At 71.8% G+C, this 114,402-nt stretch carries 96 protein-coding genes, 2 pseudogenes and 1 riboswitch (2 of these 99 only partly in view); of the genes and pseudogenes, 55 read left to right on the top strand and 43 right to left on the bottom strand.

All coding sequences use genetic code 11. The annotated features are described in order from the left end of the window. The 3 genes from ACFS27_RS16000 to ACFS27_RS16010 all read right to left on the bottom strand — a co-directional run. Window positions 1-547: the start of an ABC transporter substrate-binding protein gene (locus tag ACFS27_RS16000; RefSeq protein ID WP_377184772.1), read on the bottom strand. The gene continues 839 nt to the left of window position 1, outside the view; the window shows 547 of its 1,386 coding nt (coding positions 1-547); its start codon is at window positions 545-547; its stop codon lies beyond the left edge, outside the window. Window positions 548-669: 122 nt separating this feature from the next. Beyond that, window positions 670-1,701: a LacI family DNA-binding transcriptional regulator gene (locus tag ACFS27_RS16005; RefSeq protein ID WP_377184775.1), complete on the bottom strand. Its 1,032-nt coding sequence runs from the start codon at window positions 1,699-1,701 to the stop codon at window positions 670-672. 240 nt (window positions 1,702-1,941) lie between these two features. Then, a complete protein-coding gene (locus tag ACFS27_RS16010) occupies window positions 1,942-3,660 on the bottom strand; it encodes a hypothetical protein (protein WP_377184777.1) in 1,719 nt (572 codons plus the stop codon). 266 nt (window positions 3,661-3,926) lie between these two features. Here ACFS27_RS16010 and ACFS27_RS16015 point away from each other — a divergent pair, with 266 nt between their 5' ends. From ACFS27_RS16015 to ACFS27_RS16045, 7 genes are all read left to right on the top strand, one after another. Beyond that, window positions 3,927-4,949 (top strand): LacI family DNA-binding transcriptional regulator, encoded by a 1,023-nt coding sequence (locus ACFS27_RS16015; RefSeq protein WP_377184780.1) that lies wholly within the window; start codon window positions 3,927-3,929, stop codon window positions 4,947-4,949. Window positions 4,950-5,073: 124 nt separating this feature from the next. Next, on the top strand, window positions 5,074-6,345 hold the full coding sequence (locus ACFS27_RS16020; RefSeq protein ID WP_377184783.1) for a sugar ABC transporter substrate-binding protein: 1,272 nt from the start codon (window positions 5,074-5,076) through the stop codon (window positions 6,343-6,345). Between the two features lie 103 nt (window positions 6,346-6,448). Continuing rightward, on the top strand, window positions 6,449-7,423 hold the full coding sequence (locus ACFS27_RS16025) for a carbohydrate ABC transporter permease (protein WP_377184785.1): 975 nt from the start codon (window positions 6,449-6,451) through the stop codon (window positions 7,421-7,423). Next, complete coding sequence (locus tag ACFS27_RS16030; RefSeq protein WP_377184788.1) at window positions 7,420-8,262, top strand: carbohydrate ABC transporter permease; 843 nt, start codon at window positions 7,420-7,422, stop codon at window positions 8,260-8,262. The genes ACFS27_RS16025 and ACFS27_RS16030 overlap by 4 nt, the downstream gene beginning before the upstream one ends. Window positions 8,263-8,293: 31 nt before the next feature. Then, window positions 8,294-10,387, top strand: coding sequence for a glycoside hydrolase family 127 protein (locus tag ACFS27_RS16035; RefSeq protein ID WP_377184791.1), 2,094 nt, complete (start codon window positions 8,294-8,296; stop codon window positions 10,385-10,387). Further along, window positions 10,384-12,591, top strand: a complete 2,208-nt coding sequence (locus tag ACFS27_RS16040; protein WP_377184794.1) for a glycoside hydrolase family 31 protein — start codon at window positions 10,384-10,386, stop codon at window positions 12,589-12,591. The genes ACFS27_RS16035 and ACFS27_RS16040 overlap by 4 nt, the downstream gene beginning before the upstream one ends. A 451-nt stretch (window positions 12,592-13,042) precedes the next feature. After that, entirely contained in the window at window positions 13,043-17,008 is a 3,966-nt protein-coding gene (locus tag ACFS27_RS16045; protein WP_377184797.1) for a LamG-like jellyroll fold domain-containing protein, read from the top strand. A gap of 69 nt (window positions 17,009-17,077) precedes the next feature. Here the strand turns inward: ACFS27_RS16045 and ACFS27_RS16050 are convergent, their stop codons facing one another. Further along, on the bottom strand, window positions 17,078-18,682 hold the full coding sequence (locus ACFS27_RS16050; RefSeq protein WP_377184799.1) for a glycosyltransferase family 2 protein: 1,605 nt from the start codon (window positions 18,680-18,682) through the stop codon (window positions 17,078-17,080). 131 nt (window positions 18,683-18,813) lie between these two features. Between ACFS27_RS16050 and ACFS27_RS16055 the strand changes: the two genes are divergently transcribed. The 3 genes from ACFS27_RS16055 to ACFS27_RS16065 all read left to right on the top strand — a co-directional run bounded on the left by ACFS27_RS16055 (window position 18,814) and on the right by ACFS27_RS16065 (window position 21,827). After that, window positions 18,814-20,136, top strand: coding sequence for a sensor histidine kinase (locus tag ACFS27_RS16055; protein ID WP_377184801.1), 1,323 nt, complete (start codon window positions 18,814-18,816; stop codon window positions 20,134-20,136). Window position 20,137: 1 nt separating this feature from the next. Next, the gene (locus ACFS27_RS16060; protein WP_377184803.1) at window positions 20,138-20,791 is read left to right on the top strand and encodes a response regulator; all 654 of its coding nucleotides are present in this window, start codon (window positions 20,138-20,140) and stop codon (window positions 20,789-20,791) included. 109 nt (window positions 20,792-20,900) lie between these two features. Then, entirely contained in the window at window positions 20,901-21,827 is a 927-nt protein-coding gene (locus tag ACFS27_RS16065; RefSeq protein ID WP_377184805.1) for an aminoglycoside phosphotransferase family protein, read from the top strand. A 307-nt stretch (window positions 21,828-22,134) separates the two neighbouring features. Here ACFS27_RS16065 and ACFS27_RS16070 read toward each other — a convergent pair whose 3' ends face one another. Further along, on the bottom strand, window positions 22,135-23,574 hold the full coding sequence (locus ACFS27_RS16070) for a GntT/GntP/DsdX family permease (RefSeq protein ID WP_377184807.1): 1,440 nt from the start codon (window positions 23,572-23,574) through the stop codon (window positions 22,135-22,137). Then, window positions 23,574-24,200 (bottom strand): gluconokinase, encoded by a 627-nt coding sequence (locus ACFS27_RS16075; protein WP_377184808.1) that lies wholly within the window; start codon window positions 24,198-24,200, stop codon window positions 23,574-23,576. The genes ACFS27_RS16070 and ACFS27_RS16075 overlap by 1 nt, the downstream gene beginning before the upstream one ends. Before the next feature lie 99 nt (window positions 24,201-24,299). Here ACFS27_RS16075 and ACFS27_RS16080 point away from each other — a divergent pair, with 99 nt between their 5' ends. From ACFS27_RS16080 to ACFS27_RS16090, 3 genes are all read left to right on the top strand, one after another. Beyond that, a complete protein-coding gene (locus ACFS27_RS16080) occupies window positions 24,300-25,013 on the top strand; it encodes a FadR/GntR family transcriptional regulator (RefSeq protein WP_377184809.1) in 714 nt (237 codons plus the stop codon). A gap of 49 nt (window positions 25,014-25,062) precedes the next feature. After that, window positions 25,063-25,716 carry a hypothetical protein gene (locus tag ACFS27_RS16085; RefSeq protein WP_377184811.1) on the top strand — a complete coding sequence of 218 codons (654 nt, stop codon included), beginning with the start codon at window positions 25,063-25,065 and terminating at the stop codon, window positions 25,714-25,716. Between the two features lie 104 nt (window positions 25,717-25,820). Further along, complete coding sequence (locus ACFS27_RS16090; protein WP_377184813.1) at window positions 25,821-27,359, top strand: PepSY-associated TM helix domain-containing protein; 1,539 nt, start codon at window positions 25,821-25,823, stop codon at window positions 27,357-27,359. Window positions 27,360-27,403: 44 nt separating this feature from the next. Here ACFS27_RS16090 and ACFS27_RS16095 read toward each other — a convergent pair whose 3' ends face one another. The 3 genes from ACFS27_RS16095 to ACFS27_RS16105 are packed head-to-tail and all read right to left on the bottom strand — an operon-like array spanning window position 27,404 to window position 29,466. Further along, complete coding sequence (locus ACFS27_RS16095; RefSeq protein WP_377184815.1) at window positions 27,404-27,871, bottom strand: GbsR/MarR family transcriptional regulator; 468 nt, start codon at window positions 27,869-27,871, stop codon at window positions 27,404-27,406. Further along, the gene (locus ACFS27_RS16100; RefSeq protein WP_377184817.1) at window positions 27,868-28,743 is read right to left on the bottom strand and encodes an alpha/beta fold hydrolase; all 876 of its coding nucleotides are present in this window, start codon (window positions 28,741-28,743) and stop codon (window positions 27,868-27,870) included. The genes ACFS27_RS16095 and ACFS27_RS16100 overlap by 4 nt, the downstream gene beginning before the upstream one ends. A gap of 51 nt (window positions 28,744-28,794) precedes the next feature. Further along, window positions 28,795-29,466: a TetR/AcrR family transcriptional regulator gene (locus ACFS27_RS16105; RefSeq protein WP_377184819.1), complete on the bottom strand. Its 672-nt coding sequence runs from the start codon at window positions 29,464-29,466 to the stop codon at window positions 28,795-28,797. Window positions 29,467-29,588: 122 nt separating this feature from the next. On the opposite strand from ACFS27_RS16105, the pseudogene ACFS27_RS16110 reads away from it, so the two are divergent. After that, window positions 29,589-29,798: pseudogene (locus tag ACFS27_RS16110) on the top strand (NADP-dependent oxidoreductase); the annotation flags it as partial. 129 nt (window positions 29,799-29,927) lie between these two features. On the opposite strand, the gene ACFS27_RS16115 reads toward ACFS27_RS16110, so the two are convergent. Beyond that, window positions 29,928-30,941, bottom strand: a complete 1,014-nt coding sequence (locus tag ACFS27_RS16115; RefSeq protein ID WP_377184821.1) for a zinc-dependent alcohol dehydrogenase family protein — start codon at window positions 30,939-30,941, stop codon at window positions 29,928-29,930. Between the two features lie 152 nt (window positions 30,942-31,093). Beyond that, a complete protein-coding gene (locus ACFS27_RS16120) occupies window positions 31,094-31,951 on the bottom strand; it encodes an SDR family oxidoreductase (RefSeq protein WP_377184823.1) in 858 nt (285 codons plus the stop codon). Between the two features lie 92 nt (window positions 31,952-32,043). On the opposite strand from ACFS27_RS16120, the gene ACFS27_RS16125 reads away from it, so the two are divergent. Beyond that, window positions 32,044-32,541, top strand: coding sequence for a winged helix-turn-helix transcriptional regulator (locus ACFS27_RS16125; RefSeq protein WP_377184825.1), 498 nt, complete (start codon window positions 32,044-32,046; stop codon window positions 32,539-32,541). 11 nt (window positions 32,542-32,552) lie between these two features. Here the strand turns inward: ACFS27_RS16125 and ACFS27_RS16130 are convergent, their stop codons facing one another. Next, the gene (locus ACFS27_RS16130) at window positions 32,553-33,251 is read right to left on the bottom strand and encodes an ArsR/SmtB family transcription factor (protein ID WP_377184827.1); all 699 of its coding nucleotides are present in this window, start codon (window positions 33,249-33,251) and stop codon (window positions 32,553-32,555) included. A 65-nt stretch (window positions 33,252-33,316) separates the two neighbouring features. Between ACFS27_RS16130 and ACFS27_RS16135 the strand changes: the two genes are divergently transcribed. Continuing rightward, window positions 33,317-33,742, top strand: a complete 426-nt coding sequence (locus tag ACFS27_RS16135) for an ACT domain-containing protein (protein ID WP_377184829.1) — start codon at window positions 33,317-33,319, stop codon at window positions 33,740-33,742. A gap of 34 nt (window positions 33,743-33,776) precedes the next feature. On the opposite strand, the gene ACFS27_RS16140 is transcribed toward ACFS27_RS16135, so the two are convergent. Further along, window positions 33,777-34,622: an SDR family NAD(P)-dependent oxidoreductase gene (locus tag ACFS27_RS16140; protein ID WP_377184831.1), complete on the bottom strand. Its 846-nt coding sequence runs from the start codon at window positions 34,620-34,622 to the stop codon at window positions 33,777-33,779. A 64-nt stretch (window positions 34,623-34,686) separates the two neighbouring features. On the opposite strand from ACFS27_RS16140, the gene ACFS27_RS16145 reads away from it, so the two are divergent. From ACFS27_RS16145 to ACFS27_RS16155, 3 genes are all read left to right on the top strand, one after another. After that, the gene (locus ACFS27_RS16145; RefSeq protein ID WP_377184833.1) at window positions 34,687-35,346 is read left to right on the top strand and encodes a TetR family transcriptional regulator; all 660 of its coding nucleotides are present in this window, start codon (window positions 34,687-34,689) and stop codon (window positions 35,344-35,346) included. Window positions 35,347-35,571: 225 nt separating this feature from the next. Next, window positions 35,572-41,334 (top strand): RHS repeat-associated core domain-containing protein, encoded by a 5,763-nt coding sequence (locus ACFS27_RS16150; protein WP_377184835.1) that lies wholly within the window; start codon window positions 35,572-35,574, stop codon window positions 41,332-41,334. Next, window positions 41,334-41,876 (top strand): hypothetical protein, encoded by a 543-nt coding sequence (locus ACFS27_RS16155; protein WP_377184837.1) that lies wholly within the window; start codon window positions 41,334-41,336, stop codon window positions 41,874-41,876. The genes ACFS27_RS16150 and ACFS27_RS16155 overlap by 1 nt, the downstream gene beginning before the upstream one ends. Before the next feature lie 9 nt (window positions 41,877-41,885). Here ACFS27_RS16155 and ACFS27_RS16160 read toward each other — a convergent pair whose 3' ends face one another. Beyond that, entirely contained in the window at window positions 41,886-42,359 is a 474-nt protein-coding gene (locus tag ACFS27_RS16160) for a hypothetical protein (protein ID WP_377184839.1), read from the bottom strand. A gap of 243 nt (window positions 42,360-42,602) precedes the next feature. On the opposite strand from ACFS27_RS16160, the gene ACFS27_RS16165 reads away from it, so the two are divergent. Beyond that, window positions 42,603-43,715, top strand: coding sequence for an alcohol dehydrogenase family protein (locus tag ACFS27_RS16165; protein ID WP_377184841.1), 1,113 nt, complete (start codon window positions 42,603-42,605; stop codon window positions 43,713-43,715). Next, complete coding sequence (locus ACFS27_RS16170) at window positions 43,702-44,748, top strand: proline racemase family protein (RefSeq protein ID WP_377184843.1); 1,047 nt, start codon at window positions 43,702-43,704, stop codon at window positions 44,746-44,748. The genes ACFS27_RS16165 and ACFS27_RS16170 overlap by 14 nt, the downstream gene beginning before the upstream one ends. A gap of 5 nt (window positions 44,749-44,753) precedes the next feature. Here ACFS27_RS16170 and ACFS27_RS16175 read toward each other — a convergent pair whose 3' ends face one another. The 3 genes from ACFS27_RS16175 to ACFS27_RS16185 form a co-directional block, all read right to left on the bottom strand. Then, window positions 44,754-45,983 (bottom strand): amidohydrolase, encoded by a 1,230-nt coding sequence (locus ACFS27_RS16175; RefSeq protein WP_377191063.1) that lies wholly within the window; start codon window positions 45,981-45,983, stop codon window positions 44,754-44,756. A 166-nt stretch (window positions 45,984-46,149) separates the two neighbouring features. Continuing rightward, window positions 46,150-47,151 carry a helix-turn-helix transcriptional regulator gene (locus ACFS27_RS16180; RefSeq protein ID WP_377184845.1) on the bottom strand — a complete coding sequence of 334 codons (1,002 nt, stop codon included), beginning with the start codon at window positions 47,149-47,151 and terminating at the stop codon, window positions 46,150-46,152. Between the two features lie 73 nt (window positions 47,152-47,224). Beyond that, window positions 47,225-48,130, bottom strand: a complete 906-nt coding sequence (locus ACFS27_RS16185) for an alpha/beta fold hydrolase (RefSeq protein WP_377184847.1) — start codon at window positions 48,128-48,130, stop codon at window positions 47,225-47,227. An 85-nt stretch (window positions 48,131-48,215) separates the two neighbouring features. Between ACFS27_RS16185 and ACFS27_RS16190 the strand changes: the two genes are divergently transcribed. Continuing rightward, window positions 48,216-48,686 (top strand): MarR family winged helix-turn-helix transcriptional regulator, encoded by a 471-nt coding sequence (locus ACFS27_RS16190; protein WP_377184849.1) that lies wholly within the window; start codon window positions 48,216-48,218, stop codon window positions 48,684-48,686. A 126-nt stretch (window positions 48,687-48,812) separates the two neighbouring features. On the opposite strand, the gene ACFS27_RS16195 is transcribed toward ACFS27_RS16190, so the two are convergent. The 3 genes from ACFS27_RS16195 to ACFS27_RS16205 form a co-directional block, all read right to left on the bottom strand. Next, window positions 48,813-49,703, bottom strand: coding sequence for a carbohydrate ABC transporter permease (locus ACFS27_RS16195; RefSeq protein ID WP_377184851.1), 891 nt, complete (start codon window positions 49,701-49,703; stop codon window positions 48,813-48,815). Continuing rightward, the gene (locus ACFS27_RS16200) at window positions 49,700-50,602 is read right to left on the bottom strand and encodes a carbohydrate ABC transporter permease (protein ID WP_377184853.1); all 903 of its coding nucleotides are present in this window, start codon (window positions 50,600-50,602) and stop codon (window positions 49,700-49,702) included. The genes ACFS27_RS16195 and ACFS27_RS16200 overlap by 4 nt, the downstream gene beginning before the upstream one ends. 102 nt (window positions 50,603-50,704) lie before the next feature. Beyond that, a complete protein-coding gene (locus ACFS27_RS16205) occupies window positions 50,705-51,973 on the bottom strand; it encodes an ABC transporter substrate-binding protein (RefSeq protein WP_377184855.1) in 1,269 nt (422 codons plus the stop codon). Between the two features lie 354 nt (window positions 51,974-52,327). Here ACFS27_RS16205 and ACFS27_RS16210 point away from each other — a divergent pair, with 354 nt between their 5' ends. The 7 genes from ACFS27_RS16210 (at window position 52,328) to ACFS27_RS16240 (ending at window position 63,823) form a co-directional block, all read left to right on the top strand. Then, window positions 52,328-53,446: an ROK family transcriptional regulator gene (locus tag ACFS27_RS16210; RefSeq protein ID WP_377184857.1), complete on the top strand. Its 1,119-nt coding sequence runs from the start codon at window positions 52,328-52,330 to the stop codon at window positions 53,444-53,446. Between the two features lie 11 nt (window positions 53,447-53,457). Then, a complete protein-coding gene (locus tag ACFS27_RS16215; RefSeq protein WP_377184859.1) occupies window positions 53,458-54,639 on the top strand; it encodes a substrate-binding domain-containing protein in 1,182 nt (393 codons plus the stop codon). After that, window positions 54,636-55,394 (top strand): ATP-binding cassette domain-containing protein, encoded by a 759-nt coding sequence (locus ACFS27_RS16220; protein WP_377184861.1) that lies wholly within the window; start codon window positions 54,636-54,638, stop codon window positions 55,392-55,394. Before ACFS27_RS16215 ends, ACFS27_RS16220 begins: the two co-directional genes overlap by 4 nt. Continuing rightward, window positions 55,391-56,599 (top strand): sugar ABC transporter permease, encoded by a 1,209-nt coding sequence (locus ACFS27_RS16225; protein ID WP_377184863.1) that lies wholly within the window; start codon window positions 55,391-55,393, stop codon window positions 56,597-56,599. Before ACFS27_RS16220 ends, ACFS27_RS16225 begins: the two co-directional genes overlap by 4 nt. Window position 56,600: 1 nt before the next feature. Next, on the top strand, window positions 56,601-57,605 hold the full coding sequence (locus ACFS27_RS16230; RefSeq protein WP_377184865.1) for a LacI family DNA-binding transcriptional regulator: 1,005 nt from the start codon (window positions 56,601-56,603) through the stop codon (window positions 57,603-57,605). 66 nt (window positions 57,606-57,671) lie between these two features. Continuing rightward, window positions 57,672-62,027 carry a GH92 family glycosyl hydrolase gene (locus ACFS27_RS16235; RefSeq protein ID WP_377184867.1) on the top strand — a complete coding sequence of 1,452 codons (4,356 nt, stop codon included), beginning with the start codon at window positions 57,672-57,674 and terminating at the stop codon, window positions 62,025-62,027. Window positions 62,028-62,263: 236 nt separating this feature from the next. Next, window positions 62,264-63,823, top strand: coding sequence for a ricin-type beta-trefoil lectin domain protein (locus ACFS27_RS16240; RefSeq protein ID WP_377184869.1), 1,560 nt, complete (start codon window positions 62,264-62,266; stop codon window positions 63,821-63,823). Window positions 63,824-63,920: 97 nt separating this feature from the next. Here ACFS27_RS16240 and metE read toward each other — a convergent pair whose 3' ends face one another. The 3 genes from metE to ACFS27_RS16255 form a co-directional block, all read right to left on the bottom strand. Continuing rightward, window positions 63,921-66,302, bottom strand: a complete 2,382-nt coding sequence (gene metE / locus ACFS27_RS16245) for a 5-methyltetrahydropteroyltriglutamate--homocysteine S-methyltransferase (protein ID WP_377184871.1) — start codon at window positions 66,300-66,302, stop codon at window positions 63,921-63,923. Window positions 66,303-66,311: 9 nt separating this feature from the next. Further along, window positions 66,312-66,414, bottom strand: a riboswitch (SAM riboswitch). A gap of 147 nt (window positions 66,415-66,561) precedes the next feature. After that, window positions 66,562-67,725: a Cmx/CmrA family chloramphenicol efflux MFS transporter gene (locus ACFS27_RS16250; RefSeq protein ID WP_377184873.1), complete on the bottom strand. Its 1,164-nt coding sequence runs from the start codon at window positions 67,723-67,725 to the stop codon at window positions 66,562-66,564. A 200-nt stretch (window positions 67,726-67,925) separates the two neighbouring features. Continuing rightward, window positions 67,926-68,180, bottom strand: a complete 255-nt coding sequence (locus tag ACFS27_RS16255; RefSeq protein ID WP_377184875.1) for a hypothetical protein — start codon at window positions 68,178-68,180, stop codon at window positions 67,926-67,928. A gap of 44 nt (window positions 68,181-68,224) precedes the next feature. Between ACFS27_RS16255 and ACFS27_RS16260 the strand changes: the two genes are divergently transcribed. Genes ACFS27_RS16260 through ACFS27_RS16270 form a run of 3 tightly spaced genes read left to right on the top strand, consistent with a single transcriptional unit; the run spans window position 68,225 to window position 70,696 of the window. Continuing rightward, complete coding sequence (locus ACFS27_RS16260) at window positions 68,225-69,073, top strand: ABC transporter ATP-binding protein (protein ID WP_377184877.1); 849 nt, start codon at window positions 68,225-68,227, stop codon at window positions 69,071-69,073. Beyond that, window positions 69,070-69,861: an ABC transporter permease gene (locus ACFS27_RS16265; RefSeq protein ID WP_377184879.1), complete on the top strand. Its 792-nt coding sequence runs from the start codon at window positions 69,070-69,072 to the stop codon at window positions 69,859-69,861. Before ACFS27_RS16260 ends, ACFS27_RS16265 begins: the two co-directional genes overlap by 4 nt. A gap of 46 nt (window positions 69,862-69,907) precedes the next feature. Further along, window positions 69,908-70,696 carry a MerR family transcriptional regulator gene (locus tag ACFS27_RS16270; protein WP_377184881.1) on the top strand — a complete coding sequence of 263 codons (789 nt, stop codon included), beginning with the start codon at window positions 69,908-69,910 and terminating at the stop codon, window positions 70,694-70,696. 14 nt (window positions 70,697-70,710) lie between these two features. Here the strand turns inward: ACFS27_RS16270 and ACFS27_RS16275 are convergent, their stop codons facing one another. Further along, a complete protein-coding gene (locus ACFS27_RS16275; RefSeq protein WP_377184883.1) occupies window positions 70,711-71,622 on the bottom strand; it encodes an AraC family transcriptional regulator in 912 nt (303 codons plus the stop codon). A 203-nt stretch (window positions 71,623-71,825) separates the two neighbouring features. Here ACFS27_RS16275 and ACFS27_RS16280 point away from each other — a divergent pair, with 203 nt between their 5' ends. From ACFS27_RS16280 to ACFS27_RS16290, 3 genes are all read left to right on the top strand, one after another. Further along, a complete protein-coding gene (locus ACFS27_RS16280) occupies window positions 71,826-72,617 on the top strand; it encodes an SDR family NAD(P)-dependent oxidoreductase (protein ID WP_377184885.1) in 792 nt (263 codons plus the stop codon). 99 nt (window positions 72,618-72,716) lie between these two features. Beyond that, window positions 72,717-73,550, top strand: a complete 834-nt coding sequence (locus ACFS27_RS16285) for an HAD family hydrolase (protein ID WP_377184887.1) — start codon at window positions 72,717-72,719, stop codon at window positions 73,548-73,550. A 53-nt stretch (window positions 73,551-73,603) separates the two neighbouring features. After that, window positions 73,604-74,836: a YibE/F family protein gene (locus ACFS27_RS16290; protein ID WP_377184889.1), complete on the top strand. Its 1,233-nt coding sequence runs from the start codon at window positions 73,604-73,606 to the stop codon at window positions 74,834-74,836. 157 nt (window positions 74,837-74,993) lie between these two features. Here ACFS27_RS16290 and ACFS27_RS16295 read toward each other — a convergent pair. Then, a pseudogene (locus ACFS27_RS16295) lies at window positions 74,994-75,311 on the bottom strand (MarR family winged helix-turn-helix transcriptional regulator); the annotation flags it as partial. Between the two features lie 99 nt (window positions 75,312-75,410). Between ACFS27_RS16295 and ACFS27_RS16300 the strand changes: the two are divergent. After that, on the top strand, window positions 75,411-76,307 hold the full coding sequence (locus ACFS27_RS16300; RefSeq protein ID WP_377184891.1) for an NADP-dependent oxidoreductase: 897 nt from the start codon (window positions 75,411-75,413) through the stop codon (window positions 76,305-76,307). On the opposite strand, the gene ACFS27_RS16305 is transcribed toward ACFS27_RS16300, so the two are convergent. After that, window positions 76,274-77,020 (bottom strand): TetR/AcrR family transcriptional regulator, encoded by a 747-nt coding sequence (locus ACFS27_RS16305; RefSeq protein WP_377184893.1) that lies wholly within the window; start codon window positions 77,018-77,020, stop codon window positions 76,274-76,276. The two genes, ACFS27_RS16300 and ACFS27_RS16305, sit on opposite strands and share 34 nt — an antisense overlap. Before the next feature lie 82 nt (window positions 77,021-77,102). Here ACFS27_RS16305 and ACFS27_RS16310 point away from each other — a divergent pair, with 82 nt between their 5' ends. Next, window positions 77,103-77,906, top strand: a complete 804-nt coding sequence (locus ACFS27_RS16310; protein WP_377184895.1) for an SDR family NAD(P)-dependent oxidoreductase — start codon at window positions 77,103-77,105, stop codon at window positions 77,904-77,906. Between the two features lie 4 nt (window positions 77,907-77,910). On the opposite strand, the gene chrA is transcribed toward ACFS27_RS16310, so the two are convergent. Continuing rightward, a complete protein-coding gene (gene chrA, locus ACFS27_RS16315; protein ID WP_377191065.1) occupies window positions 77,911-79,158 on the bottom strand; it encodes a chromate efflux transporter in 1,248 nt (415 codons plus the stop codon). Window positions 79,159-79,269: 111 nt separating this feature from the next. On the opposite strand from chrA, the gene ACFS27_RS16320 reads away from it, so the two are divergent. After that, window positions 79,270-80,217 (top strand): hypothetical protein, encoded by a 948-nt coding sequence (locus ACFS27_RS16320; RefSeq protein ID WP_377184897.1) that lies wholly within the window; start codon window positions 79,270-79,272, stop codon window positions 80,215-80,217. A 62-nt stretch (window positions 80,218-80,279) separates the two neighbouring features. Here ACFS27_RS16320 and ACFS27_RS16325 read toward each other — a convergent pair whose 3' ends face one another. After that, window positions 80,280-80,702 carry a hypothetical protein gene (locus ACFS27_RS16325; RefSeq protein WP_377184899.1) on the bottom strand — a complete coding sequence of 141 codons (423 nt, stop codon included), beginning with the start codon at window positions 80,700-80,702 and terminating at the stop codon, window positions 80,280-80,282. Between the two features lie 87 nt (window positions 80,703-80,789). Next, window positions 80,790-81,602: an SDR family oxidoreductase gene (locus tag ACFS27_RS16330; protein ID WP_377184901.1), complete on the bottom strand. Its 813-nt coding sequence runs from the start codon at window positions 81,600-81,602 to the stop codon at window positions 80,790-80,792. Window positions 81,603-81,751: 149 nt separating this feature from the next. Between ACFS27_RS16330 and ACFS27_RS16335 the strand changes: the two genes are divergently transcribed. Next, window positions 81,752-82,675 carry a sigma-70 family RNA polymerase sigma factor gene (locus ACFS27_RS16335; protein ID WP_377191067.1) on the top strand — a complete coding sequence of 308 codons (924 nt, stop codon included), beginning with the start codon at window positions 81,752-81,754 and terminating at the stop codon, window positions 82,673-82,675. A gap of 175 nt (window positions 82,676-82,850) precedes the next feature. Here ACFS27_RS16335 and ACFS27_RS16340 read toward each other — a convergent pair whose 3' ends face one another. Both ACFS27_RS16340 and ACFS27_RS16345 read right to left on the bottom strand, forming a co-directional pair. After that, window positions 82,851-83,648, bottom strand: coding sequence for a DUF899 family protein (locus ACFS27_RS16340; protein WP_377184903.1), 798 nt, complete (start codon window positions 83,646-83,648; stop codon window positions 82,851-82,853). Window positions 83,649-83,813: 165 nt separating this feature from the next. Beyond that, the gene (locus ACFS27_RS16345; protein ID WP_377184905.1) at window positions 83,814-84,164 is read right to left on the bottom strand and encodes a GntR family transcriptional regulator; all 351 of its coding nucleotides are present in this window, start codon (window positions 84,162-84,164) and stop codon (window positions 83,814-83,816) included. Between the two features lie 142 nt (window positions 84,165-84,306). Between ACFS27_RS16345 and ACFS27_RS16350 the strand changes: the two genes are divergently transcribed. Beyond that, a complete protein-coding gene (locus ACFS27_RS16350) occupies window positions 84,307-85,386 on the top strand; it encodes a peptidoglycan recognition protein family protein (RefSeq protein ID WP_377184907.1) in 1,080 nt (359 codons plus the stop codon). A gap of 27 nt (window positions 85,387-85,413) precedes the next feature. Continuing rightward, window positions 85,414-86,322: a hypothetical protein gene (locus ACFS27_RS16355; protein WP_377184909.1), complete on the top strand. Its 909-nt coding sequence runs from the start codon at window positions 85,414-85,416 to the stop codon at window positions 86,320-86,322. A 182-nt stretch (window positions 86,323-86,504) separates the two neighbouring features. Here the strand turns inward: ACFS27_RS16355 and ACFS27_RS16360 are convergent, their stop codons facing one another. After that, entirely contained in the window at window positions 86,505-87,518 is a 1,014-nt protein-coding gene (locus ACFS27_RS16360) for a hypothetical protein (RefSeq protein ID WP_377184911.1), read from the bottom strand. Window positions 87,519-87,728: 210 nt separating this feature from the next. Between ACFS27_RS16360 and ACFS27_RS16365 the strand changes: the two genes are divergently transcribed. Next, on the top strand, window positions 87,729-88,976 hold the full coding sequence (locus tag ACFS27_RS16365; protein WP_377184913.1) for a hypothetical protein: 1,248 nt from the start codon (window positions 87,729-87,731) through the stop codon (window positions 88,974-88,976). Here the strand turns inward: ACFS27_RS16365 and ACFS27_RS16370 are convergent. Both ACFS27_RS16370 and ACFS27_RS16375 read right to left on the bottom strand, forming a co-directional pair. After that, window positions 88,945-89,850, bottom strand: coding sequence for an alpha/beta fold hydrolase (locus tag ACFS27_RS16370; protein WP_377184915.1), 906 nt, complete (start codon window positions 89,848-89,850; stop codon window positions 88,945-88,947). The genes ACFS27_RS16365 and ACFS27_RS16370 overlap by 32 nt on opposite strands. A gap of 125 nt (window positions 89,851-89,975) precedes the next feature. Continuing rightward, entirely contained in the window at window positions 89,976-90,599 is a 624-nt protein-coding gene (locus ACFS27_RS16375; RefSeq protein ID WP_377184917.1) for a hypothetical protein, read from the bottom strand. 52 nt (window positions 90,600-90,651) lie between these two features. On the opposite strand from ACFS27_RS16375, the gene ACFS27_RS16380 reads away from it, so the two are divergent. Next, entirely contained in the window at window positions 90,652-91,176 is a 525-nt protein-coding gene (locus ACFS27_RS16380; RefSeq protein ID WP_377184919.1) for a DUF1990 family protein, read from the top strand. 38 nt (window positions 91,177-91,214) lie between these two features. Here ACFS27_RS16380 and ACFS27_RS16385 read toward each other — a convergent pair whose 3' ends face one another. After that, a complete protein-coding gene (locus tag ACFS27_RS16385; protein WP_377184921.1) occupies window positions 91,215-91,970 on the bottom strand; it encodes an alpha/beta fold hydrolase in 756 nt (251 codons plus the stop codon). Window positions 91,971-92,053: 83 nt separating this feature from the next. On the opposite strand from ACFS27_RS16385, the gene ACFS27_RS16390 reads away from it, so the two are divergent. Further along, a complete protein-coding gene (locus ACFS27_RS16390; RefSeq protein ID WP_377184923.1) occupies window positions 92,054-92,284 on the top strand; it encodes a hypothetical protein in 231 nt (76 codons plus the stop codon). 32 nt (window positions 92,285-92,316) lie between these two features. Here the strand turns inward: ACFS27_RS16390 and ACFS27_RS16395 are convergent, their stop codons facing one another. From ACFS27_RS16395 to ACFS27_RS16405, 3 genes are all read right to left on the bottom strand, one after another. Then, the gene (locus tag ACFS27_RS16395; protein WP_377184925.1) at window positions 92,317-93,153 is read right to left on the bottom strand and encodes a hypothetical protein; all 837 of its coding nucleotides are present in this window, start codon (window positions 93,151-93,153) and stop codon (window positions 92,317-92,319) included. An 87-nt stretch (window positions 93,154-93,240) separates the two neighbouring features. Beyond that, the gene (locus ACFS27_RS16400; protein ID WP_377184927.1) at window positions 93,241-93,519 is read right to left on the bottom strand and encodes a transposase; all 279 of its coding nucleotides are present in this window, start codon (window positions 93,517-93,519) and stop codon (window positions 93,241-93,243) included. Window positions 93,520-93,532: 13 nt separating this feature from the next. Beyond that, a complete protein-coding gene (locus ACFS27_RS16405) occupies window positions 93,533-94,459 on the bottom strand; it encodes an alpha/beta hydrolase (protein ID WP_377184929.1) in 927 nt (308 codons plus the stop codon). Window positions 94,460-94,594: 135 nt separating this feature from the next. On the opposite strand from ACFS27_RS16405, the gene ACFS27_RS16410 reads away from it, so the two are divergent. The 4 genes from ACFS27_RS16410 to ACFS27_RS16425 all read left to right on the top strand — a co-directional run bounded on the left by ACFS27_RS16410 (window position 94,595) and on the right by ACFS27_RS16425 (window position 97,081). Further along, window positions 94,595-95,020: a MarR family winged helix-turn-helix transcriptional regulator gene (locus tag ACFS27_RS16410; protein ID WP_377184931.1), complete on the top strand. Its 426-nt coding sequence runs from the start codon at window positions 94,595-94,597 to the stop codon at window positions 95,018-95,020. Then, a complete protein-coding gene (locus ACFS27_RS16415; protein ID WP_377184933.1) occupies window positions 95,017-95,406 on the top strand; it encodes a DUF2255 family protein in 390 nt (129 codons plus the stop codon). The genes ACFS27_RS16410 and ACFS27_RS16415 overlap by 4 nt, the downstream gene beginning before the upstream one ends. Before the next feature lie 297 nt (window positions 95,407-95,703). Continuing rightward, entirely contained in the window at window positions 95,704-96,519 is an 816-nt protein-coding gene (locus ACFS27_RS16420; RefSeq protein WP_377184935.1) for a cytochrome c oxidase assembly protein, read from the top strand. Window positions 96,520-96,577: 58 nt separating this feature from the next. After that, the gene (locus ACFS27_RS16425) at window positions 96,578-97,081 is read left to right on the top strand and encodes a DUF2243 domain-containing protein (protein WP_377184937.1); all 504 of its coding nucleotides are present in this window, start codon (window positions 96,578-96,580) and stop codon (window positions 97,079-97,081) included. 468 nt (window positions 97,082-97,549) lie between these two features. On the opposite strand, the gene secA2 is transcribed toward ACFS27_RS16425, so the two are convergent. From secA2 to ACFS27_RS16440, 3 genes are all read right to left on the bottom strand, one after another. Further along, window positions 97,550-99,952 carry an accessory Sec system translocase SecA2 gene (gene secA2 / locus ACFS27_RS16430; RefSeq protein ID WP_377184939.1) on the bottom strand — a complete coding sequence of 801 codons (2,403 nt, stop codon included), beginning with the start codon at window positions 99,950-99,952 and terminating at the stop codon, window positions 97,550-97,552. Continuing rightward, window positions 99,949-100,557: a TetR/AcrR family transcriptional regulator gene (locus ACFS27_RS16435; protein WP_377184941.1), complete on the bottom strand. Its 609-nt coding sequence runs from the start codon at window positions 100,555-100,557 to the stop codon at window positions 99,949-99,951. The genes secA2 and ACFS27_RS16435 overlap by 4 nt, the downstream gene beginning before the upstream one ends. A gap of 176 nt (window positions 100,558-100,733) precedes the next feature. Beyond that, window positions 100,734-101,174, bottom strand: coding sequence for a DUF6653 family protein (locus tag ACFS27_RS16440; protein ID WP_377184943.1), 441 nt, complete (start codon window positions 101,172-101,174; stop codon window positions 100,734-100,736). Between the two features lie 375 nt (window positions 101,175-101,549). On the opposite strand from ACFS27_RS16440, the gene ACFS27_RS16445 reads away from it, so the two are divergent. The 7 genes from ACFS27_RS16445 to ACFS27_RS16475 all read left to right on the top strand — a co-directional run bounded on the left by ACFS27_RS16445 (window position 101,550) and on the right by ACFS27_RS16475 (window position 113,771). Next, window positions 101,550-102,821: a hemolysin family protein gene (locus ACFS27_RS16445; RefSeq protein ID WP_377184945.1), complete on the top strand. Its 1,272-nt coding sequence runs from the start codon at window positions 101,550-101,552 to the stop codon at window positions 102,819-102,821. A gap of 354 nt (window positions 102,822-103,175) precedes the next feature. After that, window positions 103,176-103,778, top strand: coding sequence for a hypothetical protein (locus tag ACFS27_RS16450; RefSeq protein ID WP_377184947.1), 603 nt, complete (start codon window positions 103,176-103,178; stop codon window positions 103,776-103,778). 277 nt (window positions 103,779-104,055) lie between these two features. Continuing rightward, on the top strand, window positions 104,056-106,695 hold the full coding sequence (locus ACFS27_RS16455; RefSeq protein WP_377184949.1) for a fibronectin type III domain-containing protein: 2,640 nt from the start codon (window positions 104,056-104,058) through the stop codon (window positions 106,693-106,695). A 73-nt stretch (window positions 106,696-106,768) separates the two neighbouring features. After that, window positions 106,769-107,380, top strand: a complete 612-nt coding sequence (locus tag ACFS27_RS16460; protein ID WP_377184951.1) for a hypothetical protein — start codon at window positions 106,769-106,771, stop codon at window positions 107,378-107,380. 80 nt (window positions 107,381-107,460) lie between these two features. Beyond that, the gene (locus ACFS27_RS16465) at window positions 107,461-108,495 is read left to right on the top strand and encodes a WxL protein peptidoglycan domain-containing protein (protein WP_377184953.1); all 1,035 of its coding nucleotides are present in this window, start codon (window positions 107,461-107,463) and stop codon (window positions 108,493-108,495) included. 28 nt (window positions 108,496-108,523) lie between these two features. Further along, entirely contained in the window at window positions 108,524-113,221 is a 4,698-nt protein-coding gene (locus ACFS27_RS16470) for a glycoside hydrolase domain-containing protein (protein ID WP_377184955.1), read from the top strand. 391 nt (window positions 113,222-113,612) lie between these two features. Beyond that, entirely contained in the window at window positions 113,613-113,771 is a 159-nt protein-coding gene (locus ACFS27_RS16475; RefSeq protein ID WP_377184957.1) for a hypothetical protein, read from the top strand. Between the two features lie 84 nt (window positions 113,772-113,855). On the opposite strand, the gene ACFS27_RS16480 is transcribed toward ACFS27_RS16475, so the two are convergent. Then, window positions 113,856-114,116 carry a GlsB/YeaQ/YmgE family stress response membrane protein gene (locus ACFS27_RS16480; RefSeq protein WP_377184959.1) on the bottom strand — a complete coding sequence of 87 codons (261 nt, stop codon included), beginning with the start codon at window positions 114,114-114,116 and terminating at the stop codon, window positions 113,856-113,858. A gap of 179 nt (window positions 114,117-114,295) precedes the next feature. Beyond that, a protein-coding gene (locus tag ACFS27_RS16485) for an ABC transporter ATP-binding protein (protein WP_377184961.1) crosses the window boundary here: on the bottom strand, window positions 114,296-114,402 show its 3' end. 709 nt of this gene lie beyond the right edge of the window; the window shows 107 of its 816 coding nt (coding positions 710-816); its start codon lies beyond the right edge, outside the window; it ends in the stop codon at window positions 114,296-114,298.

Consider the following 114,402-nt stretch of genomic DNA (forward strand, 5'->3'; position numbering starts at 1 on the left):
GCTCCTCGAACCGGTCGGCGCGGTAGTAGTACGCGGTCAGCGGGGTGTCGGAGTCGAGCGCGTAGAGGGCGCCGTCCTTGGTGAACGGGGCCTTGCGTGCCGCGATCAGGTCGTCGCCGAACTCGTCGGCGAGCGGGGTGAGGTCCTCCAGCAGCTCCGTCGCGATGGTCCCGCGCAACAGCCGGGCGAAGCTGCCGATCTCCAGGCCCGCGACGTCGGGCGTGCCGGTGCCTGCGATCGCCTGGGCGAGCAGCTTGGTGACCAGGTCGGCGGCACCGGCCCGGGTGACGGACAGCGAGTAGGCGAAGTCGGTGGCCCGCTCGGCGAGCGGCAGCGCCTCGCTGAAGAACGTCGCATAGGCCTCGTCGTGCGTCCAGAACGAGAGGTCGACGGCGCCCCGGGTCACCGCGGCGGCCGGGGCGCGGGCGCAGGACGCGAGCACGGCGCTCATCGACGCCCCGCCCAGGGTGACGGCGCCCCAGCGCATCAGGTCGCGGCGCGACAGCTCGGTGCCGCCTGGTCTCGTGCTGGTCAGGGTTCTCTTCATCGAGCGCTCCTGTGCGTGGTGGTCGTGGCAGTGCTGTGTCGGTGCTTTCTCGGTGCGGTGCGGTGCCGGCGCCGGCACCGCGTCGTGACGGACCCGCCGGCCGTCGGCGTGACCCGTTGCGATCAGGCCGACGGCGGCGCAGCGCTCTCGCGGATGACCAGCTGGGCGGGGATCAGCCGGTGCCGTTCCGCAGGCGGCCGGCCCTCGATCGTGCGCACCAGGCGGTGTACGGCCAGGCGGGTGACCTCGGCGAAGTCCTGTCGCACCGTCGTCAGGGGGGTGGACAGGAACTCGGCCTCCGGGGCGTCGTCGAACCCCACGACGCTGACGTCCTGCGGGACGCGCAGCCCGGCACGCTCCACGGCCCGGATCGCGCCGATCGCCATCTGGTCGTTCGCGGCGAAGATGGCGGTGACCCCTCCTTGGTGCAGCAGCTCGGTGGCCGCCTCGTACCCGGACCGTGGGCTCCAGTCGCCGTGCACGACGGGCGGCTCGGCCGCCCCCGCGTCCTGCAGGGCGCCCTGCCAGCCGGCGACGCGCCGGGCCGTCGCGGCCCAGCCCCTGGTCCCCGCGATGTGGTGGACCGTGCGGTGCCCCAGCGCGAGCAGGTGCTCGGTGGCGGACAGGGCGCCGGCCCGCTCGTCGGCCCCCATCACGAGCTCGTCCGGACGGGACCCGGAGGTGGGGGAGCCGTCCGCGGGAGAGTCGAAGCTGAGCACGGGCAGTCCGCTCGGTATGCGCAGCTCTGGGTGCCCCAGGTCGATCGGTTCGGAGAGCACCAGGCCGGCGATGTCCTGCGTGACGAGCTCGTCGATCGCCGCCTGCAGGTGGGCGACGTCGTTGCCCTGCGTGCGCGCGACGCTCAGGTAGTACCCCGAGCCCCGCAGCGCATTGTCGACGCCCTCGAGGATCGAGGCGGGTCCGTACAGCGACGTGCCCATGGTGACCATGCCGATCCGTTGGTTCCGGCGGGTCACGAGGGCCCTGGCCGCGGCGTTCGGGCGGAAGCCCATCTCCGCGATGGCCGCCTGGACCTTGGCCCGGATCGCCTCGGCGACGTGGGGCTCACCGTTGACGACGCGCGAGACGGTCTTCTGCGAGACGCCGGCGCGGCGGGCGACGTCGGTCATCGACACCCGTGGTGTGGCACCCATGTGCAGCTCCCTTGCTGAACGCTGACGGCAGCGACGCTGACGGCAACTCTGACTACGTAGTCAATGCAGGGAGCGAACCACGGGTCTGACTACGTAGTCAAGGGCCGTCTCACGCCCGCCCGCTGCGGGCTGCCCTGATCCGGGCCGCGTCTTGTGGTGCGTCGGCACCCAGCAATTCGGCCCGAACTCGTCGTGGTTTCGGGCCGAATCGCTGGGTAGAAGCGCTGGTCACGTGCGCCGTCAGGAGAGGGTGATGCTGTCCAGCTCCGCGTAGCCGGTGCCGCCCGGGAAGTTCGGCGAACCCTTCGCCAACCGGATCACGTTGTAGCCCGCCCGCAGCGAGACCGTCACGTTCGTCGTCCCGAACTGGCCCCAGCCCGCCGTCGGCGGGTAGGACACCGTGGAGAACGCGCCGCCGTTGTAGGCCAGCCCGTGGGTCGACGTCGACCCGGTGCCGTTCGCGTACCGGACCGCCATCGTGTAGGTGCGGGCCGTCGGGACGTTCACCGTGAAGTCCACGAAGCTCTGCGAGCGCATGTCGGCAGTGCCGTCGATGCCGCCGACGTACGAGCCGTTCGACGCGGCCGAGGAGCCGCGGGTCTGCGCGTTCACGACGTTCGCGTTCTCGGCCTCGTAGACCTGCTGCCAGCTCGACGTCGGGCCGGCGGCCGGGGTGACGACCACCTGGTAGGCGCCCTCCGCCGTCATCCCGTTGACCGGGACGGTGACGCTGCCGTTCGAGACGGTCATCGTCGACGTCGACAGCACCGTCGGCGCCGACACCTGGGTGTGCCGCCCGCTGCCGGGCACCGCGTTCACGGTGACCCGGACCGACGAGCCGAACGAGCCCAGCCCGTTGACCCGCACGCTGTTGTTCCCGCTGTCCCCGCCGAGCACGACGTTGACGATCTGTCGGCTCGAGTCGTACGCCGCGACGCCGTCGAGCCAGCTCTGGGGTGTGGTGCGCACGACGTTGCCCGCCATGGCGCCGTACCAGCGGTACGCCCAGTACGAGGCGGTCGGCTGGCCGCCGGTGGTGAACAGGCCGTCGAACGTGCCGGCCTCGAACCAGTACGCGCGGTGTGCCTCGCGGGCGCCGTGCCGCTCCAGCACCGAGATCCAGTGCACGGCCACGCTGGGGATGTCCATCTGGCCCAGCGAGTTGTACTCGTTGATCGCGATCTCGCGCGGGCTGATGCCGAGCGACCTCTCGATGGCCCGGTAGTCGGCCACGTGGTCGTCGAACTGGTTCCAGTCCATGTCGGTGAGCTCGTGCCAGACGATGACGTCGGGCAGGGTGTTCGTGTCCCGGGCGTTGCGCAGGAACGACAGCATCCGGTCGTGGCTGTAGTACGAGTCGCTGGGGCCGACGATCGGCGTCACCGTGTCGAGCGACCGGATCAGGCGGTGCGTGCGGGTCCAGCCGGCGTTGAACGATCCGGCGGCGGCGGTGTCCCAGGTCCAGTCGGGCTCGTTCCACAGCTCCCAGCCACGGATGTTCGTCGTCGACGTGGCTGCAAGACGGTCCTGGACCATCGTGCGCACCTTCTGCTCCCAGTCCGCCCAGCCCTGCCACCGGTAGGGGAACGTCGGGTAGATGTCCGGCATGCGGATGAGCTGCTGCGCTCCGGCGCGCGTGATGTTGCCCGCGACGTCGAGCGAGTCGCAGCACGGCTCGGTGGCACCGTTGCCCAGGTGGGTGGTGCCCGGTGCGGGCTGCGTGAACCCGTTGGGGCTCAGCGGCAGGAGCTGGGCGGTCGTGGGCTTGGTGTCCGAGCCGACGCCGTACAGGCCGCCCGACCCGACGTGGGTCACCGGCCGGACCACGGAGCCGACGTCGACGGTGAGGGTGTTGCCGGCGGCCTGGGCCGGACCGGCGGGGGAGGCCAGCGTGACGCCAAGGACCAGCGCGAGAACGCTGATCCGGGACAGAGCACGTCGGGGCAGGGCTCGTTTCATGACATCTCCTCATTGAGACTGCGGTGAGCGGTGCGGGTGACCAGCACGGTGAGCGGTGCGGGTGACTTGTGCGACGAGTTTTCGCGACGATCGTGCGAACCGGTTCGACGTTCAGGCCTGCCACGACGCTAGTTTCGAACGCTGTGCGCCGCAAGAGTCCAAAATGTTCGACCTTGCGGAGCCTGGATCGGTGTGGTTAGAGTCGAACCGGTTCGCAACGGACGCGAGCCAGGCAGCAACGGAGCGAGCAACGCAAGGAGGCGTAAGTGGCCACCATCGGGGATGTCGCCCAGGCGGCAGGGGTGTCGCGCAGCACGGCGTCGTATGCGCTGTCGGGCAAGCGGGCGATCTCGGCGGACGTGCGTCGCCGCGTCGAGGACGCCGTCCGGCAGCTCGGCTACACGCCGAACGCCGGGGCGCGGGCGCTCGCCACGTCGCAGACGATGGTCATCGGGCTGCTCGCCCAGTTCCTCGAGGACGAGTTCGCGCCGGCGATGCTCCAGTACATGCTGGGCGTCTCCAACACGGCCCGCGAGCTCGGCTACGACATCCTGCTGGTGTCCGACGCCGACGGAACGCGTGCCCTGCGCCGCATCACCGACTCCCGCATGGTCGACGGCATCGTGCTGCTCAACGTCGCCGAGCGCGACGAGCGGCTGCCGATCCTGCGGTCGGCGGCCCAGCCCGGTGCGCTGGTGGGACTTCCCGCCGACTGCACGGGGGTGGACGTGTTCGACCTCGACTTCGAGGAGGCCGGCCGGCTCATGGTGGACCACCTGCACCGGCTCGGGCACCGCGAGGTCGCGCTGGTGTCGCAGCCGGAGCACGTGATCGAGCGCGGTGGCGCCTACGTGTGGCGCTTGCAGAACGCTGCGCTCGAGGCGGCAAGGGCGCGGGGGATCACGCTGCACACCGTGGCCGGTTCGTCGCGCCAGCCCGACGTCGGCCAGGACCTGAGCGCCCTGCTCGACACGTACCCCGGAGTCACCGGGCTGCTGATCAACAACGAGGCCGCTGCCGCGGCGCTGCCGACCGTCCTGCACGAGCGCGGGCTGACGGCGCCCAGCGACCTGTCCGTCGTCGGGCGGTACTCGGACGAGTTCGCCCGCACCTTCTCCCTGCCGTACTCCTCGATCGAGAGCGCCCCCGACCGGCTCGGTCGCATGGCCGTGCGGCAGCTCGTGCGCCGCATCGAGGGCGAGGTGGCAGCGGACGAGCCGCACGTCGTGCGGTTCGTGACCCCCGAGCTGGTCGACCGCGGCAGCACCGGCGTGCCGCGGGCGGCCTGACCGCACCCGGCCACCACCCAGCGAAACCAGAAGCGCAGGCGCGCACACAGGCACGCAGCGCACCCACACGCAGCACCCCAGCCGGCCGACGACGCAGTCGGGCCGACGAGTTCAAGGAGGAACCATGCACCACACCGTGCAGCACCCACGGCGCAAGCCCGCCACCCTGGCCGCGGTCGCCGCGCTCGCCCTGGTCGGCGTACTCGGCGCGTGCTCGTCCGGCGGAGCCGCGGCCGGCGAGCCCGGCGGCGGCGACAACACCTACACCTGGTGGGACCCGTACCCCCAGCACGACGACTCGTCGGACTGGGCCGGCCGCGTCCAGGCCTGCGGCGAGGAAGCGGGCGCCACCATCGAGCGCACCACGTACGACACGACCGCGCTGACCAACCAGGCGCTGCTCGCCGCGCAGGAGGGCACGTCGGCGGACGTCATCCTGCTGGACAACCCCGCCGTGTCCACGCTCGCGGATACGGGCATCATCAGCACGGTCGACGAGCTCGGGCTGGACGTCTCCGGCGTCGACGAGAACCTGCTCGCGGCCGGCGTCGTCGGCGGCGAGACGTACGGGATCCCGATCGGCGCGAACACGCTGTCGCTGTACTACAACGCGGACGTCCTGTCGGATGCCGGCGTCGACCCCGCCTCGATCACCGACTGGGACTCGCTGACGGCAGCCCTGAAGTCGGTCACGGACAACGGGGACAAGGGCATCACCTTCGCCGGCATCGGCACCGAGGAGGGCTCGTTCCAGTTCCTGCCCTGGTTCTGGGGCGCCGGCGCCGACCTGCGCGACCTCGACTCGCCGGAGGCTGTCGAGGCACTCGAGCTCTGGAAGGGCTGGCTCGACGATGGCTACGCGCCCAACTCGGTGATCAACAACTCGCAGAACACCGTCTGGGAGGAGTTCCTCACCGGTGACTTCGCGTTCGCCGAGAACGGCACGTGGCAGGTCAACAGCGCGGCCGAGGCGGAGTTCGAGACCGGCATCGTGCAGCTCCCGGCCCGCGACGGCGGCGTCGCGCAGGCACCGACGGGCGGGGAGTTCATCATGGCGCCCGTCCAGGAGGACACCGCTCGCTACGAGGTCACCCGGCAGATCGTCGAGTGCATGACGACGCCAGAGGGCTTCGTCGAGACCGCGAACACCTTCGCCTACTACGTCCCGCCGACGGCGGACGGCCAGGAGGCCCTGCTGGAGGAGAACCCGGACCTCGAGCCGTGGGTCGAGGCCGTGCACAACGCGAAGGGCCGCACCAGCGACGAGCTCGGCACCGACTACCCGGTGATCTCCGAGGCGCTGTGGACCGCCGTCCAGAACGCCCTGTCCGGTGCCGCGACGCCAGAAGAGGCCCTCAAGACGGCCCAGTCGGAAGCAGAGTCCGGCACGAACTGACGACCACCCGCCCTCGTCGAGTGCTGGGTGTCTGTGTAGAACATGCCCGCCGGGCCGCAGATACCCAGCACCCAACGGAAGAACAGACGTGAGGAATCTCGTGATGACCACCACCGAGGCCACGGCCGCGGCGGGAGCGCCCCCCGGTGCGGGCTCAGGAGCAGCCACGGCAGCGCCGGTACGCCGCCGCCGCGGCCCGGCGGCCTCCCAGTGGACCGCCGCCGGCTTTGCCGCACCGCTGCTCGTGTACCTGATCGTCTTCTACGCGTACCCGCTGTGGCGCAACATCGAGCTCAGCGTCCACGACTACACGATCCGCGCGTTCGTCCAGGGCAACGCCGAGTTCGTCGGGCTCGAGAAGTACGCAGAGGTGTTCGGCTCGACGACGTTCCCGACGGCGCTGTGGAACACCGCCGTCTTCACCGTCGTCTCGATCGTCTTCCAGTACGCGATCGGCCTGGCGCTTGCCGTGTTCTTCCGGTCCGGGTTCCGGCTGTCCGGCCTGCTGCGCGCGATGTTCCTCGTGCCGTGGCTGCTGCCGCTCATCGTGTCCGCCTCGACGTGGGCGTGGATGCTGAACAGCGACAACGGCATCGTGAACTCGGTGCTCGCTGCGTTCGGCATCGGGCAGATCAACTGGCTCACGTCCCCGGACACCGCGCTGCTGTCGGTGACCATCGCCAACATCTGGCTGGGCATCCCGTTCAACCTCGTGATCCTGTACTCCGGGCTGCAGAACATCCCCGGCGAGGTGTACGAGGCGGCCTCGCTCGACGGTGCCGGCCCGTGGAAGCAGTTCTGGAGCATCACGTTCCCGCTGCTGCGCCCGGTCTCGGCCATCACGCTCCTGCTCGGGCTGATCTACACGCTCAAGGTCGTGGACGTCATCTGGATCATGACCACGGGCGGGCCCGGTGACGCGTCGACGACGCTCGCCATCTGGTCCTACCGGGAGGCGTTCGGGACCGGCCAGCCGGACTTCTCGCCGGCAGCGGCGGTGGGCAACCTGCTGATCCTGATCGCCCTGGTCTTCGGGTTCCTGCACCTCCAGCTCCAGCGCCGACAGGAGGACTCATGACCAGCACCCGTCCCCACCGGACAGGACCGAGAAAGCCCTGGTGGAAGACCGCCCTCGGCGTCGTCCTCACCGCATTCATGCTGTTCCCCGTCTACTGGATGGTCAACGTCTCCCTGACGCGGACCAGCGACCTGCGGTCCGACCCGCCGCACTGGTTCCCCTGGGACCCCACGTTCGAGGGCTACACGGCGGTGTTCCAGCAGCAGCTCCCGGCCCTCGGCACGAGCCTCCTGGTGGGGCTCGGCTGCGTGGCGCTCACCGTCGTGATCGCTGCACCCGCCGGGTACGCGCTCGCGCTGCTCAACCTCCGCGGCGGCCGCACGCTGAACTTCCTGCTGCTGGTCGCGCAGATGATCCCTGCGGTGGTCATGGCGATGGGGTTCTACGCGGTCTACAACAGCCTCGGTCTGCTCAACACCGTCGGCGGGCTGATCATCGCCGACTCCACGGTGGCCGTGCCGTTCGGCGTGCTGCTGTACACGGCGTTCATGTCGGGTATCCCGCGCGAGCTGCTGCAGGCGGCCAGGGTCGACGGCGCGGGCGCCTGGCGCACCTTCCGTTCGATCGTGCTGCCGGTGAGCCGCAACTCGACGCTCACGGTCGCCCTGTTCGCGTTCCTGTGGGCATGGTCGGACTTCATCTTCGCCTCGACCCTGAACCGCAACGGGGAGCTCATCCCGATCACGCTCGGCATCTACAACTACATCGGCAACAACACGACGCAGTGGAACGCCATCATGGCGACCGCCGTCGTCGCGTCGGTGCCCGCCGCGATCCTGCTCGTCGTGGCCCAGCGCTACGTGGCGGCGGGCGTCACGGCCGGTGCGGTCAAGGACTGACGCCGATGAAGCAGAGAGACGAAGGAACCCTGTGACCCAGCACCTCACCACGCGCACCGTCGCGCCACGGCTCCGGGCGGCCACGGCGGCCCCGGTCGCCCCTCCCGGCCCGCGCCGCGGGCTCGGCGTCGGCGAGCTGCGGCTCGACGGCGGCTTCTGGGGCACCCTCCAGGAGACGAACGCGCGCGCCACGCTGCGCCACTGCCTCGACTGGATGGAGCAGCTCGGCTGGCTGGGCAACTTCGACCGGGTCGCCCAGGGCGCCACCGGCGGGGAGCGGCCGGGCTGGCAGTTCTCCGACTCCGAGGTGTACAAGCTCCTCGAGGCGCTGGTCTGGGAGCACGGTCGCACCGGTGACGCGGAGGTCGAAGGGCTGCTGGCGAAGGTCGTCGACCGGGTGGCGGCAGCACAGGACGACGACGGCTACCTCAACACGTGCTTCGGTCACGCCGGCCGGCCCGGCCGGTACACCGACCTCTCGACCGGCCACGAGCTGTACTGCACCGGCCACCTGCTGCAGGCCGCGGTCGCCCGGGTACGCACGCTGGGTCGGGTGGCGGGTGAGGACGACGCCCTGGTCGGGATCGCCCGCCGCGCCGCCGACCACGTGTGTCGGGAGTTCGGCGCCGCCGGCCGGGGCGGGCAGGCGGGCCTCTGCGGTCACCCCGAGATCGAGGTCGGGCTCGCCGAGCTGGGCCGCGCGCTCGGCGAGCCGCGGTACACCGAGCAGGCACGGATCTTCGTCGAGCGGCGCGGGCACGGCACCCTCGCGCCGATCGCGCTGCTCAGCCCGGCGTACTTCCAGGACGACGTGCCGGTGCGCGACGCCGACGTCTGGCGCGGCCACGCCGTGCGCGCCCTGTACCTGGCGGCCGGGGCGGTCGACGTCGCCGTGGACACGGACGACGACGAGCTCCGCGCCGCCGTCGAACGGCAGTGGACCCGTTCCGTGGAGCGCCGCACGTACCTCACCGGCGGCATGGGGTCCCGGCACCAGGACGAGGGCTTCGGCGACGACTGGGAGCTGCCGCCCGACCGCGCCTACTGCGAGACGTGCGCGGGCGTCGCGTCGGTCATGGTCTCGTGGCGGCTGCTGCTGGCCACGGGCGAGGTCCGCTACGCCGACCTCATCGAGCGCACCCTCTACAACGTCGTGGCGACCTCGCCCCGCGCGGACGGGCGCGCCTTCTTCTACGCGAACCCCCTGCAGCAGCGCGAGCCGGGCGCGGACGTGCGGCCCGACGCCGTCAACCCGCGGGCCGAGGGCGGGGTGCGCGCGCCGTGGTTCGACGTGTCGTGCTGCCCCACCAACGTGGCGCGCACCCTCGCGTCGTGGCAGGCGTACGCGGCGTTCGTCGAGGAGGCGTCTGGCGCGTCGGACGGAGGCCCCGACGGCGACGCCGCCGACGGCGGAGTCGTCGTGTCGCTGGCGCAGTATGCCGCGGGCGACCTCCGGATCTCGGTCGACGACCGCGAACCGGGGGAGGGCGGAGGCGAGCTCGCCCTGCGGGTGACCACCGAGTACCCGCACGACGGCCGCATCCGCGTAGAGGTCACCGCCGTGCCCGAGCGGCCGGTCGCCCTGCGGCTGCGCGTGCCGCACTGGGCCGACGGCGCCACGCTCGGCGGCCCCGACGGCTCCAGCGCCGCGGTCCGGCCGGGGTGGGCGACGGCCGGCGCCGCCGGGCCCCCCACGCTGGCGGTGGGCGACGTCGTCACGCTCGATCTGCCCGTGGCCCCCCGTCTGACCTGGCCCGACCCGCGGGTCGACGCCGTGCGCGGCACCGTCGCCGTCGAACGCGGCCCGCTCGTGCTCGCGCTGGAGTCGGTGGACCTGCCCGACGGCGTACTGCTCGACCAGGTGCGGCTCGACCCGGCGGTCGCGCCTCGCGCACAGGGCGACGGTGCGGTGGTCCGCGCCGTCGTCGTGCCGCTGCCCGGGGGCGGAGCGGGCACCCCGCCGTTCGTCTCGGGCGGTCGGGACGGCGCACCCGCGCCGACGTCGGACGCCGGTGCACCCGCCGCGCTCGACCTGACCCTGGTGCCCTACCACCGCTGGGCCGAACGCGGCCCGTCGACCATGCGCGTCTTTGTCCCGACTGCACGACCCGAGGAGATCCGATGACCGACCCCACCACGCCGGTCCCCGCCGCAGTGCTCGCCGCGCTGCCCGTCCGTGCCGACGGCACGCGCCTGACCTGGCGGAGCGGCGGCGAGACTGTCGTGGTCGAGCCGTGGGGCCGGGACAGCGTGCGAGTGCGCGCGGTCGTCCTCGGCGACGTCGAGGACACCGACTGGGCCCTGCTGCCACCGGACTCCGAGGCCTGTGACGCCGCGCGCGTCGAGCTCCGGGCCGACGGCGCAACGCTGGTCAACGGCGGCATCCGCGTCGAACTGACGACCACCACGGGGTTCAGCGAGGTCGTCGGCTACGAGGTGTCGCACTGCGAGCTGGCCTTCTACGACGCCGACGGCCGCCTGCTGCTGCGTGAGCTCGACCGGGGCGGCTCGCTCCAGCTGCGCGCCCGGAACTTCCGCCCGCGGCTCGGCGACGACGGGCACACGCTCACGGCATCGTTCGAGTCGGACCCGGACGAGAAGCTGTACGGGATGGGGCAGTACCAGCAGCACGTGCTGGACCTCAAGGGCTCCACGTTCGAGCTGGCGCACCGCAACTCCCAGGCGAGCGTGCCCTTCGTGATGTCCAGCGGCGGGTACGGGTTCCTGTGGCACGACCCAGCGATCGGCCGGGCGACGTTCGCGCGTAACCGCACCGAGTGGCACGCCGAGTCGACGAGGCAGCTCGACTACTGGGTGACCGCCGGGCGCACGCCCGCGCAGATCACGCGCGCCTACGCCGACGCCACCGGGCACGCCCCGATGATGCCGGAGCGAGGGCTCGGGTTCTGGCAGTGCAAGCTGCGGTACTGGAACCAGGAGCAGCTCCTCGAGGTGGCGCGCGAGCACCGCAGGCGCGGGCTGCCGCTGGACGTCATCGTCGCGGACTTCTTCCACTGGCCGAAGATGGGCGACTACCGGTTCGAGGACGAGTTCTGGCCCGACCCGTCTGTCATGGTCGCCGAGCTGCGCGACCTTGGCGTCGAGCTCATGGTCTCGGTCTGGCCGCAGGTCTCGCTGGAGTCGGAGAACGACTCGCACCTGCGGCGGAACAACCTGCTGGTGCGCGCCGACCGGGGGATCGACGTGCAGATGGCGTTCCAGGGCCCCAGCACCTTCCTCGACGTGACCAACCCCGAGACGCGCCGCTGGCTCTGGGAGACCTGCCGGCGCAACTACGGTGCCCACGGGATCCGCACGTTCTGGCTCGACGAGGCCGAGCCCGAGTACGGCGTCTACGACTACGACGCCTTCCGGTACCACCTCGGCCCGGCCCTGCGCGTGGGCAACGTCTACCCGCAGGCGTTCGCGCGTGCCTTCTACGAGGGGCAGGTGGCCGACGGCGAGAGCGAGGTCGTCAACCTGGTCCGCTGCGTGTGGGCGGGCAGCCAGCGCTACGGGGCGCTGGCGTGGTCGGGCGACATCTCCTCGACGTTCGGGGACCTCGCCCGCCAGGTCACCGCAGGCATCCACATGGGGGTGGCGGGGATCCCGTGGTTCACCACCGACATCGGCGGCTTCCACCGGGGCGACGTCACCGACCCCGCGTTCCACGAGCTGCTCGTCCGATGGTTCCAGCTCGGCGCCTTCAGCCCGGTGATGCGGCTGCACGGCGACCGGCTGCCCCAGGAGGACGTCGTCGCGGCGGACGGCTCGCCGCGCCTGGCCTCCGGTGGCCCGAACGAGCTGTGGAGCTTCGGCGACGACGTGTACGGCGTGCTGGAACGCTACGTCCACCTGCGCGAGACCCTGCGGGACTACGTGCGAGACGCCATGCGTGCCGCGCACACCGACGGCCAGCCCGTGATGCGCGGGCTGTTCCACGACTTCCCCGACGACGCGCGGGCCTGGGACGTGGACGACCAGTTCCTGCTGGGCCCGGACGTCCTCGTCGCGCCCGTGCTGACCGCCGGCGCGCGCGAACGTGACGTGTACCTGCCCGCCGGCGCGCGCTGGACCGATGCGGCCACGGGCCAGGTGCACGACGGCGGCACCACGGTGCGCGCCGACGCCCCCCTCGACGTCGTGCCGGTGTTCCTGCGCGACGGTGCGCTGCCCCAGGTGGTCGGCCGCACGACCGGCCGGGTGGCCCCTGGCGCACCTGTTGTCGAGGCGTCGACGGCGGGGCCGGGTGCTGCCGGACCGTCCGGGGCGGGCCCATCCACTGCAGGCCCATCCACTGCGGGGGCAACCACTGCGGGGGCTGCCTAGGTGCGCCCGGCGCGGCCCGACACGGGTCTCGTCGACCTTGCGGGAGACGCAGCGGGCGGTCGACCTGGTGGGGGAACCGCAGCGGGCTGCCGACCTCGGGGCTCAGCTTCGGGGTCGCCGTCCGTCTGGGCATCGTCGAACCGGTTCGCCTGGCGAAGGAGTCTGCGACGTGACCGGTCTGCCGCGCCGTCCCGGCGTGGGTTCGGTCACGTGCACTGCGCCGGGCGTCAGATCGGTCCTTTGCGTCGAGATCGGTCAATTAAACGACCGATCTCGACGCAAAGGACCGATCTCGAAGATCCGGGTCAGCAACCGACCGATCTCAAGGAGCCGAACCCAGCACCCCGAACGATCTCGAAGACGCGGGCCAACTGACCGAGCCACGTCCTCATGAGCCCCGGCCCACCCACGATCCCCGTTCCACCCCCGATGAGAAGGAAGGCACTCAACGATGAGCTCAACACCTTCACGCAGTAGCGGCCCGCGCAGCGGACCAGCCAGGCGCAGACCCCTGCGCACCGCCGTAGCGGCGCTCGCCACGCTGGCGCTCGCCGGCAGCACGGCCGGAGCGGCGCTCGCGGCACCGGCCACCGCGACCACCGGCACGACGACGCGGACGGCTGAGCAGGAGCTGCCGACGCCGGACCTGCACTACACGATGGACGACGTAGCGGGCGACGTCGTGCCCGACGCCTCGGGGAACGGGCTGGACGGTGCGATCTCCGGCACCACCGGCCTGGTCGACGCAGAGGGCGGCGGCACGGCGCTCGACCTGCCCGGCGGGGCGGACGGCGGGTACGTGACGGTCCCGCGTGCCGCACTGGAGGGCGCGTCGGACCTCACCGTGTCGGCCCGCGTCCGCTGGGACGGCGCCGGCGGGGCGTGGCAGCGGGTCTTCGACCTCGGCACGGACTCCACGCGCTACCTGTTCGCCACGCCGTCGAACGGTGACGGGCGCCTGCGGACCGCCCTGACGACGAACGGCGGTGGCGGCGAGGCGCAGGTCGGCGGGTACGGCCCGCTGCGCGCCGAGGACTGGGTGACGCTCACGGTCACGCTCGACGCGGCGGCCGACCAGCTCACCACCTACCTCGACGGTGTGGCCGTCGGTTCGGCGCGGTCCGCCGTGGCTGCCGGTGACCTGCTCACCGACGCCGCGGGGTCCGCCGGCTACATCGGCCGGTCGTTCTACCCGGATCCGCTGCTCGACGGCGCCGTCGACGACTTCCAGGTCTACCGTTCGGCGCTGACGCAGGACCAGGTGGCGCAGCTCGTGGGGGAGACCCCTGACCTGGTGGAGCTGACCGAGGACTCCTTCGACGTGCGCACCACGGTCGCGAGCGCGCCGGAGCTGCCCGAGGCGGTGCGCGCCTCCTACACCGACGGCTACGACCGTGCCGTGCCGGTGGTCTGGGACGAGATCGACCCGGCGCAGTACGCGCAGCCGGGGGACTTCACGGTCGCGGGCGACGCGGCGGGCACGCCGGTGACCGCGACGGTGACCGTGCACCGGGGCGAGCTGCGGGTCGACCTCGGCGCGGCGACCGGGGCGTTCCACGGCGGGGCGTCCGGCACGCTGTACGGGCTCTACGGCGACGGGCTGCCCAGCGACAACCTCATCGAGGGGATGGGGATCCGGACCGTCTCGACCAAGGCGCAGGACGGGCCACAGCACCCTGGCGCCGACGCGCTCGAGGTGGTCCGGCCGCTCACCGACGCCACCGACGGCGACGTCTACATCTACATGACCGACATCCACAGGGGCTTCCCGTACGAGTGGCCGGGTGACACCCCGCAGGAGAAGCTCGACGGCTTCGTGGAGAAGATCGGCACCCAGGTCGACCAGGTCCTCGAGCTCCCGGAGGAGTACCAGGACAACGTCGTCTTCGTCCCGTTCAACGAGCCCGAGGGCAACATGTTCGGTACCGGGCAGTGGAGCTACGACCGCACGTCGTGGCTCAACGACCCGACGGACTACTTCGCCGCCTGGGACCGGGTCCACGCGCTCATCAAGGACAAGATGCCCGGGGCGCGCATCGCCGGCCCGAACACCAGCATCCTCTACAGCCAGGTCAAGGGCTTCCTCGAGCACACGGTGGAGGCCGGGACCGTCCCTGACATCATCACCTGGCACGAGCTGTCCCACCCCGAGAAGATCCGCGAGTCCGTGGCGACCTACCGTGACTGGGAGGCCGAGGTCTTCGCCGGCACGGAGCTGGCGGGCACCGAGCTGCCGATCAACATCAACGAGTACGCGTTCAACTACCACACGTCGGTTCCGGGGCAGATGATCCAGTGGATCTCGGCCATCGAGGACTCCAAGGTCGACGCCGACATCGCGTACTGGAACATCGACGGGAACCTCTCCGACTCCGCCGTCCAGTCCGACCGCGGTAACGGGCAGTGGTGGCTGTTCAACGCGTACGCCCAGATGAGCGGGCACACCGTCGAGGTGACGCCGCCGTTCCTCGGCGAGAACTACACGCTGCAGGGCGTCGCCACCCTGGACGAGGAGCGCGCGATGGCGCGCACCATCGTCGGCGGGACCGACGGCGCGGCACCGGTCGAGCTCGTGAACGTCCCCGGAGCCGTGTTCGGCGACGACGTCCGCGTGACGGTGCGTGAGATCCCCTGGACCGGCCAGCTCGGCGACTCCGCGCAGCCGCGCCACATCGCCGAGACGACGATGCCGGTGACGGACGGGAAGATCGCCGTCGACTTCGACGGAGAGTCGCTGCCGCTGCTGCGGGAGTCCTCCGCGTACGAGATCGTCGTGACGCCGGCGGGAGTCGGCGAGGCCACGAGCACGGCACCGACGGCCTGGGAGGGCAGCTACGAGGCCGAGGACGCCACGCACACCGGCTCGGGCTACAGCCTGAACGGCCCGGAGGGCTCGCCGTCCGACGTGGGCAAGTTCTACACCTCCGGCGGGTACGACGTCGGTGGCCTGCGGACCGGCTCCGACCTCGTCCTGGACTTCGAGGTCACGGTGCCGCAGGACGGCACCTACGACCTGTCCGTCTTCGCCAACAGCCAGAACACCTTCGAGGCCGTGGCGGACCAGGGCCCGACCAACGTGTTCGTGCGGGTCGACGGTGCGGCGGAGCAGGAGCTGCACCTGCCGCTCGGCTACAAGTGGGTGGTCTGGGACCACGCCGACACGGAGGTCGAGCTCACGGCGGGCACGCACACCATCTCGCTCGCCGCCCGCAGCCTCGACGGCAGCGGTGCCACCCGGGGTGACGCGATCGTCGACCGCGTCACGCTCGCGCTGCCGGGTACCGACGCCACGACGTCGGTGTACGAGGCCGAGCTTGCGACACTCGACGGCGGGCAGGCGCTGTACGAGGCGCCCGACGGCGTCGACCCGGCCGGGGTGTCCGGCGCCGGCGGCGTCGAGCTGGCCGACGGCGAGACCGCGACGTTCTGGGTCTACTCCGCGACCGACGGCGAGGCGGCGCTCGGCGTCGACACCCTCGGCGACGGCAGCGGGACGCTCGCGGTGAACGGCCGCGACGTCCTCGACCTCGCACCCGGCGGGCCGGCGGGCCGGCAGGTCGCCGCGCACCTGACCGGCGGCGTGAACAAGGTGGTCGTGACCGGCGGCGCCGACGGCGTCGTCGTCGACCGGGTGACGACCGCCCCCGGGACCGAGGCGCTCGCGGCGCTGGAGTACCAGGCAGAGGACGCCGAGCTCGCCGGCTCGGCGACGGTGTCCGACCTCTCGCTCGCGGAGGGCGGCAAGGCCGTGACGGACGTCGGGGGAGAGCCGGGCAACGGCAACACCCTGACGTTCCAGGTCGATGCCGGCCAGGCCGGCCCGCACGCCGTCGTCCTGCGGTACTCGAACCCGGAGCAGTCGCCTGCCTCGCACTACAACCCCGACCCGATCGCCCGGCGGGCGGACATCTCGGTGAACGGCGGCGCGTCGTCCCCCGTGCTCTTCCCCCACTCGTTCCACGAGAACAGCTTCTGGGAGAAGACGGTCGTGCTCGACCTGGAGGAGGGCGCGAACACCATCACGCTGAGCTCGGAGGAGGCGCCGAACTTCGACGGTGTCACCTACGCCTCGGACGTCTGGCCCGACTTCCCGCTGCGGTCGCGCTGGGCACCGGTCGTCGACCGGATCACGGTGTCGCCACTGGCGGCGGCGCTCCGGGCCGAGGTGACGACGGAGGCCGTCTGCCGGGGGTCGCGTGCCTTCCTCGTGGTCAGCGCCACGAACGTCTCGGGCGATCAGCTCGACGTCCGGGTAGAGGGGGAGCTCGGCAAGCGGTCCACCGAGGACCTGGCGCCGGGCGACACCTGGCGGCAGACGTTCCCGGCGCGGTCGTCGGCGATCGAGGCCGGTTCGGTCACGCTGACCGCGGCGGGTGTCGCGACGAAGCACACGTATCCGCAGGCGACCTGCGGCTGACCAGAGCGGGACGTTGAGTGCGGGGTATGTGTTGGGTCCACGTCCGCTGACCCAACACATACCCCGCACTCAGCGCGCGTTCCGTGCAGGGCGACCGCCCAGGAGCGAGTAGCCGACGGCGGTGGCCGCCACGACGCAGAACACCCCCGCCGGTGCGACGGTCCCGCTCACCAGGATCGCGACGAGGACCGCAGCAGCGGCGGCGGCGAGCTCCGGCCGCCGTCGGCCGACCGTGGTCCGCAGGCTTCGGCGGTCGGCGGCCTTGGGGGTGACCACGAACCGGGCCCGCAGCCCCAGGCCCACCCGCAGAACCGCGCGTAGCGCCACGACAGCCACGGACGCGTAGAGCATGGCGCCGCGCAGGAGGAAGAGGGACGCCGTCAGCGGGCCGCGCCGCCGGATGCGCCGCACCGCCTCGGGCAGCAGCGGTACCGCCCCGAGAAGGCCGAGCGAGGCGCCCAGCGGCACCGGGAGACCTGGCAGCCGTTCGACGGCCGTCGCCAGCGCGAAGGCGAACAGGGCGACCGTCAAGGCTGCGCCGACGAGCGGGGACGCGAGGTCCAGGAACACGTCGAGCCGTCGTGCGGGGCGCAGGCGCGTGTCGAACAGCAGACCGCGGTTGCGCCCGAGCAGCTGCATCGCGCCCTCGGTGAACTTGCCGAGCTGCGTGGTGAACGCCGTGTAGTCGGTGGGGGCGTCTTCGACCGACACGAGGTTCGGCACGTAGCGCACGGTGCGACCGCGACGCGCGAGCTCGAGCGTCAGCGCCGCGTCCTCCGCGACGACCTCCGGGAACCCGCCGGCGTCGCGCAGCGCGCTGACATCGAGGAGGGCGCCGCGGCCGGCGAAGGTCGCCGTCCCCCACCAGACCCGGCCGGCCGACATCGCGCGCAGGTGGGCGTCGAACATGCCACGGAAGTCGCGCACGAACCTGGTGTCGCCCCGCCGCGAGCGGATGGCGCCCTGCACCGCCGCCACCTTGGGGTACGCGTACAGGTGGCGCAGCGCCGTCCGCACGAAGTCCTGGTCGATCTCCTGGTCGGCGTCGATGACGACGACGGCGTCCACGCCGACCGCGTGGTGGCACAGGTAGTTGTTGAGGTTGCCCGCCTTGAAGCCGGCTCGGTCCGGTCGGCGGACCACTTCGACAGGGCCTGCCGCGGTGGCGGCAAAAGCGTCAACGGCGGCCTGACCCGCTGCGCTGCGCGAGTCGTCCAGCACGACGGTCCGTGTGCGCGGGTGGGTCTGGCGCATGCTGCGCTCCACGAGGTCGGCGCGGAAGTCGTCGGCCGTGGTCCAGAGCAGGGCGACCACCAGGTCGTCGAGTTCCGGGCGGGGGACCTTGGCGCGGCTCCCGACGGAGGGGTGCGGTCGCCGGACCGCGGCGATCAGCAACACGGCCGCCCGGATCCCGACCAGCCAGGCCGCGGCGATCGCGACGGCGGCGAGGGTCGTCGTCGTCCACGTCGTCGGGCTTGTCGGACGGGTCGCCGACACGAGGACGAGCCAGGCGACCGTCGCGAGGGCGGCCCAGGTCACGGCGAGCGCGAGCGCCGGACCGAGTGCGGAGAGCGGTCCGGGCACGTTCTCGCCGGATCCGGTATGGCGGGCAGGACGGCCGGGCCGGGGGCCGGGCTCGTCCGGACAGGGCTCGTCGGGGCCGGTGATCAGCATGTCTCCCATCCCACTGGCGGCGAGCGGGAAGGTCACTGGCCCGGGGACCAGACCGGAGGTAGACCAGGCACTACCCCGCGGGTCCACCGGGCACTATGCCGGGTCGGATTCCTCGGCAGTACGGTGAGCGGGTGAGCCGCCCCGACTACCTCGCCGCTGCCTTGCGACGCCCGGGTTACCTCGTCTCGCGGTGGCCACCGCGGGCGTGGCTGTTCACGTTCGTGAGCGCCTTGCTTCCCGGCCCGTTCGCGATCCTGGTGTTCGGGGGCCTCCTCCACGCCCAGCCGCTTCCCTTCCTTGTGGGTGCGCTGGTCGTGTTGATGCTGTCGTTCAGCCCGCTGATCGCACGGCTCGACCGTTCGCGGGTGCGGCTGATCGGCAGGGAACCGATCGTCGACCCGCACGTGCCGACCGATCGCCGCGGCCTGAGCAGGGTGGTCTTCCGGCTTCGGGAGTGGGCGACGTGGCGCGAGGTCGCCTACGTCCTGGTCTGCATCCCGCTGGGCTGGGTCGGCGCGGCCGTGCAGATCCTCACCGTCTGGTCCGTGATCCTGGTCCTGTCGCTGCCAGGACGTTTCGTCGGGGGCGACGACGTCTGGGCCCAGAATCCGGTGGGCGTCGTGCTGGCGTTCGTCGGTTCGGTGCTGGGCGTCCCCGCCCTCGGGTATGTGCTCGGCCTGCTCGCGGAGGCGCAGGCGGCGCTCGCGCGGACACTCCTGGCCCCCCGCGGCGCGGAGCTGCGTCACCAGATCGAGCGCCTCACCGCCTCACGGACGACCCTCGTGCGGTCGTTCGAGGGTGACCTGCGCCGCATCGAGCGTGACCTGCACGACGGCGCCCAGCAGAAGCTCGTGACCCTGGCGGTAGCTCTCGGCTCGGCGGACCTCGACGCCGAGGATCTGGCGCGGTCCGGGGTCGACGTGGGACGCCTGCGGGGCCATCTGGACCGGGCCCACGACCTCGCGGAGGCCGCACTCGAGGATCTGCGCTCGACCGTGCGCGCCGTCCATCCCCGGGTGCTCGCCGACCACGGGCTGACGGCGGCCGTGCACGAGCTGACCTCCCGGATGCCGGTCCCGGTGACCCTGGCGAGCACGGTCGAGGAGCGCTTCGACACGGAGGTCGAGCTGTGTGCCTACTTCGTGGTCAGCGAGGCGCTGACGAACATCGCGCGGCACAGCCGGGCACCCGCCGCGGAGGTTCGCCTGGAGCGCGACGGCGACGTGCTGGCGGTTCGGGTGCACGACGACGGTGTCGGCGGCGCCGACTTCCGGTCCGGGACCGGGCTGGTCGGGCTGCGCGAGCGGGCCGAGGCCGCACAGGGGCGCCTGACGCTGTCGAGTCCGGCCGGAGGGCCGACGATGGTCGTGGTGCTCCTGCCGGCCCGTGCGCCGCGAGCCGCGTCGACCGTGGAGCGGCCGGACGCCGTGCCAACCGTGACGGAGACTTTCTGACATGCGGATAGTGCTGGCCGAGGACTCGATCCTGCTGCGCGAGGGGCTCGTCGGGCTGCTCGAACGGGTGGGGCACGAGGTGGTCCACGTGACGGACAACGCGGACGAGCTGGTTCGGCTGGTGCTGGCTGACGGCGCGCACGGCGAGCTGCCCGACCTGGTGATCACCGACGTCCGGATGCCGCCGCGGCTCCAGAACGACGGGATCGATGCTGCGGCCGAGCTCCGACGTCACCACCCGGCGCTGCCCGTGGTCCTGCTGTCGCAGTACGTTGCCGACGCGTACGCGCGGGACCTGCTCGCGGGCGCGTCCGGCGGGATCGGCTACCTGCTCAAGGATCGCATCGGGCGCGTGAGCGACGTCATGACGTCGTTGGAGGTCGTGGCGGCCGGCGGCACCGTCATCGACCCGCAGATCGTCCGCTCGCTGCTCGACCGCAGCTCGTCGCCGCTCGGCACACTGACGCCGCGCGAGCGCGAGGTGCTCGCCTTGATGGCCGAGGGCAGGTCGAACCCGGAGATCGCCGAGCGGCTGGTCGTGAGCGATGCGGCGGTGGCCAAGCACATCGGCAACGTCTTCGCCAAGCTCGGGCTGACCGTCGACGACGCGGGCCACCGCCGCGTGCGGGCGGTGCTGGCATACCTGCGCGGCTGAGCATCTGCCGGGCGGGGTAGGCGACGAGGGTGTCGCGTACGCCACAGCGCCCGGGCGGGGGAGCGCGTTCGGTGTCCGAGGCCCGCTACGGAACGTACCGTTGCTTCGTATGAGCCATGGCAACGTCACGATCACGGCGGACCTGGTCCGGGACCTGCTGCGCGAGCAGCACCCGGACCTGGCGGACCGCCCGGTGCGCCTCGGCGCGAAGGGGTGGGACAACCAGCTGTGGCGGCTGGGCGACGATCTCGCCGTACGGCTGCCGTGGGCCACGGAGTCCGCGGACGTGCTGCTGCGCAAGGAGCACGCGTGGGTGCCCGGTCTCGCGCAGCGGCTCCCGCTGCCCGTCCCGGTGCCGCAGCGGCTGGGCGAGCCGGCCGAGATCTTCCCGCGGTCCTGGATCGTCACCACCTGGGTGCCAGGCACGCCCGCGGACCATGCTCCCGCGACGCGGGCCGTCGAGGCCGCCGAAGCCCTGGCCGCCTTCCTGTCGGCGCTCCACCGGCCGGCACCCGAGGGGGCGCCGGCCGGACGGAGCCGGGGCGGCCCGTTGCGCGAGCGCACGGGGGAGTTCACCGAGCGGCTGGCCGCCGCCGTCGAGCTGGAGCTCGTCGCCGACCCGGCCGCGGTGAGCGCCGTCTGGGACGACGCGGTGGCTGCACCCGACTGGGCGGGACCGCCCGTGTGGCTCCACGGCGACCTGCACGCCGCGAACATCCTCACCGCTGACGGAACCTTCTGCGGCGTCATCGACTTCGGCGACCTGTGCGCGGGGGACCCGGCCACCGACCTGGCCGCGGTGTGGGCGCTGCTGCCCGACGGCGCCGCGGAGACCTTCCACGCCGCGTACCGGCCCGGCGTGGGCGACGGCCCGGATCCCGAGATGCTCCGGCGCGCTCGCGGCTGGGCGCTGCTCGCCGCGCTGAGCGGCATCCTCATCGGGGAGGCGGGCAGCACCGGACGCCCGGGCGGCAAGCAGTCGTGGGGCCCGCCCGCGCACTCGGCGATGCGCCGTCTCCTGGAGACCGCCGGCTGACAGCCGTTTGCTGTCGGACCGACGAGCCACCGCCCGCGAGCGGCCGTTCAGCTGCTCGACGGGCGTGCCGTCGCGGCGAAGCCGGCGAACGTCGTGTCCAGGGCGATCATGTCCGGCGCGAGGCTCGTGGTCGACTGCAGACTTTGTTGCTGCCCCGGTTCTCGACTGCAGACTTCGTTGCGGGTACGGGGCACTGAACCGCGACCAGATCTGCAGTCGGCGCGCGAGGCGGCAACCAGGTCTGCAGTCGGCCGGCTGACCGGACCAGCCAGCGACCCCTCGGCCGACCGACCAACGTCCCTGGACGTCACACCTGGACAACCGCCCCGAGGAGCAGCACCACCAGCAGGGCGACCACCGAGAGTACCGACTCCATGAGGGTCCAGGTCTTGAACGTCTGGCCCACCGTCATGCCGAAGTACTCCTTGACGAGCCAGAAACCGGCGTCGTTCACGTGCGAGAGGAACACCGATCCCGCGCCGATGGCGAGCACGAGCAGTGCGGCGTGCGTCGGCTCGAGGCCCGTGGCCAGGGGCGCCATGATGCCGGCGGCGGTGATGGTCGCGACCGTCGCCGAGCCGGTGGCGATCCGGATGAGCGCTGCCACCATCCACCCCGCGAGGAGCGGGGTGATACCCGCGCCGGCGATCCCTGAGGCGATGACGTCGCCGACGCCCGAGTCCACGAGCGTCTGCTTGAAGCCGCCACCGGCGCCGACGATGAGCAGGATCCCCGCGATGGGCGCGAACGACGAGCCGACCAGGTCACCGAGCTGCTGACGCGTGCGCCCGACGGCGGTGCCGAAGGCGAACAGGGCGAAGAGCGCGGTGAGGAGCAGAGCGACGAGCGGCTCGCCCAGGAACTCCAGCACCGTCCCGTAGCCCGTCCCGGTGGCGCCGGCGACCTCGACGACGGACCGCGCCAGCATGAGCAGCACGGGCAGCAGCACGACGAGAACCGACATGCCGAACGTGGGCTTGCGCAGCCCCGCCGTGGCGTTCGGCGGGGTGTCGTCGTCGGACATGCCGAGGATGCTGACGGGCGGCGCGAGCGGTACCCAGCGGGTGAGCGGGACGGCCAGCAGCGGGCCGGCGACGATCACCGTCGGGACGGCGACCAGGAGGCCGAGCCCGAGCGTGATGCCCAGGTCGGCACCGAGGGCCTCGATGGCGAGCAGCGGCCCGGGGTGCGGGGGCACCAGGCCGTGCAGCGCGGAGAGGCCGGCGAGGGCGGGGACGCCGACCAGGACGGGGTTGGTGCGCATCCGGCGCGCCACGATCATCACGACCGGGATGAGCAGCACGACGCCCACCTCGAAGAACAGCGGGATGCCGACCACGAACGCGATCAGGGCCATGGCCCACGGCAGCCGCCTGGCCGGGGTCCGGTCGAGGATCGTGTCGACGATGCGGTCGGCGCCGCCCGAGTCGATGAGCAGCTTGCCGATGATCGCCCCGAGCGCGATGAGCACGCCGACGCCGGCGACGGTCGACCCGAGGCCCGCCGAGAAGCTGGTGAACGTGTCGGTCAGGCCGATGCCCGCCACCACGGCGAGCACGCCCGACCCGAGCACGAGCGCCAGGAACGGGTGCATCTTGAGCCAGACGATGAGCACGATGATGACGGCGATCCCGGCAACGGCCGCGACGACGAGCTGTGGCGTCGAGGCGCTCGGCGCGGCGTCGGCCGCCTGGGGGAGCGCGGCCGCTGCGACGGAGCCCCTGGTGAGCAGGTCGGTGTGGAGCATCAGCGGTCCTCCGGCTCGGTGGCGGACGCCAGGGGCCGGCGCTCGCCGGCGGGATCTTCCAGGAGCCGCAGGATCTCGTCGACGATCTGGTCCGGCCGCTGGCCGATGTCGACGGCGAACCCGGGCTCGTCGTCCTGCAGGGGCTCCAGGGTGGCGAGCTGGCTGTCGAGCATCTCGGGCTTCATGAAGTGCCCTGCCCTGCCCTGGATGCGCTCGCGGAGCAGGTCGTAGGTACCGGTGAGGTGCACGAACCGCACGTCGCCCGCGGTCTCCAGCAGGTCGCGGTAGCTGCGCCGCAGGGCACTGCACGGCACGACCGCGCTGCGCCCTTCGCCGAGCTCCGTCGCGAACCAGTCCCGGATCCCGCGCAGCCACGGCCAGCGGTCGTCGTCGTCGAGGGGGTGTCCGGCGGCCATCTTGGCGACGTTCGCGGGCGAGTGGAAGTCGTCGCCCTCCGCGAACGACGCGCCGAGGCGGCCGGCCAGGAGGGCGGCGACGGTCGTCTTGCCCGAACCGGCCACACCCATGACGACGATCGCCCTGGGTCTGCGGTCCGTCCCGCCGGTGGCTGTCCCGTTGCTTGTCTGGGTCGAGACCATCGCTGTCTCGGTGACGTCTGTGTCCATCCATCTATCCTCACCTATTGGTGACACCATATACGCGTGATTCATGTCACCAATGAGGTCCCCGCCGACGCCGCCAGGGGACGGTCCTATCCTTGGACGATGCCCCCAGTGCTGCACAGCCCAGTTCTCGAGGCCCTGGGCCGCCGCATCACCGGCGGCGAGCTCCCCGCGGGGGCGGTGCTGACGCTGGACGGGATCGGCGCAGAGTTCGAGGTGTCGCGCACGGTCGCACGCGAGGCCATGCGCCTGCTCGAAGGGCTGGGCCTCGTCCGCTCCGGCCCACGCGTCGGGATCGTCGTGCTGCCCCACGACGCCTGGAACGTGCTCGACCCCCGGGTCATCGAATGGCGGCTGGACGGGCCGGGGCGCGCCTCGCAGCTGCGCTCCCTCACCGAGCTGCGCCAGGCGGTAGAACCCCTCGCCGCCGCGTGCGCTGCCCGCGGTGCCTCGGCCGCCGTCCGCGACGAGCTGGTCGCCACCGGGCGCCGGCTGCGCGAGCTCGGTGAGGCAGGGCACGGCGACGGCGAGGAGTTCCTCGCCCTGGACATCCGGCTGCACGAGCTCCTCATGCGGTCCAGCGGCAACGAGCTGTTCAGCGCGCTCGCCGACGTCGTCGCCGTCGTCATCTCCGGACGCACCCACCTCGGCCTGATGCCCGCCCACCCCGAGCCGGAGGCCCTCGACGCGCACGAGGCGGTGGCGCTCGCCGTCGCCAGGGGTGACGGCGCGGCCGCCGAGGAGGCGATGGCCCGTATCGTCCGCGAGGTGCGCGGGGCGCTCGGCCGGCCCCCTGCCGTGGGTCCGGCCGCTTAATCGTTGTGGGCCCTGGGCAGGGCTGCCCCCTGTGCACCAGAATGTCGCCGTGCCCCTGACCCACCGGCCCCGACGGCTCCGCGACGCGCGGGGTCCCGTCGTGGCGTCGGCCGCGACGGGGGCCGCGTTGCTGTCGCACCTCCTGGGCGGCGGTGCGATGCCGGGCTGGCTCGGGATCCTCGTCCCGTGGGTGCTCTCGCTGACGGTCTGCACGGCGCTGGCGGCCCGCCGGCCGTCGCTGTGGCGGACGACGGCGTCCGTCGTGGCGAGCCAGGTCCTGTTCCACACGCTGTTCGTGGCGGGTGCCCCTGGCGTATCGGTTGCTGCGGCCGGCGCGGGGGCTGGGTCGGCGGGCCACCCGGCGGGGCACGGCATGCACGACGCGCTCCCGGCGTCGTCGGGGTGGGCGTCGCCCTCCTCGCTGATCGGCGCCGACGCGACCATGTGGAGCTGGCACGGCGTCGGTGCGGCGGCCACCGTGGCGGCCCTGTACAGCGGTGAGCGCGTGCTGACCCGCCTGCACGAGCTGGCCGGGCGCCTGGCCGACTGGCTGCGCCACCGCCTCACCGCCCCGTCGGACGTCGTGCCGCTGTTCCCCGTCGTGCGCGTGCCGGCGCCCGACTGGTTCACCGGTTCCGTCCCCGCTCGTCCTGAGGTGTCGGAGTCACGACGGCGGGGACCGCCGGCCGTGCTCGCGATCTGACCTTCCCGAGCACCGATCAGCTCTGCCACGCCCGCCGTCCTGTCCGGACGCGCCCGGGCGGGAGACGTCTGTGCTGCCCTCAGGACCCGAAAGCGACACCGATCATGACCACCACCGTCTCCGTCACGCCCGAAAGCGACCGTGACCGACCCCGACCGCCCGGAGCGGGCCGACCAGAGGGGCGCCCCCGCTGGTTCGGCGCCCTGCTCCTCCGGCTGCACTTCTACGCGGGCCTCCTCGTCGGCCCGTTCATCCTCGTCGCCGCGGTCAGCGGCGCGCTGTACGCCCTGACGCCCGCCATCGAGCAGGGTGTCTACCGGCACGAGCTGCGCGCACCGGTCACGGACACGCAGCTGACCCTGGCCGAACAGACCGAGATCGCCAGGAGCCACATCGGCGACGCCGCCGCGACTCCGTCGGCAGTGCGCCCGGCCCCCGAGCCCGGGGACACCACCCGGATCATGTTCGCCGACGAAGGGCTCGGCGAGAGCGAGTCCCGCGCGGTGTTCGTCGACCCTGGCACCGGTGAGGTCAGGGGAGACCTCACCGTCTACGGCACCAGCGGTGCCCTGCCGCTGCGTGCCTGGCTCGACCAGCTCCACCGCAACCTTCACCTGGGCGACGTGGGCCGCCTCTACAGCGAGCTCGCCGCCTCGTGGCTCGGCATCGTCGCGGTCGCGGGACTCGGGCTCTGGATCCGGCGGATCCGGAGGTCCGGCACCAAGAAGGACTTCGTGCGGCCGGGCCGCGGGCGCACCGGGTACCGGCGCCTGTTCACGTGGCACACCTCCGTCGGCATCTGGGTGCTGCTCGGAGCCCTGTTCCTGTCGGCGACGGGCATCACCTGGTCGCAGCACGCGGGCAGCAACGTGGACACCCTGCGGGCTGCGTTCGACTGGAGCACACCCGGCGTGGACGCGCGGCTGCCGGGCGGCGGCACGGAGCAGGGCGCGGCGGACGGTGACGGTGACGGCGACAGCGGCAATGGCAGTGGCAGTGGCGGTGAGCACGCTGGTCACGGCACTGCGGAGCCTGGCACTGCGGAGCCCGGCGCCGGCGGTGCAGCCGACCCCGCCCTGCTCGACGCCGTCCTCGCCACGGCGGAGGCGGTGAACATCAACACCGGCCTGGTCGAGATCACGCCGCCGGCCGAGCCCGGAACCGCCTGGGTGGTGCAGGAGATCCAGCGCAGCTACCCGACCGAGGTGGACGCCGTGGCGGTCGACCCCGGCACGATGCAGGTCCTCCACCGGGTCGACTTCGCCGAGTTCCCGCTGGCGGCGAAGCTCGCCCGCTGGGGGATCGACGCCCACATGGGCTCGCTGTTCGGCCTGCCCAACCAGCTGGTGCTGTTCCTCCTCGCCGGCGGCATCGCGACCATGGTCGTGCTGGGCTACCTCATGTGGTGGAAGCGGCGTCCGACGCGGGAGCCGCGTCCGCTGGCAGGCACCCCGCCGCGGCGCGGGGTGCTGCGCGGTGCGCCGTGGTGGGGGATCGCCGCCGTGCTCGGGGTGGCGGTCGCCCTCGGGTGGTGGCTGCCGCTGGTCGGCTGGACGCTCGCCGGGTTCGTCGTCGCGGACGTCCTGGTCGGCCTCCTCAGACGGCCGGGCCGGGGTGCTGTGAGCCCTGGCCGGCCGGGGTGAGGTAGGCCAGGGCGTTCCGCGGCAGGGCGTTCCGCGGCAGGGTGTCAGCCGCGGTCGCGGAGCATGCGCTCGCCGGCGTCGACGTAGGCCTCGAACAGGTCCGTCACCGCGTCCAGGCGGCGCGCGGCACGGGCATCCTCCGTGAGGCTCCGGCCCGAGCGGAGGGTGCGGATGAACGCGCGGGAGCGCTCCTGGCTGGCCGCGAGCAGCTGCTCGAAGCCGCCGGCTGCCTCGATGAGGAGCCGGCGGCTGCCGGCCTGCGGGATCGTGCGGGCCAGGCCCCAGGAGACCAGCTCCCGCATGGCGGTGCTGACCGCACCCGCGCTGAGCCGGAGCTCGGCGCGGATCTCGTCGGACGACGCCGGGGCCGCCCGGGTCAGCAGGTAGCCGTAGGTGCGCCCGGTGGACCGGGAGAGGTTCCAGGACGCGAGGATGTCGCCCATCGCGTCGACGAACTGCTCGCGTTCGGCGGTGCGTTCCTCGCCCCGTTCCTCGGTGGGCTCGTCGGTCATGGTGCGGCCGGGCTCTCGTCGGCCCTGGCGTCCATCGTCGCCAGGAGGCTCAGGAGCGTGTCGTTCACGGCGTCGGGCGCGTCGAGCGTGACGATGTGCCCGGCCGCAGCGACGACCTGCTCGGTGATGCCCTCGGCCGCGGCCCAGCGGGTCATGGCGGTGGAGATGTTGCCCGTGCGGTCCTCGGCGCCTCGGACGAGACCGAGCGGGACGGGCGTGCGGTAGCCGGGCTGCGGGTCGACCAGGCTGACGGTGGCCCGCCAGACGTCGAGGAACGTCTCCTTCGGCATCCGCGCGAACAGCGACTCGGACTCCGCGACCGCCGCAGGGTGCACGGCCGACGCGCGGGCCATCAGCCCTGGCAGCCGGGACGCGGGGATCGCCGACAGCAGGGGAGCCGCGAGACGGAGCGCCAGTCGTTCGAGGCGGCCGAGCGGACCGGCGTTCCACGTCGAGTCGAGAACCACGAGGCCGCCGACCTGCTCGGGTGCCCTCCGCACGAGCGCCTGCGCGAGGTTGCCGCCGAGCGAGTGCCCGACCAGCACCGGCCGGCCGAGCCGCCGGTCGTCGGGCCCCGGGGTGCCGGGCGCGTGCTCGACCGGCCCGAGCCGGTCGAGCAGCGCCGCCAGGTCGTCGAGCGCGTCGCCGGCCGTGAACCGGGTCCCGGGATCCAGCACGGAGGTGCCGTGGCCCCGCAGGTCCCAGACGATCACGCGGAAGCCGGCGTCGCGCAGCACCGGCAGCTGGGGCCCGAACATCGTGTGGTCGACGCCGGCGCCGTGGCTGAGCACCACGGTGCGCCCCGGGCCGCCGGAGTCGGCGAACCGGATCGTGGCACCGGGCCGGCGGAGGATCTCGGTCAGATTCACCATCCTCTGAATATAGTGCATTTCGAGGTGGGCTGGGCTGCCTACCGCCTCGGATCAGTGCATGGCGGCCATCAGCGGGAGCCGCACGGCGGGCGGCAGCGGCCCGACGGCCGGGCGGGCGCTGATCGAGTGGATCACCAGAGCCGCGAACCGGCGCGACGCCGCCGCCGCGGCCTCACGCGAAGCGGCCCGGATGCCGGAGTTGGCCATGATCAGCATGATCAGGTCGTCCAGCACGAAGTCACGGCGCAGGTCCCCTGAGTCCTTGGCGCGCTGGACCAGCTCGGCCAGCGACCGCAGGACCCGCGTGCGTTCCCTGGCGAAGTCGACGGCCTGGGGGAAGGCCGTGACGAACGCGGCGGTGAAGCCCCGGTCGAGGGCGTGCAGCACGCACACCTGCTCGATCACCGTACGGAGCCCGCGCCACGGGTCGGGATCCGCGAGCCCGCCCTCGACGATCGTCGTGCACCGCACCATCTGCTCGCCGAACGCCTCGGTGACCAGTGCCTCCTTGGTCGGGAAGCGCCGGTACAGCGTGGCCGGGCCGACGCCGGCGCGCCGGGCCACCTCGCGCATCGATACGCCGATGCCTTCCGTCGCGAACGTCGTGCGGGCCACCTGCAGGATGCGCTCGCGGTTGTCGCGCGCGTCGGAGCGCAGGGCGTGCACCGGCGGTGCCGGTTCGAGCGCCTCGGGGCCGGGCGCCTGAGTCAAAGGGTTCGTCATCGCTCTCACTTCGCCGAAACGGACGGGCTGTTCCACTAGCGCCCCGACCATGATCGCACTCCAGTTCTCCGCATACGAACCCGCCGACGTCCTCCACCTCGCCGAGGTCGCAGAGCCCCACCACCGTCGTCGGCACCGCCCGCGAGGCCAACCACGAGTTCCTCGTCGGCCTCGGCGCCATCCCGACCACCTACGGTCCCGGCCTCGCCGGCCGCGTGGCGGCCCTGGTGCCCGACGGCGTCGACGCGGTGCTCGACTGCGCCCGCTCCGGATCGCTGCTCGACCTGGTGGCCATCGCAGGCGGCGCGGCCTCGGTGGTGACGATCGCCGACCTGCGCGCCCACGAGCACGGCGTCGAGCTGTCGAGCTCTGGTGGCCCCGGCGCGGCCGGGCAGGACGGGCTGCACGGGCTCGCGCGGCGGCGTCGACGGTCTGACCTCCGCCGGCGCCGCCCGCCCAGGTCAGTTCTGCAGGAGCACCTTGATCGCGCGCCGCTCGTCCATCGCGCGGTACGCGTCGGCCACGTCGGCCAGGGGCAGGGTGAGGTCGAAGACCCTGCCCGGGTCGATCTCGCGCTTCCACACCAGGTCCAGCAGGTGCGGGAGGTAGGCGCGCACCGGGGCGACCCCACCGCGGATGCCCTTGTTCCCCCAGAAGAGGGCGTCGGTGGGCAGGTCCCCGTGCGGCACGCCGACCAGGCCGATCAGGCCGCCCGGACGGACCAGCTCGACGGACTGCGCCCTGGCCTCCTCGGTGCCGACGCACTCCAGCACCGCGTCCGCGCCGATGCCCTCGGTGAGCTCCAGGACCTGTGCCAGACCCTGCTCGCCGCGCTCCGCGACGATGTGGGTCGCGCCGAACTCCTCGGCCACGACCTGCCGCGACTCGTGCCGGCTCATCGCGATGATCGTTGTGGCGCCGAGCTGAGCCGCTGCCAGCACGCCACTCAGCCCGACGGCGCCGTCACCCACCACCACGACGCTCGAGCCGGGCCCGACCCCGGCGGAGACCGCCGCGTGCCAGCCGGTGCACATCACGTCGGAGAGGCTCAGCAGGCTCGGGATCAGGTCGGCGTCCGGCTCACCCGGGGTGGCGAGGAGGGTGCCGTCGGCGTTGGGGACACGGATCTTCTCGGACTGGCAGCCGTCGTAGCCACCGCCGTGCAGGCAGTTGGCCTGCATGCCCTTGCGGCACACCGCGCAGGTGTTGTCGCTGTGCAGGAACCCTCCGACGACGAAGTCGCCCGGCTTGATGGTCGTGACGGCCGACCCGACCTGCTCGACGACCCCCACGTACTCGTGGCCGATCGGTGTGGGCCGCTTGACCTGTGAGATCCCCCGGTAGCGCCACAGGTCCGAGCCGCACACGCAGGACGCGACGGTACGGACGACGGCGTCGGTGGGCTCGACGACGACGGGGTCGGGCCGCTCCTCGAAGCGGACGTCCCCTGGGCCATGGATGATTGCTCCTCGCATGCGCCCATTCAACACGTGCTGCGCAAGCGCGGATCGTGGTCGAGGTCTCGTGGTCGGTAGAACGTCAGGTGATCGGCACCTCCGGAGTGCCGATCACCTGACGTTCTACCGACCACCGGCCGCCGAGGCGGGCACGGCCGGGGCCCTGCCGGTCAGGGGCGGGTGGCGGTGATTGCGTCGGCCAGCGGCGTGACCGGGCGGCCCAGGAGCCGGGCCAGGTCGTCGCTGTCGGTCTCCAGGTCGCCCGCGGCGATCGAGGCGTCGATGCCGGCGACGAACCCGGCGGTGCCTGCGTCCAGGCCGGCCTCCTGCAGCTCGGCCTGGTAGTCCTCCACGGAGAGGTTCCGGTAGGCGACCTTGGTTCCCGTCGCGTCGGTGATCGTCGCGGCGAGCTCGGTGAAGTCGAACGGGGGCCCGCCGAGCTCGTGGACCACGTCGCCGTCCTCGTCAGCCAGAAGGGCTGCCGCGGCCGCTGCCGCGAAGTCGGCGCGCGGTGCGGCCGAGACCTTGCCGTCGGAGGCGGCGCCCACGATCTCGCCACGCTGCAGGTACTGCTCCAGCTGCTCGGTGTAGTTCTCGGTGTACCAGCCGTTGCGCAGCAGGGTGACGGGGATACCGGACGCGCGCAGCACCTGCTCCGTGGCCTGGTGCTCGCCCGCGAGCGGGTTGGTGGTGTCGTCCGCCTTCAGGATGCTGGTGTAGGTGATGCGCTCCACACCGGCGGCCTTCGCGGCATCGACCACCGCGGTGTGCTGGGCCACGCGCCCGCCCGGCTCGCTCCCGGAGATCAGCAGCAGACGCTGCACGCCGGCCAGCGCCGTCGGCAGGGTCTCGGGACGCGAGTAGTCGCCCTCGCGCACCTGGACGCCACGCTCGGCGAGGTCGGCGGCCTTGCTGGGCGTGCGGACCACGGCGACCAGGTCGGACGCGGGAACTCCGCGGGACAGGAGCTCCCCGACGACGAGGCGGCCGAGGTGTCCGGTGGCTCCGGTGACGGCGTAGACGGTCATGACACTCTCCATTGCTTGGGCAGTTGCGATCAGCTAGCACTAACGAATCGAAAGTACACCACATTCCGAGCGCGTGGCGGTACCCTGGTCCCGTGAGCATCGCCGACCTGGATACCGAGGGCCTGGAACCCGACGGCCTGGAACCCGACGGCCTGGAACCCGACGGCCTGCCGGGGGGCGGCGCCGCCGTCGGGCCGCCGCAGGAGCTGGTGACCGACGTCTTCGCACGCGGTTGCACCTCGCGGGCCGCGTTCGAGGTTGTCACGTCCAAGTGGGCCTCGCTCGCCCTGCTCGCGCTCGGGGAGGGCGGCTACCGCTTCAACGCGCTGCGCCGCCGCGTCGAGGGGGTCAGCGAGAAGATGCTGTCCCAGACGCTGCAGGCCCTCGAACGGGACGGCATGGTCACGCGCGACGTCGTCACGACGATCCCGCCCCGCGTGGAGTACTCGCTGACGCCGCTCGGCGAACGGGTGGCGCAGAAGCTGCGGGCCCTCGCCGATCTCCTGGAGGCGACGGCGGCCGAGGGTGCGTGGTCACCGGCGCAGGAGTCCGACGGCGCGGACGAGGACGGGGCCACCGCGGAGCGCTGACCCCGCTCGGGTCAGGCGCCTGCGCCCGCCAGGTCGACGCCCCACGCCGTGCGGACGAGCTCGCGCCCCGCCGCGGTGACGTCGAGCCCGCGGCCGGACCGGTGCCGGGTGACCCACCCGGCGGAGAGGAACCGGGAACCGACCGCGGAGCCCAGTGCACCCGCCAGGTGTGGACGTCGCTCGGTCCAGTCGAGGCACGCCCGCGTGGTGGCGCGGCGGGCGGTGACGGCGCCGTCGACGTCCACCCCGATCTCCCGCAGGCCGACCGCGCCTGCGTCGGTCAGGGCGAGCTCGTCCCGGCCGGCGAGCCAGCCGGACCTGACCCAGGCCTCGGTGAGACCGGTGCCGAGCCGCCCGGCGAGGTGGTCGTAGCAGAACCGTGCGGCGGCCAGGTACTCCGCCCGCCGGCTGCGCCGGTAGCCGGAGACGGGCGCCGCGTCGGCGAGCATGCCGAGAGACTCCAGGGCGGCGGCGACCTCCCCGTCCGCGAGGGAGTAGTAGCGGTGCCGCCCCTGGTGCTGGCAGCTGACCAGCCCTGCGCCCACCAGGACGCCCAGGTGCTCCGACGCGGTGGACGCGCTCACGCCTGCCGCCCGCGCCAGCTCGCCGGCCGGCCGCCGGGTGCCGTCCATGAGCAGGTTCAGGAACGTGGACCGGGCAGGGGTCGACAAGGCCCTGCCCACGGCGGTGAAGTCCCGGTCCCGGCTCATGAGGCCGACCGTACGGCGGGGACATCTCGGCGTCCACCGAAGCGTTGCGGCCCTACGGTCGCGCCATGACCCGACCGACCGCGACCCGTCCGATGCACGATCTCGAGGTCCACCTCCCCGACCGGCCCGGAGCGCTCGCCGACCTGGGGCAGGCGCTGGGTGAGGCCGGCGTCAGCCTGGAGGGCGGCGGCGTGTTCACCCATGACGGTCGCGCCGTCGCGCACTACCTGGTGCACGACGGCGCCCGCGCGCTCGCCGCGGTGCGCGCTGCCGGGCTGGGGCCTGCCGTCGTGCGCGACGTCGTGCTCGCCCGGCTGGACCAGGAGGTGCCGGGCCAGCTCGGCACGCTCGCCCGCCGCCTCGGTGATGCCGGGGTCAACGTGCTGGTCCAGTACAGCGACCATGTCGGCAACCTGGTGCTGCTGGTCGCCGACGACGACGGTCCGGCCTGCCGCGCCGTCGTCGAGCGCTGGGACAGCCGCGGGTTTTGAGCGGTCCGGCCCGGACGCCGGCCGGGTGCGCGGTTCAGCTCGCCGCGACGCCCACCAGCTCGGCCGAGCGGTCCCAGAGCCGGCGCGCCAGGTCGGCGTCGCGCACCTGGGGGTGCACGCGCCGGGCGACGCGGCCGCGCTCGTAGTACTCACACGAGCGCCAGTCGACGCCAGGCGTCGTCCGTGCGAACCGGACCAGCTGGGCGGCCCCCTGCTCCGGAGTCGACAGGAAGAGCTTGCCGATCCGGCTGCGGTACAGAGGCCGGAAGGGGCTCGTGCTCTCGCTGGCGAAACCGGTCGCGACGCCGCCCGGGTGGAACGCGGCCGACGCGAGCCCCTGATCGTGGAAGCGCCGGTGCAGCTCAGTGGTGAACAGGATGTTCTCGAGCTTGGCCGTGCCGTACGCGCGGTGCGCGGTGAAGTCCCGGTCGTGGTCGAGGTCGTCCACGTCGAGGTGGCCGAAGATCCGCGCTCCGGCGCTCGAGGTCTGGATGACCGAGGCCCGGCTCGCCAGGAGCTTGTCCAGCAGCAGGCCGGTCAGCAGGAACGGCGCGAGATGGTTGACCTGGAGCGTGCGCTCGTGACCGTCGACGGTCCTGGCGCGGTCGCCGAGGAGCCCGCCCGCGTTGTTCGCCAGCACGTCGATCCGTGGGTAGGCGTCGTCGAGCTCGGCCGCCAGGCGACGCACGTCCGCCAGGCGGGTGAAGTCGGCGACGAAGTGGTCCCCGCCCACGTCGCGGGCGACCCGTGCGGTCTTGTCCGGGTTGCGTCCGACGACGGCGACGCGGTGGCCGGCCGTGCTGAGCAGGTGGGCCGCGGCGGCGCCGATCCCGTCGCTCGCGCCTGTGATGACGATCGTTCTGGGGGCTGTGCTGTCCATATCGCACAGCATGCATCGAATGGCACAGTGTGTCAACAGCGTCGCATCGTGTAACGTCCGCAGCATGGACGGCACCATGCACAGCACCACGCACGGCACCACGCACAGCACGACGGACCAGCCACGCACCGGCCTCCGGGAGCGCACTCGACGGGCGATCCGGAGGGAGGTCACGGAGGCCGCCGAGCGGCTCTTCGTCGAGCGCGGGTACGAGGCGACGACCATCGGGCACATCGCGGAGGCCGTCGGGATGTCCCGCCGCACCCTCTACCGGTACTTCTCGACCCGCGAGGACGTGGTGCTCGGCAAGCTCGACGTCGTGGCGGACGAGGTGCTCGTCGCCCTGCGCGAGCGGCCCGCCGGAGAACCGGTCTGGGCCGCCCTGCGGAACTCGTTCGACGGGATGATCGCGCACCTCGACGCCGCCGCGAGCTCGGGCCTCGCGGTGCCCATGCAGCGCATCATCCTCGAGACGCCCGGCCTGCGGGCGCGCTACCTCGAGAAGTTCGAGCGGATCGAGGTCGCGGCGGTGCTCGTCGTCCGCGAGCGTGCCGAGGCGGCGGGCAAACCCTGGGCCGACGACGATCCCGCGCCGCGTGCGGTCGTCGCGGCCGCGCTGGGTTGCGTGCTGGCCGCCGAGCACGCGTGGCTCGCCGGTGGCGCCACGGAGAAGTTCGCGGTGATGGTCGACCGGGCCATGGCCGCCGTCGGGCCCCGCGACTGAGCTCGAGGCTCGAATCGTTTCTCCGTGCACGTCCCGGAAATGAATTTCAGCGTCTTTTCGGGATAGTCGCAGCGTTCTGACCTGTGGCTTTGTGACGGCCTAAATGCATATGAATAGGGAGAGCCGGATAAATCAGTTGTCGGCCTTGTCCAGCGAGGTCACACTCGGTCTCGGGTTGCTGCTCAGGAAACACACCAAGGAATCACACCAACACGGGGGTTGGCGATGTCCGAGGCACGTGCGCACCACCTTGTGATCACCCGGCTGGAACGGCGCTGGCTCGCGGGAGCTGTCGCCATCGGCTTCGCGGCATCGCTGCTGATCGCCGTCGCACCGCAGGAGTCGGCCCAGGCTGCTCCGGACGTGCCGCAGGCCACGGCAGGCCAAGGGCCTACCGACCGGCCGATGCCGGAGGGGGTGCGGCGGTCCACGGCCCTGCCGGAGGACGAACGCCCACCGGTGGTCCCTGAGGCGGTGGCATCCGGCGCGGAGCCCGCCGCGGTCACCGCGGGGGAGTGGCGCACGCTCACCTCCCCGGTCCGGCAGCTCGCCGCCGAAGGGGGCTTCGACGGGCTGGACCTGCGCCCGGGCTTCCTGCTCGGCGATACGTCGGTGGTCCTCTACTTCGACGACGGTGACGTCGACCCGGGCTGGACGCATGCCGTCGTGCGGCTGTACGAGGGTGGCGACCAGACCGAGCAGGTGTCGGTGCGGCTCACCCGCGCGGAGCTGGAGGGGCCGCGGTTCTGCGGCGATGCCGAGTTCTGCCGCAGCTTCGGGGCGGAGGACGGCTGGGAGCTCGACGAGGACAAGAACTACTTCGTGACGGTCGCTGCCGTGCTGCCGGGCGGCGACGAGGTGGTCTCCGAGCCGTCGGGCGAGGCCCGGCCGCGTGCGACGATCCTTCCGCCGAGCATCCCGGACGACCAGGCCGCCGGCTGCGGGTGCGAGAACGCGCTGGCGCCCACCTCCGTCGGCCAGGCGCAGCGTGGCGTGGGCGTCAACACGGGCACCGGCGCGTTCGTGCGCGTCGAGCGGGACATGCAGATGGCGTCGTTCGGCATCCCGTTCGCCAGCGCGCGCACGTACTCGTCGGCGAACAACCGGCAGGGCCCGTTCGGCGTCGGCTGGGCGTGGTCGTACGACATGCGCGTCACGGAGACGGACGACGGCGTCATCGTGCGCGCCGAGGACGGTGCCGAGGCGGTCTACACGCCGGACGGCGACGGCTACACGCGGCCGCCGGGCGTGCGCTCCGACCTCGAGCGGGACGGCGACGGCTGGAAGCTGGTCACGCCGCAGCAGGTGACGTACCGGTTCGAGGCGACGGGCCGGCTCGGCGCCGTGCTCAGCCCGCGGGACGACGGCGTCCGGCTCGCCTACGTCGAGGTCGACGACAGGGGCAGGGACGAGGATCGTGACGAGATCACGATCACCGACGCCTCCGGGCGCACCGCCGTCGCCCACCTCGTGGACGGGCTGATCGAGAAGCTCTCCCTCCCGGACCGCCGCCAGGTGCGCTTCGAGTACACCGACGGCCTGCTCACCGAGGTCGACGACGCGCGGGGGAACGAGTGGCAGTACCGGTACGACGCCGAGGGCAGGCTCGCGGAGGTCGTCGACCCCCACGAGGTCGTGGCGGTGCACAACGAGTACGGCTCCGGCGGCCGCGTGGTCGCGCAGAGCGACGGCGTCGGTGCCCGCATGACGTTCGCGTGGGACGCCGGGAAGCAGGAGGCGCGCAGCACCGACGAGGACGACGTCTCGGTCTACGACGGCTACCACGGCAACGTCCTGATCTACAGCCAGCGCAGCACCGGCGACGCCGACAACCACCGCTACAACCGGCGCCTCGACCGCAACCTCGTGGTCAACGGCAACCAGTACCAGCACGTGGTGCGGTTCGACGAACGCGGCAACCCGACGCAGGCCGTGGCCCCGCAGGGCTTCGACGAGAAGACCAAGTACGACGACCGGAACAACCCGATCGAGTACACGGACGCCAACGGGAACGTCTGGAAGAACACGTACAACGAGTTCAACGAGCTGGTCCGCAGCGTCGATGCCGAGGGCAACGACATCGAGCACGTCTACGACGACCGTGGCCTGCGCACCTCCGTGACCGATCAGAGGGACAAGGTCACCACGTACGAGTACCTGCCGGACGGCGAGCTGAACGCCGGGCTGCTGGCCGCAGTCGTCTCGCCGGAAGGGCGGCGCAGCGAGTACCTCTACGACCGGACGGGTCGCCAGGTCGCGGCCACGGACCCCCGTGGTACCGCGGACCCGCGCCAGCGGCGGCACTACACGACCGAGACGCACTACGACGAGCAGGACCGCGTGGTCCACGTCGAGGAGCCCGGCAAGCACCACGGCTGGCGCACCGTCTACGACGACGTGGGCCGGCTCGTGAAGCAGATCTCGCCGGAGCACACGGTCAGCGAGCTCACCTACCTGGACAACGGCCTGCAGTCCCGGGTCGAGGGTGGCGGCACGGTCACGACGTACGCGTACACGGACGCCGGGCGGCGCGCGTCTCAGAGCGTCGAGATGGGCGAGGGCGCCGACGACCTGACGACGTCGTACACGTACGACGCGAAAGGTCTGGTCAAGACGGTGACGTCGCCGGGCGGCAACGCGCCGGGCGCGAACAAGGCGGACTTCACCACCGAGTACTTCTACGACGCGAACGACAACCCGATCCGGATGCGTATGCCGTACCCGGGCGGCGGGCACACGGACCGGGACATCAAGGTCGACGCGTTGGACCGTACGACGGCGTCGATCAACGAGCTGAACAAGACCTCCAGCTTCGAGCGGAGCAACACCGGCCAGGTCGACTCGGTCACCGACACCAAGGGCCGTACCACCACGATGGGGTACGACAAGAATGGCCGGCAGACGGAGCGCACCGACTCGGGCGACAAGACGACCCGCACCGAGTACGACGCGGCGGGCAACAAGATCAAGGAGGTCTCGCCGACCGGCGGCATCACGACCTTCGAGTACACCGACGACGGGCTGCTCGCGGCGTTCACAGAGCCACGTGGCAACGTCGAGGGTGCCGACAAGGACAGGTTCACCACGCGGTACGAGTACGACCTCGCGGGCAGCCGGATCAAGGAGATCGACCCGCTCGGCAACACGATGTCGACGAAGTACGACGCGAACAGCCGGCCCACCGAGCTGACCGACGCGCGAGGCGGGACCACCTACTACGCCTACCGCGACGACGACCAGATCAGCCACGTCCGACAGCCGGACGCGCCGAAGCTGCCGCTGTTCAGCCGAGCCTTCGCCACGGTGCTGAAGTACGACGCCGACGGCCGCGTGGTCGGCATCCGCGACCCGGAGGGCGGGCACACGGGCGTGACCTACGACGAGGCGGGCCGCGCCTCGACGACGACCGACCCGCTGGGCCGGACCACGCACATGTCCTACGACGCCGAGTCGAACTCGGTCGCGACCATCACGACGGACCGGCACGAGGACCTCGACGACCTGTCGGCTGACGAACGCGCGCAGCGCACCATCACCTCGGAGTACGACCTGCGCAGCCGGCTGACCAGCCAGCAGGTCGGTTCCACGGGGCCGGAGTACACCTACGGGTACGACGCGAAGGACCGGACGACGTCGTACGGGGACCCGCTGGGCGTGCGCACGATGACGTACGACGACGAGGACCAGATCACGAAGGTCGTGCGCGAGGAAGCGAGCCGGGCCGAGGAGACCTTCACGTACGGGTATGACCAGCGCGGCAACATCACGGCGCGGACGTACCCGGACGGCACGAAGATCACTTCGACGTACGACGACGAGTCGCGGCCGATCTCCGCGACGGCGTCCGGCGGCTCGACCGGCGGAACGGATGTGCGCTGGGAGTACGCGTACGACGCGGCGGGTCACCGGACGGCGACCACCTTCCCGGCGTCGACGGGCCTGACCGAGCGGCGTGAGTACGACGATGCCGGGCGGCTCACGGCGATCGGCACCGAACGCACGGGGGACCCGGCGGACGGCGTGCAGGACCCGGTGTCGGCGTTCGACCTGACCCTGGACGGGGTCGGCAACCCGACCAACGTGAAGACGACGCGCGGCGACGTGACGGAGAAGGTCGCTTACGCGTACGACGACGCGAACCGGGTGACGGACGCCTGCTACGGGGCCGAGGACTGCGGTAGGACGAGCAAGGCGGCCGGCCGGATCTCCTACGAGTACGACCTGCTCGGCAACCGGACCCAGCAGAAGCGGACGGGCACGGCCGGCCAGGACCTGACGCGCTACTCGTACGACGACGCGAGCCAGCTGGTCCGGGAGCTCGTGGTCGGCAAGAAGGACGGCGCGAACCACGTCGAGCGTACGAACTACGAGTACGACGTGCTCGGCAACCAGACGCGCGCAGGTGAGGACCGGTACGAGTACAACATCGACAACACCCTCGCCGAGGCGAACGTCGGCGGGGTCGTCACCCGCTACGCGTACGACGCGACGCGCATGCGGCTCGACTCCGTCACGGGCGTGGGGGCGGGCCAGAAGACGCGGCACTGGTCGTGGGACGTCAACGGGTCGCTGGAGAACATCGCCGTCGACACGGTGACGAACGCGAGTGGGACCGTGACGGGCCGCCAGGCCTTCACCTACGGGCCGACCGACGAGCCGCTGGCGCTGCTGGAGGCACAGGGCGGGGCGCACGTATACACGCACGACTGGCTCGGCGGCGTCGCGAACATGCTGTCGGCGGACGGCCAGGTCGAGGCGGGGTACGACTACGACCCGTTCGGCAACCCGCGCGAGGGAGAAACGCTCGCGGGAGCCGTGACGAAGGAGGCTGCGGAGTCGGGCGACGCGACAGCCGGGGACGCCGGACCGGCGGCCGAGATCGAGAACCCGATGCAGTTCACGGGGGCGTACCAGGACTCGACCACCGGCGAGGGCAACTACGCCTTGCGAGCCCGGAACTACGATCCGGGCACCGGGCGGTTCTCGACCCAGGACCCGGCCGGCGCCCAGCCGATGGGCTCCTCGCCCTACGCGTATGCGGGCAACAACCCCATGGTCTACACGGACCCGACGGGCGAGATCATGGAGGCCGGGCCGACCGGCGGCGACACCACGTCGAATCCCAATGACGACAACGCGGTGGACGAAGGGCCGAGCGCCGAGGAGATCGCCGAGGCTCAGTCGCTGCAGTCGAAGTCGATGCTGGACGTCATCCTCGAAGCCGGTGGACAGATCCTCATGGAGTTCCTGGGGATCAACGACCTCATGGACTGCCTGGACGGCGACCTCGGAGCCTGCGTGATGCTGGTGGTCGGCGCGCTGCCCTGGGGCAAGATCTTCAAGGCGGCGAAGATCGGCGAGGCGATCTACAAGGCCGGCAAAGCCGTGATGACCTTCGCGAGCGAGCTGAAGTGGGCCAAGAAGATCTTGTCGGGGGCCAAGGACGCGAAGAAGGCCCGCGAAGCGGCGAAGGCGGCGAAGGCCGAGGCTGCGAGAAAAGCAGCCGAGAAGGCGGCGAAGGCGAAGGCCGCTGCGGACGCCAAGGTGAAGAAGCTGGCAGCTGAGGCGAAAGAGAAGGCGCGCGCCGATGCAGCCAAGAAGAAGGCGGAGTCGGAGGCGTTTGCGAAGAAGAAGCTGGCGGAGGCGAATGCGGCACGCGACGCGAAGGTTGCGGAACTCGCTGCCGGGCCGGCCAGTGGTCGGTCAAAGCACTCTGTCGTCGTCGGTGCATACAACACCCGCACCGGCGAGGTCGCTGCGGGGGTGAGTTCAAAGACCCTGGAGGAGTGCGCTGAAGCGTGCGCGCTCAGGATGCTCGGAGGGAACAAGGACGAGGTAATGTTCACCGTCGCGCTGCGGCCACGCGGATCGGGGCGCCCACCAAAGGTGCAGCCGGTCTGTGCTGCGTTCTGCGAGCCGGCCTACGGTCGTGGCGCGTTTCCTGATCCGGCCACGACGTTCGAATCCGATCTGATGGGGGGCGGCTGATGTGGGAGGTCGAGTTCCAGGCCACCGGGGGACAGCTCGGTCCTGAGCTGGCCGCGCAGGTGCAAGAACTGCTGACGACCGACGACCCGGACCGGGCCGGCGACCTGGTGGTCCTGATCGAGGCCGCTGTCGCACCGGTCAGCGGGGGACTGAGCGTGGACGTGGTCGCGGTACTGACCTGCGTCGTGGCTGGGCTCCCGTGGATGAGGACCGAGACGCGACCGGAAGCGCTGCTGCTGCTGACGCAGATCGCGGGGTCCGCCGAGGCGGATGACAAGGCGGTGGCCGCTTCGGCGCGGTCGGCGCTCGCAGCAGCGCTTCCACTCTTCGGGAAGATCGCCGAGATCGGTTCGGACGACGAGGTCGCACAGAGCATCGATCTCATGTCGATGTGCTCGTCGCTGAGCGAGGAATCGACTCGGCGCGCGGTCTACTTCCTCGAGCGGATCGTCGCTGACGCAGAAGGTGCGATCAAGGCGAGCGCACAGCTGGAGCTCGACGAGATCATGCGTGGATCGCGATCCGACGGTCAGTCGGGGTGAGTATGCGCGCTACGCCACCTCGACGTGCGCCCGTGCCGCCTCCACGAAGCTGAAGATGCCCTGCCGGGACACGTCGCGGGCGTTCTTGAACTCTTCTGCCGGGGTGCGCAGGGTCAGGCGGTCGACGCTGTCGATCGCCTGCTGCGCCCGCTCGATCAGGTCCGGCGACCCGGTGACGAGCTGGACCCGGAACATCGCCTCGAGCGCGTTCGTCCGCAGCCGGTAGGTCTCGTAGCGGATCGCGTCGGGGTCGGCGCTCTCGCGCTGCTCGTGGACCGCGTACCAGCGGTCGATCTGTGCCCTGCGCAGGCTGACGAGTGCGCCGCCGTACGTCGTGTAGGCGCTGACCCGCTCCTGGCGCAGGCGCTCGTTGCGTTCGAAACGCTCGGCGTCCGCCCGGTTCCGCCGCTGGAAGTAGTGCGTCGCGAGCGAGCCGAGCAACGTCCCGACGACCGCGACGGTGCTGGTCACGATGATTTCCATGGCGGAAGCCAACCATGTGGCGTCGCCATCGAGAAGCCCGGCCCGGTCGTGCGACGTCGGTCGGGGTGCTCGGAGGAGACAGGTACTCAGCGGGGTGTGTTGCTGAGAGTTGGCAATGTCGACTCAGCGCAACATGTCCCGCCCGCGAGGGTTCTCCCCGGCCCGTCTGGCGGCTCACGCCGCGATCGGTGTTCGCCGAGTCCGCGCGTGCGACGTCGGAACACGCGCCCCTAGACTCGAAAAATGGCAGCGATCCCTGAAGTGATGAAGGCGGTGCAGCTCGTCGGCCACGGTGGCCTCGACCAGCTGGTCTTTCGGGACGACGTGCCGACGCCCACGCCGGATGCCGGCGAGGTGCTGATCGACGTGTACGCCTGCGGCATGAACAACACCGACGTGTGGGTGCGCGAGGGCGCCTACGGCACGGAGACCGACGCCGCCGAGGTGTCCAGCTGGCGGCGGGGCCGGTCCACGCTGACGTTTCCCCGGATCCAGGGCACCGACACGGTCGGCCGGATCGTCAACGTGGGGGAGGGCGTGCCGACCGAGCGGATCGGGCAGCGCGTGATGGTGGACTTCAGCATCTACAACCGTCCCGAGGGAGACGACAGCCTCGCGGACATCGACTACATCGGCCACGGCCGAGACGGTGGGTACGCGGAGTACGTCGTCGTACCGTCGGACAATGCCTACGAGATCACGTCCGGCATCTCCGACGCCGAGCTGGCGACGTTCTGCTGCGCCTACCTGACCGCCGAGCAGATGCTCGACCGCGCCCGGCTGGCGCAGGGCGAGCGGGTCCTGGTGACGGGTGCCTCCGGCGGCGTCGGGTCGGCGATCATCCAGCTGGCTCGGGTGCGCGGTGCGGTGCCGTACGCCGTCACGAGCGCGGGCAAGGAGGACGCCCTGCGCGGGATCGGTGCGGAGGACGTCATCCTGCGCGACGCGCCGGACCTGGTGGCCGAGGCCGAGCGCGTCGTCGACGGCCCGGTCGACGTCGTGGCCGACCTGGTGGCCGGCCCGATGTTCAACGACCTGCTCCGCATCCTCCGGCCCGAGGGCCGGTACACCACGGCAGGAGCCATCGGCGGGCCGGTGGTCAACCTCGACCTGCGCACCATGTACCTCAAGCAGCTCGAGCTGCACGGCTCGTCCCAGGGGACGCGCACGGCGTTCCGCCGTCTGGTGCGCTACATCGAGGACGGCGCCATCCGGCCGCTGCTCGACCGGACCTTCCGGCTGTCGGACTTTCACGAGGCGCAGACCGCGTTCATGGCCAAGTCGTACATCGGCAAGCTGGTGGTCGTCCCCGACCGCCACTGGGACGACACAGGAGCCCCGCATGCAGCATCGTGAGTGCACGCTGGAGCTGATCGACACCCAGTCCGGCGGCGACGTCAGCCGCATCGTCATCGCCGGCGTCGAGCCGCTGCCGGGGGCGAGCGTGCTGGAGAAGGCGCGCTACCTGCAGAACGAGGGCGACGGCCTGCGCAGGCTGCTGCTGTCCGAGCCGTACGGCGACCCGGCGATGTCCATCGACCTGATCGTCGAGCCCAGCCGCCCGGGGGCGCAGGCCGGCTACATCATCATGGAGGCGATGGGCTACCCGCTGTACTCGGGCTCCAACACCATCTGCACCGCCACGGCCCTGCTGCAGAGCGGGGCGATCCCCATGGAGGAGGGCCTGCAGAACGTGGTGCTCGAGTCGCCGGCCGGCCTGGCCCTGATCACCGCGCGCGTCACCGCGGGCCGGGTCGACTCCATCACCACGCAGGGCGAGCCTGCGTACGTGGCGGACGAGGGGCTGAGCGTGGAGGTGCCCCACTACGGCCGGGTGGACTTCGACCTGGTGTGGAGCGGCGCCTACTACGCCATGATCGACGCGTCCAGGCACGGCTTCAGCATCAGCGCAGAGGAGCAGATCGCGCTGACCGCCTTCGGCGACGCCTTCGTCCGCGCTGCTCGGCCCGACCTGCGACAGGAGCACCCGGAGCTGGGTGACGTCGGCCCGCTGCCGTTCGCCCACTTCATGGGTCCGGTGCGCACCGTGTCGACCGGGAAGCTGGAGTCGCCGTCGGCCACCTACGTCCACCCGGGCGTGCTCTGCCGGAGCCCCACCGGTACGGGTACCTCGGCGCGGCTGGCGCTGATGGCCCGCAGGGGTGAGATCCACGAGGGGGAGTCGCTCGAGACGATCTCGCCGCGCGGGAGCAGGTTCGTGGGCACCGTGCTGAACGAGGCGCGCGTGGGCGACTACGCGGCGCTGCACTCGACGATCACCGGCCGGGCCCGGCTGATCGCGCACTCGCGCATCACAGTCGACCTGGACGACCCGCTGGTGGATCCCAGCGACCTGGAGCACGTGCTCCTGCCCCGGCCGGCCGCGTAGCGCGGTCAGTCGGTCGCCGGCCGCCCGAAGTGGTCCAGGGCGGCGACGACGAGGGCCTCGACACCGATCTCCAGGGTCGGGTGGGGGACCGGTGCGAACCGCGGCGAGTGGTTGGAGGGGATGTCCCGGTCGACGGTGCCCGCACGGGCCGCCGCCTGGTACGCGGCGGGGTCCCAGCCCCCGAGCAGCCAGAACACGATGGGCGCGCCGGCGGCGGTGGCAAGCACGCTGACGTCCTCGCTGCCCGACACTGGCCCCGGGTCGATGACGCGGTCGGCGCCGAAGTGCGCGGCGAGTGCGGCGCGCGTGCGCTCGGTCTCGACGAGGTCGTTGACCACCGGCGGGAACGAGTCACGCGCCGTGACCTGTGGCGGCTGCGGTGCGCCCGCCGCGGCGGCCTCGCCGTGCACGATGCGCTCGATGGAGGCCAGGACCCGGTCCCGCACCCCTTCGTCGTACGAGCGGATGTTCACCCCGAGGTACGCCTCGTCGGGAATGATGTTGTCCTTGGTCCCTGCCTGCATCGTCCCCACCGTCACGACGGCGGCGTCGCCGGCGGCCACCTCCCGCGAGACGATCGTCTGCAGGCGCAGCACCGTGGACGCCGCCATCACCACCGGGTCGACGGTCGCCTCCGGGCGCGACCCGTGTCCGCCCCGCCCGACGAGCCGGACGTCCACGCTGTCGGTGCCTGCGAACGCCGGCCCGCCGTGGACGCCGAGCAGGCCCGCCGCGACGGGCGCGACGTGCTGCCCCAGCACGATGTCGGGGCGCGGCACCAGGTCGTACAGCCCGTCGTCGACCATGGCGCGGGCCCCGCGGCCGAGCTCCTCGGCGGGCTGGAAGACGACCACGAGGGTGCCTGACCACGCGGATCGCCCCTGCGCCAAGAGGTCGGCCGCGCCGAGCAGGGCGGTCACGTGCACGTCGTGCCCGCAGGCGTGCATGATCCCCGACTCGACGCCGTCCGCCGTGGTGGCGCGGACCGTGCTCGCGTACGGCAGGCCGGTGTCCTCGGTGACCGGGAGCGCGTCCATGTCGGCGCGGAGCAGGACGCACGGGCCGTCACCGTTGACGAGGACCCCAACGACACCGGTCCCGCCGATGCCCGCGTGCACCACGTAGTCAAGGGCCGCGAGCCGCTCGACGACGCGGGACGCCGTCCGGTGCTCCTCGAAGGACAGCTCCGGGTTGCTGTGGAGGTCGACGTAGGTCTCGTGGAGGCTCTGCCGCATCGCCGCCAGCGGCGCGAGTACCGTTCCGGACACCGCAGGGGGAAGCGTCATGGGCCAAACGATCCCACCGCCGAGCGAACGCTGCGCGTCTTGGTGGGGCGACACGCCGACGTGTTCTACCGACCACACACCGGACGGCGGAGCCGGCCGCTCAGCCGCCCGGCGGTCAGATCCAGCCGCGGCGGACCGCCTGAGCGCCGGCCTGGAAGCGGTTGGCCGCGCCCAGCCGGCGCAGCAGGTCCGCGCTGCGCCGCCGGAGCGTGCGCTCGGACAGGCCGAGCTCGCGCGCGATCGCCTCGTCCTTCGCGCCGGAGCCGAGCAGGGCGAGCAGGGCCCGGTCGTCCTTGCCCGGTCCGCGGTCCGGGGGAGCCGTGCCGTCGAGGCTGTCCTCGGCAGGGACCTCGACGGAGTCGGCCCAGATCGCCTCGAAGGCGGCGCACAGCAGGTCGACCAGCGGTCCGCCCTCGACGACGACCGCCGTGGGCCGGTGCGCGTCGAGCGTGGAGCTGACCAGCGCCGTCCGGCGGTCCGCGATGGCCAGCTTGGTGGGCAGCGTCCGGGCGATCCTGGCCTGCTCGCCCTGGGCTGCCGCGTAGCGCATCTCCGCCCAGGCGCCGGGTCGCTCCAGCACCTCCGCCGCGTAGACCGCCCGCCACAGCACTCCGCGTTCCAGCACGAGCGGCTCCACGGGGTTCTCGCCGGCCAGGACGTAGGGCGGCCGGTCGAACGCCATGAACTCGCTGGTCACCTCGTGCTCCAGGCGGGTGTACCAGGCGCCGATGAGCGCCGGGTCGTCGATCACGTGCACCCCTGCCCCGGAGCCGCCGCTGTCGGCGGTGTGCTCGAACAGCTCCGCCAGGTCCGGGATCGCCGCACGGACGCGGTCGAGGTGCGCCTCGGTGCGTTCGGTCAGCGCGCGCAGGGCGATGCGCGGGTCGACGGCCGTGTACTCGCCCTCGCTGCCGCTGGTGCGGTTGATGAGGCCGGCGGCCCGCAGCCGCGCCAGCATGCCTCCGGCGTCGGTGCGTTCCAGCGGGACGTCCTTGACCACGTCGTCCACCCGGACCGTGCCCTGGGCGAGCACGTACCGGTACACCAGGCGGGTGTCGTCGTCGATCCCGACGGCGTCGAAGCCGTTGTCGGGACCGAGGTCGGGGTCGGGTGCCATGCCCGCCAGCGTAGGCCCGCCGTGGGTGCCCGCCCGGCGATCCGGCCCTGAACGCGGGGTGGTCCGGGCGGGATCAGCGGGCGGGTGCGGCCGGTGTCTCGTCCACGTCCGCCAGGAAGTCCAGGACGGCCGTCGCCAGGGCGCCGGGTGCCTCGAGGGCGGCGTAGTGACCGACCCCGTCGAGCTGCACGACCCGGACCGCCCCTGCGGTGACCTGGTCGAGGGTGTGCGCGGTGAACGGGCCGCCGCCTGCGCCGACGGCCAGGACGGGGACCGTCAGCGGCCGCGCTGCTGCGAGCTCCCTGATGCTGTCGCCCTCCGCGAGCATCGACCGGTAGAGGCCGATCGCGCCGAGCCAGCCGCCGGGGCGGGAGTACGTGCGGGCGAACTCGTCGACGTCGGCGTCGGTGACCGATCCCTGGTTCGCGGTCATGGCCGGGAACGCCCAGCCGCCGAGGAACTCCCGTTCGCGGCCGGTCAGCAGCAGCTCGGGGATGCCGGGGGCCGCGAGGACGCCGATGTGCCAGGACCCGCCCTGCGTGACGTCGCCGAGGCTCTCGAGCCCGAACCCGGGCAGGCCCATCTCGACGGCGGTGAGGCTGCGGACGTCCTGCGGATGCGTGGCCGCGAGGCGGAACACCGTGGCTCCGCTGATGTCCTGCCCGGTGAGGTGGACCGGGCCCACGCCGAGGTGCTCGACGAGGCCGTGCAGGTCGGCGGCCGCCGTCGTGCTGTCGTGGCCGTCCGGCGCGGCGCTCGAGTCGCCGAAGCCGCGCAGGTCGACGGCGAACACCCGGTGCCTCCTGGCGAGGAGCGGGATGAGCCGGTGGAACGCCCACCAGGTCTCCGGGAACCCGTGGACCAGCAGGATCGGGGAACCTGACGTGCCAGCGGCGACGTAGTGGATCTCGGCGCCGTCGACCCGCACCGTATGGTGCGTGACCCCGGGGACGGGCGGGCTCGACATCGTGGTGCTCATGCGTGGCGCTCCTCATATGGACAACCGTGTTGTCTAACAATAGGCAACCAGGTTGTCGGTGTCCAGAGGGTTCTACGCTGAGCGCATGTCTCGCTCCGGTGCCGATCTCGCGCTCCTCCTCCTTGGCGGCTTCCGCACGCTCGTCGATGCCGCGACGGCCGACCTGGCCGCCCGGGGGTACGAGGACTTCCGCCCGGTCCACGACTTCGCGATGCGCGCCATCGCCGCGGGCGCCGACAGCGCTTCCGAGGTGGGGCGGCGCACGTCCGTCTCGAAGCAGGCGGCCGCGAAGACGATCGCCGTGCTCGTCGGCCGCGGCTACGTGTCAAGGGAGCCAGATCCCGTCGACGCCCGGCGCAAGCGGCTCCAGGTGACTCCGCTCGGCTTCGCCGTCCTGCGGCAGGGGGAGGAGATCTTCGACGAGCTGCGCCAGAGGTGGGAGCGGCAGATCGGGGCCGCGGAGCTTGCGACGCTCGAGGCCCAGCTGGCCGCCCTGGTCGGAGACGGAGCGGTCCGGACGGGCGAGCCGGGCTGGGTGGCCCACGACCAGGGCTGACGTGGTCGGCAGGACGTCAGGTGGTCGGTAGAACGTCAGGAGATCGGCAGTCCCGGGTTGCCGATCTCCTGACGTTCTACCGACCACACGTCCGCCGCGGGGCCGCGGGGCCGCGGGCCGGCGCGGTCAGCCCTTGACCGAGCCGGACATCAGCCCGCCGATGAAGTACTTGCCGAGCACGATGTAGACCAGCAGCGTCGGCAGCGACGCGAACAGTGCGCCGGCCATCGAGACGCCGTAGTTCTGCAGCAGGGCACCGTTGGCGAGGTTGTTCAGCGCCACGGTGACCGGGCCGTTCTGGGACGACGAGAAGAACACCGCGAACAGGAAGTCGTTCCAGGCCGAGGTGAACTGCCAGATGAGCACCACGACGAAGCTCGGGACCGAGATCGGCAGCACGATGGACCAGTAGGTGCGCAGCATGCCCGCGCCGTCGACGCGGCCGGCCTCGATCAGCTCGTGCGGCACGGTCATGTAGTAGTTGCGGAAGATCAGCGTGGTGATCGGGATGCCGTAGACCACGTGGAGCAGGATCAGCGTCGGCACACCCGTCGGTACGCCGAGGCCGAGGACCAGCTGGGTCAGCGGGATCATCACCGCCTGGTAGGGGATGAACATCCCGAACAGGATCAGCGTGAAGACGATGTCCGCGCCGCGGAAGCTCCAGCGGGCCAGCACGAACCCGTTCAGCGAACCGAGGAACGCCGCGATGATCGCACTGGGGACCACGACGGCGACCGAGCGCAGGATCGAGGGGGACAGTGCGGTCCATGCCGTGGTCCAGTTCTCCACGGTCCAGATCTGGGGCAGGGCCCACGCGCGGCTGGGGTCGGCGTCGCCCGCGCCCTTGAAGCTGGTCACCAGCAGCACGTACACCGGGATCAGGACGATGACCAGGAAGAAGATCAGGCCCGCGTACTTGAGCGTGCGGCCGAGCGCGTACCGGTTCTTGCTGGTGGGCCGAGGCCGGTTCACCTGCGTGCGGGGCGCGGCGAGCTGGTCGGTGGCGGCGGTCATCGCTTCTCCTCGCGGTGCGTGCGGATCAGGTACGGCACGATGACGAGCGCGACGATGATCAGCAGGATCGAGCCGACGGCGGCGGCGTTCGCGTAGTCGAAGCTCGACTTGAACACGAACATGTCGACGGCCGGAACCTTGGTCTGGTAGTTGGCCGGCTTGGAGATCGACATGATGAGGTCGAACGCCTTGAGCGACATGTGGCCGATGATGATCAGCGCGGACAGCGCGACCGGGGACAGCTGCGGGAACAGGACGTACCGGTACAGCTTCCACTCGCTGGCGCCGTCGACCCGGGCGGCCTCGCGCAGCTCCTCGGGGATGCCGCGGAACCCGGCGAGGAACAGCGCCATGACGTAGCCGGACAGCTGCCAGATCGCGGGGATGGCGATGGCGATGATGCCGAAGGTGACGTTGTTCCACCAGTTGTTCTGCAGGGCGTCGAGCCCGACCATCTGGAACAGCCGGTTCAGGCCAGAGGCCTGCTCGCCCTGGTTGGAGTTGAGCAGCCAGCGCCACACCACACCCGAGGCGACGAACGAGACCGCCATCGGGAAGAGGTAGACCGAGCGGAAGAGCCCTTCGCCCTTCACGGGCTTGTCGAGCATCCAGGCCCACAGGAAGCCCATGATCATGGTCCCGGCGAGGAACACGACCGTGTACAGGACGAGGTTCATCAGCGAGTGCTGGAAATCTTCGCTGGCCAGCAGGTCGAGGTAGTTCGTGAACCAGACGAAGGCGGCCGGTTCCCGGCCGACGGCCTGCGCGGCCGTGTGGTCGTCCGTGAAGGACGTGGCGAAGTTGGCCGCGATCAGCCCGTAGACGAAGACGCCGACGAGGATCAGGGACGGGGCGAGCATGAGCAGCGGTGGCCCGAGCCGCCGCAGTTTGTTGAGCATGTGGGTACCTCGGTCGTGGGCGCAGCCGCGCGCCGTCGGGTGGGCCCGACGGCGCGCGACGTACGGCAGTGTGCGTTGCGCTGGAGCTGTCAGCCTCGGGCGTCAGCCCGCAGCGGCGGCGGCCAGCTCGGACTGGTACCCGGCGAGGTCGGACGCGCCGGTCGTGAACTTGCTCGTGGCGTCGGAGACGGCGTTGAGCGTCGCGACCGGGGTGGCCGCACCGTGCGCCAGCGAGGACACGATCGTGTCGTTCGCGAACGACTCGATGGCGGTCTGCTGGTACTCGGAGAACTCGGCCGGGTCGGCGTCCGTGCGGGCGGGGATGGAGCCCTTCGCCTTGTTGAACGCGACCTGGCCCTCGAGCGAGCCGACCGTCTCGAGCCACGCCTTGGCGCCCTCTGCGTCGGGGGCACCGACCGGCAGGGTGAACGAGTCGGCCAGGAAGTCGAACGTCCCGTCGGTGCCCGGAACCGGGGCCGCCGTGAAGTCCGTGCCGAGCTCCTTGTCCTGCTCCTCGAACGCGGCGACGGCCCAGTCGCCCATCACGTTGAACGCGGCGCCGCCGTCGATGACCATCTGCGTGGCCTCTGGCCAGTCGAGACCGTCACGGTCGTCGTTGGTGAAGCCCATGAGCGTCTCGAAGTCCTCGAGCGCGCTCGTGACCTCTGCACCCTCCCAGTCGGTGCTGCCGTCCCACAGCCCGGTGTACGCCTCGGCGCCGAGGCTGGCGAGGAGCACGGTCTCGAGGAGGTGCACCTGCGTCCAGGTGGTGCCGACCGACAGCGGCGTGACGCCCGCCTCGTCGAGCTTCTCGAGGTCGGCGATCCAGGCGTCGAGGTCCGCGTACTCCGCCTCGGGGTCGATGTCGTTCTCCTCGAGCACCGTCGGGTTGGCCCAGACGACGTTCGCGCGGTGGATGTTGGACGGGACCGAGTAGATCGCGCCGTCCTCCGCGGAGAGCCGGTCGACCAGGTCGGCCGGGAACGCGTCGGTCAGCCCGAACTCCTCGTACAGGTCGGAGACGTCCTCGATCTGCGCCGCGTCGATGTAGTCCTGCAGCTCCATGCCAGCGTGCGCCTGGAACGTGTCCGGCGGGTCCTGCGCCTGCAGGCGGGTCTGCAGCAGGTCCTTCGCCGCGGAGCCCGCGCCACCGGCGACGGCCCCGTTGACGAACTCGATGTCCGGGTGCTGGTTCTCGAACTCGCCGACCAGAGCGTCGAGTCCGGCCTTCTCCGAGCCGGCCGCCCACCAGGTGAATACCTCGACCTGGCTGCCGCCGCCCTCGCCGCCACCTTCGCCACCCGTGTCGCCGCCGCCGCACGCGGCCAGCGTGAGACCGAGAACAGCGGCTGTCGCCACCGTCGCGGTCATCCTCCGGTTCACTCGCATCTGGGGTCCCTCAACCTTCCTCGGTCGCTGGAGCACCGACCCGGGACGCCGTCGTCAGCGCCGAGGGTGAAGTCGCTTCACTCAGGGATGACGTCGTTCCGCTGGACCGGCCGGGCGCGCCTGTACGCCCGTGAACCCGGTCCCTATCGAACGGCCAGGCGTCCTTGGTGTCAAGAATTGAACGCAAGCGACGCCCGATCGTGACCTGAACGTTCAGTTCGTGTATCCAAAGCCGTCATTCTGCACAGGAAGGCGGTTACCCTGGGCGCTGTGCGCGCGGATCGGGTAACACCGGGTTCGCAGACCTCACTGCGTGAGGCCAACCGAGCTCGGATCGTGAGCGCCGTCCAGCAGCGTGGTTCGCTCACGCAGATCGAGCTGGCCGGCGTCACAGGGCTGTCCCCAGCCACCATCTCCAACATCGTCAAGGAGCTGACGATCGCGGGGGTGCTGCACACCGCGCAGTCCACCCGCAACGGCCGCCGCGCGCTCCAGGTCACCCTCGCCCGCAACCTCGGGCTCGTCGCGGGCATCCGGTTCGGCATGCGCTCCCTCAGCGTCGCGCTCGCCGACGCGTCGATGCGGATCCTGGCCGAGCAGCGCATGCCGCTCGCCCCGGACCACCGCGCCGACGCCGGGCTCCAGCGCACGGCGATGCTGGTCAGGGAGATGATGGAGGCCGTGGACGCCGACCCCTCCGAGCTGCTCGCCGTCGGCGTCGGGGTGCCTGCGCCGGTCGACATCCGCACCGGCCAGGTGGTCACCGTCGGGATGATGCGGGGCTGGGACGGCGTGCACGTCGACGAGATCCTGGGCGCTGAGCTCGACGTCCCCGTGACCGCAGACAACGACTCGACGCTCGCCGCGATCGCCGAGGCGCGGTTCGGTGCCGGCGCCGGGCACGACTCGGTGGCCTATGTCCGCGTGTCCCACGGTGTGGGCGGCGGCCTCGTCCTCGGCGGCCGCGCCGTGCACGGCAGGTCAGGGGTGGCCGGCGAGATCGGGCACGTGTCCGTCGACGAGCACGGCCCCGTCTGCCGCTGCGGCAACCGCGGCTGCCTCGAGATGCTCGTCGGGGCCTCCAGCCTCCTGTCGATGCTCCCGCCCGAGGCGGGGCACCTCACGCTCGCGGACCTCGTGGCCAGGGCACGCGACGGCGACGCAGGCTGCCGCCGCGTCGTGTTCGACGCCGGACGTCACCTCGGCGTCGCCCTCGCGAACCTGTGCAACCTCGTGGACCCCGACGTCGTGGTCATCGGCGGCAAGCTCGCCGAGGCGGGGGAGCTGCTGCTCGAGCCGCTGCGCACCTCGCTCGGCCAGCGCGTCGTGGCCACCTCGCGCGGCCCGGTCGAGGTCGTCCCCTCGGCCCTCGGCGCCGACGCAGGCGTCCGCGGCGCCCTGGCGGCCGCCCTGGACCAGGCGAGAATGTTCGGCTCCCTCGGGGTGACGTCGTGACCCTTCGCCCGGTGAGTGCGGGACATCCGCGTCGCCGAACCGTCTCGGCGCCGCAGAGAGCCAGCACTCGGCGAAGGTGGGTCGCGGCCGGCCTCGCGGCGGCTCTCCTCCTCGGCGGGTGTACCGGCGGCGGGGTCGACGACGGCGGGGGTGCGGGTGCCGCGCCCGAGGGGACCATCGGGTTGCTGCTGCCGGAGGCGCAGACCGCCCGCTACGAGGCCTCCGACCGCCCGACCTTCGTCTCCGTCACCGACCGCCGCTGCCCGGGCTGCACGGTGCTGTACGCCAACGCGGGGCAGGACGCCGCCGCCCAGCTGCAGCAGGCCGAGTCGATGCTCGCCCAGGGCGCCGACGTCCTGGTGCTCGGCGCGGTCGACACGGTGGCCGCCGCCGGGATCATCGCGCAGGCCGAGCGGCTGGGTGCGCAGGTCATCGCCTACGATCGGTTCCTGGACGGCGCGGACTACTACGTGTCGTACGACTACGAGTTCATCGGCTTCCTGCTGGGTTCGGCCCTGGTCGGCGGGATCGCCGACCGAGCAGAGGGCAGGGCCGACGACGGCCGACCGGGGGTACTGCTGGTGCACGGCTCCGCGACCGAGCCCAACGCGCTCGCGATCGCCGCAGGAACCCGCCGCGCCCTCGAGGGAGAGGACATCGACGTGCTCGCCGAGTACTACACGCCCGACTGGAGCCCGGACAAGGCGACCGAGTGGACCGAGGCCATGCTCACCCGGTACCCCGGCCAGGTCGACGGCATCCTCGCCGCCAACGACGGCGTCGCGGGCGGCGCCATCGCCGCGGCGAAGGCGGCGGGCCTCGATCCCGTGCCGGTCACCACCGGCCAGGACGGTGAGCTCGCCGCGGTGCAGCGGATCCTGGCGGGCGACCAGTACATGACCGTCTACAAGGCGACCGACCAGCAGGCCCGGACAGCGGCTGAGCTCGCGGTCCGCGTGCTGCGCGGCGAGGACCCCCGTGCGACGGCCGTCATCGACGGCGTGCCCACCCAGCTGCTGGCACCCCGCGCGGTGGGTGCCGCCGACGTCGAGCACGTGATCGTCGACGGGCGCGTCTACTCCACCGACGAGATCTGCGTGCCCGCGTACGAGGCGGCGTGCGAGCACGCCGGCCTGATCGGGCCCGACGCCTCTGCCGTCCCCAAGCCACCGGTGCGGGAGGCGGCCCGATGAGCGACCCGGTGCTGTCCCTGCGCGGCGTCTCCAAGCGGTTCGGCGGCGTGCGCGCCCTCGTGGACGTCGACGCCGACGTCCACGAGCACGAGGTGCTGGCCGTCGTCGGTGACAACGGCGCGGGCAAGTCGACCCTGGCCGGCGTGCTCGCGGGCGCCCACCGCCCCGACGCGGGCCAGGTCCTGCTCGACGGCCGCCCCGTGCTGCTGGACTCGCCGGCGGTCGCGCGGTCCCTCGGGATCGCCGCCGTGTTCCAGGAGCTGGCGCTCGTGGACGACCTCGACGTGGTCGAGAACGTATTCCTCGGCCACGAGACCCTGCGCGGACCGCTCCTCGACGAGGTGGCCATGGAGCGCGAGGCCTGGCGCCTGCTCGACCAGCTCGCCGCCAGCGTGCCAGAAGTGCGCGACCCGGTCCGCACGCTGTCGGGTGGCCAGCGCCAGGTCGTCGCGGTGGCGCGGGCGCTGCTCGGCTCGCCGCGCGTCGTCGTCCTCGACGAGCCGACGGCGTCGCTCGGTGTGCGCCAGACGGCCGAGGTCCTGAACCTCATCGTCCGGTTGCGCGAGCGCGGGCACGCGGTCGTCCTGGTCAGCCACCAGGCGGGCGACCTGCAGGCCGTCGCCGACCGCATCCTCGTCCTCCGCCTCGGCCGCGTGCACGACGTGTTCGACGGCGACGCCTCGTACGAGGACCTGCTCGCCGCCATGACGGGCGCCGTACGGCCGGGGACGCCGAACCGGCGGGTGCGCCGATGAGCGCGCAACCGGGCGGAGCCGGCGCCGGACCGACCGGAGCAGGCCTGCCCGGCGCCGTCTGGCAGCGGGTACGCGTCGGCAACGGCCTGCTCCCGATCGTCGCGGCGCTCGTGGGCATCTGGCTGATCCTCGGCGCGATCAACCCCGCGTTCCTCGCCCCCGAGAATCTCGTCAACCTCACGCTGCAGAGCGCCCCCGTCGGCGTCATCGCCCTCGGCGTCGTGCTCGTGCTCCTGGTGGGGCAGATCGACCTGTCCGTCGGGTCGGTGAGCGGCCTCGCGGCGGCGGTGGTCGCCGTCGGCTCGGTGACGCTCGGCTGGCCGGTGGCGCTCGCGATCCTCGTGGCGCTGGCCTGCGGGGTCGTGGTCGGGCTGGGGTACGGCGCGCTCTCGACCCGGCTCGGGCTGCCCAGCTTCGTGTTCACGCTCGCCGGGCTGCTGTTCCTCGCCGGGGTGCAGCTGCGCGTGCTGGGGCCGCTCGGCTCGATCAACCTGCCGTTCGAGTCGTGGTTCGTCCGGTCGGTGCAGCAGGGCTTCCTGCCCGCAGGCGCCGCGTGGGCGGTGGTGCTCGTCGTGGTGGTCGCCTTCGCCGCCCTGCGGCTCGCTGCCCGTGCCCGACGGCGCAGCGCGGAGCTCGCCTGCGCGACCGTGCCGCAGATCGCCGTGCGCACGTTCGTGCTGGCCGCCGTGCTGTCGTCGGTCGTCGCGTACCTGTACCTGGGCTCCGCGCGTGGGCTCGGCTGGTCGGTGGTGCTGTTCGCGCTGCTCGTCGTGGTGACGGACGTGCTGCTGCGGCGCACGCGGTGGGGCCGGTCGGTGCGCGCGGTCGGCGGGGACCGGCGGGCGGCGATGCTCGCCGGCGTGCCGGTGCGGCGCACGGTGGTCCTGTGCTTCGTCGCCTGCTCGACCCTCGCCGCGCTCGGCGGCGTGCTCGCGGCCGGCCGGCTGGGCGCCGCCAACCAGGGGACCGGGGGAGCCGACACCTACCTCGTGGCGATCGCCGCCGCGGTGATCGGCGGCACGAGCCTGTTCGGGGGGCGGGGCAGCGCGTGGTCGGCGGTGCTCGGGGTGCTCGTCATCCAGTCCATCGCCAACGGGCTCACGCTGATGAACGTGGACCAGGCGGCCCGCTACATGGTGACAGGGGCCGTGCTGCTGCTGGCCATCGTCATCGACATGCTGATCCGCAAGCGCCGGGAGGCCTGACATGATCCGTCGTCCGACGCTGGCCGTGGTCGCAGAGGCAGCGGGGGTGAGCCTGAAGACCGCGTCCAGGGTGCTCAACCGCGAGCCGAACGTGGCGGCCGCCACGCGCGAGCGCGTGCTCGACGCAGCCACCTCGCTGGGTTTCCGGCGCAACGCCGTGGCCGCCGACCTCGCCCGCGGGGGCTTCTCGCGGCTGGTCGGGTTCATCACGGGGGACCTCGCCAACGAGTTCTACTCCGCGCTGGCCAGCGGCATCGAGCGCGAGCTGCGGGAGCATGGGCTGCAGCTGCTCACGGCGTCGTCCGACGAGGACCCCGAGCGGGAGGGTTCGCTGACGGGGGAGCTGCTCGAACGGCGGGTCGGGGCGCTCATCGTCACGCCGGCCGGGGCCGACCACTCGGCGCTGCGCGGCGAGATCGCCGCCGGGCTGACGGTCGTGGTGGTGGACCGTCCCGCGGCGGGGATCGACGTCGACACGGTGGTCATCGACAACCGCGGCGGTACCCGCGCCGCCGTCGGGCACCTGCTGGCGCACGGCCACCGCCGCATCGCGTTCGTGGGGGACGAGCCCCACCTGTGGACCTACCAGGAACGCAGCACCGAGTTCCTGGACGTGATGCACGACGCCGGCGTGCCCGACGCCGAGCGGTGGCTGCGCTCAGGCGCGCACGACGCGGCCGCCGCCCGGGGGCTGGTGGCGGAGCTGTTCGCGGCGCCGGAGCCACCGACGGCGGTGCTCGCCGCGAACAACCGGGCGACCGTCGGCACCCTTCAGGCGCTGCGGGACGTGCCGGGCGGCGACGGCGTGGCGGTGGTGGGCTTCGACGACTTCGAGCTGGCCGACCTGCTGGGCATCACCGTCGTGGCGTACGACGCCGTGGAGATGGGCCGGCGTGCCGCCGAGCTCGCCGTCGCGCGGTCCGCCGAGCCCGACCGGGCGGTCGAGCTCGTCGTGCTGCCGACCCGGGTGCTGCCGAGAGGAAGCGGCGAACGCCCGCCCCGTTGACAGAGGGCGGGCCCCGCACCTACGTTCTGCATTTGACAGCGCTGTCAGCCGACGAGGGAGACCACCATGTCCATAGTCACCGGCCGGGCCAGACCCCGGCGGGCGGCCGCCGCCCTGTCCGGCGCGCTCGCCCTGCTGCTCGCGATGCCGACCAGCGTCGCGCTCGCCGCCCCGGACGAGACCGCGCCCGCCGGTACGGCTTCGGAGGGTGCGGCCCCTGGAGGTACGGCCCCTGGTCAGGCCCAGCGGGGCGACTTCGCCACCTCGTTCGAGGCCGACGAGGCGGCCCCGGTCGAGTCGACGCCGGCCGAGCGCGACGGAGCGCCCTGGCAGGAGAACGTCGGTGAGTTCGTGCCGGGCCTGCCCGGCAGCGTGCTGGAGCGGGTCGGCGCGGCCACCGCGAGCGGGGAGAACCCGCCGAACGAGGTCGCGGCGAATCTCGCGGACTGGTCGCCGGCCACCAAGTGGCTCACGTTCGCCCGGACGGGCGTGATCACCTACGAGATGACCGAGCCGACCGCCGTCACCGCGTACTCGCTGACCTCGGCGAACGACTTCGCCGACCGGGACCCGCAGGCGTGGACCCTGCAGGGCTCGACGGACGGCGAGACCTGGGAGACGCTCGACGAGCGCAGCGGCGAGACGTTCAGCGAGCGGTTCCAGCGCCGGGTGTACGAGCTGGACGCGGCCACCACGGCCTACGCGTACTACCGGCTCGACATCACGCGCAACAACGGCTCGGACGGCACCCAGCTCGCCGACTGGGACCTGTCGGAGGACCTGGCCGAGCAGCCCGCCGAGCAGCCGATGGTCACCGCCGTCGGCTCGGGGCCGGAGACGGTGAGCTTCACCAACAAGAAGGAGGTCGGGTTCACCGGGACGCGGTCGCTGCGCTACGAGGGCGGTCACCTCGGCGACGGCGCCGCGCACGCGACGAACGTCCTGTACGACGACGTGAACGTCCGGGTCGGACCGGGCACCCGGCTGAGCTGGAAGATCTTTCCCGAGCTGCTCGGCGACCTGCAGTACCCCTCGACGTACGCCGCGGTGGACCTGAGGTTCACCGACGGCACCTACCTGTCGGACCTCGACGCGCGCGACGCCCACGGGACCGCTGCGACGCCGGCCGGCCAGGGCGCCGGCAAGATCCTGTACGCGGACCAGTGGAACTCCGTGCGGGTCGACGTCGGAGCGGTGGCACGGGGCAAGAAGATCGACCAGGTGCTCATCGGCTACGACAACGACGCCGGCGCGGCGGGCACCCGGTTCGCGGGCTGGCTGGACGACGTGGCGCTGGAGGCCGCCCCGGCGACGATCGACGGGTCGAGCCTGACGAACTACGTCGACACGCGCCGCGGCACGCTGTCGAGCGGCTCGTTCTCGCGCGGCAACAACGTCCCGGCCACCGCGGTGCCGAACGGCTTCAACTTCTGGACGCCGATGACGAACGCGTCGTCGCAGACCTGGCTCTACGAGTACCAGGCAGCGAACGACGACCAGAACCGTACGGTGCTGCAGGGCATCGGCATCTCGCACGAGCCGAGCCCCTGGATGGGCGACCGCAACCAGCTCGCCTTCCAGCCGGCCACCGGAGCCGGAGTGCCCGACGCCGGGCTCCGCGCGCGCGGCCTCCCGTTCAGCCACGCGGACGAGACGGCCCGGCCCGACTACTACGGCGTGACCTTCGCCGACGGCATCAAGGCAGAGGTGGCGCCGACCGACCACGCGGCGGTGCTGCGCTTCAGCTTCCCGCGGGACACCCCTGGCGACGCGGGCCACGTGCTCGTCGACCGGGTCGCCGGCGGCTCCAAGCTGTCGTTCGACGCGGCCACCGGCGAGCTGAGCGGCTGGGTCGAGAACGGTAGCGGCCTGTCCGTCGGCCGCACCCGGATGTACGTGGCCGGCACGTTCGACCGGGCGCCGTCGTCCGTCGGCGACGCCGCCGGCGACCGCGACGGTGCGCGCTACGCCACGTTCGACACGGGCGAGGACCGCACGGTCGAGCTGCGGGTGGCGACGTCGTTCATCGGGCTGGGCCAGGCCAGGGCGAACCTCGACCTCGAGGTCACCGGCCGCTCCTTCAAGGACGTGCAGCGCACCGCGAGGGGGCAGTGGAACGAGCGCCTCGGCGTGATCGAGACGGAGGGCGGCAGCGAGGACGAGCTGGTGACCCTCTACTCGAACCTGTACCGGCTCAACCTGTACCCGAACTCGCAGTTCGAGAACACCGGCACGGCCAAGGACCCGGAGTACCGGTACGCGAGCCCCGTCAGCGCGCCCACCGGCGACGCGACGGACACGCGCACCAACGCGAAGATCGTCGACGGCAAGGTCTACGTGAACAACGGGTTCTGGGACACCTACCGCACGGCCTGGCCCGCGTACTCCCTGCTGTACCCGGACGTCGCGGCCGAGCTGGTCGACGGGTTCGTGCAGCAGTACCGGGACGGCGGCTGGGTGGCCCGCTGGTCCTCGCCGGGCTACGCCGACCTGATGACGGGAACGTCGTCCGACGTCGCGTTCGCCGACGCCTACCTCAAGGGCTCGCTGCCCGTCGACAAGGCGCTCGACGCGTACGACGCCGCGCTGAAGAACGGCACCGTCTCCCCGCCGAACGACGCGGTGGGCCGCAAGGGCCTGGAGTCGTCGCCGTTCCTCGGCTTCACGCCGGAGAGCACGCACGAGTCGGTGTCGTGGGGCCTGGAGGGCCTGATCAACGACTTCGGCATCGGCAACATGGCCGCGGCCCTCGCCGAGGACCCCGGCACGCCCGACGAGCGCCGCGAGGCGCTGCGCGAGGAGTCTGCCTACTTCCTGGAGCGCACCACGCAGTACGGCGCCCTCTTCGACCCGGCCATCGACTTCTTCCAGCCACGGCACGCCGACGGCGAGTTCCTCAGCTCGCCCGACGAGTACGACCCGCGCACGTGGGGCGGCGGCTACACCGAGACCAGCGGCTGGAACTTCTCGTTCCACGCGCCGCAGGACCCGCGCGGGCTCGGCAACCTGTACGGCGGCCAGGAAGGGCTCGAGGCGAAGCTCGACGAGTTCTTCGCCACGCCGGAGGACGCCACGCACACCGGCGGCTACGGCGGCGTCATCCACGAGATGCGGGAGGCGCGGGACATCCGCCTGGGCCAGTGGGGCATGAGCAACCAGGTGTCCCACCACATCCCGTGGCTGTACGACGCCGCCGGCGCGCCGCACAAGACCCAGGAGATCGTCCGGGAGGTCACCCGCCGCCTGTTCGTGGGCAGCGAGATCGGCCAGGGCTACCCGGGCGACGAGGACAACGGCGAGATGTCGTCGTGGTGGATCTTCGCGGCGCTCGGCTTCTACCCGATGCAGGTCGGCTCCGACCAGTACGCCGTCGGCTCGCCGCTGTTCGACAAGGCGACGGTGCACCTGCCCGACGGCGACCTCGTGGTCACCGCGCGGAACAACTCGGTCGAGAACGTCTACGTGCAGTCCCTGCGGGTGGACGGCAGGAGCCGCACGTCGACGTCCCTCTCCCAGGCAGACCTGTCCGGCGGTGCCCGGCTGGACTTCGTGATGGGACCGGAGCCGTCGGCGTGGGGCACGGGCGAGGACGACGCGCCGCCGTCGCTCACGCAGGGTGACGAGCCGCCGAGCCCGGCCAGGGACGTCACGGGGACCGGAACCGTGACGGTGGACGACGGCACCGGGCCCGCTGCGCTGGTCGACGACACCTCGGCGTCGCGCGCCACGTTCGGCGACCGGACGCCGACCATCACGTGGGACGGTGCTGGTGCCGGCTCCGGGGCGACCGTCGGCACGTACACGCTCACCTCGGGCCCAGCGGGTACGGCCGCGCCGTCGGCCTGGCGGCTGGAAGGGTCGGACGACGGCGAGAGCTGGACAGTGCTCGACGAGCGGGCCGGCCAGGAGTTCCGCTGGGCGCTGCAGACGCGGGCCTTCCAGGTGGCGGACCCGCAGCCGTTCACGCGGCTGCGGATGGTCGTCGAGGAGTCGGCGGGCGAGGGCGACCTGTCGCTGGCCGAGCTCGAACTGCTCGCCGAGCAGGGCGACGCCACGACGGAGGTGCCGCTCGGGACCGAGGCGACGCCCGATGCGGAGACCCGGGCCGAGACCCGGGCCGCCGCCGAGGCGCAGGACACGGCCTCGGGGATCACGGTGTGGGCCGTCCCGGTCTGCACTGACGGCGACGCCGCGCTGCGGGTGCAGGTCGACGGCGCGGACGGCGACGGCGTCGGCACGTCGGTCGCGGTGACGTCGGACTTCGGGAGCAGGACGCTCGAGGGCTCCGGTGACGTGACGTTCGAGGCGGGCTCCGCCGACGTAGGCACCGGTGCGGTGACCGCCGTCGTCACGGCGGCCGTGGACGGCGAGCGGGCGACCGAGACGCTCACGATCCCGTACGCAGCGGGAGCGTGCGGCTGACCCGACCCGGATCCGCGAGGTCCGCTTCGAGAATGCGATCTGGCCTGGTTCTGACGCCGGAACCAGGCCAGATCGCATTCTCGAAGCGGACTTCTGGTGTCGTGCCGCACGCACCGCGCGCATACGGGATGTATAGGTACTTTCCACACGAGGCTTGACGAGCCGTTCTGGTGGCGGTGCCGCGTCAATACGCTCCGAGGCACGCAAGGTTCCCCAGGCCTGATGAGGAGCGCACCATGTCACGATCCCTGAGAGCGTCACGTCCCTTGATAGCGCTGTCAGCCGCCGCGTTCGTGGTCGGCACGGCGTTCACCGGTGCCGGTGTCGCGGGGGCAGCGCCGCCCCCGGAGACGCCCACCGCCACCCAGCCCGACGCCCAGCTTCCTGAGGCCCAGGTCCGCGCGATGGAGCGCGACCTCGGGCTCACCCGTGCCGAGATCCCGGACCGCCTCGCCCTCGACGCCGACGCGGCGCTGATCGAGGCGCACCTCACCGCGGCGCTCGGCGACGAGTACGCGGGCACCTGGCTGCCCCAGGGCGCCGACGCACCGCGCGTCGCCGTCACGAGCACCGCGGCGGCCACGGTGGCCGAGCAGGCGGGGGCCGACGCCGTCGTCGTCGAGCACAGCTTCGATGCCCTCACCGCGTGGAAGGAGTCGCTCGACGAGGTGGGCGCTCCCGCGTCGGTGCACTCCTGGTACGCGGACCCGACCACCAACGAGGTGGTCGTCCAGACCGCCGACGTCGGTGCGGCCAAGGCCATGATCGCCGAGGCGGACACCCCGGCCGGCGTCGTGCGGATCGAGAAGTCCGAGGTGGCGCCGGAGCTCGCGCGCGACATCCGCGGTGGCGACGAGTTCCGCCGGCCGACCGGCGACGGGTTCGTCACGCTGTGCTCGATCGGCTTCGCCGTGCAGGGCGGGTTCGTCACCGCCGGGCACTGCGGCGCCGCGGGCAACCCGGTCAACGCGGCCGACGGCGCCGCGCTCGGCACCTACCGGGCGTCGGTGTTCCCTGGCCGCGACTGGGCGTGGGTCGCCACGAACAGCAACTGGACCCCCACCCCGACCGTGAACAACTATGCCGGCGGCACCGCGACGGTCGCGGGCTCCGCCGAGCAGGGCATCGGTGCGACGGTGTGCCGCTCGGGCCGCACGACGGGCTGGCGCTGCGGCAACATCCAGGAGAAGAACGTCACCATCAACTACGGCAGCGGTGACATCCCGGGCATGGCGACCGGCTCCGCGTGCGCCGAGGGCGGTGACTCCGGCGGCTCGGTGCTGTCGGGCAACCAGGCGCAGGGCGTGACGTCGGGCCGGATCGGCGACTGCTCGTCGAACGGCCGGTTCATCTACCAGCCGGTGAACCCGATCCTGAGCACCTACGGGCTGCAGCTGACCACCAGCGGTGGTGGTGGCGGGCAGGCGCTGGTCGGGCTGGCGGGCAAGTGCATCGACGTGCCGAACTCCGACTTCTCGGACGGCAAGCGCCTGCAGCTCTGGACGTGCAACGGCTCGGCCGCGCAGCGCTGGACCTTCAACAGCGACGGCACGCTGCGCGCCGGCGGCAAGTGCATGGACGTCGCCTGGGCCAGCACGGCCGACGGCACGGCGGTGCAGCTCGCGAACTGCAGCGGCAACCCGGCCCAGCAGTTCACGCTGAGCGGGGCGGGGGACCTGGTCTCCATCCTCGCCAACAAATGCGTGGACGTGCCGAACAGCAACAGCGCGAACGGCACGCAGCTGCAGATCTGGACCTGCAACGGCACGTCGGCCCAGAAGTGGCGGGTCGGCTGACCCTCGGTCGCTGCTGAGCGCGCGACCTTTCCTTCGAGGCCTGGGTTTCTCCGCTCTGGAGCGGCCCAAAGCGGAGAAACCCAGGTCTCGAAGAGGATCAGAGCGCCGCGCGCACCGACCGCGTCGCCGTCACCAGGTTGCGGAGGGACTCCTTCGTCTCCGCGTAGGCGCGGGTCTTGAGGCCGCAGTCCGGGTTGACCCAGACCAGCCGCGGGTCGATGGACTTCGCGGCCAGCGTGACCAGCTCGGTGACCTCTTCGACCGACGGCACCCGCGGGCTGTGGATGTCGTAGACGCCCGGACCGATACCGCGCGCGTACCCGGCGTCGGCCAGCTCCGGCACGATCTCCATGCGGGACCGCGCCGCCTCGACCGACGTGACGTCGGCGTCGAGCCCGTCGATCGCGCCGATGACCTGGCCGAACTCCGAGTAGCACAGGTGGGTGTGCACCTGCGTGGCGGTGTCGGCCCCTGCGGTCGAGAGCCGGAACGAGCGCACCGACCAGTCCAGGTAGCCCGGGTGGTCGGCCCTGCGCAGCGGCAGCAGCTCGCGCAGCGCGGGCTCGTCCACCTGCACGACGCCGATGCCCGCCTCCTCCAGGTCCGTGACCTCGTCGCGGAGCGCGAGGGCGACCTGGTCGGCGGTGTCGCCCAGCGGCAGGTCGTAGCGGACGAACGACCAGGCCAGGATGGTGACGGGGCCGGTGAGCATGCCCTTGACAGGCTTGTCCGTCAGTGACGCAGCGTAGGCGGTCCACTCGACGGTCAGCGGCGCGGGCCGGGACACGTCACCCCACAGGATCGGGGGCCGTACGCAGCGCGAGCCGTACGACTGCACCCAGCCGTGCACCGTGGTCGCGAACCCGTCGAGCTGCTCGGCGAAGTACTGCACCATGTCGTTGCGCTCGGGCTCGCCGTGCACCAGCACGTCGAGGCCCAGCTCCTCCTGGAGCGCGACGGTGCTCGCGATCTCGGCGCGCATCGCGGCCGTGTAGTCGGCGTCGGACAGCTCGCCCCGCACCCAGGCGGCGCGGGTGGTCCGGATCTCGGCGGTCTGCGGGAACGAGCCGATCGTGGTGGTCGGCAGTGGCGGCAGGTTCAGCCTCGCCTGCTGGGCGGCGGCGCGCTCCGCGTACGGCGCGCGCTCCACGTCGTCGGGCGTCAGCGCCGCCGTCCGGTCGCGCACCGCCGGCACGACGACGCCGGTCGCCTGAGCGCGGGACCGGACAGCCGCCGTGGACTCGGCGAGCGCGTCGGCGACCGCCGTCCGGCCGTCCGCCAGGCCGGTGGCCAGCGTGACGACCTCGGCGACCTTCTGGTCGGCGAACGCGAGCCAGGACTTCAGGCCTGCGTCGAGGCGCGGCTCCTCGGCGACGTCGTGCGGCACGTGCAGCAGCGACGTCGAGGTGCCGACGGCGACCGCCCCGGCGCCGAGCGTGGCAAGACCCTCGAGCGTGGCAAGGCGGGCGTCGAGGTCGGCGCGCCAGATGTTATGCCCGTCGATCACTCCCGCGACCAGGGTCTTGGTCTCCAGGCCGGTCACCGGACCGGCAGGGACCGTGCCACGGACCAGGTCGACGGCGATTGCCTCGACATCGGTCCCGGCCAGCAGGGCGAGCCCGTCGCCGGCCTCGCTGCGCAGGTCGCCGTACGGCGCGGTGACCAGGATCGCCGGCCGCTCCGCAAGGCCGTCCGCACGGGACGCGGGGGAGAGGTCCGTCGCGAGCCGTGCGTAGGCCCGGCGGACGGCGTCGGCCACCTCGTCGAAGGGCACGTCGAGCAGGTCGGTGACGAGGGCGGGCTCGTCGAGCTGCACCCAGGGCGCGCCCGCTGCGGCCAGCGCGCGCAGCAGGTCGGCGTACGCGGCGACGACGTCGTCGAGCCGGTCGAGCGGGCGGAACCCGTCGGGTGCATCGTCGGCCGCCTTGCTGAGCAGCAGGAACGTGACCGGTCCGACGAGCACGGGGCGGGTCACGACGGCCTGGCCGCCGTCCGACGGCTGGGCGAGCTCGCTGAACTGGCGCACCACCCGGTCGTCCACGAACCCGATGGGGGTGCCCGGCCCGATCTCCGGGACCAGGTAGTGGTAGTTCGTGTCGAACCACTTGGTCATCTCGAGCGGCGGCTTGTCGCCCTCGCCGCGGGCCAGCGTGAAGTAGCCGTCGAGGGAGAGCGGCCCGTCCGTCGGGACCAGATCCCGGAACCGTTCGGGCACCGCCCCCAGCAGTGCGACGGCGTCGAGCACCTGGTCGTAGTACGAGAACGAGCCGGGGACGGCGGCCGTGCCGGCGTCCAGGCCCAGGTCGACGAGGTGTCGCGCGGTGGCCAGCCGCAGCTCGCCGGCCGTCGTCTCCAGCTCGTCGGTGGTGGTGCGTCCGGCCCACGACGCTTCGACGGCTCGCTTGAGCTCGCGGCGTCGACCGATGCGCGGGTAGCCAAGGATCGTGGCGGGGGACAGGTGCGTGAACTCGACTGCCATGCGTAATCAGCTCCATCGGACCTGGCGTTAGCACCTTGCCCGGCTTCGGCGATCCGGAGGCAGGTTGCTGCGGTGTCGTGGAGCCAGGACTCTCGACCGCTCTGGATGATGAGCCTGGATCGTAAGCATGCCCGCGATGTGGTCGAAAACCCGTCCACGCCTCGGGACGACGCTGGCCCTGGCGAGGACGGCGCTCGATGCCTGACACTAAAAGTGTGCCAGGCGCCGAGCGCTCCCCGGGTGCGCGCGGGTTCGCCGGTCAGCTCGCCGGGACCGCCGTCCGACGTCGGCCTGCCACGCACCCCAGCACCACGGCGACGGCGGCCAGCGCCGCACTGACCACGAGCGGCCCCGCAAGCCCGAGCGGCCCCAGCGCTGCGCCGCCGAGCACCGGCCCGACCAGTGCGCCAAGGTTCAGCGCGACGGTCGAGAACGCCCCGCCCATCGTCGGTGCGCCCTGCGCTGCTGCCATGCTGCGCGCGATCAGCGTGCCGCCTGTGGCGAACGAGAGTGCGCCAAGCACCGGGGCGAGCACCCACGCCGCGGGGGCGCTGTCCGCGAGCGCCGCCCACAGCGTCCACGCCACGACGAGCGCCGGCGTGGCCACCCCGACGACGAGGTGCCCGTGGGCGTCGGCGAGGCGGCCTGCCACCGACAGGCCTGCGAAGGCGCCCAGGCCGAAGAGCGCGAGGACGACCGGCACGAGTGCGGAGTCGAGCCCGGCGCCGTCCGTCACGAGGGGCGCCAGGTAGGTGAACGCGCAGAAGGTCGCGCCGTTCACCACGACCCCGAGCGTGAGGTGGCGCAGCAGGTCGGGGGACCGGAGGGTGCCGATCTCGGCGCGGAGGTCGACCCGGGCGTGCGGCTCGGCCGGACTCGGTCTCGCCGGCGTCAGCACGACGACGGCGACCAGCGCGAGTGCCGACACCCCCGCGATCGCCCACAGCGCCGAGCGCCAGCCCCACAGCTCACCGAGGAGGGCGCCGGCGGGGACCCCGGCGACCAGCGCGAGCGTGGTGCCGCTCAGGATCGCGGCGAGCGCCCGGCCCTGCCTGCCCGCTGGGACGATGGTCGTGACGGTCGACAGCGCCACCGCGAGGAACCCGGCGTTGGCAACGGCGGCCAGGAACCGGGTGCCGAGCAGCACGGCGTACTGGTCGGTGAGCGCGCCGACCAGGTGCGCGGCGACGAAGACCAGCAGGCACGCGGACAGGGTCCAGCGGGGCGGCAGACGGCGGCCGAGCGCTGCCGTCAGCGGTGCGCCGACGACCATGCCGACCGCGAAGCCCGAGGTCAGGTACCCGGCCTGGGCGAGGGTGATGCCGAGGTCGGTAACGATGCCAGGCACGAGCCCGGCGAGGACGAATTCCGACGTGCCTTGCGCGAAGACCGCGACGGCGAGCACGTAGAGCAGGACAGGCATGAGCGGCTCCGAAGGGAGAAAGGGGGACGGGTAGGCCGGAGCGGCACTACGGGGGCCCTTCGGATGCGCACGGACGGCGCCGGCTCAGCGGACCTCGGTCACGGGGAGCGGGCGGGCGAGGTGGTACCTCGGCGGTCTCTACAGGGGCATCTCGGGCTACCGGAGTACCGGCAGCCCGAACCTGGATGCTTCTGGAGACCTCATGCGGCGAAATTACCAGACGCCGGCAGCGGCCGCTGCCACGCGACCTCGTGGTCGAGCTGTCCGGTCGAGCGGAACAGCAGCACCTGGTGGGCATCGGGCAGTGCGGTGGCGAGGGCGCTCGTCGTCGTCCGGGCGAAGCCGAGCTTCTGCCAGAAGCCGCCCGACCGGCGGGAGAACAGCCAGGCCTGTTGCGTCCCGGCGTCGGCCGCCCGGTCCAGGGCGAACCACGCGTCCAGCAGGGGCAGCTCCACCAGGGCTTGACCTTGTCGCAGCGTCAACCCTGCACGCTGCGGTCATGACAACGGCAGAGACCTCACCCCCCGTCCCACCGGCCGGCCCGGCGCACGCGGCGATCGAGATCGTGGGGCTGCGCAAGTCCTTCGGCGACCACCAGGTGCTCGACGGCGTCGACCTGGCCGTTCCCGCAGGCTCCGTCTACGCGCTGCTCGGGCCGAACGGCGCGGGCAAGACCACCCTGGTCAACATCCTGTCCACGCTGCTGACGGCCGACGCGGGCGAGCTGCGCGTCGCGGGCCACGACGTGCGTCGCGAGCCGGCCCGGATCCGGGCGGCGATCGGTGTCACCGGGCAGTTCTCGGCGATCGACCTGTTCCTCACCGGCCGGGAGAACCTGCGGCTCATGGCCGACCTCACGCACCTCGACCGGACCACCGCGGCCCGGGACGTCGCGGGGCTGCTCGAGCGGTTCGACCTGGCCGACGCCGCCGACCGCCGCGCCCTGACCTGGTCCGGCGGGATGCAGCGCAGGCTGGACCTCGCGATGACGCTCGTCACGCGGCCGCGCCTCATCTTCCTCGACGAGCCGACCACCGGGCTCGACCCGCGCAGCCGCCGCGAGGTCTGGCAGGTGGTCCGGGAGCAGGTGGCCGACGGCGTCACCGTGCTCCTGACGACCCAGTACCTGGAGGAGGCGGACGCCCTGGCCGACCTGGTGGGCGTGCTGGACGCCGGAAAGCTCGTCGCCGAGGGAACACCGGCGGAGCTCAAGGCACGGGTCCCCGGCGACAGCACCAACCTGGACGACGTGTTCCTGGCGCTCACCGGCCACGCGCCACGGTCCGCAACCCCCGACACAGGCCCCGACGCAGGCCCCGACACCACCCAGGAGATGACCGCACGATGAGCACCGCCTACGTCGTCCGCGACTCGATGACCATGCTCCGCCGCAACCTGCGGCACCTCAGCCGCTACCCGTCGCTCGCGCTCATGCTGCTCGCCATCCCGATCGTGTTCCTGCTGATGTTCGTGTACGTGTTCGGCGGCACGCTCGGTGCGGGCCTCCCGGTCGACGGCGGCGGTACCCGGGCCGACTACCTCACCTACCTCGTCCCCGGCATCTGGATCATGACCGTGGCCAGCGTGGCGAACGGAACCGCCGTGTCGGTCGCCATCGACCGGACCGGCGGGATGTTCGCCCGGTTCCGGACCATGGACATCGCCAGGGTGTCGGTGCTGACGGGGCACGTGCTCGGCGCGGTGACGCGGACCCTGCTCGCCCTCTCGGTGATGATCGTCTTCGCGCTGCTGCTCGGGTTCCGGTCCGACGCAGGGGTCGCCGGCTGGCTCGGCGCGGCCGGGCTGGTGCTGCTGCTCGCGTTCTCGTTCACGTGGCTGACGGTGGCCATGGGACTGGCCGCCGGCAGCATCGAGACGGCGAGCAACACCCCGCTGGTCCTCATGGTGCTGCCGTTCGTGAGCAGCGGCTTCGTGCCGACGGAGCAGATGCCGGCCGGGCTGCGGCACTTCGCCGAGCACCAGCCGTTCACGCCGGTCATCGAGACGCTCCGGGCGCTGACCGCCGGCACGCCGGTGGGCTCCGAGGGCTGGATCGCCGTCGGCTGGTGCACGGTGATCGGTGTGACGGGGTACCTGTGGGCCCGGCACCTGTTCGCGAAGGTCCCGGTGCGCTAGACCGAGCGGGCGGGGCGCCGGGCAGACGAGGGAGGAGACTTCAGCCATGCTGACAATCGGCCAGCTCGCGTCCTACGCGGGGGTGACGGCGCGCGCCGTACGGCACTATCACGCCGAGGGCCTGCTGCCCGAGCCTGAGCGTGACCACTCCGGCTACCGGCGGTACGGCGCGCAGGCCGTGGTGGAGCTGATCCGGATCAGGGTCCTTGCTGCCGCCGGCGTGCCCCTCGCGCGCGTGCAGGAGCTCCTGCACGCCGACGAGCGGGAGTTCGCGGCGGCCGTCGCCGAGATCGACGCCAGGCTCCGGAAGGAGATCGCGGAACGGGAGCGGCACCGGGAGCGCATCGCGAGGCTCGCCGCCGGAGACAGCCTGGCCCTGCCCCCCGAGGGCGCTGCCTATCTCGACCGGTGGCGTGAGCTCGGCGTTCCCGAGCGGGTCGTGCAGATCGAGCGGGACAGCTGGATCCTCACCCTCGCCGTGCTGTCGCCGGAAGAGGTGGCCGAGGCGATGGCGCAGAAGGGCCGCCTGCTCGACGACCCGGAGTTCGTCGACCTCCTCCGGTCGATCAGCGCGGCGGTCGACTGGGCGCCCGACGACGCGAGGCTGGCCGGTCTGGCCGACAAGGTGGCGGCGCTGCTCGATCTGCACGCCGACTGGGCCAACGGCTCGGCGGCCGACTCGTCGAGCGGGACGGTGCGCCGGGCGGAGGCAGGGATCGTCGAGCTGTTCGACTCGCTCGCCCTCGACTCCATCCCCGCGGGCCGCCGCCTGGAGGCGCTCCTCGTGGAACGCGGGTGGTCGGGCTGGACCGAGCAGCAGCGGATCGTGTCTTAGGCGGGGCGGTCCGCTCAGTCTCGCGGGTCGGCGTGGCCGGACGGGACGGCCTCGGTCAGCCGTGTCCGGTCGCGTCCCGGTGGTGCTCCGAAGAACCGGCGGTACTCCCGGTTGAACTGGGCGGCACTCTCGTAGCCGACGGCGAACGCGGTCTGCGTGACGCTGGAGTCCTGCGACGCGAGGATCTGCCGCGCCGTGACCAGCCGGAGCTGCTTCTGGAACTGGAGCGGGCTCGATCCGGTGACCGCGCGGAACGTGCGGTGGAACGCGGAGGCGCTCAGGCCGGCGCGCCGGGCGAGATCCTCGACCCGGAGCGGCTCGGCGGTGTTGTCACGGATCCACTGCACCACCTGGTTGACGCGGTTGAGTTTGCTGTCGGCCAGGCCGAGCTGCCGCACCGTGTCGCCCTGAGGGCCGGTGATCAGCAGCCACAGGATCTCCCGCTGCAGCATCGGCCCGAGCACGGCCAGGTCGCGCGGCCTGCCCAGCAGGCGGACGAGCCGCCCGACGGCGTCCAGCAGCTCGGCGGGCGCCCTGCTGGTCGCCAGCGCCGGCACGTCGGGCCCGCCTCGCCCTGGCCCTGGCCCTGACGCGCCCGCCGACAGCAGCAGCTCGGCGATCGCCGGTCCCGTCAGCGCCATGCCGAAGCCCAGGGCGGGGGCCGCCTCGCTCGCCTCGGTGAACTGTCCGATGACCGGCAGGTCGATGGACGTGACCAGGTACTCGCCGGGCCCGTAGTCGACGGTCTGGTTGCCGAGCCGCAGCTGCTTGGCGCCCTGGGCGATCAGCGCGAAGACGGTGCCGGTCGTCGACGTCTCCGGTGGTCCGGCCCGGACCTCCCGGCAGAGCGAGACGCCGGGCAGCGGCTCGCTCGTACCCGGTGGTGCGTGCCGGTCGATGAGGACGCGCAGCTCGTCGAGGTCCATGCGGGCCACCCTCCTCGTCCGACGTCCGCTTCTCGCCGCCCGAGCAGGATCAGGCAAGAACGCGCGAGGAACGCTATCACCATCGGGCCCAGTGATCGCCTTGACTTGTCGAGGAGCCGGGGCACCACCGCGCCGGACTCAGAGCATCGGCCAGCAGCACTATTCGACAACCACTCCACGACCACCAGGACACGAGGCACACCATGTCGAGCACCACACCGAGCACCACGAGCACCACACCGGTCACCGTCGTCGTCGGAGCCAGCTCCGGCATCGGGCAGGCTGCCGCGATCCGCGCCGCAGAAGGCGGGTCCGGCGTCATCGTCACCTATAACTCGAACAAGGACGGCGCTGCCGAGACCGTCGCCCGGGTCGAGGAGGTCGGCGGCACCGCGGTGGCCCTCCCGCTCGACGTCGGCGACAGCTCGACCTTCCCCGCGTTCCGCGGCGCCGTCGAGCAGGCCCTGGCGCAGACCTGGGCCGCAGACAAGGTCACCGGCCTGGTCAACAACGCCGGGTTCGGCGGAGGCACGCCGTTCGCGGAGACCACCGAGGAGCAGCTCGACCGCTTCTACCGGGTCATCTTCAAGGGCCCGTACCTGATCACCCAGACCTTGCTCCCCCTGATCGCCGACGGCGGGGCGATCGTCAACACGTCCAGCAACTCGGCGCTCCCGTCGGGCCTGTCGGAGGGGTACTCGGCGTACGGGTCGATGAAGGGCGCCGTCATCGTGCTGACCCGCTACCTCGCCAAAGAGCTGAGCGGCCGCCGCATCCGCGTGAACTCGGTGTCCCCCGGCCCGACGAACACGCCGTTCGCCGGGGGAGCGTTCGAGGAGCTCCCCGAGATGACCGCGGAGCTCGTCGAGCGCACGGCCCTGGGACGGCTGGGGGACCCCGACGACGCCGCCTCGGTCATCGCGTTCCTCCTGTCCGACGGCGGCCGTTGGGTCACCGCGCAGGACGTCGAGGTGTCGGGCGGGTTCAACCTGTAGCCCGTGGCGGCGGGGGCACGGCGCTGACCTGGGCGAGAGTTTCAAAATGTCACAGTATGCGGCAGGATGCGTCATATCGCCTATCACCAGGGGAATATCGTGACCGCGACCGCCTCAGGGGCCGCAGCACTGTCGGACGCGCCCAGGTCCACACCCGCTCTCGTCGCCTGCGACGTCGAGGGGACGCTCGTCCGTGCCGGCCGCAGGCCCACGCCGGCCGTCCTCGATGCGATAGCCGCGGTCCACGCTGCCGGTCATCACCTGGTGGTCGCCACGGGAGGATCGCTGTCGAGCGCCGTGCAGGCCGCTCGGCAGCTCGGCATCCGCGACGGCTGGGTGGTAGCAGGCAACGGGGCGGTGACCGCACGGCTGCGGCCGGACGGCTACTCCATCACCGAGGTGGTCCCCCTCGACGCGGAGCCCGTGTGCAGGCTCGTCGCCAGGACGCGACCGGACCTGCGGCTCGCCGCGGAGGTGGTCGGGACCGGATACCGCGTCACCCGGCGGTTTCCCGAGGGCCGGCTCAGCGGGCACGAGGAGGTGACCCATACGGTCGACGGGCTCTGGGCTCGGCCGACGCCCCGCGTGGTGGTCCACGGGCAGTGGGCCCAGCGGCTCGCCCCCGCGCTGCGCGAGTCCGGCGTCACCGCGATCCCTGCCCGAGTGGACTGGGTCGACGTCACGGCGTCCGGCACCACCAAGGCGACGGCGCTCGAGAGCATCCGCGCCGGGCTGGGGGTCGGGTCGTCCCGGACCGTCGCGGTCGGCGACGGCGAGAACGATCTCGAGATGCTGGCGTGGGCGGCCGTGTCGATCGCGATGGGCCACGCTCCCGAGGCGGTCCGCGCCGCCGCAGCACGCATCACGGGCACCGTGGAGGAGGACGGCGCCGCCGAGGCGCTCTTCGACGCGCTCCTGCTGCCGACCGGCTGAGCCGGGGCCCCGCTCGCCGCGCCGCGGCCGCGCCGTTGGGCCAGGATGTGCGCATGGCGCACGTTCACTCGCACGGCTCGGCCGGTCCTGCCGCGCCACGCACGACGTTCCTCCTGGTCATCACCCTGGTCTCCGCGCTGCTCCTGACCCTGGCCGGCCTGTGGCTGCTGTGGCCGAACGCCGGCGACGTGCCCGACCGGGTGCCGGCAAAGGCCGAGGGCACGTCGTTCGTCGACGTCACCGTCGCCGGCCCTGCTGACCCGGCCACCGGCAGCATCCCGGTCGAGCTGCCGAGCGGCGAGGTCTCCCGGATGCAGTCGCCGGGCCCGTCGGTCCCGCTCGCCGACGGCGACCGCATCACCGCCGTCGACATCTCCCAGGTCTCGCAGCCCGGCGTCGACCCGCTCGTGTTCATGGACTACCAGCGCGAGCTGCCGATCGCGCTGCTGGCTCTCGCCTACGCCGCCGTCGTGCTGCTGGTCGCGCGCTGGCGCGGGCTGGCGGCCATGGCGGGGCTCGGCATGGCGTTCGTCGTGATCCTCGGCTTCACCATGCCCGCGCTGCTGGCGGGGGAGTCGGCGATCGGCGTGGCGCTGGTGACGTCGTCGCTGGTGATGTTCGTGACCCTGTACCTGGCGCACGGCCTGTCGGCCCGCACGTCGACGGCGTTGCTCGGCACGCTCGTCGGCCTCGGGCTCACCGCGCTGCTCGCGTCCTGGGCCTCCGGCGCTGCGCAGATCACCGGCACCACCGACGAGGCCTCGGCGTTCCTCCCGTCCAGCGCGCCGGGGGCCGACCTGCGCGGGATCGCGCTGTGCGGCATCGTCCTGGCCGGCATGGGCGTGCTGAACGACGTGACGATCACCCAGGCCTCTGCGGTCTGGGAGCTGCGGGGCGTCGCGCCGGCGGCGTCGCGGTCCGAGCTGTTCACGCGAGCCATGCGGATCGGGCGCGACCACATCGCCTCGACCGTCTACACGATCGCGTTCGCCTACGTCGGTGCCACGCTGCCGCTGCTGATGATGGTCTGGCTCGTGGACCAGTCGCCGGCAACGGCCCTGAGCTCCGGCGAGATCGCCGAGGAGGTGGTACGCACGCTCGTCGGGTCCATCGGGCTCGTGCTCGCCATCCCGGTCACCACCGCGATCGCGACGCTCACCGTCCCCGGGCCGGCGGATCCGGCGGCAGGTTCGCCGACGTACGAGCCGGCTTCCGACCCGGAGCTGATGGCGCCCGTGTCCGAGGCGTGGGCGGCCCGGCCGGCTTCCGAGGCACCGGCGACGTAGCAGGGGCCGCCGTGTTGCCGACGTTCTGTTCCAGCGCGCGCAGGAGCGTCGCCGCGTCCTCGCGTTCGGACCGGTCGAGGCCGCCCGCCGTCGCCTGCTCGAGCTGTGCCCAGATCTCGGCGACGCGCGGCTGGAGCGCCCGGCTGGCGGGCGTGGGCTCCACGAGGGTGACCCGCCGGTCGTCCGGGCTGGACCGGCGGCGGACGAACCCGGCGCGCTCCAGCCGCTGTACCGTCCGGGTCATCGATGCCGAGTCCGTGGCGACGTGCTCCGCCAGGTCCGTCTGCCGTTGCGGCCCGTGCTCCCACAGGAACATGAGCAGCAGCTCCTGGCCGGGGTGCAGCCCGATGGGGCGCAGGAGGTCCGCGGCGAGCGCCCGGTGCGCCCGCGCGAGCGAGAACACCGCGAGGCTGAGCGGCCCGGTGACGAACGGGTTCGACTCACTGTCCTGGGCAGATGCCATGCCGTTCACCATAGAACTCGTCGCGTCCCGTGACACGGTCGGGAATAGACGAGCCGCTCCGGACAGTTACCTGTCTCGAACAGCAAAGTCGGTCCGAAGAGAGGAAGCACGATGCGAGCAGCAGTCTTTGACCAGTTCGGTGGCCCGGAGGTCCTGCACCTGGGCGAGGTCCCGGAACCGGAGGCGGGTCCCGGCCAGATCCGGGTGCGGGTCGAGGCCGTCGGCGTCAACGCCTTCGACGGGAAGGTGCGCTCGGGCGCCATGGAGGCCGTGTTCCGCACGCAGCTCCCTGGCGTGCCCGGCCTGGAGGTCGCGGGGGTCGTCGACCAGGTAGGGGCCGACGTCGTCGGCGTCACCACAGGAGACCGGGTCACCGGACCGGCGGGTCGTGGCGCCGCGGAGCTCGCCGTCCTGGACCTGTGGGCGCCGGTTCCCGACACGCTCGACGCACCGCAGGCCGCCGCTCTGCCCGTGGTGAGCGAGACGTCCCGGCGCGCACTGCGCATCCTCGACGTCAAGCCGGGGGAGACCCTGCTGGTGCACGGTGCCAGCGGTGGGGTCGGCGGGCTCGTGACCCAGCTTGCGGTCGCGTCCGGCGTGCACGTGATCGGCACGGCCTCTCCGGCCAACCAGGAGCGCGTCGCGTCCTACGGGGCGACCCCCACCACCTACGGCGAAGGACTCGTCGACCGGGTCCGCGCGCTCGCGCCCACCGTCGACGCCGTGCTCGACACCGCGGGCAGCGGCGTCCTAACGGACAGCATCGAGCTGCGGGGCGGCACCGAACGCGTCCTGACTCTCGCCGACCCGGCGGCGTTCGCCCTGGGCGTCGAGTTCACGGAGCGGTCGGAACACTCGGCCGAGGTGCTCGCGGGGATCATCGACCTGGTGGCGCGCGGCGAGGTGTCGGTGCCCGTGGCGAAGGTGCTGCCACTGGCGGAGGCCGGGCGGGCGCAGAGCCTGGTCGACGACGGTCACACGGGCGGCAAGGTGGTGCTCGTGCCGTGAGCGGTCCGGGGGCCGGCCTCGCCGACCAGGCTCTCCAGCTCCGCGGCCAGCAGGCGCTTGCCGTCGAGCCCCATCGTGCCGAACGCGCCCACGATCTCCAGGGACACGAGGCCGTGCACGCGGTACCAGGTGGACAGGGCCAGCCGGAGGGCCGGTGCGGCCGCCGTCGGGAGGCCGAGGGACGCACCCCACCGGCACAGGTCCTCGTCGAGCACCGAGCTCGCGACCGGGCCGGCGGCTGCCCCGGCGTCGGCCGCGACCTCCTGGAGCGCCGTGACCAGGGCGAGCATGCTCTGGCTGATCGTGCTGACATGCTCCAGCGGGTCCACCGCCTCGCGCCGGCTGCCGGTGAAGAGCATCGAGTACCGGCGCGGGTGGTCCAGCGCCCAGCGCCGCCAGGCGTGCGCGATGGCGGACAGCCGCTCCGGCGCCGGACGGTCCGCAGCCGCGCGGACTGCGGCCTGCACGGCGGCGCCGAGGTCGGTGTACCCGGCCAGAACCAGGGCGTCGAGCAGTGCCTCGCGGGACGCGAAGTAGTGGTAGAGCGCTGGCGGTGTCATGCCCATCGCCTTGCCCACCGAGGCGAGCGACAGGCCGTGCGCACCGCCGGCGTCGACGAGTTCGAGGGCCGCCTGGACGATCTCGTCGACCGTCTGCCGCCGGAGCCGTTCGCGCCGGGTCGGGGGCCGGGTGTCGTCGTCGTCCACGGGCATGCCGTGAGCCTAGTGCTAACCGCGCACGCCGACCTGGCGGTCCGCCTGGCACGATGTCCACCATGACAGCAGGCGGTGCCCGGTGAGCCGGGCCTGGTTCGTGACGGGCGCGAGCCGCGGTCTCGGCCGCGCGATCACCACGGCGGCCCTGCAGCGCGGCGACCGGGTGGCGGCGACGGCACGCGACGTCACCGCGCTGGACGACCTGGTGGCCGAGCACGGCGACGCCGTCGTACCGCTGCGGTTGGACGTGACCGACCGGGCCGAGGCGGCGGCCGCGGTCCGGTCGGCGACCGAGCGGCTCGGCCGCCTCGACGTGGTCGTGAACAACGCGGGCCACGGGCTGTTCGGGTACGTCGAGGAGATCACGCCGGAGCAGCTGCGCGACCAGCTCGACGCCAACCTCTTCGGCGTGCTGCACGTGACCCAGGCGGCCCTCCCGGTGCTGCGCGCGCAGGGCTCGGGGCACGTCGTGCAGGTGTCCAGCTCCAGCGGCGTCGCGGCCTGGCCGGGGCTCGGGGGCTACAGCGCCTCCAAGTGGGCGCTGGAGGGACTGTCCGAGGCGCTCGCCCAGGAGGTGGCCGGGTTCGGGATCCGGGTCACGCTCGTCGAGCCAGGTCCCGTGGACACCGAGTGGCGTGCGGAGTCGGCGGTGCGGGCGGCGCGGCTGCCCGCGTACGACGCGCTGCGGTCAGCCGCGTGGCACCCGCCCGGCTCGTCGTCCCCGGCGGACGTCGCCCGGGTGGTCCTCGCCGTGGTCGACGCGGACGAGCCGCCGCTGCGGATCCTGGTGGGCGACCTGGCGGCGGACGCCGTCCTGCCCCTGACCGAGGAGCGCCTGGTGGGCTGGCGGCGCTGGGAGGGCCTGGGCCGCTCCGCGGGCTGACGCCCTACAGCACCACCCAGCCCAGCAGCCCCGCCGCGATCACCACGGCCCACGGCGGCGCCGACCACTTCGCCAGCGCGACGTACGCCCCGATGGCGAGCGCCAGCGCGACCAGCGGTTCGCCGGCGGCCAGGACACCCTGGGTGAACACCGGGTCGTACAGCGCGGCGGCGAGCAGCCCGACGACGCCGGCGTTCACGCCGGTGAGGGCGCGGCGGGCGCGCGGAGCGCCCCGCAGCCGCTCCCAGAACGGGAGCGCGCCCACGACGAGCAGGGCCGACGGCACGAAGATGGCCAGGAGCGCGATCGTCGCGCCGGCGATCCCCGTGGGCCCTGACGTGGTGACAGCGCCCAGGTAGCCCGCGAACGTGAACAGCGGGCCCGGCACGGCCTGCGCGGCGCCGTAGCCCGCGAGGAACTGGTCGTGCCCCACCAGGCCGGACGGCACCAGCTCCGCCTCCAGCAGGGGGAGCACCACGTGGCCGCCGCCGAAGACGAGGGACCCGGCGCGGTAGAAGATGTCGACGAGCCGGGCCGCGCCGCCGCCGGTGGCAGCCGCCAGCAGGGGCAGGGCGACGAGCAGCGCACCGAACACCGCGAGGCAGGCCACCGCGACGGGACGCCGGACGGGCACGGTGAACGGCTCGTCGTCGCGGTCGTCGGCCGGGTCGGAGAGCCACAGGAGCCCTGCGACGCCCGACAGGACGATCACACCGACCTGGCTCAGCACGACCGGCAGCCCCAGGACCGACGGGGCAAGCAGCGTCGCGATCGCGGCGGCGCCCGTGATGGTCGCGCGGCGCGCGTCCGGGGCGAGGGTCCTGGCCATCCCGAGCACCGCCTGCGCGACGACGGCGACCGCCGCCGCCTTGAGGCCGCCGATCCACCCCGACCCGGCGTCGCCACCGAACGCCGTGACCCCGTACGCGAACGCGACCAGCAGCACGGCGGAGGGCAACGTGAACCCCGCCCACGCGGCCAGCAGCCCACCGATGCCCGCCCGTCTCAGCCCGATCGCCATGCCCACCTGGCTGGACGCCGGCCCGGGCAAGAACTGGCAGAGCGCCACCAGATCGGCGTACGTGCGGTCGCCGAGCCACCGGCGGCGCACCACGAACGCGTCGCGGAAGTAGCCGAGGTGCGCCACCGGCCCGCCGAACGACGTCAGCCCGAGACGCAGGAACACCACGAACACCTCGCGTGCCGTACCGCCGCTCGCGACGGACGGTGCGGGGGAGTCGGACGTCGACATGCCGGTGCCTCCAGGGTTCACACCCGGGACGGTACCGGTGCCGCCGTCGGCCCGTCCCGCGCTGACCAGTTTTCGTACCGCACCGGACAGCCGGGCCATACTCTGACCCGCATGGCACAGGAGGCACAGCAGGCCCAGGCGGAGCTCGAGGCGGCCCAGGAGGCGGCGTTCGAGCACGCGCGGCTCACCGGGCGGCTCGGTACGGCGCAGTCGGCCCTCGCCGCCGCCGAGGCCCAGCTCGCGCGGGCCACGGAGGCGCTCGCGGGCGAGGCGGCGGACGTGCAGAAGCTCGAGGACTTCAGCCCCACCCTGATCTGGGCGACCATGCGCGGCAACCGGGACGAGCGGCTCGAGGCCGAGCGGGCCGAGCACCGGGCAGCCGAGTACAAGGCGGCGGCGGCGCAGGCCGCCGTGCGGAGCGCCGAGCGGGAGCGCTCAGCGGTCCGAGCAGCCCTCGACGGTCTCGGCGACGTCGCCGCGCGGCGGGCCGCCGCGCTGGCCGCGAAGGAGGCGTGGGTGGTCGCCGCAGGAGCCGACGGCGCGGCGGAGCTCGGCCGGCTGGCGACCGAGGTCGGCACCGGGCGCGGGGAGCTGACCGAGCTGCGGGAGGTGCTCGGCGCGGCCGGGAGCGCCAGCAGCGCGCTGGCCGGCGCGTGGCACCACCTGGACAGCGCCGGCAGCTGGGCCACCTACGACACGTTCGGCGGTGGCTTCTACGCCGACATGATGAAGCGCCAGAAGATGGACCAGGCCGTCGGCCTGATGCGGACCGCCGACGAGTCGCTGCGCGCGCTCTCGCGGGAGCTCGGCGACCTGGGCCGCGACGGCGTGGGCGGGATCGAGGTCAACGACCTGGTCGGGTCGTTCGACGTCTGGCTCGACGACATCTTCAGTGACTGGACGGTCATGAACCGCATCAGCGAGGCCCGCGACCGGGTGCGCGAGGCGCTGGGCGCCGTCGGGCACGTGCACGAGAGCGCGACCGAGCGGGCGACGGCACTGGAGGCGCGGCTCGCAGACCTGGACGACCGGCGCGAGCGGCTGCTGACGGGCGGCTGAGACGCTGCGGGAGGTGTCCCCGCCGCCCTCGTCGGGGCGGCGCGGCCGGAACCAGCTGCGGCTCAGCCGGCGTTCCAGCCCGGCAGCAGGCGTTCGAGGGCGTCGACCAGCGGGACGGAGTCGCCGTCCTTGCCGCCCGCGCCGAGCAGCAACGGCGGACGGCGTGGCTCGGGCCGGATCCCGCGCACCCGGTCGAGCAGGCCGATCGGGGCGGTGAGCACGTAGAAGTCGCCGTCGGTGCTGACGCCGGCGGTGCGGTCGACGCGCAGGTACCAGCCCTCGAGCGGCGTGCGTGCGGTGCCGCGGCCGCCGTACCCCTGGACCTGCAGCGGAACGGGCGCGAGGCCCGCGGTGCGAGCGGCGGTCACGAACTCGCGCAGCAGGGCCTCGGCGCGGGTGTGCTCGGCGTCCTGGCGCGCCTGCAGCCGCTCGCCCTGCAGGCGGACCGCCTCGGCCCGCTCCCGAGCCCACTGATCGTCGCGCATGTTGGCAGTCTCGCAGGGAGGCCGGGATCGGATGGTCGGTAGTTCGTCAGGTGGTCGGCACTCCCGGGGTGCCGATCACCTGACGAACTACCGACTGCTCGCGGCACGGCCCGCGACGCCCACCCGGTCGGCCAGGAACTCCTCCCAGGTACGCAGGCCGACCGCCCGGTCCGGTGCCGTGCCCGCGCCTTCCCGCAGGGCCCTGGCGGCGCCGCCGGGCTGCCGGATCGACAGGATCGGACGGCGTCGGCCCGCCGCGTCGAGATACGAGCGCAGCAGGTCGCGCATCTCGTAGACATGGGGGCCGCCCAGGTCGGGCGCCAGGCCGGACGGTTCGGCCAGCGCGAGCTCGACGAGCCGGTCGGCCACCTCGGCGGCCTCGATCGGCTGGATCCGGTACCCGCTGAACGACGGCGCGACCGGCAGCTTTGACAGGGCCTCGACCAGCGTCAGCACGAGGTCGTGGAACTGGGTGGCGCGCAGCGTCGTCCACGGCAGCCCTGACTGCTCCACGACGAGCTCGGCGGCCCGCTTCTCGGCGATGTACCCGAACGCCGCCCGGTCTACGCCGCTGGTCACGGGCACCCGGTCGGCGCCGACCACCGAGATGTACACCAGGTGCGGGGAGCCCGCGGCGCGGGCCGCCTCGACGAGGGTGCGGGTCTTGTCCCCGTCGCCCTTGTTGCTGCCCGCCAGGTGGATGATCGTGTCCACCCCGGTCACGGCGGCGACGACGCCGGCACCCGTGCTCAGGTCGGCGGCGACGTGCTCGACGCCGGGCCGCGAGGCGTGCGGTGTGCGGCTCAGGACGCGGACGTCCCGGCCCGCCGCCCGCAGCAGCGGTACGACGTGGCGGCCGAGCGTGCCGGTCCCGCCGGTGACGAGAATGGTTGCGGTCATGGTTCCTCCTTCTGCAGGAGACTGGGCTCCTGGTCACATAGGGCGTCACTCGCGGGTCAACGGGTCAACGGGTCAGCGGGTCGTGACCGTGACGAGCGGTGTCGGGTCTTCACTGGCATGACACGCGACGAAGGAGGAACGTGACAGCGATGGACGAGCAGACGTGGTGGCGGGACGGCTTCGAGGAGCACCGGCCGCACCTGCGCGCGGTCGCCTACCGGATGCTCGGCTCGCTCAGCGAGGCGGACGACGCGGTCCAGGACGCCTGGCTACGGGTAGAGCGCGCCGACACCGGGACCGTCGAGAACCTCGGGGGCTGGCTGACGACCGTCGTGTCGCGCGTTTGTCTCAACATGCTGCGGTCCAGGGGAACCCGCGGCGAGGTGCCGCTGGACGTCCGGGTCCCCGACCCGCTGGTCACCCCCGAGTCCGGTGCCGACCCGGAGACCGAGGCGGTGCTCGCCGACTCGGTGGGCCTGGCCTTGCTCGTGGTGCTCGAGCAGCTGGCGCCCGCCGAGCGGCTGGCCTTCGTTCTGCACGACACGTTCGGCGTGCCGTTCGCGGACATCGCGCCGATGATCGAGCGTACGCCCGAGGCCACGCGTCAGCTGGCGAGCCGCGCCCGACGCCGCGTCCGGGGCTCCACGACGGCGCCCGACCCCGACGTCCCCCGTCAGCGCGCGGTGGTGGACGCGTTCTTCGCCGCCGCACGGGACGGCGACCTCGACCGGCTGGTCGCCGTCCTGCACCCGGACGTGGTGCTGCGGGCGGAGGGCGCGCACGGCCGGCCGACCGTCATCACCGGGGCGCACGGCGTCGCCTCGAGCGCGCCCATGTACTCGAAGCTGGCCCCGTTCGTGCGCCCGGTGCTCGTCAACGGGGCCGCCGGAGCGCTCGTGCTGGTCGACGGCCGGGCGGTGTCCGTGCTGGCGTTCGTCGTGGCGGGCGGGCGGATCGTGGCGATCGACGTGCTCTCGGACCCAGCCCGCCTGGTGGGCCTCGACCTCTCGGGCGTCCTGCCAGGGGACCGGGCCGGGGGTCGGCACGGCAGCGGCGGGCCCGGCTCGGCGTGACACCGTCCTGCTCCGGCCTCACAGCAGCTGCAGCGGCGTGCGGTACTGCGGGAGCACGACGTCGGTGCGCGGCGAGACCTCCCGGATCCGCTCGACGAGCCCGGCCATGCGGACCTCGGCGCTCTCCGCCGCGAGCGGCGGGTTGGCCGCTGGCGCGCACCGGCGAGCGTCGGTGTCAGTGGCGGTGGCGCTCGCCCGGTGCCACCGGGGTCGCGCCAGGGCGGCTCCACTGGACGGCCGGGCGGCCGCCGATCCCGCCGTTCCCGCCGTTCCCGACACCGTCCTCGTCCGTGCGCCAGAACCACCCGGGGGCCTTGCCCTCCGGCCAGCCTTCCGGACTGTCCTGCCAGGCCTCCTTGCGGCCGCGCACCGTCATGTCGAGCAGCGCGAGCGCCGGCATGGTCGCCTCGGCCCCGCGGCCCGTGACGGAGTTGGTGAGGAACACCCGGTCACCCTGGCGCAAGAAGCACACCCAGGTGCCGAACTCGCCGCCGCCCACGACCTCGTCCTCCGTGTCGAACACCGAGTGCCAGTGCTGGGGGTACCCCATGAACTCGACGAACGGCGCGAGGTCCTCGTAGGGCGCCTTCGCGAACACGGCGAACGAGACGCCGCGCGCGTTGAGGTAGGCGGGATCCTGCACGGCCCAGTAGGTCAGGGTGCAGCCCTCGCACTGGTGCTCGAACGGCTCGCCCAGGTGCCACATGTGCTTGTAGACGACCAGCTCCTCACGGCCCTCGAACAGGTCGAGCAGCGTCGTCGGCCCGTCCGGTCCCACGACGGTGACCGTCCCGTCCACCTCGGTCATGGGCAGCCGGCGTCGGGCCGCGGCGATCGCGTCCCCCTCGTGCGTGTGCGCCTTCTCGCGCACCAGCAGCTCGTCGCGAGCGGCCTGCCACGCCTCCCGGTCGACGACGGGCGGGACGGCGGCCGTCTCGGACCGGTCGGTGTGGCTCTCGTGCGTTGTGGTCATGGTGTGCTCCTCGTTCGCTCGCAGGTTCTCTCGGAGGGCAAGGCTCTCCCTGGAGTACTGACGACCGGCCGGACGAAAGGTCATCGGTCGGACGCCTACCACTACGACGAACGAGCCCTGCGCAGATCGACCGGGGTGCCCCGCGAGCGCGAAGGCGGGTGGACACTACCGCAGCGCCGCCGAGACGATCTCCAGCGCCTCGGCCCGGCCGATGCCGAGCGCGCGGACCGTGTCGGCGTACGTGGCGGCCGCGCCCTGGGCGAGGGAGAGCCGCTGGTCGCCGGCCGCGCTCACGAAGGTGCCGGCCCGGCCGCGGGTCTCGACCAGCCCCGCCGCCTCCAGCTCCCGGTACGCGCGGGCCACGGTGTTGACCGCGATGCCGAGCTCCGCGGCCAGCGCTCGCACCGTCGGCAGCCGGGTGCCGACCGGGAGCGTCCGGTCCGCCATCTGCTGGGCGAGCGTCGTGCGCACCTGCTCGAACGGCGGGACGGGGGAGTCGGCGTCGATGCTGATCACGCCAGCAACAGTACAAGTACGGAGGCTCACGCGAACGACGGGCGGCGGCCGGTACTGCTCGCCGGAGGTTCTCCGGAAGGGGTCGCCTTGGCCCACGCACAATGGTAGACATGTAGGACATTTCTGGAACATGGGGGGCACCATGGCTGAGCCGTACGAGATCAAGGACGACACGGGGATCGTGCTGGAGGTACTGGCGGCGGACGACGAACCGCAGGGTGATACGGCAACCGGGGAAGTGGACGGGACAGTGAGCGAGACCGGCGGCCAGACGCCGTCCGACGGCGAACCGACGGCGGCGCCGGTCGGCGAACCGACGGCCGCGCCCGAGGTCGAGACCCAGGCCGCACCGAGCATCGCGCCGCGAAGCTCCTGGGGCGCCCGTCACCCCGACGGCGACCTGACGCTGACCGGACCGGCGGTCGAGGTCTTCGTGCACCACTCGGTCACGGCCCAGCTGTCCACCGACGCGAGCATCGCGGCGGAGGCCGAGCAGATGCGGGCGCTGGAGAGCGTCGGGCAGTCGCGGTTCGGCACCGGCATCTCCTACAACGTGGTCATCTTCCCGTCCGGCAGGGCCTACCAGGGCGTGAGCTGGAACCGCCGCGGTACTCACACCGGCGGGCGCAACAGCACCTCGCGGTCCATCTGCTTCGCGGGCAACTACGAGACGAACACGCCGACCGCGGCCCAGATCTCGACGGCCGCCGCCATCTACCGCGAGGGCAAGGACCGGTGGTGGACGCAGGGCGCTCCGTTGCGCGGGCACCGTGACGTCTCGCAGACCGCGTGCCCCGGCCGGCACCTGTACGCGCGCATCGACGACATCCGCACTGGATCGGGCTCCACCCCGCCGAGCCCGGGGGAGCCCGGCGGCCTGGTCGTGGACGGCTTCTGGGGCTCGTCCACCACCCGCAGGCTGCAGCAGGAGCTCGGTACAACGGTCGACGGCGTCGTCTCGTCGCAGAGCGTGTACTGGCGGGACAGGAACCCCGGCCTGACGACCGGCTGGCAGTGGGTCTCCGACGCCGACGGCTCCCGCGTGATCGCCGCCCTGCAGGCCCGGATCGGGATGGACCCCGGACAGCGGGACGGCAAGATCGGCCCGCAGACGATCCGCGCCCTCCAGGGGCACCTCGGCACACCGGTCGACGGCGTGATCTCCCGGGAGTCGCGTGCGGTCATGGCGCTGCAGCGGCGCCTGAACGACGGGCGGGTCTGAGCGCAGGGGCGGGTTAGTCTCGCGTCCATGACCGACGCCGCCCCGCGCCCCGTACCCGACCACCCGCCGGCCGAGCGCCGCACCCCAGACCCCATCCCGCTAGGGGCAGCGCCCCGACCCACCGACGGTGCCGACCTGGCCGACCGCATCCGGACGGCGCTCGCGGACGAGCTCGGCGGCTCGGCCGCGGGCCTGGACCGGGCGTCGATCACCACGGTGCTCGACGGTGCCTCCGTCGCGTCGGCGGACGTCGACCTGTCCGGTGTCGTCGTGCGCACGGACGGCGCGGCGGCCTCGGCCGACTCCCGCAAGCGGTGGAACCCCGAGATCGTCCGGCGCGAGCCCGGGACGCTGCGCCGGCTGCGCGTGGACGCGCACCGGATCGTCGCGGTGGACCTGCCCGTCGACGTCACCGCCGAGCTCGAGGGTCTGCGGTTCGACTGGGTCGAGGGCTCCGACGGCCGCGTCGGCATCCTGCCGGTGGAGCCGACGGAGGAGCACCCGGTCTCCGGGCACGCCCGCGTCGCCGTCGACAAGGCCGGCCTGGTCGCGACGGCACGCGGGCTGCTGACCGTCGTCCTGGCCCAGCAGGGCATCACCTTGACGGGCCTGGACGTGGACCTGGTCTCGAAGGGCCCCCGAGCGGCCACGCTCCGGGTCGACGCAGCGATCAAGAAGGGCATGTTCCTGTCGGCCCGGGTGCAGGCGACGGCGTCGGTCAGCGTGGACGCGAACATGGTGCTCGCGGTCCGCGACGTGCAGCTCGCGAGCGGCAACCCGCTCGTGGCGGCGCTGCTGGGGACCATCCGCGGCCGGGTCGACGCGGCGACGAGCCGGGACATCGATCTCGCCGAGAAGCTGCCGGCCGGCGTGCGGCTGGCGGACGTACGGCTGGACGTGGGCCAGGAGCTCGTGGTGAGCGCCCGGCTGGCCTGAGGCTGCCGCGCTCTCACCCTCAACCTCACCTTGAACCTTGGGCCAACCCTCGACCTCAGGTCGAGGCTGAGCCGCCGGGCGATGGGGAGGTCGTGCGGTCGGTAGGACGTCAGGTGATCGGCAACCCGGGGTTACCGATCACCTGACGTCCTACCGACCACACGGGCCGGCCCCGGCCGGCCTCAGTACGGGTTGTGCACGTACGTGCGGTCCAGGGGCTCCGGGACGCGGAAGTAGCTCGCGACGAGGCCCGCCGGATCGGTGGCGAGGGCACCCCGGCCGGGGCCGTCGTCGCCGTCGTCCCAGCCCCACGGGGCGTTCGCGGAGTTCTGGCCGCACGAGATCCCGCCGTTGCCGCAGCCACCCGAGCGGTCGCCCGCGAACGTGCCGTGGCCCGCGAACAGCTGGGTGTTCGCGCGCTGCTCCCAGAGCCCGCCGGGAGTGTGGACGTCGACCAGGCGGTAGGAGACGTCGCGGTCGTCCGGGTGCTCGGGAACCTCGGCGCGGCCCGCCGGGTAGTAGACGACGCCGTCTCCCCGGATGTCGTAGCCCGGGCGGGCCTTGAGGCCGTGTCCCTTGGCCTCCTGTGCGGTGACCGGGTGGGCCAGCCCGTCGTGCGGGCTGGTGGCGAGCTGTAGCGTGCCGTCGATGTTCTCGGCGCCCGCGCCCCACGTGCTGCCCGACGGCGTGTACGAGAAGAAGTCGGTGTGCGCCACGGTGACGGCGGCGCGCAGGACGCCGTAGGTCGAACCGTCCTTCTGGACGGCGACCAGCACACCCTCGGCGTCGTTCTCGTGCTCCGTGTCGAAGATCGAGTCGGACCAGTCCCGGGGGTGGAAGAACATGTAGGTGACGAACCAGTGGGTGCCGGTCTCCAGCACCGAGTAGTAGGCGGTGGCAGCCAGTGCATGGTGACCGGTGTTGTCCCAGTTGTTCCGGCCGTCGAGGTCGCCGTCGAAGTCGTAGGCCGCGATGTAGTCCGAGCGGCCACCCAGGGCGTTGGTGCCGGTCTGGTCCACGTCCTGGTAGTGGATGGGTGCCCAGCGCTGGGCCACGTCGGCGTCGCTCGCCGCGGCCCCCTGTCCGGCGACCGCCGCCGGGTCGGCGACGGCGGTTCCTGCCGCCGTGATGCCGAGGGCGACCGAGGCCACCGTCGTGCCCACTGCCAGCTTCAGTGCTCGTGCGGGTCCAGGCATGTCTTCCTCGTTCCGGTCGGTCGGGCACGGTGGTCGTCGGGGCAAGACTTCACCCGCTGCATGACCGCTGGGCGACGACCGGATGGCAGGCGCGTGACGATTTGTCCGGTTCACCCGTACCGGGATTCATTACCTCGCATGGGACATGCGGTACATTCCGCCTAAACAACGCGGCGCGCGACCTGGTCGCGCGCAGAACCCCGGGGAGCCATGACAGTCACGACGACCACCCAGTCGGAGCGCCTGGTCGACCTGGACGACCTCACCCCGCTCACCGAGACCACCACCAGCGCCGATCCCGCGCGCGTGTACGAACGGCTGCGTGCCCGGTGGGGCAACGTCGCACCCGTGCTCCTGGAGCCCGGCGTCCCGGCCTGGCTGGTGCTGGGGCACCGCGAGCTCGTCACGGTGCTCCGCAACGAGAGCCTGTACGCGCGGGACTCGCGCAACTGGGGCCTGCTCGCCGACGGCACCGTGCGTGCGGACAGCGGCGTGGGCGGGGTCCTGGCCCCGCGCGACGGCATCTACTACGTGGACGGGGTACGGCACCGGCACCTGCGCCGCCTCATCGACGACGCGTTCGAGAGCATCGACGAGCACCGGCTCGCCGCGATCGTCGAGCAGTGGTGCGCCCTCGCGCTGGACCGGGTGCTGGCCAAGGGTGAGGCCGACCTCGTGGGCGACTACGCCCGGGCCGTGCCGCTCCTGGTGATGTCCACGATCTTCGGGCTCGAGGCCGACCAGGCGCGCGCCATGCTGAGCCACGCCCAGCGGGTGTTCCAGGCCAAGGGCGCGGCCGGGGGCGAGGCGCTCAACGCGCAGCGGAGCCTCATCGCCGACCTGATCGCCAGCCGCAGGGCCGACCCGTCGGACGACCTGACCTCCGCGATCCTGCGTCACCCCAGCCGGCCCACCGACGTGGACGCGCAGAGCGCCGTCTCGGCGACCCTCATCCTCGGCAGCGAGTTCGAGGTCGCCTGGATCACGCAGGCGCTGCGGCTGCGGCTCACCGACCCCCGGTTCGACGGCCGCTCCGGTGGGCGGCTGTCGGCGTCGGACACCCTGGAGGCCGCGCTCGGCTCGGCGCCGCCCGCTACCAACACCGGACCGCGCTTCGCCCTGGCGGACACGACGCTCGGCGGCCGCAAGATCTGGGCGGGCGACGCCGTGGTGCCAGGAATCATGGGCGCGAGCGCGGAGTCGCGCGCGTCCGGCGACGACATCTGGCTCGAGTCCGGCAACCTGTCCTACCTCACGTGGGGCGCCGGACCGCACGCCTGCCCCGCGCGCCGCCCGGCCACCGTGATCGCGCAGGTGGCCGTCGGGGCCGCGCTGCGGCGCCTGGGCGGCGTCGCCCTGACCGTCCCGCCGGAGTCGCTGCGCGCTACGGGGACGCTGTGGTCGTCGGTGCCCCAGACGCTCCCCGTCAGGTTCGAGGAGCACCGCCCGGCGCGGTGAGCGCGAGGATCTCCGGCACCACCACGCCCCACGCGATCCGCGGCGGGTACTGGTGCCCGACCCCGGCGAGCAGCACCAGCCGCGCGCCCCGGACGGCCTCGGCCAGCGCGGCGCCGTGCTCCGGCGGGAACAGCGGGTCGTCCTCGCCGTGCAGCACGAGGGTGGGCGCGACGACGTCGGCGAGCGTGCCGCGCAGCGGGCTGCTCTCGACCAGGAAGTGGTTGGCCGCGGCGGCAGGGTCGATGGATCGCGCGGCGACGCGGCGGGCCGTCGTCAGCGTGGCCGCCGCATCGTAGCCGGGCCCCGCGAACGCCCGCTCGCCCTCGACCAGGTGCCGCACGACGGCGTCCGGGTCGCCCCAGTCGGGGTCCGGTGGCGGGCTGTCGAACAGGGCCAGCACCTCTGGGGCGGGACCGGGCAGGACCAGAGCGTCCGAGTCGGTGCCGCTCTCCGGCGCCCCGCCTGTGAGCGGGCTCGTCGACATCAGCGTCAGCGACGCCACGCGGTCCGGGTGCTCGATCGCCGTCTGCTGCGCGATCCCGCCACCCATCGACACCCCGACGAGGTGCGCACGCCCGACCCCCAGCGCGTCGAGCAGGCGCACCGGGTCGCGCGCCAGATCGTCCCCCGTGTACGACGGCGCCCCGGGCGGGTCGGTCCGGGACCGCCCGGTGTCACGGTGGTCGTAGCGGACGACGAAGCGTCCGTGCCCACGAGGGGACTCGCCGGCGGCCAGCGCCTGGCAGAAGTCGTCGTGCCACCAGTCCATGGCGCTCGTGATCCCGCCGATCAGGAGGATGGCCGGGTCGGCCGGATCGCCGAAGGTCTCTGCGCACAGCTGTGCGCCCGGTACGTCGAGCAGAGTCTCGGTCATGGAGGTCCGACGCCGCGGCCGACGCGAACTCATCGGCCCGTCCGCTGATCCAGGACCTGGTCGAGTGCGGGCAGTCTGCCGGTACGCGGGGCCAACAGATGGCCAGCACTCAACGAGGCGGGGCGTCAGAGAGGCAGGACCAGGGCGGCGACGGCGAGCAGCGCGGCAACGCCCGCGCCGATCCACGCGATCAGGACGTGCTGCCGTGCGCGCTCGCGCACCGCGTCGACCTCGGCGCGCAGGGCCCCGAACTCCTGGTGAGCCGCCTCGATCTCGGCCCGGACGGCCTGGAGGCGCGCGTCGGCCCGGCCGGCGGTGGCCTGCGCGGTGACGGCGTCGGCACGGGCCGCTGCCGCTTCGGTGCGAGCCGCGCCGGCGTCGGCGCGGGCGGCTGCCGCCTCGGTGCGCGCGGCATCGGCGGCGGCCCCCGCGTGGTCGGCGGCCGCAAGGGCGGCAGAGGCCAGTGCGGCGCCGTCGTCGACGGGCGGGGGTGGTGCGGGCGCCTGCGGGCCGGCCGTGAGCTGGGGTGCCTGGGGTGCGGCGTAGACGACCTGGGTCGGGTGCTCCGGTGCTTCGCTGGGCCGCTCCGCGGCGTCGGCGCGCGAGAACTGGTTCTGGACCTCGGCCTTGAGGTCCGACAGGAAGGGCTTGATACCGCGGCTCTTGCGCTCCTTGGCGGAGGCGTGCCTGGGGACACCGCCGGGTTGGATCGGGGCGTCGAGTGCGCTCGGGTCGTGTTCGGTCGCCATGGGTGAGAAAGGTACAGGCAACGGCGTCGGGGCCGGCCGATAGGCTCTGGCGGTGCAGCTGACCCGACCTGACCTCGCGCGCCTGCTGGAACGTTCGCTCGCCGAGCGCCCGACGGCGGACCTCGGCTGGCTCGACGCGCCGCCTGCGAGGGCTCGCGTGCTGCGGGAGCGGGTGGTGCTCGGCCCGGGCGCGTCCGTCCCCGCCACGGCGGACGCGCTGTTCGGCTGGCGTATCCACCGGGGTGCCGGGCTGGCCATCGAACCGACCGGGCCCGCTGCGCAGGGCGTGACCGTGGTGCAGGCGGTGCGCGCGGGCCCGTTCTGGTTCGCGGCCCCGTGCCGGGTGGTCGACGTCGTCCGGGAGCCCGACGTGGCCGGCTTCACCTACGCCGCGCTGCCGCACCACCCGGAGACCGGCGTGGAGTCGTTCCGGGTGGTGCGTGACGGCGACCGGGTCGTCTTCGAGATCCACGCCGTGGCCCGGCACGACTTCTGGGGCTCCCGGATCCTGCCGCTGATCGCCCACCGGGTCCAGGACCGGGTCACGCGCGGCTATCTGAGCAGCGCCGGTGCCTGATCTCGGCTGCCGGCCCAGAACTGCCGGCCGGGGAGCTGTTAGCCGGGGAACTCGGCCAGGAAGTCCGTGACCAGCTTCGTGATCTCGTCGGGGCGCTCGAGGTTCGGCAGGTGGCCGGCCCAGCCGAGCTGGGTGTGCTTGGCACCGGGGATGTGCCCGGCGAGGTGGTTCGCGACCGCGCGGAAGTGGTCGAGGTCCTGGCCGCCGGAGACGATCAGGGTGTGGGCCGTGACGGCCCCCAGGTCGATGTCCGGACCGGCGTTCTGGTGGATGTCGTCCCCGGCACCGAGCTGGACCTGGAACGCGTGGCGCTGCATGGTGCGCAGCAGCTCGCGGGCGTCGTCGTCGGCGTCCGGTCCGAGCCACGTGGCCACGTTGAGCTCCGTCGCGCCGTCGATGTCGCCCGCATCGAGCAGCGCGTCCTCGCGCCGGGCGAACCGCTGCAGGGAGCGGGTGGCGGGCAGGGCGAAGGCGGAGTTCAGCAGGACGAGGTGCGACACGAGGTCCGGCCACTCGGAGGCGATCTGGAGTGCCACGTTCCCACCCGACGACGCACCGACGATCGCGACGGGGCGCTCGCCCAAGGAGCTGAGCAGAGCCTTCACGTCGCCGGCGTTGTCGAACGGCTCGCTGGTCAGCGGGGTGTCGCCGTAGCCCCGCAGGTCGCACCGGATCACGCGGTGCGCCTCGGCAAGGGGGGCCCGCTGCGCGGCCCACATCCGGGAATCGGCGACGCCTGCGTGCAGGAGCAGGACGGCGGGGCCCGACCCCGTTGTGTCATGGCTGAGGATCATGCGCCGACGGTAACCGGCGCGACGGAACGGTGGCCAACGCATTCGGTGGACTCCAGTGTGGGCGACGGGGTAGAGTCGAACACATGTACGAATCAGCGAAGGGTCAGGAGTCGGGCGGTTCCGGCACGCAGGCGCTGGGGTCGTCGGTCGACGCAGCGTTGGCGACGCTGGTCGACGAGCTGTTCACCGGCCCTCGGGTCACGTACGCGCCGGTAGGGGAGCCGCCCACGTACTACGGAGGTCACCGCCACGGCAGGCCGAGGCGCCGGCGTTTCGTGCTGCGCGCCGGTGCCGACCTCGACGATCCGAGCTGAGCGAGGCTCCTGCCGTGCTCGTCACCGTGTCGTCACATCACGACGGCGAGCACCGCGGCCACCAGCGCCAGCGCGATGCCGGCCCAGGCGAACGTGGTGGCGGTGGCCGCCTTCTTGGCGGCGGCGTCCGCGGCCTCGCGGGCTGCTGATGCTGCCGTCGTGGCAGAGTCGGCGGCGGCCTGGGCCGCCACGGCGACGGCGCGGGCCGCGTCGAGGTCGGTGCGGAGCGTGCCGGTCGTCGAGGTGAGCTCGTCGATCCGCCCCTGCAGCCGCTCCGCCTCCTGGCGTGCCGCGGCAGCGGTCTGCTCGGCCGACGCGGCGAGGTCCGCCGAGGCCTGCTCCCGTACCTGCTCGATGGCCTGCGTGAGCGCCTGCTCCTGCGCCTTCTCCTGTGCGGCACCCTGCTTGGCGACGAGCTCGCGCAGCTCGGTGCCCTGCTCCTTGAGTGTGACGGTGAGCTCTGCGCGCACCTCTTCCGGGGTCAGGGGCTTGTCGGGCTTGGCGAGGTAGGCGTCGGCCCACGTGCGGCGTGACCGGCTCGGCCTGCCCGCCTGCCCTGCGCCGTCGACGACCGCCTCCTTCTCCTCGTCGCTGAGACGGTCGAGCGCCTCGGCCGCCGCTTTCACGGCCGGCGGGGTCTCGACCGGGGTCTTGGCGCCCTTGGGCGTCGTTCCCTCGGCTGTCATCGGCGGCTTGGCCCCCTTGGGTGCCGCGGCGGCTGCCACGGGTGCGGCGTAGTCGGCGTCCTCGTTGTCGCTCGACGCGGACTCGGGAATCTTGATGGGCTTGGTCAACAGAGCCCGGAGGCGGTCCATCCGCTCAGTCTTCTCGCCGCCCTCGGTCGGAGGCGCGTCGCTGTCACTGCTCATGGGGGAAACGTACTGCTCTGCCCGTTGTACGTCGACTACCTCGGCTGGAGTGGCGTTCTACCTGTGTCGATGCTTCGTCTTCTGTGGTCATTGGTGCAACCGAAGTCCGGGAAGGTGACGAGGGCGTGTTTTGGAACGGGTCAGCGGCGGTGGTCGGGATCGGCGACGACCGTGAAGTCCACGTTCAGGTCCCACTCGATCAGCCCGGCCCCCGTCCGCCAGGGTCCGCAACCGGTCAGCCAGCAGCGCGCACGAACCGTTGCGCTGCCAGTCCCGGAACCGCCGATCGACCGACATCCAGGACCCGTACCGGTCCTGCGGGGCGTCCCGCCACGAGCACCCCGCGCCGGTCGTCGGCCCCGCCACGGCCTCGTGTGCCCTACAGGTACTCGGTGTAAAAGGTGGCCAGCTGGTCCGCCGCCGCGTCGACGTACTCGGGCACGTCGTACATCTCGTAGTGGCCGGCGCCCTCGACAACCATGAGGTCGACCGGGTTGGGCGACATCTCCCACAGCTTCATGCCGGCCTCGTAGGAGCGGGTGTTGCCCTTGCGTCCGGCGAGGATGACCTGGAGCGGCTGGGTCATGAGCTGGTCGACCATGTGGAAGGCGTCGTAGCCCAGGAGCAACGAGTCGCCGCGGGACAGGCGACGGTTCGTCGAGTGCTCGTTGCCGCCCCGCCCGGTGCGGTAGTACGTGATCGCCTGCGTCGTGTCGATGTCGGTGGCGCCGGCCGCGGCGGCCTCCTCCAGGGTGTCCGGCAGCCACTTCTGGCGGTTCAGCTCGCCTGTGCGGGCCTCTTCGATGCGGGCCTCGGCGAGGGCGTCAAGTGCCGCTACGGTGCCGTCCGGCTGGAAGCTGCGGAACGAGCTGCCCATGTTGCCCGCTACCACGGTGCCGACCGCCTTGATGCGGTGGTCGGTTCGGGCGGTGTGCACCGCGTAGCCTCCGCCGGCGCAGATGCCGAGCACACCGATGCGGCCCGGGTCGATGCCAGGGAAGGTGCTCAGTGTGTCGATCGCGTAGGAGATGTCCTCGCCGCGCCGGTACGGGTCCTCCAGGTCACGGGGCTCGCCGCCGCTCTGGCCCTGGTGGGCGGGGTCGAACACGAGCGCTGCGATGCCCCGGGCGGCCAGGCGTACGGCGTAGTTCGCGCCGATCTGCTCCTTGACGCTGCTGCCTGGTGTCGAGAGCACCACGGCGCGCAGCGGCGTGGGCTCGCCGGCGGCGGGTGCTGCGTCGTCGGGCAGGTAGAGGTCGGCCGCGAGCCGGATCGGCCCGCGAGGGATCGTGATGTGCTGAAGCACCTGCTGACACCTTTCGCCTAGGGTAGTTCGACAACTAGCTAGTTCGACAACGTTACTAGTACAGTATCGAACTAGTCCAGGACTGACCCATCACAGGACTGACCATCAGAGGGAACGAGAAGGAAAGGGGCTCGCGTGTCCGTCGATGCCGCACAGCTCTGGAAGCTGAACCACCGCCTGCTGACTGTCGTGCTGGATGCCTGCGGCGACGAGCTCGCCGAGCTCGGCCTGGAGGCGAAGGAGTTCTTCGTGCTCGCCGAGGTAGCAGACTCGCCCTACCCTGCGGAACTGGCCACGACGCTGGTGATCCCCAAGGCGAGCGTGACGGTCTACGTCCGCAACCTGGTGGCCAAGGGGTTCCTGCACCGCGAGATCGACGACGCTGACCTGCGGCGGCACCGGCTGGTGCTCACCGGGGAGGGCGAGGCGGCCCGGGACCGTGCGCTGGTGGCGCTCGCGCGGGAGTTCGATCGCAGGCTGGACCGCATCGCGGGGCGTGACCGCGAGGAGCTGCAACGCATCCTGCTCGCCCTCCTGGACCCGACCATGGAGACCTCATGACGAACGACCTGCCGGAGACCCGGCCCTGGAGCGCGGCCGAGCTGGACCTGCTCGACCGGGCGGCGCTCATCCACGTCGCACCCGCGCGTACGGACGGGACGCTCCGCCCCTTCGTGACGATCGGGCACGTCCGCCTCGGCCAGGACGAGTTCGTCCGCTCGCTCAACGGCCCGGACGGCACCTGGTACCTGGCAGCGGTCGCGTCGGGGCTGGGCGAGATCGAGGTGGACGGCCACCGCATCCCTGTGGCGTTCATGCCCGACGGCGGACGCGTGGCCGACATCGACCGGGCGCTGCGCTCCCGATACGGCGACGACTCGGGCGTCCGCCGGATGACCAGCCGACCGGTGCGCGAGGCGAACCTCCGGGTGGTCCCGCTGGCCTGAGCGGCGGCACATCGACACCTCCGAGGTCCGGGCGAGCCCACCGTGAAGGTCGCCGCGATCGGCGACTGGGTAGTCGTCGCCGACCCCACCATCGCCACCGACGACCTGAACGGGATCACACAGCGGTAACCAGTTCCGAAACAGGCCCTAGCGCCATCCAGCCATGACGGACAGGAATCCGCGAGGTGGGCGGTGGTCGCGCGGGAGGGGGTGCGCGGTGAGCTGGTCGACCTCGCTGATGGCGAGTGGCTTCCCGCGGAGCAACGATGGTCCCTCGGCCTTTAGGGGGCGCCTGTGGTGATCGGTGTTGACGAGCACCTGCATGGCGGGAGCACGAGCGGGGCCACAGTGGAGTGGGTCTTCCTCGTGCCGTTCCTGCTGGCCGCAGGTGTCTACCTGGCCGCAGTGGCCAGCGACATCCGTCAGGGGCGCACCTGGCCGTGGTACCGCAGCTTGATGTGGGTGCTCGGTGTGATGGCCGCTGCGGCGGGATTCGTCGGTCCGCTCGCGACGGCTGCCCACGACAGCTTCACGGCACACATGGGGGCGCACCTGGTGGTGGGGATGGTGGCGCCGCTGCTGCTGGTGCTGGCCGCTCCCGTCACGCTGGCACTGCGGGTCATGGACGTGAAGCCGGCGCGGGTGCTGAGTCGGGTGCTGCACTGCCCGGTCGGGCGAGTGTTGACCAATCCGGTCGTGGCAGCGCTGTTGAACGTGGGTGGCCTGTGTGTCCTCTACCGCGGCCCCCTGTATGGGCTCATGCAGCAGGGGATGCTGGTGCACGTGCTGGTGATGGTGCACTTCCTGCTCGCCGGGTACCTGTACACCGTTTCCTTGGTGCCGGTCGACCCGTCTCCGCACCGCACCGGGTTCGTCCTGCGCGCGGTCGTGCTGGTGGTATCGCTGGCCGCGCACGGTGTGCTGGCGAAGCTGCTCTACGCCTATCCGCCGCCGGACGTCACCACCGCGGACGCACACACGGGCGCGCAGCTGATGTTCTACGGGGGCGACCTGGTCGACTTTGTGCTGATCTGGCTGTTGTGCGCACAGTGGTACCGCGTCACCGGACGACAACTGCCCACTGCGCCGACAACAGCAGTGGCACAGCCGTGAAGGCAAGATCGAGCAATCGCCCGCCCGGACGGATCGGGCTGGCGGAGGGAGGACCACCATGAGGGGTGATTCGAACCGTACGGCGCCTTCACCGTTGCGAAACCGGTCGTACTGGGCAGCATTCCTGCTCGGGATCGCGACGATGGCTGCCATCGACGAGATCGTGTTCCACCAGATCCTCGCCTGGCACCACTTCTACGACAACGCCACACCAGACATCGCGCTGGTCTCGGACGGACTGCTGCACGCCGGTGAGCTGCTCTTCTTCGCCTTCGGGTTCTTCCTCATGCTCGACGCGCGACGACGACGCACCTTCTGGGCCGCCGCAGCCTGGACCGGGTTCCTCGTCGGCCTCGGAATGTTCCAGCTGTGGGACGGCATCATCGACCACAAGCTCCTGCGACTGCACCAGATCCGCTACGGCGTCGAGGTCCTGCCGTACGACATCGCCTGGAACACCGCCGGCGGTGCCCTGCTCCTCGCCGGCATCATCTGGACCATCGCGCTCACCCGGCGCAGCAACCGCACGACCGCCCGAACCGAGGCAACTGCGCAAAGGTGACCGAGGGACATGGCAAATGTCGGGACCCTGCATGCTGTGGAAGGCTCGGGTCTGGCGAACCTGAGCGTGCACAGGACACCTGGCAGGCGACTGCGCTCAAGTTCCGCGCAGAACGGTGAGAAATCACGGGAACTTCGGAGAGTTTGCCTCTATTGCCGCGAGTTGGGCCCGAGGGAGTCGTGCCAGTTGGGGGCTTGCTTGCAGGTCGGCGACCGCTCCCCGGTTCGTAGACGACATTGCGCGCCCAAGCCCGTCGTGAGGATCGGATCCTCGCCGAGCAGGCCAACGGTGGTGATGTGCGGGCCTTGTGCGACCTATTCGGCATGAGCATCGAAGCTGCCGGGCGCTACACCGTCACGGTTGATCCGGGCGCCGCGCCTGCGCGCCGTCGCAGCAGACCGTGACGGCGCGCGAACGTTGGAAGGCTGGCCAGAATCTCGGCCGATCTTCGATCGCAGAGGCGGTGAGTTACGAACGGCGGTGTCGGAGAGTCGCGTTGATGCGGCTCAGCGCGTCGCGCCACGCCGTCACGCGGCGCTTGTGGGCCGTGTGAAGCCCACGAATGATGCGGTCCAGCGCTGATCCGAACGGGTTGTCATGGACCATGTAGGTCCAGGTCGAGGTCGGGCGGTTCATGTCGGCGGCATCCATGTCGAGCCCGTCCGCGGTGATCGCGGAGCCGGTGAACGTGGATGCCGACCGGTCATACACATCGTCAAGGTACGCCTGGAAGGCGGGCCCTGCCGTTCGGTTGAACTCTGCGAGAGGGTCCTTCCCGGCGAGCACGTTGAGGTGGATGCTCTCGCGGAGATCGGCGAGGAAGGCAAGATGCTCCGCCCAGCGGCGGTCCAGGTGATAGAGCATGATCACGCGGGCCGCATCGTCGAGGACTTTCGCCGGAACCGACTCGCGGAGCTCCTGGAACCGTTCCGGGCAGCGCTGCGCGAGAACGGCGCTCGCCTCGGTCTGGTGGAGTACCTGCTCGCGGATCTCGTCGACCAGTCCGCGCTGGTGCTCGATGACGCGGCTGTAGCGCCAGGTGTTCGCGTGGATCGCCAGGTTCGCGCCCTCCGCCACGCGTTGCGCGTGCTCGATCGCGCGGATGACGCCCATGCCCTGAAGTCGGCCGTCCATGTCCGGTTCGACGTCGATCGAGGCGGGGTCGCCGAAGCCGACCATCTGCTTGTCCTCGAGACTTGTGAAGAACACCGACGAGCCGGGGTCTCCCTGCCTGCCCGCCCTGCCGCGCAGCTGGTCGTCCAGCCGGGAGCTCGGGTGGTGCCCGGTTCCGATGACGTACAGCCCGCCGAGCGCGGCGACCACTTCGCGGTCACGGCCGTCAGGGCCGCCGAGCCGGATGTCGGTGCCTCGGCCTGCGATCTGGGTCGAGATCGTGACCGCTCCCAGCTCGCCGGCACGAGCGATGAATCCTGCCTCGTCGGCGTCGTTCTTCGCGTTGAGCACTGCACAGTCGATCCCACGATCCGCGAGGCATTCGGCGAGCTCTTCGGACTCGGCGACGTCCAGCGTGCCCACCAGGACGGGACGCGCCGTGGCATGTGCCCGCTCGATCTCGGCCACGATGGCGTCGTTCTTGGTCTTGAGCGTGGCGTAGACCCGGTCCGGCTCGTCCTCGCGCCTGCTCGGCACGTTCGGCGGGACGATGCTCACCCAGCCGTTGTAGAAGGTCCGCAGCTGTTCGGCGGCGGACCGTGCGGTGCCGGTCATCCCGCACAGGTTGCGATAGCGGTTCAGCAGGCCCTGGACGGTGATCGAGTCCATGATCTCGGTGTGCTCGGAGGCGCTGATCCCCTCCTTAGCCTCGACGGTCTCCTGAAGGCCGTCCGGCCAGCGCTGGAGCGTCGCGATCCGACCACGCCCCGGATCGACGAGCTGGACCCGCTCGTCACGAACCACGTAGTGCACGTCGCGGTGGAGCAGCGCGCGTGCGTGCAGCGCGAGGTTGATCGCCGTAGCCGTGCGGTCGTCCGCACCGTAGAGGTCGACGCCGCCGAGCTGGGTCTCCACGAACGTCTCGCCGAGCGATGTGAGCCAGGTACTGCGCGATTCGCCGTCGATCTCGAAGTGCCGGCCGGATTCGAGCGCGTCCACGACGCGAGCCGCCTGCAATGTCGTGTCACTCTCAGGCGTCCAGCTACCGGAGCCTGCCAGGACGAGAGGGACGCGGGCTTCGTCCACCATCACGGAGTCCGCCTCGTCGACCAGGGCGACGTCACGTCGCGGCGAGACCAGATCAGCTCCGCGGGTGCACTGCCGGTCACGGAGCACGTCGAACCCGACCTCGCTCACCGCCGCGTAGGTGACATCTGCCGCGTACGCCGATCGGCGCGCGCCCGGAGACGAACCGGTGCCGACCCACGCGACGGAGACCCCGAGCAACCGGTACATGGGCTCCATCCACTCCGCGTCACGCCGGGCCAGATAGTCGTTGACCGACAGCACATGTACCGTGCGGCCCGCGAGCACGTAGCCCGCAGCGGCGAGAGCACCGCTCAGGGTCTTGCCTTCTCCCGTGGCCATCTCGATCACGTCCCCGCGAAGCATCCGGACCGCGGCGAGCAACTGCACGTCGAACGGCCGCAGACCCAGCGAACGCTGCGCGGCCTCGACGTTGAGCGCACACCAGCGAGGAATCTCGTCGTCCCGCATCACCGGGCAGGCCGGACCCGAGGACCGGCGAAAGCCGGCGGCCTCGGCGCCGATCTCGGCGTCGCTCAACGCAGCGAACCGACTCGCATGGGTTCGGGCTGCCGCCACGAGCGAGACGACCCTCTCTGCCTCCGCACGCTCGGAGCGGGTGAGAAAACGCAAGAACGCGTCCAGCGACCGGTCCCGGAGCCGCATGGTCATCGCCCGGACTCTTCGGGAGCCGGGAACATCGCCTCGATGAACCCGGACACTATCGCCGCGACGTCCGTGTCGGGGTCCATCGCGCTCCTGAGAGTCAGGCTGCCACCGAGAGACGCCAGGACGGTGACCAGATCGGGGAGCGGCATCACCGGACGGATGCCCAGCCTGGTGCAGCACCCGGCCAAGGCCGCCGTCACGAGCTCGTCATTGCGCCGCTGGGCCGCCATGGCACGCTCGGCGTCGGCCGGCCGACCGTTGATCGCCGCGATGTACTCGACGGCGGCAAGGCTCCACCGGGTCCCGTCGTCCGACCTCACGTCCGGAAGCAGGGCCGCCACCAGCTGCCCCCTCGTCGCGGCTTCGTTCAACGCCGCGCAGAGCCGGGTCAGGTGCGCGTCCGCCGTGGCATCGGTGATCGCCTGCCACAGGCCTTCCTTGCCCCCGAAGTGCTTGTAGACGGCGCCTCGCGTGTAGCCGGCCTCCTCGGCGATCTCCTCGACGGTCGCCGCTAGGAATCCCCGCCGCAGGTACACGGCTCTTCCGGCTTCGAGCAGACGTTCGTGAGTGAGCTGCTGCTGGGCGGCTCGACTCAGACGGACAACCATGAGGCAAACGTAACAGTCTGAATCTAGAAACGTAGTGATACTGAGTGCGGAATGGCGGGAACGTGCGCGTTGTGCGGAGCCAGCGTCGCCATGAGGCGCCATGCTTCGTCGTAGATGACCCAGCGCTGCCCGCCGTCGGGGTCGGCCAGCGCTGCGCCCGGCTGCGGAGCCGAGCGTCATGGCCGGGATGTTCGACTCACGCCACCGTTGCGGTCGTAGTAGCGGGACATCAGTTCCCAGTACGCCATCAGGAGCCCCATCTCCAGTGCTGTCGCTGCCGCGGCCGGTACTGCGCGGCGCTGATGAGCGGCGACCATCGCGACCAGCAGGGCGGCGGTCGCGGCGACGTTGACCGCCAGCGCGGCGTCCATCGGCCGCTCGGCGATCCACTGCTCCTCACCAAGAGCCGCCCGGGTCGCCCATGCCCGGTCGTGCGCGGGTTCCCTGAACACCACCGGGTTGACTGCCATCCATAGGCCGACCAGGGCGGCGTCGCGACGGCTACGTCGCCACACCGGGACAAGCATCAACGGTGTGCTCGCCCACCTCGTCCACATGCTCCACGGATTGCTGTGCCGCGCGAACACCACCCGCTTGACCTTCCGCCAGTCCTCCATGGACGGCTCCTTCCGGCCCTGCTGGTCGCACAAGTCTGGATTCTGCTCCTTATTATGTGCCGTCCGGCACCGGATTATGTGCCGTCCGGCACCGGCGCAGAGGCCGCTGGTGGCGGGCAGGACGGCTGTAGGTTCTCGTCGTATTTGTCGGGGCGGGCGGATCGGCGCGGGTAGGTGCGCCAGGCTGTCCCGGGCAAAGCTGCGAGGCGGCTGGATCTGTCTGCCTCGGCACCATCGGCCACGTCCCGCGGGGGTGTGGCCGGCTGGGTGACCCGGCTTGACACATGAGTTCTCGGCCCATGTACTCGTCGCCATGGATGACGCACACAGTCCCTGCGCCCACCGCCCGAGCCGGATGCGGGAGGTGGGCGTCTGATGGACCAGGACACGTGGGTCAACATCGCGCTCGTGCTGCTGTTCATCCTGGTCGGTGGCGTCTTCGCCGGCACGGAGCTCGCCCTGGTCTCACTACGCGGGAGCCAGATCAGTCGCCTGGAGGCCAAGGGCGGTCGCGGGGCCCGGGTAGCCGCGGTCGCCAGGGACCCCAACCGGTTCCTCGCCGCCGTCCAGATCGGCGTGACGGTCGCGGGATTCTTCTCCGCCGCCTACGGCGCCTCGACGCTGGCCCCCGACTTTGCCCCCGTTCTCATGGGCCTCGGGATGCCCGACGACGTCGCACAGACCCTCTCGCTGATCGTGCTGACGCTGGTGATCGCCTACCTCTCGCTCGTGCTCGGCGAGCTGGTCCCCAAGCGGTTCGCGCTCCAGCGTTCCCAGAGTGTCGCGCTGGCCGTCGGACCTCCGCTGGACCGGTTCGCGACCCTGATGCGCCCGGTGGTGTGGCTGCTGTCGGTGTCCACCAACGCGGTGGTGCGCTTGCTCGGCGGAGACCCGCGGGCCACCTCCGAGGAGATGTCCGAGGAGGAGCTGCGGGACGTCGTGGTGGCCCACGAAGGGCTGCCCGAGGAGGAGCGTCGCATCCTGCGTGACGTCTTCGATGCCGCCGACCGGTCGGTCAGCGAGGTGATGCGCCCCCGCGGCGAGGTGACCTTCGTCGCCGGCGACCTGCCGGTGTCCGAGGTGCTCGAGCTCGTCCAGGCCAGCCCGTACTCGCGCTACCCGGTCACCGGCGCGGACTTCGACGACGTGATCGGCGTCCTGCATGTCCGGGACCTGTTCGGGGTCGCGGGCACGACGCCGGTGCGCGAGCTGACGCGCACCATGCTCTACCTGCCGACCACCACGCACCTGATCCCGGCGCTGTCACTGATGCGGCGGGAACGGCGTCACCTGGCCGTGGTGGTCGACGAGTACGGCGGCACCTATGGGATCGTCACGCTCGAGGACCTCGTGGAGGAGATGGTCGGCGACATCCGCGACGAGCATGACACGCTGGAGGCCGCGCAACCCGCCGCGGCCGACGGGACCACGTGCGTGGAAGCCGGCATCACCATCGAGGAGTTCGCCGAGCAGACCGGGGTGGGGCTGGCCGACGGTCCGTACGAGACCGTCGCGGGCTACGTCGTCAGCCGCCTCGGCAGGGTCGCCGAGGTCGGCGACACCGTCCAGGTCGAGGGGCTCGACCTGGTCGTCACCGCAGTACGGGGTCGGCGTCTGACCCGGCTGGAGGCGGTGCGGCGAAGCTGACCTGCCGGCCATTCCGCTGCTCGCCGTCCCGATGCGTCCATCGACCGCGCCGGTGCGGGGTCGCAATGTTCACGGTTGCACGCCGAACCAACGCGGTCGCTTCGGGGCCAGAGCACGATCGTGACCGAGGCGAAGGCGGAACGACCGAGTCGAGATCACCCAACTCCCCGGTCCTACGACCGGCTGCGAGGACGCCGTCCAAGAGCGCGGTGTCCTCGGCTCGGTGGGGCGGATGGGGGCGCTCTGCCGTTCGAGCGCGCGTTCGCCGGCCGGACACCTGATGGCTACCGGCGCATCATCGTGCTGGGCTTCACTGCCGCGGTGAGGCATAGGCGAATCAGATGTGGCGTTGCGGTGCTCGTGGCCTTGGCCGCGCTGTCGTCGGGGTGCTCGGCGAGCGACGACGTGGTGCCTGAGCCGACGGGTGCCGCACACGAGATCGTGCCTGAGCCAGGGCGAACGATCGAGGCGCCGCCCGCATCGATCTCCGGTCTGGACGGGTACCAGATCGCCGCGATCATTCCTGACGCCTCGGCGGCCTCCGCGGCCCTGCTGTCGGCCTCCAGGGCAGTGGTCTCCGAGAACGGCGCGAACCTGCATGAGTTTCCCGTCGATGAGGACGGCGAGGACCCGGTCGGTGCGGCCCTTGATCGGGCTCTCGCCATGCGGCCGGATCTGATCGTCGGTCTGGGGGACGGCGTCGTGGATGTGTTCAGCTTCGAGAGCGCGCAGCGACTCGACCAGCAGTTCCTCATCGTCGGCGCGCAGCTGGCCGAGCCGACCGACAACGTCGCCGCCGTGGTCTGGGACGGTGCGACCTCTCGCGGATCCGCAGCCAGCTCAGACGGGGAGCTCGACGACGCGAGCATCACCGAGGAACGCGGTGAGGATGCGTTCGAAGCGGGACTGGCGAGCATCCAGGACGGCATCACCGGCGCTGTCCTGCACCTGGGCTGAGTGTCGAACCGGGTGCGTCGACATCGCGCGAGACAGCGTTTCGTCATCTTTCCGCTGTATGGCACCTGTTGTTCATCGGATCGTCTCGACCGAGTCGTTTGAGGTGAGCAGGGTGACGGTCGGGCGTCATGGATGCGCTCTCATCCTGCTGCACAAAAACTCAAGATTGGCGTGTGACCTCTTGCTGAAGACCAAAGCGTCGCCGACTCCGGTCGGCGATTCGCGTAAGCACAGGAGCGGGCGGCGTGGGCTTGCGGGCCTCGCCCTCCTCTCGCTGGTGGCGGGAGCATTCGCCCCCTCACTCCCCGCCGCGGCGGCCGACGAGACCTCCACTGCGCCGTCCGCGGAGGTCGGCGTGACGCCGGTCCGCATCGAGGCCGAGACGTACACGGGGAGCAACAACGGCGACGTGATCGACGGCCGGGTGATGAACACCGGCATCGAATCGGATGCCGGTGCCTCGGGCGGGTCGCGAGTGAAGAACACCTACAACGGCTCCGAGATCTGGTTCGACGATGTCGACCTCGGGACCACTCCTCACGCTGCGCTCACGCTGCGCTACATCGTCAACGAGAGCCGCAGTGGGGTGAACCCGTCGATCGACGTCTACCTCGACGAGAAGAGCGCCGAGAACAAGGTCGCGACCATGGCGCTGGAGGCGACAGGCAGCGACTGGGCTTCGTACGGCGAGACGACGACGGACCTGCTGACGGAGGTCTCCGGCGAGCACAAGGTGATCGTGGTCATGCACGTCGACCCCAAGCCGGGCGAGAGCGGAAGCTACCCGAACTACGTCGGCAACCTCGACTACCTCGAGTTCGGCCCCGAGCCGCTGCCCGAGACGTTCCTCACGACTGCCGACGCCTGGATGTACTCCGACGACGGCACGGATCCGTCCGGTGACGGCTCGCTGTCCTGGACGACGGCCGACTTCGACGACTCCGCGTGGACGGAGGCCGTCGGGCCCTTCGGATCGAAGCGAGGCGCAGCGGATCTCGGCGGCGGCTTCGTCGCGAACACGCTGCTGCAGTACACGCTGGACGGCTCGCGGAACACCGTGCCGACCTACCACCTGCGCAACGAGTTCGAGATCTCGGACGCGCAGCTCGCGCAGCTCGAGTCGCTCGAGGGGACGATCACCTATGACGACGCCGTGCGCGTCTACGTCAACGGTGAGAAGGTCGCCGGGTTCGTGGACGCCCGCGTGGACGAGGCCGCGAACCAGAACCTGACCTACGCCGGCGCGAGCAACGGCGACCCCCTGACCAGCACGTTCACGATCCCGGTGGACGCGCTCGAGCCCGGTGGGAACACCATCGCCGTCGCGCTCTACCAGGACCGCGAGACCAGCAGCGACATCTATCTCGATCTGACGTCGCTGGCCCCGACGGGCCCGGCTCCCGAACCGGAGATCGCTGACATCGCTCTCCACGTCGGCGCGACCCAGGCCGAACGCAACCTCACGTGGTACTCGAACGTCGACGTGCCGCAGGGCGCGCAGCTCGCGGAGGCGGCGGACGTCGTCGACGGCGTCTTCCCCGCATCGGCCCGCACGGTCGAGGTGACGCAGAGCGGCGCGACCACGAGCGGTGAGTTCTTCCGCGACGTTACCTTCGACCGCCTCGAGGAGAACACCGAGTACGCCTACCGCGTCGGCAGCGAGGAGACGGGCTGGTCCGACGTCCACACCTTCCGTACGCAGGACTTCGCGGGCGACTTCTCGTTCCTGTTCTTCGGCGATCCGCAGGTGGGCGCCTCCGGGAACCTCGCGCGCGACGAAGCAGGCTGGATCGACACGCTGAACGTCGCGACGCAGACCTATCCGGACGCCGAGATGCTGTTCTCGGCAGGCGACCAGGTCGACCACGCCTCGAGCGAAGCCGAGTACGACACCTTGCTGAAGCCGGAGCAGGTCCGCAGCGTCCCGCTCGTCGTGACCAACGGCAACCACGACGTCGGCTCGAAGGCGTACGAGCAGCACTTCAACGTGCCGAACGAGGACCTGGAGTCTGGCGAGGCGTCCAACGGCACGTCGTCGGGCGGCGACTACTGGTTCCTCTACAAGGACGTGCTGTTCCTCAACATCAACTCCAACAGCCGCGACTTCGCCTCCCACAACGCCTTCATGGAGAAGGTGATCGCGGAGCAGGGCCCCAAGGCGAAGTGGAAGGTGCTCGCCTTCCACCACTCGATCTACTCGGTCGCCGCGCACACGAGCGACGGCGACATCATCGATCGGCGCAACAACATGCCGGCGAAGATCTCGGAGCTGGGCATCGACATGGTGCTGATGGGGCACGACCACAACTACACGCGCAGCTACCTGATCAAGGACGGCGAGCTCGCCGACCCGACCGAGGTCGCAGGCCAGGAACGCGTCGAGGCCGAGGACGGCGAGGCGCTGTACGTCACGGCGAACTCGGCCAGCGGCTCGAAGTACTACGACACCCGCGCACCCGAGGCGTGGTTCGCCTCGGTGATCAACCAGGAGAAGGTGCGCAACTACTCGGCGATCGAGGTCACCGACGAGACGCTCACGGTGCGCACCCTGCGCAGCCAGGCCAACGGCATCGCCAGCCCGGTGAACAGCGTCGTGGACGAGGTCGTGCTCGCCAAGGCGGACGCGACGACGGACCTGGACGTGTCGGTGGACGTGTCGACGCGCACGCTGGCGGGCACGCAGTACGTGTCGACGGTCGTGACGAACAACGAGGACGCCCCGGTGGATGTCGTGGTGGAGACGGCATACGGAGCCAAGTCGTTCGCCGCGGTGCAGCCAGGGAAGTCGGCGAGCGTGTCGATGAGCTCGCGTGAGGCGGCGATCCCGGCCGGCGACGTGACGGTCACCGTCACGGGACGGGTCGGCGGCGAGACGGTGACGACCTCGACGACCGCTTCCTACCCGGCCGCCGGCTGAGCCGTCGCCCCTGAAATATCGCGCGACGCCGTGCGGCCTCGCGAGAGAGAACCTGGAACGAGGAGAGAACGACGTGAACAAGAACTCCCTCATGCTGCGTGGCAGCATGATCGCCTTCGGCGCCGCCCTGCTGGCGTCGGCGGGCTCGGCGGCCATGGCCGACGACGAGAAGAACACCCAGAGCGTCGACGTCGACGTCGAGATCGAGCCCCTCACGGGCCCGGGATCCCTCGCGATGACGGTCGAGAGCGACTCGACCGCCCTCACGGAGGGCGAGTCGACTGATCTGAAGCGCGTCTTCACGGGCACGCTGCCGAAGGTCACGGTGACCGACACACGTGCGCCGGAAGATATCCCGGCCGGCGCCTTCTGGTACGTGATGGGCACGGCGAGCGACTTCCACGACGAGCGGGGCGAGAGCACGATCGAGGCGAGCCACCTCGGCTGGTCGCCGCAGCTGGTCGAGGGCGAGGGGGAGGGGGAGCCCTTCGTCGAGGTCGGCGGCGACGTGGCTCCGTCGGAGCCGGGTCTGCGCGACCAGGAGCTGCTGTACCTCGCGGAGTCGGCCGACGCCAATGCAGGGGGCGGCAGGTTCAGCGCGGCCGCGGACCTGAAGCTCGTGGTCCCGGCGGACGTGGCGGCCGGAAGCTACTCCTCGACGATCACCCTGTCGTTGTTCGAGTGACGTCGGCGGGGAGACCGGAGCACGCCTCCGGCTCCCCGCCCGACTCTCGTCGCCCTGCCCCGATCCCAGGAGCTCGTCCCGTGAAGAACCCACTCGTCCCGCTCGCCGTCCTGACGCTCGTCGCCGCCTCGGCGCTGGTGGCCGCGCCTGCCACCGCCGCGGAGGACGACGTCGTGACGTGGTCGGTGCGCCCGGGCGACGAGAACCGCGAGGACGGTCGTGCCTGGGTCGAGTGGGCGGCGGATCCGGGCCAGTCGCGCACCGAGCACATGGTCGTCACCAACCACAGCGACGACGCGGTGGAGTTCCAGCTGTCCTCCGCCGACGGATACTTCACCGACAACGGCCGCTTCAACATGCTTCCCTCCCACCAGGAGTCGGTCGCGGCCGGCACATGGATCGAGCTGCCGGAGAGCGTGACCGTCCCCGCAGGTGCAGCCGAGGTCGTGCCGTTCACGGTGGTTGTTCCTGATGACGCCGAGCCGGGCGACCACGCCGCGGGCGTCGCCGCGAGCGTGCGCTCGACGGGCGGAGGCGAGGTCGCCGTCGAGTCGCGGGTGGGGTTCCGAGTGATGACGCGCGTGCTGGGCGAGCTCGCGCCCTCGCTCGGCCTCACGGCATCGGCGTCCTACACAGGCAACGCGAATCCCTTCGAACCGGGCGCGGTCGAGGTCGCGTACGAGCTCGAGAACACGGGGAACGCCCGCCTGAACGCTCGGCCGGAGATCTCCCTGTCCGGCCCGTTCGGCCTCGGCGAGCTCACCCTGCGGGGCGAGGAGATCGTCGAGATCGCGCCGGGGGAGACGCGGCACGGGACCGTCCGCTTCCCGGACGCCTGGCCACTCGTCGCCTACGACGTGACCGTGGTGGCACAGCCCCTCCCCATCTCCGACGAGCTCTCGTTCGACGGCGCCGAGCGCGGGAGCGCGCAGACGACAGTTCTCGCCGTGCCCTGGCCGCAGCTCCTCGTCCTGGTCCTGGCGGGGTTGCTGACGACCTGGAGCGTCTGGCGCCGTCGTCGCGATCAGCGACGGACCGAGCAGCTGGTCGCACAAGCGCGCGAAGAGGCGCGCGAAGAGGCCCTGGCCGAGGCCGTCCCACACCACCACAGCTGACACCACCCGATCCTGAGAAAGACTGGTCATGTCCCTCGCATCTCGTACTCTTCGTCTGACGGCCGCGGTCGCGGCCGTCGCGCTGGTCGGAGCCGGTCTTTCCAGCGTCTCCCCTGGTAACCAACCGTCCGCCGCTGCTGCGGTGGCGGACGAGACCGACTACGCGGGCCTCGTCAACCCCTTCGTCTCGACCGAGGACGACTTCGGTCAGGACCTCGTCGGTGCGGAAGCGCCGAACTCGATCGTCAAGATCAATCCGATGACGGCTCCGGGCCGCTCTCATTCGGGCTACGACTACGCCGAGGACCAGATCGCGGGCTTCACGCACACCAATCTCAACGGCGTCGGCGGCTCGGGCGCAGGCGGCGACCTCCTCGTCGTGCCGACGTATCAGCAGTACACGAGCCGTCCGGGAACCGGCACGTACGCGAAGGACTACAGCCACGCGGACGAAGAGGCCGAGCCGGGGTACTACGCCGCCGACCTCACGACCGACGCCGGCGCGATCCGCGCCGAGGCGACCACCGACGTGCGCACGGGACAGGACCGCTTCACCTTCGCGTCGGCAGGAACCGCCTCTCTCGTCGTCGACCTGCGTAACAACTTCACGAGCCGCAGGGGCGCCACGCTCGGCTACGAGACACTGGACGACGGACGCGTCGCGCTCTCGGGCGACTTCACCGGCCATTTCAACGGGTACGACTACCAGATGCACTACTACGTCGAGACGACGGTACCGGCGGCGGGTGTGCGCACCTGGGGTGGGTCCGGTGGCCTCTCCCAGGAACCGCTTCGCGACGGCACCGACATCGGCGCGGTCCTCGACTTCGAGGTGGACGCGGGGCAGCAGGTCGGGCTCACGGTGGCTGTCTCGCCCATCAGCGTCGAGCAGGCGAAGGTCGACCTGGCTGCCGAGATGGGGGACCGCTCCTTCGAGCAGGTGCGCGAGGAGACGAGGGCGGCATGGAACGAGATCCTCGGCCGGCTCGCCGTGACGGCATCCGGGACGAGCGATCCGGACGGCGAGCTGCAGACACTGTTCTACACGCACCTGTACCGCATGTTCGGGACCCCGGTGAACGCGACGAGCACGAGCGGCACGTATCGCGGCCTGGACGGCGAGGTGCATCAGGCCGACGGCTACACGCACTATGACGGCTGGGGATTCTGGGACGACTTCCGCAAGTACGAGATCCTCGCGATCGGCTACCCGGAGGTGTTCCGCGACATGGCCCAGTCGGTCGTCGATCTTTACGGATCGTTCGCGAGCACCGGAAAGGGATCCCTGTCGAACGTCACCCACTCCGTGCCCACCGTGCGGTTCGAGCGTGCCGCGGTCGTCGTCGCCGACGCGATCGCCAAGGGCGCAGAGCTGCGCGGCCTCGCCCAGGCGTGGCCCGCCCTCGTCTCGCAGTCGCAGGGCGGCTACGCCGACGAGGGGAACGCACGCCGCGGCTACATCGCGAACGAGGTCGACGACACGCTCGGCACCTCCTACGACGACTGGGCCATGGCGACGATCGCCGATTCGCTCGGGAAGGTGGACGAGGCGCAGCAGTACCGCCTGCGCGCCGCCAACTGGACGAACCTGTTCAAGTCGGACGCCGTCACCCTGGCCGACGGCACCACGACCGGGCTGATCTTCCCCAAGGACGCGAACGGCGCCTGGATCGGCGCGGATCCGGAGCGGTTCGAAGCCGCGAACCTCTACCAGGGCACGTTGTGGCAGTACCACTGGTACGCCGCGGCCGACATGGGCGGGCTCATCGACAAGATGGGCGGCGAGGAGACCACGCGGGAGGCGCTCAGCTTCATGTTCGGCGAGCAGGCGCCCGATGACGGCAAGCGCATGCTGCACGCCAACGCGAACGAGATCGACCTGCAGGGGCCGTACCTGTTCAACTATGTCGGCGCCCCTGCGAAGACCCAGCACTGGGTGCGGAGCATCTACACCAAGGAGACGTGGAACCGCTACATCGCGACCGGCAGTACCCACGAGGCGCCCTCAGGCGGCGGCGAGTTCACCCCGCCCGTGAGGACGAGGGTGTTCAAGAACGATCCGCAGGGCTTCCTGCCCACGATGGACAACGACACCGGAACGATGTCGTCCACCTTCGTGGCGGCCGCACTGGGGCTGTTCCCGGTGGCCGCCGGATCCGACGAGTACCAGATCGGCACGCCGTTCTTCGAGAACGTGCGGATCAGCTATCCCTCCGGCCGGACCTTCGACATCTCCGCGGACGGGGTGTCGCCCGACGCCTACTACATCCAGTCGGCGACCCTGAACGGCGAGGGGTTCGAACGCACCTGGCTGACGTACGACCAGCTCACCGCCGGGGGCGAGCTGAGCTTCCGGATGGGGGAGGAGGCCTCAGGCTGGGCCTCCGACTCGGTCGTGGCGCCGTCGCTGAGCGACGAGCTGCCGAGCTCGGTCTACGACCCCGTCAGCGCCGTCTCGGTGTCGTCGCGGACGTTTACCGAGGCGCGGGCCGGTGACGGATCGATCGGCAACAGCATCGACCTGAGCCTCGCGAACGGCACGTTCGCCGGTGCGGACGGCGGCAGTCTTTCGGAAGCCATCACCGCCGCCGACGTGCCCCCAGGGCTGACCCTCGTAGCAGAACGCACGGGAGACCGCCGCGTGAAGCTGTCGCTCGAGGGCTCGGCGGAGCATTCCGGGGCGCTCGACGGTATCGACGACCTCACGGTGGCGATCTCCGACGAGGCCTTCTCGCGCGCGCCCTCGACCGGCACCCGCGAGTTCGCGTTCAGGGTGGACTTCGAGGACGCGACGCTGAGCATGGACCCGACTCGGCTCAAGGCGGCGGCGGACGGTGCGGTCGACGTCTCCGCGACGCTCGCGCTGAGCGGCGCACGCTTCGCAGGGGCGAACGGGCGCGATCTCGTCGCAGACGGCGCCCTGGCACTTCCTGGTCTCCCCGAGAGCGTGACAGCGACCGCGGTCCTGGACGACGCGCACAGGGTGACGCTCCGGCTGACCGGTTCGCTCGGAGACGCGCAGCACGCGACCTTCGGCCTGGACCTCGCCGACGCCGCCTTCGACTCAGCGGCGGCGGCAAGCGTCCGCGGCGACGGGATCTCGGGCCTGGCGACCATCACGATCGAACGGGACCAGAGGTGGCGCGAGAAGCTGAGCGCGCTGCTGGCCGAGGCCGAGCTCGTCGTCCGCGGGGCCTACTCTTCGGCGTCCTTCTCCGCATTCGAGAAGGCCCGCGACACGGCGACGGAGACGCTCGCGAACGAGTCGGCCTCGGACGACGACCTCCGGGCGGCGCTCGACCGGCTCACGAGGACGGCGGACGCCCTGCAGATCACGGGGACGCCCTACCGGGTGCTCGAGGCGGAGGAGTTCGACGACTCCTCCGGCGGGAGGCTGAGCCCCGAGAACGGCAACATCGGCGGCGTCCAGGTCGGTTCCTGGATCGCGTACGACGGCATCGACTTCGTGGGGAAGCTCCCCAAGCGCGTCAAGCTGCGCTACGCCAACCACCCCGACGACAGCGCTACGGACGAACATGTCGAGGTGCGCGTCGGCGCCGTGGACGGTCCTGTCGCCGCCAGGGTCGATCTGGAGACCACCGACGGGTGGAACGACTACGTCACCACTGAGGCGACGATCGACCACTCCGAGGCGCTCGACGGATCGAACCGGATCTACTTCGTCTTCGGCGGTACGCCCGACCCGTCCCGACCGAACTCGTGGGTCGCGAACGTGGACCGGGCGCAGTTCGTCAAGACGGCCGAGGACGGTCCCGAGACGGCCGAACCGGTGCGGATCGAAGCCGAGACCTATGACGCCGACAACGGCAACGGCCTGAAGAAGGAGGGCGGTGAGCCGCCCGCCGGCAATGTCGGCGGCACCTGGGACGGTGGCCGGCTGACCTACGACGGCCGGGATCTGGGCCAGGATCCCCTCACCCAGGTCACGGTGAGCGCATCCACCCGCGACGACCGCGTGGGCGACAACCGCCGACTCGAGTTCTATCTCGACGAGGTGAGCGAGGCGACGAGGGTCGGGACCATCGACCTGTCGAAGACCGGCGGGTGGGGCAACTACGTGGAGACGACCGCGGAACTCGATCAGCCGGTCTCGGGCACGCACACGTTGATCGTCGTCATGCGAGCGGACGCCGTCACGGGTCAGGAGTTCAACTACGTCGCAAACCTGCAGTGGTTCGAGCTCGGCCCGGAACCGCAGGAGGTCACCGAGGTCGACCTCACCGGCCTGAACGCGGCCATCGACGACGCCGAACCGCTGCTCGCGAGCGAGGACCGGTACGTCTCCATCGACTTCGCCGTCTTCCGCGCCGCGCTCGACGAGGCGAAGCGGATCGCCGTCGCCGACCAGACGACTCAGGACGAGGCCGACGAAGCGCAGCGCGTGCTCGACGTCGCAACAGGTCAGCTCGAGTGGAGGGCCGTCCGGCAGGTGTCGGTGTCCGCCACGACGCGCGCCCTGGCGGGGAAGCAGTACATATCCGTCACGGTGACGAACGGGGCGGATACCGCCCTCGACCTGGAGGTGGAGACGACCTATGGCAGGAAGTCGTTCACCGCGGTGCAGCCGGGAGCGTCGGCCAATGTGTCGATGAACTCGCGCCAGGCGTCCATCCCGGCCGGCGAGGTGAAGGTCACCGTCACCGGGCAGGTCGGCGATGAGACTGTCATGGCCGACAAGATCGCCTCTTATCCAGGTGCGGGCTAAGCGCTGCCGCCGGCCGGCTGAGGTGCCCGTCGACGCGCGCGAGGTGCCACAGCCGTACCCGCTCAAGACGCTTGCGGCGGCGGGGATGTCGATCTCGGGAACCCGTAGCGCGTACACCTCTGACGAGACCATCTCGGTCGCGGAACGGATCGGGCGCCACCCGAGCCGAAGCGCGGCAGCTGATACGTGAAAGGTCAGACGGTCGCCGGCGGTGGCGAGAGCGGTGCGGTCGAGGGTTCCGGCGGGTCGGGGGAGCTCTTCACCTGGTGGTAGCCGAGGTGATTGAAGGTCTTCACGAGCTGCTCCGTCTCGGGTAGCGCCTCTTGGACGATGACGCTGGAGGAGGGCCTGGTCGTGGTCCTCGACCTCGACGACGGTCAACGGCACCTACGTGCTGACCGTCACCGGGCCGATCACCAGCGGAGCTCTTGCCGGATCGACGCTCACGCAGGTGGTCACGTTCGTGACGCTCGACCTGGGGGCATGCAGCCAGCCGGGTGGGCTCACGGGATACGACGCGCCGTCCACCTGGATCTTCAGCAACCTCTAGGCGCGCCTCAGCGACCGATGAGGAGGCGCGCCCTGGTGGACCGTCGCGGGTCGAGGACCCGGTAGATGGGCCGTACGGGCACCGTCAGGCGGCTCCCTTGCGACGGCCGGCCAGCCCTTCCGCCACACCGATCAGCACGACGGCTGCAATCACCGCGACGATGAAGCCCAGGACGTTCAGCTCGAAGATGTCCCCGGTACCGAGCAGGTTGGCGACGACGCCGCCGATCACCGACCCGACCAGCCCGAGAAGGAGCGTGGCGAACAGTCCCAGATTCTGCTTGCCCGGCTTGAAGAGCCGCGCCAGGGCGCCGATAACCAGACCTGCGACGATGAACCCGATCATGGGTATCAATCCTCCATTCGTCAGCCGCTATGACAAGTCACGCTTCCAGAAACGGCTGCCGCTCACCACTCGGAATGGGGCCGGCATCAGGCGCGGGTCCAGCCACATGCGACCCTGCTCGGTGTCGCCGCGAACTTCGCGTGCAGCCACGGACAGTCAGTGCCAGGACCCCGCGCCCGTCAGTCCCCGGCGGAGCCGAGCACCTCGACGCGCAGCGTTTCCGCGTGCCGTGAGACGTCTGCCCGCACACCGAAGACGGTGCGGAGCGTGTCGGCGGTGAGCACCT

The sequence above is a fragment of the Promicromonospora vindobonensis genome (assembly GCF_042685865.1).
Classification (GTDB): domain Bacteria; phylum Actinomycetota; class Actinomycetes; order Actinomycetales; family Cellulomonadaceae; genus Promicromonospora; species Promicromonospora vindobonensis.

Excerpts from the sequence above, each read along its gene's own strand:
- ACFS27_RS16005 (WP_377184775.1), bottom strand. The coding sequence starts at position 1,701 with ATGGGTGCCACACCACGGGTGTCGATGACCGACGTCGCCCGCCGCGCC.
- ACFS27_RS16010 (WP_377184777.1), bottom strand. The coding sequence starts at position 3,660 with ATGAAACGAGCCCTGCCCCGACGTGCTCTGTCCCGGATCAGCGTTCTC.
- ACFS27_RS16020 (WP_377184783.1), top strand. The coding sequence starts at position 5,074 with ATGCACCACACCGTGCAGCACCCACGGCGCAAGCCCGCCACCCTGGCC.
- ACFS27_RS16025 (WP_377184785.1), top strand. The coding sequence starts at position 6,449 with ATGACCACCACCGAGGCCACGGCCGCGGCGGGAGCGCCCCCCGGTGCG.
- ACFS27_RS16030 (WP_377184788.1), top strand. The coding sequence starts at position 7,420 with ATGACCAGCACCCGTCCCCACCGGACAGGACCGAGAAAGCCCTGGTGG.
- ACFS27_RS16040 (WP_377184794.1), top strand. The coding sequence starts at position 10,384 with ATGACCGACCCCACCACGCCGGTCCCCGCCGCAGTGCTCGCCGCGCTG.
- ACFS27_RS16045 (WP_377184797.1), top strand. The coding sequence starts at position 13,043 with ATGAGCTCAACACCTTCACGCAGTAGCGGCCCGCGCAGCGGACCAGCC.
- ACFS27_RS16050 (WP_377184799.1), bottom strand. The coding sequence starts at position 18,682 with ATGCTGATCACCGGCCCCGACGAGCCCTGTCCGGACGAGCCCGGCCCC.
- ACFS27_RS16060 (WP_377184803.1), top strand. The coding sequence starts at position 20,138 with ATGCGGATAGTGCTGGCCGAGGACTCGATCCTGCTGCGCGAGGGGCTC.
- ACFS27_RS16065 (WP_377184805.1), top strand. The coding sequence starts at position 20,901 with ATGAGCCATGGCAACGTCACGATCACGGCGGACCTGGTCCGGGACCTG.
- ACFS27_RS16070 (WP_377184807.1), bottom strand. The coding sequence starts at position 23,574 with ATGCTCCACACCGACCTGCTCACCAGGGGCTCCGTCGCAGCGGCCGCG.
- ACFS27_RS16075 (WP_377184808.1), bottom strand. The coding sequence starts at position 24,200 with ATGGACACAGACGTCACCGAGACAGCGATGGTCTCGACCCAGACAAGC.
- ACFS27_RS16080 (WP_377184809.1), top strand. The coding sequence starts at position 24,300 with ATGCCCCCAGTGCTGCACAGCCCAGTTCTCGAGGCCCTGGGCCGCCGC.
- ACFS27_RS16090 (WP_377184813.1), top strand. The coding sequence starts at position 25,821 with ATGACCACCACCGTCTCCGTCACGCCCGAAAGCGACCGTGACCGACCC.
- ACFS27_RS16095 (WP_377184815.1), bottom strand. The coding sequence starts at position 27,871 with ATGACCGACGAGCCCACCGAGGAACGGGGCGAGGAACGCACCGCCGAA.
- ACFS27_RS16100 (WP_377184817.1), bottom strand. The coding sequence starts at position 28,743 with ATGGTGAATCTGACCGAGATCCTCCGCCGGCCCGGTGCCACGATCCGG.
- ACFS27_RS16105 (WP_377184819.1), bottom strand. The coding sequence starts at position 29,466 with ATGACGAACCCTTTGACTCAGGCGCCCGGCCCCGAGGCGCTCGAACCG.
- ACFS27_RS16115 (WP_377184821.1), bottom strand. The coding sequence starts at position 30,941 with ATGCGAGGAGCAATCATCCATGGCCCAGGGGACGTCCGCTTCGAGGAG.
- ACFS27_RS16120 (WP_377184823.1), bottom strand. The coding sequence starts at position 31,951 with ATGACCGTCTACGCCGTCACCGGAGCCACCGGACACCTCGGCCGCCTC.
- ACFS27_RS16130 (WP_377184827.1), bottom strand. The coding sequence starts at position 33,251 with ATGAGCCGGGACCGGGACTTCACCGCCGTGGGCAGGGCCTTGTCGACC.
- ACFS27_RS16135 (WP_377184829.1), top strand. The coding sequence starts at position 33,317 with ATGACCCGACCGACCGCGACCCGTCCGATGCACGATCTCGAGGTCCAC.
- ACFS27_RS16140 (WP_377184831.1), bottom strand. The coding sequence starts at position 34,622 with ATGGACAGCACAGCCCCCAGAACGATCGTCATCACAGGCGCGAGCGAC.
- ACFS27_RS16145 (WP_377184833.1), top strand. The coding sequence starts at position 34,687 with ATGGACGGCACCATGCACAGCACCACGCACGGCACCACGCACAGCACG.
- ACFS27_RS16150 (WP_377184835.1), top strand. The coding sequence starts at position 35,572 with ATGTCCGAGGCACGTGCGCACCACCTTGTGATCACCCGGCTGGAACGG.
- ACFS27_RS16155 (WP_377184837.1), top strand. The coding sequence starts at position 41,334 with ATGTGGGAGGTCGAGTTCCAGGCCACCGGGGGACAGCTCGGTCCTGAG.
- ACFS27_RS16160 (WP_377184839.1), bottom strand. The coding sequence starts at position 42,359 with ATGGAAATCATCGTGACCAGCACCGTCGCGGTCGTCGGGACGTTGCTC.
- ACFS27_RS16165 (WP_377184841.1), top strand. The coding sequence starts at position 42,603 with ATGGCAGCGATCCCTGAAGTGATGAAGGCGGTGCAGCTCGTCGGCCAC.
- ACFS27_RS16170 (WP_377184843.1), top strand. The coding sequence starts at position 43,702 with ATGCAGCATCGTGAGTGCACGCTGGAGCTGATCGACACCCAGTCCGGC.
- ACFS27_RS16175 (WP_377191063.1), bottom strand. The coding sequence starts at position 45,983 with ATGCGGCAGAGCCTCCACGAGACCTACGTCGACCTCCACAGCAACCCG.
- ACFS27_RS16180 (WP_377184845.1), bottom strand. The coding sequence starts at position 47,151 with ATGGCACCCGACCCCGACCTCGGTCCCGACAACGGCTTCGACGCCGTC.
- ACFS27_RS16185 (WP_377184847.1), bottom strand. The coding sequence starts at position 48,130 with ATGAGCACCACGATGTCGAGCCCGCCCGTCCCCGGGGTCACGCACCAT.
- ACFS27_RS16190 (WP_377184849.1), top strand. The coding sequence starts at position 48,216 with ATGTCTCGCTCCGGTGCCGATCTCGCGCTCCTCCTCCTTGGCGGCTTC.
- ACFS27_RS16195 (WP_377184851.1), bottom strand. The coding sequence starts at position 49,703 with ATGACCGCCGCCACCGACCAGCTCGCCGCGCCCCGCACGCAGGTGAAC.
- ACFS27_RS16200 (WP_377184853.1), bottom strand. The coding sequence starts at position 50,602 with ATGCTCAACAAACTGCGGCGGCTCGGGCCACCGCTGCTCATGCTCGCC.
- ACFS27_RS16205 (WP_377184855.1), bottom strand. The coding sequence starts at position 51,973 with ATGACCGCGACGGTGGCGACAGCCGCTGTTCTCGGTCTCACGCTGGCC.
- ACFS27_RS16220 (WP_377184861.1), top strand. The coding sequence starts at position 54,636 with ATGAGCGACCCGGTGCTGTCCCTGCGCGGCGTCTCCAAGCGGTTCGGC.
- ACFS27_RS16225 (WP_377184863.1), top strand. The coding sequence starts at position 55,391 with ATGAGCGCGCAACCGGGCGGAGCCGGCGCCGGACCGACCGGAGCAGGC.
- ACFS27_RS16230 (WP_377184865.1), top strand. The coding sequence starts at position 56,601 with ATGATCCGTCGTCCGACGCTGGCCGTGGTCGCAGAGGCAGCGGGGGTG.
- ACFS27_RS16235 (WP_377184867.1), top strand. The coding sequence starts at position 57,672 with ATGTCCATAGTCACCGGCCGGGCCAGACCCCGGCGGGCGGCCGCCGCC.
- ACFS27_RS16240 (WP_377184869.1), top strand. The coding sequence starts at position 62,264 with ATGTCACGATCCCTGAGAGCGTCACGTCCCTTGATAGCGCTGTCAGCC.
- metE (WP_377184871.1), bottom strand. The coding sequence starts at position 66,302 with ATGGCAGTCGAGTTCACGCACCTGTCCCCCGCCACGATCCTTGGCTAC.
- ACFS27_RS16250 (WP_377184873.1), bottom strand. The coding sequence starts at position 67,725 with ATGCCTGTCCTGCTCTACGTGCTCGCCGTCGCGGTCTTCGCGCAAGGC.
- ACFS27_RS16260 (WP_377184877.1), top strand. The coding sequence starts at position 68,225 with ATGACAACGGCAGAGACCTCACCCCCCGTCCCACCGGCCGGCCCGGCG.
- ACFS27_RS16265 (WP_377184879.1), top strand. The coding sequence starts at position 69,070 with ATGAGCACCGCCTACGTCGTCCGCGACTCGATGACCATGCTCCGCCGC.
- ACFS27_RS16270 (WP_377184881.1), top strand. The coding sequence starts at position 69,908 with ATGCTGACAATCGGCCAGCTCGCGTCCTACGCGGGGGTGACGGCGCGC.
- ACFS27_RS16275 (WP_377184883.1), bottom strand. The coding sequence starts at position 71,622 with ATGGACCTCGACGAGCTGCGCGTCCTCATCGACCGGCACGCACCACCG.
- ACFS27_RS16280 (WP_377184885.1), top strand. The coding sequence starts at position 71,826 with ATGTCGAGCACCACACCGAGCACCACGAGCACCACACCGGTCACCGTC.
- ACFS27_RS16290 (WP_377184889.1), top strand. The coding sequence starts at position 73,604 with ATGGCGCACGTTCACTCGCACGGCTCGGCCGGTCCTGCCGCGCCACGC.
- ACFS27_RS16300 (WP_377184891.1), top strand. The coding sequence starts at position 75,411 with ATGCGAGCAGCAGTCTTTGACCAGTTCGGTGGCCCGGAGGTCCTGCAC.
- ACFS27_RS16305 (WP_377184893.1), bottom strand. The coding sequence starts at position 77,020 with ATGCCCGTGGACGACGACGACACCCGGCCCCCGACCCGGCGCGAACGG.
- chrA (WP_377191065.1), bottom strand. The coding sequence starts at position 79,158 with ATGTCGACGTCCGACTCCCCCGCACCGTCCGTCGCGAGCGGCGGTACG.
- ACFS27_RS16320 (WP_377184897.1), top strand. The coding sequence starts at position 79,270 with ATGGCACAGGAGGCACAGCAGGCCCAGGCGGAGCTCGAGGCGGCCCAG.
- ACFS27_RS16325 (WP_377184899.1), bottom strand. The coding sequence starts at position 80,702 with ATGCGCGACGATCAGTGGGCTCGGGAGCGGGCCGAGGCGGTCCGCCTG.
- ACFS27_RS16330 (WP_377184901.1), bottom strand. The coding sequence starts at position 81,602 with ATGACCGCAACCATTCTCGTCACCGGCGGGACCGGCACGCTCGGCCGC.
- ACFS27_RS16335 (WP_377191067.1), top strand. The coding sequence starts at position 81,752 with ATGGACGAGCAGACGTGGTGGCGGGACGGCTTCGAGGAGCACCGGCCG.
- ACFS27_RS16340 (WP_377184903.1), bottom strand. The coding sequence starts at position 83,648 with ATGACCACAACGCACGAGAGCCACACCGACCGGTCCGAGACGGCCGCC.
- ACFS27_RS16350 (WP_377184907.1), top strand. The coding sequence starts at position 84,307 with ATGGCTGAGCCGTACGAGATCAAGGACGACACGGGGATCGTGCTGGAG.
- ACFS27_RS16355 (WP_377184909.1), top strand. The coding sequence starts at position 85,414 with ATGACCGACGCCGCCCCGCGCCCCGTACCCGACCACCCGCCGGCCGAG.
- ACFS27_RS16360 (WP_377184911.1), bottom strand. The coding sequence starts at position 87,518 with ATGCCTGGACCCGCACGAGCACTGAAGCTGGCAGTGGGCACGACGGTG.
- ACFS27_RS16365 (WP_377184913.1), top strand. The coding sequence starts at position 87,729 with ATGACAGTCACGACGACCACCCAGTCGGAGCGCCTGGTCGACCTGGAC.
- ACFS27_RS16370 (WP_377184915.1), bottom strand. The coding sequence starts at position 89,850 with ATGACCGAGACTCTGCTCGACGTACCGGGCGCACAGCTGTGCGCAGAG.
- ACFS27_RS16375 (WP_377184917.1), bottom strand. The coding sequence starts at position 90,599 with ATGGCGACCGAACACGACCCGAGCGCACTCGACGCCCCGATCCAACCC.
- ACFS27_RS16385 (WP_377184921.1), bottom strand. The coding sequence starts at position 91,970 with ATGATCCTCAGCCATGACACAACGGGGTCGGGCCCCGCCGTCCTGCTC.
- ACFS27_RS16390 (WP_377184923.1), top strand. The coding sequence starts at position 92,054 with ATGTACGAATCAGCGAAGGGTCAGGAGTCGGGCGGTTCCGGCACGCAG.
- ACFS27_RS16395 (WP_377184925.1), bottom strand. The coding sequence starts at position 93,153 with ATGAGCAGTGACAGCGACGCGCCTCCGACCGAGGGCGGCGAGAAGACT.
- ACFS27_RS16415 (WP_377184933.1), top strand. The coding sequence starts at position 95,017 with ATGACGAACGACCTGCCGGAGACCCGGCCCTGGAGCGCGGCCGAGCTG.
- ACFS27_RS16425 (WP_377184937.1), top strand. The coding sequence starts at position 96,578 with ATGAGGGGTGATTCGAACCGTACGGCGCCTTCACCGTTGCGAAACCGG.
- secA2 (WP_377184939.1), bottom strand. The coding sequence starts at position 99,952 with ATGACCATGCGGCTCCGGGACCGGTCGCTGGACGCGTTCTTGCGTTTT.
- ACFS27_RS16435 (WP_377184941.1), bottom strand. The coding sequence starts at position 100,557 with ATGGTTGTCCGTCTGAGTCGAGCCGCCCAGCAGCAGCTCACTCACGAA.
- ACFS27_RS16440 (WP_377184943.1), bottom strand. The coding sequence starts at position 101,174 with ATGGAGGACTGGCGGAAGGTCAAGCGGGTGGTGTTCGCGCGGCACAGC.
- ACFS27_RS16445 (WP_377184945.1), top strand. The coding sequence starts at position 101,550 with ATGGACCAGGACACGTGGGTCAACATCGCGCTCGTGCTGCTGTTCATC.
- ACFS27_RS16470 (WP_377184955.1), top strand. The coding sequence starts at position 108,524 with ATGTCCCTCGCATCTCGTACTCTTCGTCTGACGGCCGCGGTCGCGGCC.
- ACFS27_RS16480 (WP_377184959.1), bottom strand. The coding sequence starts at position 114,116 with ATGATCGGGTTCATCGTCGCAGGTCTGGTTATCGGCGCCCTGGCGCGG.